We start from the raw sequence: 113744 nt of genomic DNA on the forward strand, positions 1-113744 counted from the left end.
CTCTCCGATCACGGCGTCCACGTCGCCGTCGCCGTCCAGGTCGCCAAAGGCGGGCGCGAAGCCCGAGAACGTGGACTGGTACTGCGACAGGCCGAGGAAATCATCGTCGGCCAGCTCGAAGGCGGGGGCGCCACCCGGCGGCGTGACGTTGCGCAGCAGGCGCAGGCGGCTATTGATGCGGTTGTCCTGGCTGTAGTCCTCGGCGTTGCCGACGACCAGGTCGGGCCGTCCGTCGGCATCGTAGTCGAAGGCCGCGGGGCGTGATCCGGTCCCGAAGTCAAGGCTCTGGCGCACGAGCAGCTGGCTGTCCCGGAAGACGAAGTCCGGGGCGGCATCCGTACCCACGTTGCGGTAGTACCAGCCTACGTTCACGTCCTCGGCGTTCAAAGTCTGGCTGGGGCTGGCCACGAGGTCGCGGGCGCCGTCGCCGTCGATGTCCAGGTGGTAGGCCCCGGGGAAGAAGGGAATATTGGCGACCACGCCGTCGGAGTTCCAGGTCGGATCCTGGGCGTCGATGTAGGCCCGCTCGGGGGTACCGCCATTATAACCGAGCACGAGGTACTCGAAGGAAATGTCGCCCAGCATGATGTCCTTGACGCCGTCGCCGTCGTAGTCCAGCGTAAGTACGGTGGAGCCAGAGTGGCGCGATTCCACCGGCGTGCCGGGGTGCAGGGTGAGCGCGCACTGCCCGGGGCCGGAGGCCAGGTCCAGGGCGGTGGTGAGCCCGCTCTCGAAAAACCCGCCCCAGCATTCTTCCTCGAGGGTGTAGATCAGGGTATCACGTCCGAAACCGCGCTCCACGCTCTGGTTGCGGAAGTACTCCACGTAGCCGCCGGCCACGCTGAAGGTGAGGATATCGAGGTCGCCGTCGCCGTCGATGTCGTCGACCGCCGGGTAGTCGATGTTGGTGATGAAGAGCGGGATGGTGCCGTTGTTGAATGGGTAGCGAATACCGGCGTAGGTAGGCGTTGGCGGGAAGGTAAGCAGGTTGTCGCCGTCGCGCAGCCCCCGGAAGATGCGCAGCCCGTCGTTGGCGGCCGAGTAGGTGAAGAGGTCGTCGGTCCCGTCGCCGTCGTAGTCGCGCAGGATCACCCACCCGGTGAGGTCGTCGGGAAAGCCGGCCGTCAGCTCCGGGGCGGGAACGTAGTCGCCGGCGCCGTCGCCCTGCAGGGCTACCTGGGCATCGCCGGCCCGGTCGAAGAGGTAGAGGTCGTCGATGCCGTCGCCGTCCAGGTCGGTGGTCATCCACTGCGGCGCGTTGAGCCCGCCCAGCCAGGCCAGGGGCAGGGACGCGCCGGCCCGGTCGGTCACCGCCGGCTGGGCGGGGGTGAGGGCGAACTGGGCGGCCAGCAGGCACGGCAACGGGAGGAGACAGGCGAGGAGACAGGTACGGTTCATGGGCGACGGCAGTACAAGGTACGCCCACCGGGGCCGCCGGGTTGTCCGCCGGCGGGCCGCGACCGTATTTTCGGGTGGGGATGCCCTGGCGTATATTGGCGCGTCAAGCCCCCCGTATGCCCGCTCCCGCCCGCCTAGTCCTCCTGTTTCTGCTTTGTTGGTTTGCCGCTGATCTTGGCGCACAGTACCGGATGAGCCCGCGCGAGGGCGGCCTCTTCGTGGAGGGCGCGGACGCGGGTGCCACGTTCACCGTGAACGGGGAGGAGATCGTGGCTACGCCCGTCGGGGAAGGATTGCTGCTGGCCGTCGAGCCGGGCGTTCAGCTCATCCGGTCGGGGGAGCGCACTGAACTCTACCACCTCAGCGCGGAAGAGGGGCCCGACCAGCTACGGCGGATCCCGCTGTGGCTGTCTGTCCTCCCGCCCCTCATCGCGATCGGTCTGGCGCTGATCTTCAAGGAGGTGATCGTCTCGCTCTTTGCCGGGATCTGGGTGGGGGCCTTCATCGCCGGGGGGCTGCGCTTCGAGTGGTTCCTGGGGATCTTCCGGTCGCTGATGACCACCATCGACACCTACATCATCAATTCCCTCAACGACGCCGGCCACCTGTCCGTCCTGGTGTTCAGCCTCATGATCGGCGGCATGGTCGCCATCATCAGCCGCAACGGCGGCATGGCCGGCGTGGTCCAGCGCATGTCTGTCTACGCCACCAATCCGCGGCGCGGGCAGTTCGTCACCTGGCTGCTCGGGGTGGCGATCTTCTTCGACGACTACGCCAATACCCTGATCGTCGGCAACACGATGCGGTCGGTGACCGACAAGTTCCGCATCAGCCGGGAAAAGCTGGCCTACATTGTCGACTCCACGGCCGCGCCCGTGGCCTCGGTGGCCTTCATCACGACGTGGATCGGCGCCGAGCTCGGCTACATCGGCGACGGCATCGAGCAGGTCGATCACTTCGCCACTACCACCCCGTATGCGGTATTCATCGAGTCGCTGAAGTACAGCTACTACCCCATCCTCACCCTCGCCTTCATCCTGTACCTGATCTACCAGCGCCGCGACTTCGGGCCCATGCTGGCCGCCGAGCTGCGCGCCCGCACCACGGGCGTCGTAAAGGCCACGGGCGTCGAGCAGGACGCGGCCAGCGAGCAGGAGGACCTGACGCCCGTGCGCGGGGCTCCGCTGCGGGCGCGCAACGCCGCCATACCCGTGTTCGTGGTGGTGGTCATGACGATCATCGGGCTGGTCGATACCGGCCTCATCAGCCTGCACCAGGGGCTGGAGAACCCGCCGGGCACCAGCGACTGGGGTGCGGTGTGGGCATCGCTGGAGGGCAACTTCTTCGTCAAGCTCGGACTCATCATCGGGGCCGCGGATAGCTACGTGGCGCTGCTCTGGGCCAGCATGAGCGGGGTGCTGGCGGCCATGATCCTGACGATCTCCCAGCGCATCATGAACATCGAGCAGACCATCGGTTCGCTCACTTCCGGCTTCAAGGCCATGTTCTCGGCGGTGATGATCCTCACCCTGGCCTGGGCCCTGGCCCTGACGACCGAGGAATTACACACCGCCACCTTCCTGGTAGAGCTGCTGGGCGACGCCCTCAACCCCTACTTCATCCAGCCCGTCATCTTCGTGCTGGCCGCCCTGATCAGTTTCTCGACCGGCTCCAGCTGGAGCACCATGGCGATCCTCTATCCCATCGCTATCCCGCTCACCTGGACGGTCGCCATGAATAACGGGTGGGCCGAGCCGGACGCGGCGGGGCTGTTCTACAACATCATCAGTACCGTACTCGCCGCCAGCGTGCTCGGCGACCACTGCTCGCCCATCTCGGACACCACGATCCTGTCCAGCCTGGCCTCCGACTGCAACCACATCGACCACGTCCGTACCCAGCTGCCTTACGCCCTCACGGTCGGCTCCGTCGCCATGGCGTGTGGCTTCCTCTCTACCGTTCTCGGCGGTGGCTGGCTGGTATGCCTGTCCCTGATGGCCGGGGGACTGATCCTGCTCTTCTTTGTGGTGAAGACCGTAGGCAAGACCATGCAGATGGACGACTAGGCTACCGCGGGGCGGCCAGCCGGTAAACCCGTACCTCGCCGCGGCTCAGCAGCAGGCTGTCGAGGTACACCCGTACCTCCGGATTCTCGTCGATGGCGCGGGTATTGGAGTATAAGTGAGTGGCCCCGTAGTTTTCGACCATATCCCCGATCCAGGCCGGCCGCAGGCTGTTACCGGCGAAAATGTAGCCCTGCTTGCGGATTAGCCAGGTGAAGATCGTCGCGGTATTGTCGTTAACTACGATGACCCGGGCGTCGTCGTCGACGGCGGCGCGCAGCTCGTCCTGGTAGGCGAATACGTCCCGGAATTCCCCGTAGCGGTAGCTCATCGACACGTCCCAGTAGCCCTGCCGCAGGCTGTAGGCCGTGAGCGGGGCCGCGACCACGGCGGCGGCCACCAGGAACTGACCGATCCCGGCGCGGCTGCGGGCGGCGGTCCACTGCACCACACGACCGGCCCCGGCGCAGACCACGATGTACATCCACGGCAGGAGGGGCAGCAGGTAGTAGTCGTGTACGGTGGTGATGGTGTTCCACTGCAGCACCACGTAGAGCACCGTCATCAGGGCCAGGGCCCACACGTAGCGGGCGTAGGGTACGGTCACCCGCCGCGCCGCCGGCACGAATACCCCCAACAGGAAGAAGGCCCACACGGCGGGCGACAGCAGGTCGTAGGACAGGTACTGCTGGTAGAAGTAGCGCAGGATCGCGAGGTCCTGGGCCGACGTATTGGTGTTGCCGAAGATGCCGTACAGGGCCGGACTGCTCTTCCAGGTGGGCATCACCCAGGCGTACCAGGCCAGGGCCGGGCTGACGAGCAGCAACTGGATACCGGCGAAGGCGAACAGTTTGCCCAACGGACGCCGGCCGGTGAGCAATTCCACCAGGAAGTACACGATGGAAACAATGGAAAACATCAGGAAGGGCAGCTTCGCCAGGGTGCACAGCAGCAGGGCCAGTCCCGCTCCCGCCAGGTAGGTCAGTGCCCGGTAGCGGAAGTAGGCAAAGATCAGGTAGAGGTACCAGATCCCGGCCGCCAGGGCCAGCAGGTCGGGCTGCACGTTGACCGTATAGAAGTAGAACAGCGGGGAGAACTGCAGCAGTACCGTGCCCGCCAACGACAACCAGGCCGCGAAGCCCATCACGCGCAGCAGCCGGTAGAAGGCAAACAGGCCGAAGACACCGATAAGCCACACCGCCAGGCGGGCCACCAGCACCTCGCGGCCCGTCAGGCGCACGACCTGGGCGATGGCCCACTGCATGACCGGGAACTCCAGCCGCAGGATGTTGCTTTCCCCGTTCCACTCGCTGTCGCGGGGGTTCAGGATATCGTTGTCGTGGTAGGTGAAATTGTAGACGTTCCACATCGTCTGTGACTGCCGCCAGTTGTGGTGGCCCTGTATCTCGAGGGGGAAGATCGACCAGTGCAGCAGGAGGCTGACCACTAGGCTCAGTCCGAAAGCGAGCGGGACGGCGGTACGGGGGGGAAAGGTCACCGCCCAAAGGTAAAGCGGGATGATCGGCCGGCGGGTGATAACCGTTCGCCGTACGGCCTATCCGGGTTCAGCTTACGAGGTAGCCATGGCTGATCGCCAGTTCCTCGGCGGTATAGCCCGAGAAGGCATCGCTCACCGACGTGGCCCGCACCGCACCTGCGTCCCCCGCCACCACTTCCTCCTCCCGCACGGGGATGCCGAGGTCGGTGTACAGATCGCGGTAGTCGCGCCAGCGCAGGCGGTTCTGCGGCTGGATGTCGTTGTCGATACGGGCCCACTGCCGGTCGCTGTAGCGCAGGAAGTGGTAGATGTCGATGCCCGCGTCCAGATGGGCGAAGTGGTCCGAGAGATCGATGAAGTGGCTCATGACGCCGTCCGGCTTCCAGACCCGGCGGAATTCGGCCAGGATGCTGCGCAGGACGGGTGCGTGGACGTGCTCGAAGGTGTTATTGGAGCAGATGAAGTCGAAGTGGTCGTCGGGAAAATCGAGCCGCGTAGCATCCATCACCAGGGCGCGCAGGTGCAGGCGGGCGCTGATCTCGGCCTGATTGAGGGTGTCGCCCGCGGGCCCGCACAGTTCGCGGAGGGTGGCGAGCCGGTCGGGCCGGGGGTCGGATAGGTAGGGTTGCAGGCGGCCCGAATCGTGGTAGTCGAGGATGCGCCGCAGGGCGATCAGCTGCCGCTCGCGGTTCATCCAGCTGCGGATGTCGACGGAGACCACCTCCCGGAAGCCGGCCAGGAAGAGCAGGGCCGGCACGATGGGGTACCAGCCGGTACCGAGTTCGAGGGCCATGGCTTCGGCGGGCGGCACGGTGCCGTAGCGGGCGTAGTACTTCAGGTGGTCGCGGGCGGCCTCCAGCTTGTAGCGGAAGTGCCGGTCGTCGAGGTCGACCCCGCGGGTCACGTACTTCTGAAAGAAGAAATTGACCTGTTCCTTGTACGGCAGGAAGGAGATTGCCTTCTGTACCACCGCTTTGAGCCACCACTTCGCCATCAGACCTTGCGCCTTTCCCAGTAGTTCTGCCCCTCCACCTCTTCCAGTATCTGGAGGTAGGAGTAGTAGCGAAGGTCGGTGACGCGGTCGTCGCCCTCTTCCACCGATTCCTTGACGGCGCAGCCGGGCTCGTTGCGGTGCAGGCAGGAGCCGCCGAAGCGGCATTCCTCGCTCAGGGCGAAGATCTCGCGGAAATTGTGGGCCACGTCCTGCGGCTTCAGGTAATTGAAGCCCAGGGTCTTGATGCCCGGCGTGTCGATCAGCTCACCGCCGAAGCTGAGCTGGAAGAGCTCGGCGAAGGTGGTCGTGTGCTGCCCCTTGCCGGTATAGTCGGAGAGCTCGCCGGTGCGCAGCTCGAGGCGGGGCTCCACGGCGTTGACCAGGGTGCTCTTGCCTACGCCGCTCTGCCCGCTGAGGAGGTTGCGTTTGCCCTCCATGAGGTGGCGCAGTTCCTCGATGCCCTGCCCGGATACGGCGCTGACGAGCAGCACGGTGTAGCCGATGTCGGTGTACAGGTCGTGGATCACCTGGTAGGTTTCCATCTCGTCCTCCCCGTAGCGGTCGGCCTTGTTGACCACGATGATGGTGGGGATGCCGAAGGGCTCGGTCATCAGCAGGAAGCGGTCGATGAAGCCCAGCTTCACCCCGGGGTCGATGATGGTGGTGATGAGGATGGCCTGGTCGACGTTGCTGGCCAGCAGGTGAAGGTCGTGCTTGCGCCGGGGGCTCTGCCGCACCACGTAGTTGCGGCGGTCGGCGATGGCGCGGATGGCGCCGGTCTCGGCATCGCTGCCGGTCTCTACTTCGACCGATACCCGGTCGCCGACGGCGATGGGATTGGTGAGGTTGAGGTCGTCCAGCCGGAATTTACCGGCCACGCGGCAGCGCAATTCGCGGTCGCCCCCGGGGGTGGGTGCGTCCAGGAGAACGTTGTACCAGCTGCCGGTGGATTTAACTACGGTGCCTTCGATCATGCCCGGTAAAGGTCGCTAATTCGCCGCAAAGTTGCGGGTATTCCCGCCCCCGGGGTACAGTAGGCGGGGTTTTGGTCGTTGTCCCCCTGCATTCACTCACGCCATGTTTCCGATCATGCCGCCGCGCGGAGGGGTACTTCGCCCCTTACTTTTCTTCCTGCTTTCCCTCCCGGTCGCCGCCCTGTGCGCCCAATCCGCCTACCTGCAACCCGTGGCGCGCAGCGGGGACCTGCTGCCGCGCGACAACCGCGAGCCCTTCTACCCCACGGCCGTCGTACATACCGACTCCGCCGGCTTCCTCGTGCAGTACCACAACCGCGCGGGGTGCCGGGGCGACCTCGACTGCTACCACTACCAGCTCGTGCAGGTGGCCCCCGACCTCGGAGCGAGCCGCCGCCTGGCGCCCGACCTTGGCGCGCGTGATCCCTCTTCCTTCCTCACCATCAATCAGCTGGGCGGGCGCATCAACGTGTACTTCCGCGACCTCAATCCCCTGACCGGCCGGCGGGAATACGCCGCCCGCAGCTACGCGGCCACCGACCTACGTGCGGCCGGACGGGAAAAGCCAGTAGGCTCCATTCTGGTCAGCAAGCATGGCCGCGCGGCGGGGGCCAACTTCCGGACCAACGACCGCACCGGCCGCCTCGCTACCCTGCTGCAGGACAAATCCGAGCGAAGCGACGCCTACGCCCCCGTGCGCGTCACCCTGTACGACAGCCTCCACCAGGTGGTCTGGGAACGCGGGATCGCTGCCGTGGGGGGCAATCCGAAACTCCGGATCACGGACGCTACCGTCCGCGACGACGACCAGGTAGCCGCCCTGGTCGAGTTCGGCGACAGCAACGACCGCTACCTGTTGCTCATCGGTCCCGGGGGGGTTACGGAGCGGCGCATTGAGGTGCCCGGGGCCTCCGCGGTACTGCCCATGCTGGAATACGCCCAGGGGAACGTTCCGGACCTCTTCGTCTTCGGCAAGTACTATACCGAGGGTGCCGGGGTGCCCGCCGGCCTTTTCCTCCTGAAGTACGACCCGGCGGAGTTATCCGATGTACGTACCACCCTCGTGCCCCTCAGTCAGGACGCAACGCAACAGGGACTGCGGCGGAGCGCGGGTGCGGTGGACGTACCCGCCCCCACCCTGCCCTACTTCAACCACGTCCGCTTCCTGCCGACCCCCGACGGCGGCGGCTACCTGGTCGGCAACACCTACGACTCCGAGTGGAAGGTCACCCCCCAACAGTCGTACCGCCGCGAACGCTACGGGGCGATCAGCGTGCTCCGGTTCACGCCCGGGGGCGAGTGCGGCTGGGTACGCAACCTGTACCGCGCGATCGACTGGCCGCAGGGCCTCACCATCCGCGAGCGCTTCGGCGCCCACCTGGTGGGTAATGACCTGGTCGTGCTCTTCAACTACGACGGGCACGGGGACCCGGTGACGGGAGACGGCTTGCGCACCCTGACCTTCCTGCCGGATATGGCTGCGGCGATTTTCCGGCTCAGCCCGGAGAACGAGGTGCGGCGGCGGGACCTGCTGCCCTTTGACGCGGAGAAGAGTATATTAGTACCTCCCGTATCGGTGCTCTCCGCCGACGGCAACGTACTGCACGCCGCGATCGAGAAACCCATGGGATTCCGTAAGATCTATACGTATACCCTCGACTGGTGAGCCGCTCCCACATCTACCACACCCATACTGCCTGGACGGGCAACCGCGGCAGCGGCACCCTGGACTACCGCGCCTACGCCCGCGATCACGAGATCCGTGGGGAGAATAAGGCCACCCACATCGAAGGGTCGAGCGATCCGCTCTTCCGCGGCGACGCGGAGCGGTACAACCCCGAGGAGCTTTTCCTGGCCAGTCTGTCATCGTGCCACATGCTCTGGTACCTCCACCTGGCGGCCGTCAACGGCGTGGTGGTGCTGGCCTACGAAGACCACGCCGAGGGCGAAATGGAGGAGGCCGAGGACGGTGCCGGCCGGTTTACCCGGGTGACGCTGCGGCCCCGGGTGCGCATCTCCCGGGCCGGGCAGATCGAACTGGCGGACGCGCTCCACGCCGAGGCGGGCAAAAAGTGCTTCATCGCCAACTCCGTACGGGTCGAACTCCAGTACGCCCCGCAGACCACCGCCGGCTAGGATGCTGCCTCCGGCAGCGACAGTACAACGCTGCCTCCGGTAGCGACAGTACGATGCGCTCTCCGAGCGCGCGAAACGCCCCCGTCCCTCCGAAACGCGAGCAAACCCCCTCGGTCCGCAGCAAACCAAGCGATGGAGGTGCAGTCCCCCGCGATGGTCCTCCCGTACCGGTAGTCGTACCTTGCAACAATCCGCACCCCGATCCGGGTGACCGGCGAATAAACGTACGTAAACGTCTATAATCGATTATATACGTTTAAAGACGCCGCACCCGCGCTCCGCCGCCCGTACTTGCGGGCCGAACGCAAAACGAAGAATCATGTCTACCAATCCGGAACTTGACCTCGCCTACCGCTTCATCCGCGAAACCGACCGCCACATCTTCCTGACGGGCAAGGCGGGGACGGGCAAGACCACCTTCCTGCACCGGGTGCGCGAGGAGGTCGTCAAGCGCAAGGTGGTGGTGGCCCCGACGGGCGTCGCCGCGATCAACGCCAAGGGCGTCACCATCCACAGTCAGTTTCAGTTGCCGTTCGGGGTACTGGCCCCCGACCGGCTCACCGCCGAGTTGCGCAAGCACCGCCTGAGCAACAAGAAGGTGGAAGTGCTGCGGAGCCTCGACCTCCTGATCATCGACGAGATCAGCATGGTGCGGGCCGACGTACTGGACGCCATGGGGGCCGTGCTGCGCAAGTACCGGGGGAACGACCGCCCCTTCGGCGGGGTGCAGGTGCTCATGATCGGAGATCTGCACCAGCTGCCGCCGGTGGTACGGGACGCCGACTGGGACCAGCTGCGCCTCCACTACGCTACCCCCTACTTTTTCGGTAGCCGCGAACTGAAGGAGGCGGGCGTGCGGACGGTGCAGCTGCGGCACATTTACCGGCAATCGGACGCGGACTTCATTGAGTTGCTCAACGCGGTGCGCCACGACCGGCTGGGCCCGGAAGGCCTGGCCCGGTTGAATTCCCGGTACCTGGGTCCGGACTTCACGCCCCCCGCCGGGGATGACTACATCACCCTGACCTCGCACAACCGGACGGCGGACGCCATCAACGAGCAGCAGCTGGCGACCCTTTCCACGCCCGCGTTCACCTTTGAGGCGCGGGTCGGCGGCAACTTCCCGGAATCGATGTACCCCAACGATCCGAAGCTGACCTTTCGGGTCGGCGCCCAGGTCATGTTCAACAAGAACGACACCGCCGAGCACCGCTACTACAACGGCAAGATCGGGCGCATCACGGCCATCGCCGGGGACCGGATTACGGTGGACTGCCCCGACGACGAGGAGCCCATCCAGGTAACGCCGGTCGAATGGGAAAACCGCAAGTACGAACTGACGAAGAACAAGGAGGTGACCGACGAGGTGATCGGCACCTTCGAGCAGCATCCGCTGCGCCTGGCGTGGGCCATCACGATCCATAAGAGTCAGGGCCTGACCTTCGAGCGCGTCATCATTGACGCGGCCAAGGCATTCGCCCACGGGCAGGTCTACGTAGCCCTCAGCCGGTGCAAGACGTTCGAAGGGATCGTGTTGCGGAGCCGCATCGGAGACGAAAGCGTTCGGACGGACCGGGTCGTCAGCGACTATTCCACCCGCGCGGAACGGGAGGCGCCCACTGACGCAGACCTGCGGGAAGACAGGCGTATCTACCAACTCAACTGCCTGCAGGACCTGTTCGACTTCGAGCCGGTCGGCCGAAGCCTGGCCCGCCTCGAACGGAGCCTCTTTGAGCACGAGAAGGCCGTCCAGGGTGAGGCCCTGGAGGAGGTGCGCGAGATACGTCCGCGCCTGGAGGAGATCGCGAAGGTGTGCCGCGGCTTTTCGCTCCAACTGAACGGATACGCGCGGGCGGATGAACTGCCCGCCGAGCACGCCGAACTGACCGGCCGCCTGGAAAAGGCGCGGGCCTACCTGCTGCCCCGGCTCCGGGAACTGTACGGAGAGCTGGGACAGCTGTCGTTCATGTCGGACAACCAAAAGGTCTACGAGACCGTCAGTGAGCGGCTCAAGCAGGCCGGGCTCTCCCTGCTCTTGAAACTGCGTGGACTCGAATCGCTGGAGGGCGGCCTGGACCCGGACCGCTACGTCCGCGCCCGGGCCGATGCCACGCTGGAATTTGCCAAACAGGACCGTACGGCCACGCCCCGCCGCTCCGTCCCCAAAACCACCCGCCACCCGCTCCTGTACGAGCGGCTGACGGAGTGGCGCACCGCCCAGGCCGCCGCCACGGATATTCCCCCGTACCGCATCCTGCACAACTCCGTGCTCCTGGGGATCGCGGATACCCTGCCCGGTGACCGCGATGCCCTATTGTCCATATCCGGCGTGGGAAAGCGATCCTTCGAGCGTTACGGTGCCGACCTCCTTGCCCTGGTGGAGGCGTACGCCGGCGAGCACGACCTGGACCTGTCCGCCGGACAGTTGGAGTTGCCGGATCCTACGCCGGCGAAGCCGGCCAGTCCGACGCGCGCAGTGACGCTGGCGGCCTTCCGCGGGGGAAAGTCGGTCGCCGAGATCGCTGCGGACCGGGGGTTTACGGAGGGCACCATCAACGGACACCTCCTGTACTGGATCCGGGAAGGGGAGTTACGGGCCGAGGATGTCCTTCCGCCGGAGCGGCTTACCGCGCTCACCACGTATCTGAGTACCTACAGCGGAGAGGGGTGGAAGCCGGTCTTCGATCACTTCGGCGGCACCTACAGCTACGATGAGATCCGGATGGCGGGCGCGGCCCTGGACAGCGGGGTGAAAGCCGAGGAATAAAGATTTTTCCGGATCCTGGTCGGGGCGAAGAGGGATTTCGGTCCCGTTCGCAGCATCCGTCCTAGGGAACGCCACCACCGCCGGGGGGGCAGAAACCTTGTTCCCGACGGAACCACGATCCCTGACCCGTGAGGTCGGGGCATAAAAAAAGAGGCAACAAGTTGCCTCCCAATAACCCCAAAAAACCAAATGAAAACTAAATCTTGAAAAGGGCAGCAGGATATTCTACCGCCATTTCCTACCGTTAAGGTAAAATAAATTTAATTGCCGCCAAGCGATCCGACAAATTTTTTTCTTCCGACGGATACTTTTTTCGCCGATCCCTCCCGCAACCGTGCCTGCCGGGGATTCGTTACCTTTGCATCATGTCAGTACGCAGCATCATCGACGGCATAATTACCGACGGCACCCGTTGTCCGTAGGAACGCTATCGTACGCCACGCACTGAAAGCTCCGACGGAACCGCCCCATCGGAGCTTTTTTATTTTTGCCCCCCCAATCCCCCGCTATGTATAAGGAATTCAAGACCCTCGACCTGCCCGCCATCGACCGCGAGATCCTGGCCTTCTGGGAAGACAACGACATCTTCCGGCGCAGTATCGAGGAACGGCCTACCGAAAACACCTTCGTTTTTTACGAAGGCCCGCCCAGCGCCAACGGACAGCCGGGGATCCACCACGTGATGGCGCGGACCATCAAGGACCTGTTCTGCCGCTTCCACACCCTGCAGGGACAGCGCGTCGAACGCAAGGGGGGCTGGGACACCCACGGCCTGCCCATCGAGCTGAAGGTCGAGTCGGAGCTGGGCATCACCAAGGAGGATATCGGCACCAAGATCAGCGTCGACGACTACAATCAGGCGTGCCGGGAAACCGTCATGCGCTTCAAGAACCGCTGGGACGACATCACCCGCAAGATGGGCTACTGGGTGGACCTGGACCACCCCTACATCACCTACGAGCGGGAGTACATGGAGTCGGTCTGGTGGCTGCTCAAGCAGATCTACGACAAGGGCCTCATCTACAAGGGCTACACCATCCAGCCCTACAGCCCCGCCGCCGGCACCGGCCTGAGTTCCCACGAATTGAATATGCCGGGGGCCTACCAGGACGTGACGGATACTACGGTGGTGGCGATGTTCCGGTTGTTGCGTCCGGGAGTTGATACGTCCGGGCGTGCCGGCGAAGCCGTGCCGCCAGAACCCAACAGCGCAACAACCCAGGCCCTCAACGATGCCTACCTGATCGCCTGGACCACCACCCCCTGGACGCTGCCCAGCAATACCGCCCTCACAGTAGGCCCGGACATCGACTACGTTCGCGTACAGACCACTAATCCCTACAGCGGTGAGCCCATCACCGTAGTGCTGGCGGATGCCCTCGTCGACAAGTGGTTCGGCGGCCACAACCAGCCCATGGTGTCGGAGAAGAGCGCCCCCTTCAAGGGAAGCGAGCTCGTGGGGCTCCGCTACGAGCAGCTGCTGCCGGGCGCAATGCCGACCGACGGCGACGCCTTCCGCGTGATCCCCGGTGACTTCGTGACCACCGAAGCCGGTACGGGCATCGTACACACCGCTCCCAGCTTCGGTGCGGACGATATGCAGGTCGGCAAGGCCAACGGCATCGGTTCCCTGACCCTGGTCGACAAGACCGGCAAATTCACGGAGGACGCCGGCCCCTTCGCCGGTCGCTACGTAAAGAACTACAAGGACGAGGAAGACTACGTCGACGTGAACGTGGACATCGCCGTCCACCTGAAGAAGCGCGGCCTGGCCTTCAACGTCGCCAAATACAACCACAGCTACCCCCACTGCTGGCGGACGGACAAGCCCGTACTCTACTACCCCCTCGACAGCTGGTTCATCAAGGCCAGCGCCGTCAAGGAGCGGATGCAGGAGCTGAACCGCACCATCAACTGGCAGCCGGCCAGCACCGGGGAAGGCCGCTTTGGTAAGTGGCTCGAAAACCTGCAGGACTGGAACCTCAGCCGCAGCCGCTACTGGGGTATCCCCCTGCCGATCTGGCGAAGCGAGGACGGCGCGGAGGAGGTCTTCATCGGCTCCCTCACCGAGCTGGAGGAGCAAATCAGCCTGGCCAACCGGGAACTCGGCCTCAACCAGGAAGTGCCGCAGGACATCCACCGCCCCTACATCGACGAGGTCATTCTCTGGAAGAATGGCCAGCGGCTGACGCGCGAGCTCGACCTGATCGACGTCTGGTTCGACTCCGGCAGCATGCCGTACGCCCAGTGGCATTACCCCTTCGCGAACAAGGAGGTGTTCGACCGGTCTTTCCCGGCCGACTTCATCGCCGAGGGCGTCGACCAGACCCGCGGTTGGTTCTACACCCTGCACGCCATCGCCACGATGGTCTTCGACTCGGTCGCTTTCAAGAACGTGGTGTCCAATGGCCTGGTGCTGGACAAGGACGGCAAGAAAATGTCCAAGCGCCTGGGCAACGCCGTCGATCCTTTCCTGACCATCGACACCTACGGCGCCGACGCCACCCGCTGGTACATGATCGCCAACAGCGCGCCCTGGGACAACCTCAAGTTCGACCTCGAGGGTGTCCGGGAGGTACAGCGGCGCTTCTTCGGTACCCTGTACAATACCTACGGCTTCTTCGCGCTCTACGCCAACATCGACACCTATGACCCGACCGCCGATACGCCCGTGGCGCACGATGAGCGGGCCGAAATCGACCGGTGGGTGCTCAGCCGCCTGAACAGCCTGACCCGCGAAGTCACCACCCAGCTGGCCGCCTACGACGCCACGCCCGCCTGCCGGGCCATCGAGAGCTTCGTGAACGACGAGCTGAGCAACTGGTACGTGCGGCAGAGCCGCCGCCGCTTCTGGCGCGGGGAAATGACCAATGACAAGCGCGCCGCCTACCAGACGCTGCACACCTGCCTCACCCGGGTCGCCCAGCTGATGTCGCCCGTGGCCCCCTTCTTCTCCGACTGGCTCTACCGCAACCTGCTGCCGGACACACACGAAGACCGTGCCGCCTCCGTTCACCTGACCCTGCTCGACGCACCCGACACCTCCCACATCGACGACGACCTCGAACGCCGCATGGCCTACGCCCAGCGCATTTCCTCGCTGGTCCTGAGCCTGCGGAAGCGCGAAAAGCTGCGCGTGCGGCAACCGCTGCAGAAGATCCTGGTACCCGCCCTCGACGCCGAGTTCCGGCGGAGGGTGGCCGACGTAGCGGACATCATCCGCGCCGAAACCAACATCAAGGAAGTGGAATTCCTCACCGACGACGGCTTCCTCAAGAAGACGATCAAACCCAACTTCAAGGTCCTGGGCAAGCGACTGGGCAAGCAGATGAAGGCCGCGGCGGCGGCCATCGGAGGTATGTCTACCGAAGCCATCAACGACCTGGAACGGCAGGGCGCCTATACCCTCGACGTGAACGGCGAAGCGGTTACCGTCACCGCCGCCGAGGTTGACATCCTGACCGAGGACATCCCCGGCTGGAAGGTCGCCACCGACGGTGAGCTGACCGTGGCCCTCGACGTCAACGTCACGCCCGAACTGGCCCGGGAGGGCGTAGCCCGCGAGCTCGTCAGCCGCATCCAGAACCTGCGCAAGGATTCCGGATTAGAAGTGACCGATCGGATCGACCTGCGCCTGCAGACGTCCGCGGACGTGCGGGAGGCCGTGGACGCCCACCGCGACTACATTATGGAGGAAACACTGGCCGATCACCTCGCATTCGCCGACGACGTAGCGGCCGAGCCCTTTGAGCTCCCCGGTGCGGCCGAGGCGCGGGTGTCCCTGTCTACCGTAGCCCAGCCCCAAGCCTGATGGCCAAGACACTGATCATCGTGGGCAGCGCCCGGGGCGACGGCAATACCGCCGCCGCGGCCCGCGAACTGGAGGAACGCACCGAAGGCAAACTGATCGATCTGCTGGACCACCGGATTGCTCCCTACGACTACGGTAACGACTATCCGGACGACGACGACTTCCTTAGTCTCGCCCGCCGGATCGTCATTTACGACCGGGTCATCCTGGCCAGCCCCGTCTACTGGTACAGCATGAGCGGCGGCATGAAGGACTTCCTGGACCGCTTCACCGACCTGCTGACTTTCCATAAGGACCTGGGTCGGCGCCTGCGGGGCAAGGAAATGGGCGTACTTTCCTGCTCGGCCGAGCAGAAGGTCAATCCCGGGTTTTACGAACCCTTCCGTCTCTCCGCGGACTACCTCGGTATGTCGTACGGCCCGGAGTATCACGGCTGGGTGCGGGGCTCCCGCGTAGACCTGCAGGAGTTCAGCTAGTGTAAAGGAGTATCACACAGGCCGCGGATACCGCAAGGCGCCGAGCCACCCGAATACGATACTACTAGACTACTGTACTAATCCCCGTCCGCCGCAGTCATCAATCGCGAGTCAATCACGAAGCGCAGCCCCAGCGGGATCTCCGCCGAGAAGCTCGCCCCCCGGCCTTCCGTTACGTCGAGCGTCAGGTGGGTGTGCTTCCAGTATTCGTACTGAAACTTGGACATGTAGAACTTGCAGCCGTGCACCTCACCGAGGAGTATGTCGTTGTCGTCGATCATCAGCTCCCCCTCCGGGAAGCACATGGGGGAGGATCCGTCGCAGCAGCCGCCGCTCTGGTGAAACATGAGGGGACCGTGTGTTTCCCTCAACTGGTCGATGACCGCGCGGGCGCGGTCCGTGATAGCTACTTGTGGCATGGTAAGGATAAATTAAAAAGGGCCGACCGGTAGGTACCGGCCGGCCACAATCAGATGGATACATTCAGACGTAAATCCTAAAAGAACCCAAGTTTGGCCTTGCTGTAGTTGATCAGCATGTTCTTCGTCTGCCGGTAGTGGTCGAGCATCATCTTGTGATTCTCGCGGCCGATACCCGACTTCTTGTAGCCGCCGAAGGGAGCGTGGGCGGGATAGTCGTGGTAGCAATTCACCCAGACGCGCCCGGCCTTGATGGCGCGGGGCAGGCGGTAGGCCTCGTGCATATCGCGGGTCCAGACGCCGGCACCGAGTCCGTAGAGCGTATCGTTGGCGATCTCGATGGCCTCGGCCTCGTCCTTGAAGGTGGTCACGCAGAGCACCGGACCGAAGATCTCCTCCTGGAACACCCGCATCTTGTTGTTGCCCTTCAGTACGGTGGGCTTGACGTAGAAGCCGCCGGAGAGGCTGTCCACGTGGGCGGCACCGCCCCCGGTGAGGACCTCGCAGCCCTCTTCCTTACCGATCTTGATGTACTTCAGGATCTTCTCGTACTGGTCGTTGCTGGCCTGGGCGCCCATCATGGTGTCGGGGTCGAGGGGGTGGCCCATCTTGATGGCCTCCACGCGGTCGATGAAGCGCTCCATAAACTTGTCGTAGATCGACTCCTGTACCAGCAGGCGGCTGGGGCAGGTGCAGACCTCACCCTGGTTCAGGGCGAACATGGCGGCACCTTCGAGGCACTTGTCGAAGAAGTCGTCGTCGGCCTCCATCACGCTCTCCATGAAGACGTTGGGGCTCTTGCCGCCCAGCTCCAGGGTTACGGGAATGATGTTCTTGGAGGCGTACTGCATGATCAGCTGGCCGGTGGTCGTCTCGCCGGTGAAGGCGATCTTGTTGATGTCGGGGTGGCTGGCCAGCGGCTTACCGGCTTCGACGCCGAATCCGTTGATGATATTCAGGACGCCGGCGGGGAGGATGTCCTCGATCAGTTCCATCAGCAGCAGGATGCCGACGGGCGTCTGCTCGGCGGGCTTCAGTACCACGCAGTTGCCGGCGGCCAGGGCGGGTGCCAGTTTCCAGGCGGCCATCAGGATGGGGAAGTTCCAGGGGATGATCTGTCCGACCACGCCCAGGGGCTCCCAGATGTTCATGCTCACCGTGTCGCTGTTCAGTTCGGCCACGCCCCCCTCCTCGGCGCGGATGACGCCGGCGAAGTAGCGGAAGTGGTCGATGGCCAGCGGCATGTCGGCGGCGCGGGTCTCGCGGATGGCCTTGCCGTTGTCCCAGGTCTCGGCGCGGGCCAGCACCTCAAGGTTCTCCTCCATGACGTTGGCGATCTTCAGCAGCAGGTTGCTGCGCTCGGTGGCGGAGGTGTTGTTCCACGACTCGGCGGCCTTCCAGGCGGCGGCGACGGCCTTGTCCACGTCCTCCTTGGTAGAGCGCGGGATGCGGGTGAAGCTGTTGCCGTCGACGGGCGATACGTTGTCGAAGTATTCGCCGTTGGTCGGGGCCACCCACTCGCCGCCGATGAAGTTCTCGTACTGCTCCTTGAATTTGGGCTTGGTCAGCGTGTTGGTGTCTTTGGTTGCGGTAGTGCTCATGATCGTCGTTTAGATTTTTGATGGTAAAACGGCCCGTCGCCGGGGGGGCGCGGACGCGGGTGCAGGGTCCTTTAGAAGGTTGGGCTGCTTTGGTTCTACCAATCTACCCTTCCTATATCCCAATTCGTTGCACAATCCTGCATTGCACTTGTAGAATGCTACAATCCTCGCCATATCCGGATATCTACCCTATATTATAAGGACACAGGCCCCATAAACCCGCCATCGTTCCGTATTTTACGCACCATGCTGCACACTAACAACCTTCGCCGCACCGACCTGCAGACACTCGTCGAGAACCGCACGACCTACAGCCTGGAATCGCTGGAGCTCAATCTCTTCGAGACCCACGCGGCGGCCGAGGCGGTGGAGCTGAAATTCGACCAGCCGGTACTGGCCAGCATGATCCGCGGACGCAAGATCATGCACCTGCGTGAGGACCCCGGCTTCGCCTTTCTGCCCGGGGAGTCCATCCTGCTGCCCGCCGCCGAACGCATGGTGATCGATTTCCCCGATGCCACCGAGCGGCAGCCCACGAAGTGCCTCGCCTTGGCCGTGGAGGAGGTGGAAATGGCTAACGTGGTCCGGCTGATGAACGAGCGGCGCCCCCGCGCCGACGGCACCGAATGGACGACCACCGACTACAACTTCCACTTTACCCAGCAGCCGGCCATCACCCAGTTGCTGCAGCGGCTCGTGTTCCTCTGCGCGGAGGACCACCCCTCCAAGAACCTCTTCGTCAACATGCACCTGCGCGAATTGCTGATCCGGATCGTACAGTCCGAGTCACGTTCATTGCACCTGCGCTCCGCCGCCCAGCACGCGACGAGCCGCCCGATGGCCGCCGTGATCACCTACGTTCGCAACCACCTCGACGAAAAGCTGACGGTGGCCCAGCTCAGCCGCATCGCCTGCATGAGCGAGTCGGGCTTCTACCGGGCCTTCCGCAACGAGCTCGACTGCACCCCCGTGGAGTTCATCAACCAGGAGCGGCTGAAGCTGGCCGCCAGCCTACTGCTCGACCGGGGCCGCAGTATCCGGGACGTGGCCCTGCGCTGCGGCTTCAACAGCGTGAGCTACTTCACGCGCGCCTTCGGCGAGTACTATGGGAGCAGTCCGGGCGCGTACCAGGAGGAGCAGGTGGTCCTCAGCGTTCCCAGTATGCGCGATAGGTAGGGAAAAAGCTGTACCGCCGGTCGCGCCGCTGCCCCTCGAAGAGCTCCGTCAGCTGCCGGGCCCCGTCGGCGAAGGTTTCGAGGAGCACCTCACGTTCCGCCATGGCGCAGGCTTCTTCGAAGGCCTTCACGGTGCTGTCGTGGTAGGCATCGCTGTCGACGCGCATCGCGTTGATGTACTCGGCCATCAGCTCGGCGCGGTAGAAGTGGAGCTCGACCAGGTCCTTCGGGTGGATGGATACCTCCGCGAATTTCTTAATGATCTTCCGCGACTGCGACCGACCCCGCTTCCCCCGTCCCCGGGCGGGGAAGAAGGACTTGCGCAGGGCGGCCTTATACTTGTCGACCACCTTTTTGGCATCGCCGAGCTCCATCTGGTAGTACTCCCGCAGCACTGGGAAGCGGGCGTAAAGGCGTTGCAGTTCCTCGCGGAGCTCCTCTTCGGTGAGGCTGGAGAGTAATTTGTTGAAATCTCGCTTCATGGGTGGGCCGCAAAGTACTGCCGGCCCGCGGAATCGTTGGTGGGGGGGGCTCCAATGTTACCCCAATGTTAAATTTGGCGAACTGGTCCGACAAGCTACTGGACCGGCCACTAGTGGCCGGTCCAGTAGCCGCCGGTGGGCTAGTCGCCGGTCCAGTAGTCGCCGGCGAGGGGAAGGCGACGAGAGGCGAAGTAGAAAATCCCGATCTTGGTAAAACAGTAAGAAGCATGACCACCCTCACCGTACCCCTGACCGAGGCCGAGCAAGGCACCTCCTACGCGGGAGTGTACCACACGGTATTCCTCATCCCCCGAACGGCGGTGGCGGAACTACTGGAACGCGAACACAACGCTACCCGCATCATCTGCCGGATCAACGGAGCGGGCGAGGTACACGGCGGCCTGATGAACGATGGCCGGGGCGACTTTTTCCTCACCGTCAGCAAGGAAGTACGGAAGCAGTTCGGACTCGACGTCGGCGACCAGGTAACGCTCGAACTGCGGCCCGACGACAGCGACTACGGGATGGCGGTTCCCGCCGAAGTCACGGAACTCTGGGACCTCGACCCCGAAGCCCGCGCCGTTTTCCACCAGCTTACACCCGGACACCAGCGCAACCTGCTGTACCAGATCGACAAGCTCAAGCGGCCCGACTCCCGCGCGAAGAAGTGCGTGCAGATCCACGACTACCTCAAACATGTAAACGGCAAGCTCGACTACCGTGAGCTAAATGCCTGGATCAAGGCCGATAACCGGTAACCGGACCCGCCCCGCCGCCGGAAAATTTCCCGGCACCTGCGGCCCCGCCCGCCACGGCCGCTTATCTTGGTTGCAAATCGAGACTATGAAATCACTCACTACCCTGCTTGTCTTCCTGTTCCTACCGCTGCTGGCCCCTGCCCAGGGGGTGCAGGACACTACCCGCAGCGAGCGCTACAAAAGCCTGGAGTTTCGCAACATCGGTCCCTTCCGCGGCGGACGCAGCAACACCGTCACCGGCGTGCCCGGCCACCCGCTGCGCTACTACTTCGGCGGCGTGGGCGGCGGCATCTTCCGTAGCGACGACGCCGGAAATACCTGGCGAAACATCTCCGACGGACAGCTGAATACGGGATCCATCGGTGCCCTCACCGTAGCCCCCTCCGACCCCAACGTGATCTATGCCGGCACGGGCGAGCACGCCGTACGGGGCGTAATGACCTCGGCCGGCGACGGCGTCTACCGCAGCAACGACGCGGGCGACACCTGGGAGCACCTCGGCCTGGAAGGCAGCCGCCATATTTCTGAGATCATCGTACACCCCAGCGATCCGGACCACGTCTACGTAGCCGTGCAGGGGGCCGTCCACGGCGACAGCGAGGACCGCGGCATCTACCGCAGCACGGATGGTGGCCAAAACTGGGAGAAAGTATTCTACGTCGATGCCACCACCGGCGCGGCCGACCTCAGCATGGACCCCAGCAATCCGCGCGTGCTCTACGCCGGTATGTGGGACCACCTCCGCTACCCCTGGACCGTCCGCAGCGGCGGCCCCGGCAGCGGCATCTTCAAGACCACCGACGGTGGCACTACCTGGAAGCCGCTTACCGAAGGCCTGCCCGATACCCTCGGTAAGGTGGCCGTCTCGGTCAGCCCGGCCCAACCGGAGCGCGTCTACGCCAATATCGAAGCGGCCGGCGACACCGGCGGCGTCTACCGTAGCGACGACGGCGGCAAGACCTGGAAGCAGACCAGCAAGGACCGAATCACCGTAGCCCGCGCCTGGTACTACATCGAGATCTTCGCCGATCCGGTCAACCCGAATGAAGTATACGTGCTGAACGCGCCCGTGCTGCGCTCCATCGACGGCGGTGCCAGCTTCTCGACCATCGCCGTCAACCACGGCGACCAGCACGACCTCTGGATCAACCCGGACAACCCCGACAACATGATCCTCGGCAACGACGGCGGCGCGGCGATCACCTTCGACGGTGGCCAAAGCTGGAGCAGCCAGGACAACCAGCCTACGGCACAGTTCTACCGCGTGATCACCGACAACCAGGTCCCCTACCGGATCTATGGCGGCCAGCAGGACAACAGCGCCGTCGACATCGTCTCCCGTACCCGCGGCGGCGGCATCACCACCTCCGACTGGCACCCCACGGCCGGCGGCGAGAGCGCCTTCCTGGCCTTCGACCCGGAAGACCCCCGCTACGTGATGGGCGGCAGCTACCAGGGTAATATCTCGGTCTACGACAACCAGACGGGCACCGAGGTCGACGTGATGGCCACGCCGGTCGCGGGCCTCGCCACCCCACCTTCGGAAATGAAGTACCGCTTCAATTGGAACGCGCCGATCGTAGCGCAACCGCAGGACCCCAGCGTGATCTACCACGGCGGCAATAAGGTGCTGAAGACGACGGATAGGGGCCGCAGCTGGACGGAGATCAGCCCCGACCTGACCCGCAACGACACCAGCAAGCTGGTCGACGGCGGCATGCCCTTCACCAACGAGGGCGCCGGCGGGGAGATTTATGGTACGATCACTTACATGACGGCCAGCCCCCACCAGGCCGGTGAACTCTGGGTAGGCACCGACGACGGCCGCGTGTGGGTGACCCGCAACGAAGGCGGCGACTGGCAGGAGATCACGCCCGCCAATATGGGCGAGCACCAGGTGAACGCCATCGAGGTGTCGCCTACCCGTCCCGGTACCGCGTACCTGGCGGTGACCAACTACAAATTTGACGACTTCACCCCGGAAGCCTACAAGACCACCGACTACGGCTCCAGCTGGACACGCATCGATGCGGGCTTCGGTCCCGAGGAGTTCGTGCGCGTCATCCGTGAGGACCCCGAGCGGCCCGAGCTGCTCTACGGCGGCAGCGAGCGCGGCCTCTACCTATCCTTCGACGGCGGCAAAAGCTGGGAAAAGCCGAAGATGAACCTCCCCGACGCGCCGATCCTCGACCTCGTGGTACACGATAACGACCTGATCGTAGCTACTTCCGGCCGCGCCTTCTGGGTGCTCGACGACCTCGGAGCACTCCAGCAACTGGGCAGCGAGATGCCGGAATCCCTCGCTATCGTAGAACCCAAACCGACCTACCGCTACACCCTGAGCTCGGGAGGTGGCATGGAGCAGGGAGATGGGGAGAACGCAGCGGCCGGTCTCATCGTAGACTACTACCTGCCGGAAGCCCTGGACAGCGCGGCACTTACGCTCGACATTCTCGACGGTACCGGCGAAGTGATCCGCAGCTACAGCAGCCAGCCCGCGAAAGCGAAAAGCTGGCCGGGCGGCCCACCCGCGCCCGCCGCCCTGCCGGCCGAGGAAGGCCTCAACCGCTTCAACTGGGACCTGCGCCGTGCTACCCTGCCCGCCGTCGACGGCGTCTTCGTCCTCGGCGACTACCGTGGGGGCCTCGTCGCGCCCGGGACCTACACCCTGCGGCTCGCTACCCCAATGGACACGGTGACTACCCAGGCCGATATTCTCGCCGATCCGAACATTGATGCCACATCAGCCGAGTACACCGCCCAGGCCGATCTGATGCGGGGCGCCGAAAACGTCGCCCGCGACATCCACGAGTCCGTTAACCGCATGCGCCACGTGCGCGACCAAGTGCAGGCCCTCAATACCAATCTGACCGATATGCCCGGCACCGACGACCTGGTCGCGAAGGGCAAAGACATCGTCGCCCGCATCACCGAATGGGAGAACAACCTGATCCAGCCCGATCAGAAAACCTTCCAGGACGTGGTCAACTTCCCGAACCGCCTGAGCGCGGAACTGATGAGCCTGAAGAGCCGCGTAGACGGACCGGTACCCGTTGTCACCCGGGGAGCCCGCGAACGACTGGCGGAACTGCGGCAGGACTGGGAGAACTACCAGGGCATCCTCGACCGCATCATTGCCGAGGACGTAGCCGGCTTCAACGCCACTCACCGCGAACTGGACCTGCCGGCGCTGATCGTGCCGGGAAGCGAGCCGCAGAGCCGGCGGTAAGGCGCCCTTAGCCCGCGATCCACGCATCCACCTGGTCCTCCAGGACCGCCAGCGGCAGACAGCCGCCCTGGAGGACCAGGTCGTGGAATGCCTTGACGTCGAAATCGTCGCCCATCTCCTCCTCGGCGCGGGCGCGCAGCTCCCGGATCTTCAGTTGTCCGACCTTGTAGCTGAGGGCCTGACCGGGGATGGCCATATACCGCTCGATTTCGGCGACGATGCTGGCCTCGCTTTCGGCTTCGTTGTCAAGGCTATACTGTATTGCTTTTTCGCGGCTCCAGCCCTTGCTGTGGATGCCGGTATCGACGACCAGGCGGATGGCCCGGTGCATCTCCGCGCTGAGCATGCCGAAGTACTGGTACGGGTCTTCGTACAGCCCCAGTTCCTTGCCCAGGCTCTCGCAGTACAGGGCCCAGCCTTCGCCGTAGGCGCTATACCACAGGTTACGGCGGAAGGCGGGCAGGTCTTCGTTCTCCTGCGTGAGACTGATCTGGTAGTGGTGACCGGGGATGGCCTCGTGCAGGAAAAGATCCTCGTCGCTGAATGTGTTGTAGGCCGCCACGTCGGGGATCGGTACGTAGAAGATACCGGGGCGGCTGCCGTCCTGGCTACCGGGGTTGTACTCGGCCGAGGCGCTGGCTTCGCGGAAGGCCTCGGTACGCCGGACTTCGAAGGGGGTTTTCGGTACGTTGTTGAAGAGCTGCGCCAGCTGCGGCTTCATCCGGTCGTAGATGGCGTTAAAATTATCGATCACCTGGTCGGCCTCCGAGAAGGGCATCAGTTCGGGCTTCGTGCGCACGTAGTCGAAGAAGGCGTTCAGGTCGCCGTCGAAGCCTACTTCCTGCTTTACCGACTCCATCTCGCTGCGCAGGCGGGCCACCTCGCTCAGTCCGAGCTCGTGGATCTCGTCGGCCGTCATATCCGTAGTGGTGTACAGCTTGATCAGGTAGTTGTAGTACGCCTCGCCGCTGGGGATCGCGTCGATGCCGCTGCTTTCCCGCGCCTGCTGGAGGTAGGTATTGCGCACGTAGCTTTCCAGGTCGGCAAAGACCGGAATGATGCGTTGGCCGATCATCTCGCGGTAGGCCGTGCGCAACCGTTCGCGGTCGGCCTCGGGGAAGCTATCGGGCATGGTGGTCACCGGACCGTAGAACAGGTGCTCCTCCAGCGGTTCGGCGGAGAGCGTTTCCAGCTGGGGCAGCAACTTTACCGCCAGGCTGCGGGGCAGCAGGTAGCCCTGCTCCGCGCCGCGTTCCATATTGTTGCGGGCGGTGTCCATCATCACGGCGAAGTCCTCCACGCGGGCCAGCCAGTTCTCGTAGTCCTCCACGGTCTGGAAGGGCTGGGCGCCCTGCCCGCTTGCCAGCTGCCCGATCATCAGGTGGGGCCCCGTGAACTGGTTGAGGGGCAGCAGGTCGGTACGGAAATCCGCTCCCTCCAGGGCCATTCTCAGCTCCCACTCCAGTACGTCGTAGCTGACCTGCGCGGTGGGATCGAGGTCCCCGCGGTCGATGTTCATCAGGCGGCTGAGGTAGTCCTGGTAAAACCCCCGGCTTTCTTCCCGGTACTGCTCCGAGAACAGGTTCGGCAGGCGGTCGTTGTAGCGCGCGTCGCCCAGCATAGTCGCCTCTATGGGGTTGAGTTGCAGCCGCCCCTCCTGGTAGCCGGCCAGGAGGCTGTCGAAGTTGGCCGTAACGACGGAAGAGCCGGCCTGGGTCGAATTTTCCGGAGCGTCCGGCCCACAGGCCAGCACAAACAACAGACAAAAAGCGAGGAGGATACGAACGGTCATGTGGGGTAAGGTTGAGCGCTCAAATATAGCGCGGGGACGCAGGTGCGGCGCAACTGCCGGCCCGCCGGCGAAATCGGCAGGGAAAAAAATGCCTCCCACCTGTAAGATTTCCACGCTTACGGCAACTTACCCACTGATGAACGACGAAAACGCATTTCTCGAACTACTCGACCATCACGGGGGCATCCTCCTGAAGGTGGCCCGGCTTTACGCAGACACCACTGCCGACCGCGACGACCTCGTACAAGAGATGACCTACCAGCTCTGGAAGTCCTTCCCCACCTTCCGGGGCGATAGCCGGATAAGCAGCTGGATGTACCGGGTAGCCCTGAATACGGCCCTGGGCCGCTTTCGGCGGCGGGAACCGCGCATCGCTTTTCTGGACAGCGTCCCGGAACCCGCGGCTCCGTCCGGTCCACCGGAGAACGAGGCGCGCCGCCGCCTCTTTGCGGCCATCCGCCAGCTCGACCGCGCCGACCGCGCCCTGGTAGCTCTCTACCTCGAAGACCTCAGTCACGAAGAGATCGGCGGCATCCTCGGCCTCACCGCCAACCACGTCGGCGTCAAGCTGCACCGCACCAAGACCAAACTGAAAACCCTTCTCAATCCCTAGATTATGGACCTCGATACCGCAAAGCAACACTGGCAGGATACCCCCGCCGACCCCACCCCCCAATGGACCCGGCAAAATTTGAAGCGGAGCTGGTCCCACCCCACGCTCACGGATCTGCGTCGGCAGCTGGTGCTCGAAGTATGCTGCTGGACCGCTTTCCTGTTTCTCTTTTACACGGGGCTGGACGGCGACCAACGTCCCCTCTTCTGGAGCTTCGCCCTGGCCGGAGTACTCATCTTGCTCATCGCGCACGCCGCCCTGGGGTACCAGCTGTCCGCCCGGCCCATCGGTGACCGTCCGGTAGTCGTGGCCCTTCGGGACCAACTCGTCCGGCTGACCGCCTACAGCAGGTATTCGATGGGCCTGCGCGCCGCCTCTCTTCTGGTACTCTTCGGATTCCTGATGTCCAGCGTACCGGATCTTTTCGCATCCGTGCGCCTGTGGGCCATCGGTACCCTAATCGCCTGGACCGCCCTCGCCATCTACATCCAGTACCGGATATGGGAGCATCGGCTGGGCAAACTGCGGACTACCCTGGCGGAACTTACCGCCTAGTACCGCACCTCCAGTACTTCTAGTTTACGCGTTTCCGCCCCCAGCCGGAAGTCGGCCCGCTCGCCCACCCGCAGGCCCGTGATGGCACGGGCGATGGGGGCGGTGAAGCTGATCTTCTTCTGCTTTACGTTGGCCTCGTCGACGCCCACGATCTGAAATTCCTGGGTCCGGTTGCCGGGTTGCTGCCGCAGCTTGACGTGGGCGCCGAAGCGTACCTCGTCCTGGGGCTGGTCGTCCGGCCGCAGAACGCGGGCCGAGACGATGCGCTGGTTTAGCAGGTTGAGCTTACCGTCGATGACGGTGCCCGCGCGGCGGCGCTCGTCCTCGTTGTCGCCGGGCAGGTCGTTCTTTTCGGCTTCGAGCAAGCGCTTTTCCTCCTCCAGGGCCTGCAGGCCGGCCGGGGTCACGTAGTTGGTCTCTCCCGCGGGGAGGGGGGAGCGAAGCGGAATGATGGGCAGTTCTTCCTGGTCTGATTCCTTTACGAAGCCTCTTGACATGTCTGTTACTTTATTAGGGGTAACGGTGGCGGGCGGACGGGAGTTCCCTTATCATTGCGCCCATGAGGCTTGCTCCGCGGTACTGGTGGTTTCGTGTCACCTCCGCCCTGCGGTGGTACGGCCGCGCACGGACCCGCTACGACGTGCACTCTCCCTTCCTGAGCGACTTCGTGCGCCGGGTGCCCTACGACGACCGCGACTTCCACGCCTTTGTACGCATCAAGGAACTGCGCGCCTTCTGGCGCACGCAGCGGCAGCTTATCCCCCTGCGGGAACTGGGTGCCCCCAGCCGCACCACCTCCGCGGACCGCCGTACCGCGGCCAGCCTCGTGGCCAGCAACGCCATCGACGACCCCAGCGGCCGTCTGTTGTTTCGGCTGGTCCTCTGGCTCCGCCCCGACCGGATCCTAGAACTGGGCACCAACGCCGGCGTGTCTACCCTGTACCTTCACCTGGCGGATACCCGCATCCCCCTGCAGACCGTAGAGGGCAACCCTGACGTGGCGGCCCTGGCCCGTACCAGCTTCGAGCGGGTGGGAGTATCCGCGGCCCTGCAACCGCATACGGGTACCTTCGAGGAGTGGTTCACCGCCGCCGAGAAAGGACCGGCGGCGCCCGACCGCCTGCTAGCGTTCCTCGATGGCGACCACCGGCGCCTGCCTACTCTAGCCTACGTCGAACGCCTGCTGGAACGGGCCGACAACGAAAGCGTGATCGTAGTGGCCGATATCCACTGGTCGCCGGAAATGGAAGATGCCTGGGCCGAGCTCAAGTCCTTGACCCGCGTTACCGCCTCCCTCGATGTATACCACTTTGGCCTGCTGTTCCTGCGGCCGGAGCTTAACGGGCCGCACCTCACCCTGATCCGCACGCGGTGGAAGCCGTGGCGGGTAGGATTCTTTTAAGGCGTCGAACGCCTACTCGAAGTCCTCGATGTCGTCCACCTCCCGCCACCGGTGGCCCTCGATGTGCTCCATCAGCCGCAGGATGATATCGATGCCCGCGGAGTTGACGCCGAGGTCGTTGCGCAGGCGCAGGGCCCGTTCGATGCGGGGTACCTGATTTTGGGGGATGAGTACGACCTCTTTTTGCCGGTGCACCTCAATGATGCCGTGGTCGAGGAACTCCTCGATGATGACGGTCTCGCACTGGTGGAAGGTGCAGAATTGCTGGATCGTGATGTAGGATACTCCGGTATTCATGATCGGTGGGATTCTTGGTGGCTAGCGGCCGGCCAGGCGGGTGAAGGTTTCCTTTTCTTCGGGGCTCAGCCGTTCGGGCAGGTGCACGTTGAGGTCGAGGTACAGGTCTCCGTTGCCGCCCGATTTGTACTTCGGCAGGCCCTTGCCCTTCAGTCGTACGGTTTTACCGTTGGCCGTGTTTTCGGCGACGGGCAGGTTGACGGCCCCGGTGGGCGTATCGACGGTGAGCTTACCGCCGAGCAGCATGGTGTAGAGGTCCACGTCGACGGAGCGGTAGAGGTCGGCCCCGTCGCGGCGGTATTCGGCCGGCGTTTCTACCCGGAAGGTGATGTACAGGTCGCCCGCCGGCCCGCCGCCGGCACCCGGACTTCCCTGGCCACGTAGCCGCAGCGTCTGCCCGTCGTCGACGCCCGCCGGGATGGTGACGCGGAGTTGCTTGCCGTTGACGGTGAGTACCTGTTTGTTGTCTTCGAGGATGTCGCGCATCTGAACGCGCAGCTCGGCCTCGATGTCCCGACCCCGGAAGGCCCGGCTCCTTCCCCCGCCAAACCCTGCACCCGCGGCCCCGCCCGCTCCCCCGAACATGTCGCGGAAGAAGTCGGAGTAATCGGCGCCCTCGCCGCCGCCGCCGGTGTACGTGTACTGTCCGCCGAAGGGGTTACCGCCGCCGAATCCGCCGCCCCGCTGTTGCTGGGCCTGCTCGAAGGCTTCGGCGTGCTCCCAGTCCTTGCCGTACTTATCGTACTTGGCGCGCTTTTCGGGGTCGGACAGCACGGCGTAGGCCTCGTTGACGGCCTTGAATTTCTGCTCGGCTTCCGGGTCGTCGGGGGCGACGTCGGGATGATACTGCCGCGCGAGTTTGCGGAAGGCCTTTTTGAGTTGCTTTTCGTCGGCGCCCTTGTCGACGCCCAGGGTTTGGTAGTAGTCGATGAACTGTGCCATGGAGGAGGCTAGTTTTCCGCCCCGGCCCGGTGGAGGCTGGGTACTGCAATTGCGATGATCGTGCCGACGGCGGTGCCGACCAGCACGTCGGTGAGGAAGTGACGGCCCGCCCGCATGCGCCCGTAACTCACGGCGGCGGGCAACAGGGCGGCCCCCAACCATACGTAGGGCGTGGCGGCGCTGTTCGGATACAGGTCGTTGTAAAGTTTGGCGGTCGTGATGGCGAAGTAGGCCGTCGTGGCGCTGTGGCCGCTGAAGAAAGAGTAGCGGCTCGACTTTTTCAGCTTCGTATCCAGGGGGGCGTCCGGATTGTAATTGTAGGGGCGCGGGCGGCGGACCAGCACCTTGGTCAGGTTGATGAGCCCCGAGTTGATCATGGCCCCCTCGAAAACGATGAGCGCCAGCGCGTCGAAGTTCTGCCGGCCCGGACGGTCCAGGAGCAGGAAAAAGGGGCTGGCAAAACTGGCCAGCAGCAACTTGTCCGTGATCTCGTCGGCCCCCAGCGACAGGTGGCGGGTGGAAAACATGTCGATACCGGGGATCTTGTTGATCTCCAGTACACCGACATCGTCCTCCGTAAGCGGGATCACCCGGCGATCCAGCATCACCGAGGTGGTCGTGAGGGTGCCCCCGAGCCCCAGCAGTACGGCGTTGGTGGCGTTGCTGGGGTCGTAGGTCAACCCCTGCCCCGGCAATACCTGGCCGACGAGCAGGGCAATAACTAAAAATAACTGGGTCAGTAACCGATACATGTAAGGACCTTGTGAGTACGTCAACCGGATGAGCCTGATTTTGTGCTACCTCAACCCCAACTCCGCCCGCAACGGCAGGTCGGCGTTGGCATTTTCCGACCAATAGGGCTCGGTTTTCTGGGCGCGCAGCTTGGCGGTGGTGGTCAGGCGCTGATCGCGGCTGGGATAGGTTTCCGTCCACTCGCGGATCACGTAGGGCGGCGCCAGGTCGTAGGTGACGGTGAGCTCCCGGTCGAGGTCGGGGTAGGTAAGCGAATACACCCGCAGGCTGTCGCCGCCGGGCTCCACCGTGGCCCGGGCGGGGTAGGCCCGGTACTCCTGGTGGGTCATGAGCAGGTAGCCGGTGGCGGGGACGACGGCGAATTCGCCGGTGGGCAGCTCTCCACCGATCCGGATGCGGTTGAAGACCTCGTCCTCCAGGAAGTCGGCTTCCAGGCGTTCGTCGCGGTCGCCCTCGCGTTCGAAGTAGCTGCGCAGCTGCATCCGCCATTCCGCGCCCCCCGCCTGGTTGAGCTGGGTATAGCTCTGCCCGCACCAGTCCTGGCTGCTGGTGGTCACCTTCAGGGTGCGGGGATAGGCCTGTCCGTCGGTCGGGGTAAAGACGGAGGTCATGAGGGAGTAGTCGTAAATGCCGGTCACGAAGCGCCGGATCAGGTTGGTCTTCAGTACGGTGGTCGACGCCTCGCCCGTGCCACCGCCCTCGTCCTTTACCTGCCGCCCCACCAGAAAGGGCTCGGTCACCTGGATCAGTACGGCCTCCCCCTCCCGCAGCTCCCCGTAACGCGCCTGCTCGAGGTCGTAGACGCTCAGTTCCGCTTCCCCCCGGTACCAGTACGGTCCGAGCTCCCCGGAGAATACCGATGGGGCGGCGGGGGTAGCGGTGGCCGGAGTGGAGGAGGGGGTGGCAGGAGCGCAGGCGGCCGCCAGGAGGGAAAGGAAAGGGAGTAAACGGTACGGGTGCATAGGGCAAAAGTAGCGGTCCGGGCTCCAAAACGTAATGCCCCGGCCGTCATCGGGGCGACGGGCGGGGCAAAGTGTTAAAAAGTGCCTACATTAGCGTCGATAGTTTACTAATGCACTCATTGTACTTGCGGCTCCGTCCTCCGGGGCGGAGCCCAAGCTTTTAGTAAGCCCCCCAGTCCTTTCTCAGAATGGCATGCGGAGCACCTACCTAATACTACTTTCGCTCCTCTTGTTCGTGGCCCGACCGCTTTTTGGCCAGGCTCCGGCGCGCGACCGCGCCGTATCCGCCTTTGACCGGGGCGTACAGCAGTTGCTCGACGGCAGCCCCCGACGCGCCGTCCGCTTCTTTGAAGCCGCCGTAGACCACGACAACGATTTTCTCCCCGCCCGCCGCCTGCTGGGGGTGGCTCGCGACCTGGCGGGAGATCCCGCCGGAGCCCTGTCCGCCTACCACGAGGTGCTGCGGCGCGACTCCAATTACTCCCGCCTGCTCTACTATCAGGTGGGCGACGTCTACCTACGCAACGGAGAGCCCCGCACGGCGCTCGAATGGTTCGAGCGGTTCCGGGCGCTGCAGGCGCGCGACCGGGGCGATTTCGGCCTGCCCGGCGAGCAGGAAGCGGGTACCGAGGCCTTCGTCCTGGAGCACGAGCTGCGGCAGCGCATCCTGTCCGCCCAGATCACCAGCGACAGCCTTAATTACGTACACGCCTCGGAACTGGAGCGGCTGGGGCCCGAGATCAACGGGCCGCTCAACGAATACTTCCCCTTCTTCACCAACGACGGGACGGGGGTCCTCTTCACGCGGCAGTCGGCCGACGGCGACGAGGACCTCATCACCGGGCGGCGGCGGCGCGCGGGTGCAACGTTCACTACCTCCCGCTTCGGCACCTTCAATACCCAGCAGCCGGAGGGCATGTGCACCCTGGTCCGTGACGGGGAGACGATCTTTTTTACGCTCTGCCACGAGGTAGCCTCGGGCGGGAGTTGCGACCTGCACGCCGGCGTGCTCATCGACGGACGCATCGAGCGCATCGCCAAGCTGCCGGACCACCTGAACTCGGCCACCTGGGACAGCCAGGCGGCCATCAGCTGCGACGGCCGGCAGCTGCTCTTCGCTAGCACGCGCCCCGGTGGCGTGGGCGGCAGCGACCTCTACGCCTGCCGCCGGCTACCCGACGGGGGCTGGTCGGAACCCGTAAACCTGGGCGCGGGCGTTAACTCCCCGGGCGACGAGGAAGCCCCCTTCCTCAGCAACGACGGAGAGACCCTCTACTTTTCCAGCACGGGTCATGGGGGCCTGGGCGATCAGGATATCTACTTCAGCCGCCGCGATCCCACCTCCGGTCGCTGGACCCCGGCCGTCAACATCGGCCCGCCCATCAACGGCCCTTCGCGGGAGCTCGGCTTCCACCTTACTCCCGACGGACGCACCGGCTACTTTGCCAGCGACCGGGCCGGCGGGGCGGGCGGACTGGATATTTATCGCTTCCGCCTCGGAGCGTCCCTGACGGGGCGGGAAGTAACGTACGTTTCGGGCTACGTCACCGACAGCCTCACCGGAGCCCCCGTGGCCGACCAGGCCGTACCGCTCGCGAGCGGTGACGTATTCCGCACCAACTACGCCGGCCGGTTCTTTATCTGCGCGCCCCCCGGCCAGGGACTGCCCCTGACCGTCGACCGGGCGGGGTACGCCCCCTACCGGCGGACCTTCGACGTGCCCCGGTGGGACAACCGCTCACCCTACCGCATCGACCTGCGGCTCCGGCGCCCGGCCGGGCCCGCCGCTCCACCGCCACCACCACCCGCCGAAACCACCGTGCGGGAGGAGGAAGTGGTGCTGGACATGCTCTTCGGCTTCGAGCAGGCAACGCCCCTGCGGGGCGAGCTGGACGATCTGGACCGTTTTCTCGGGGGAATCGACCTAGACCGAATCGCCGCGGTGATCGTGCTAGGCTACACCGACGAAACGGGGGGAGATGCCTTCAACCGGCACCTGAGTCAACGGCGTGCGGACGCGGTAGCGGAGCTGTTGCGGGCAGCGGGGATACCCGCCGACCGCATTACGACGGAGGGCCGCGGTGAAACAAAAGCGGCCGCGGATCGTCGGCAAAACCGCAAAGTGAGCATCCACGTACGGCTTCGTTGAGTATGGGCTGCGCAGACCGAACCTTTACGGGCACGCCGTCCTTATTCACATTCACGTTACTGATCCACTACCACTTTACTACCATGCGTTACCCTACCCTTTTGACCCTTGCCCTGATCCTGTCCGTCGGACTTTCCGCCCAGGATACCACCGCCACGATGATCCTGCAGGACACCTCCTCCGTTGCACAGGACATTGCCGCCAGCATGCCCCCGAGCTACTGCGCCGAATCGCCCTCCACCTACGGCAGCGAGCCCGCCGCCGCCCTGCCCAAGTTTGCCACCACCCCGACCCGGGAGTACAAGGTACAAGTGGCTATCTTGCGGTATACGGACCCCTCCGAATATCCCTTCCACCCTACCCTCGTAGCCCGTTACCGGCCCTGTGAGCAGGTCTGGGTGGTGGAAAGCCGCGACAGCTTCTCCAAGCGCGAAGACGCGGTGGCCCTGCAGTCGGTACTCGAGGATGCCGGATACACCGGTAGCTACATCACCGACCTGGTAGCCTACCAATAAACCACCTGCCATGCGCCTGCTCGCCCTCAGTCTGTTTTCCATCGCTCTTACCGCCTGTGCGGCAGACCCACAGCCGCCGGCGGAAAAGGAACCGGAGGCGAAAACGGAGTACGGCGCAGTGCTTTCTACGGACATTACCCCCCTCCCCGCCTCCGACCTGCTGGCGACCTACTCCACGGAAGAACTCACCGACACGGTGGCCACCGCGGTAAGCGGTACCGTGGCCGAGGTCTGCCAGGCCAAAGGATGCTGGATGACCCTGCCGACCGGCGGGGGGGAGTCCATGATGGTAAAATTCAAGGATTACGGATTCTTTGTGCCCATGGACCTCGGGGGCAAAGAGGTAATAATGGACGGCATCGCCTACTATGAGGTGGTCCCGGTCGACGAACTGCGCCATTTGGCGGAGGACGGCGGCCAGTCCGCGGAAGCCGTCGCCGCGATCACTGAACCCCGCCGGGAGCTCCGCTTTCTGGCCGATGGAGTACGCGTGAAATAAGTGAGAACACGGACTTGGCGGAAAGATGATTGTATTTAGTCATACTCCCGCATTTAGTACGTACCGCAGTAATCGCTCCTTTTACAAGCTATTGATTTACAGTTAGCTACGTTTTTGGCACGGCGTTTGATACCTCCTAACCGAGTAATTGTGGCACCCGCCACCACCCAAACAAACAGTAGCTATCAACATGACTAATCAAGAATTCACCCAGGAGATTAACAAGCTTGAAAACTTGCTTTTCTCTTTCGCTCTGCGGCTTACCCGCAATCACCAGGACGCTCAGGACCTGATGCAGGAAACCAGCATGCGGGCCTACCGCCACCGGGATAAATTTACAATGGGCACCAACTTCAAAAGTTGGGTATCCACCATCATGCGCAATACGTACATCAACCGTTACCGCAAAGAAAAAAGTCGCAAGCACGTGAACCAACCTATCGAGACCTTCACCTTCGCCCTCGAAAGCACCAGCGCTATCCCTAACCAGGGTGAGCACGACATGCGACTGAAGGAACTGAACCGCATGATGAGCACCATCGGTGAAATCTATAGCGTACCCTTCCTCATGTTCTACCGGGGCTATGAGTACAAGGAGATCGCCGCCCACCTGAATATCCCCATCGGCACCGTCAAAAGCCGAATCTTCCTGGCCCGCCAGAAGATGAAGGGCATGATCGGTAATCGTAACTGATCAATACCCACGACGCAGCGTCACTTTGAACAGCATTTTACGAGAGAGACATTGTACCATTTGACTTTGAACAACCAAGAAGACTGAACAACCAAGCTTAGCGAACACATTGAAATTAGGTTTTGAGAGACGATTTATTGTGTAAGTAGAGTAAGCACCAAACACTGTGAACCAGATTTTTTCCTAAACACATTGAACACACAGGTATTTTTATTCACTATGGACGAATTATTATTCGAACATTAGACAACACAAACAGAGTCGGCCGGAGCGAAAGTAACACTTGACAAATCGCGCTTTCCAGATTGACCGGTCGCTTCTAACACAGTAGTTTTACATTATCCAACCCGGTGAAATAACCTTTCACCGTTTTTGACCTCTAGGGGGCCGGCCACGTGCCGGCCCTTTTTTTTGGCCCGCGGCCCGCTGTCTTATCTTTGTCCGTATGGACGAAGCCTTTTTCCAGGAACTCTACCGGGCCCATAACCGCGTCAGGAGACTCCCCTCCCCCCTCCTTATTGAGGAATGGCTGGACGGCTTGCTCCAGTTTCTCTTTCCCGAACTGAGCCCCCTGCGCTTCGACTCCGAACGCACCTTCCGTCTGCACTACCAGACCAACGACCTCAAACTGTACACCATCCTCGATGCCCTGAGCGAAGGGCTACCGGACAGTCCCGACCGCATCCGGGCGGCTTTCGAGGCGGCCCTGCCCGATATTCGCGAGCGGCTCATGGAAGACGCCCACGCGATCCTGGCGGGCGATCCGGCGGCGATCAGCGTCACGGAAGTGATTACCACCTATCCGGGCTTCTTCACCCTGGCGGTGTACCGGCTGGCCCACGCCGTTCACCAGCTGGGTGCCTTTCTCCTCGGCCGCATGCTCTCCGAGATCGCCCATGGCCGCACGGGCATCGAAATACACCCGGGCGCGCGCATCGGGCGCCGCTTCTGCATCGATCACGGCACCGGCATCGTGATCGGCGAAACGGTGATCATCGGAGACGACGTGAAGATGTACCAGAGCGTTACCCTCGGCGCCCTGAGCGTGAAGAAGGAGATGGCCCGCACCAAGCGCCACCCCACCATCGAGGACCGGGTGGTGATCTACGCCGGTGCCACCATTCTCGGCGGCGACACCGTCATCGGCGAAGGCAGCATCATCGGCGGCAACACCTGGATCGTCAAAAGCGTACCTCCCGGCAGCCGGATCTACTACCGGGAGCCGGAGATCACCTGAGCCGGCGACTAAACCGTTATTAATCATTACCTTCGCGACCTCAATAATCGCGTAGGCCGGAGACCGTTGGCTTGCGCCCAGACAAGTCATAATGGATACTACCCCCGTTCCCGCCTCTGAAGAAGAAGTGGTATACTTTGACGAGCTCGATCTCGTCGACGAATTGCTCGACGCCCTGGACGACATGGGCTTCGATAAGTGCACTCCCATCCAGGCCAAGGCGATACCCCCCTCCCTCGAGGGCCGGGACGTTCTCGCCGTCGCCCAGACCGGCACCGGCAAGACCGCTGCCTTCCTCCTCCCCATCCTCGACAAGCTCACCCGCGAACCGGTCACCAAGGTCAATACCATCATCCTGGAGCCCACCCGCGAACTGGCCCAGCAGGTGGATCGGCAGCTGGAAGGGTTCAGCTTCTACACCCCCGCTTCCTCCATCGCTATCTACGGCGGCCGCGATGGCCACAGCATGGAGCGGGAGAAGAACGCCCTGAAGACCGGTGCGCCCCTCGTGGTAGCCACCCCCGGTCGCCTTATCGCCCACCTCGACCTCGGATACGCCGACCTGAGCGGCGTGCGCCACCTCGTGCTCGACGAGGCCGACCGGATGCTCGACATGGGCTTCGTGAACGACATGATCAAGATCATCGACCTGTTGCCCAAGGACAAGCTGCAGATCCTGTTCTACTCGGCGACCATGCCGGGCAAGATCCGCAAGTTCTCCAAGGAGATCCTCAAGAACCCGGTCGAGATCAGTATCGCCATTTCGAAACCCGCCGAAAAGATCGATCAGAAAGCCTTCGACGTGGCCGACTGGGCCAAGATCAGCCTGATCGAGCACATCCTCAAGGACAAGAAAGACCTGGAGCGCATCCTCATCTTCTGCGGTCGCAAAAAGACGGTCCGTGACCTGACGCGTCGCCTGCAGCGCAAGGGACATAAGGCGGAGAGCGTGTCGTCCGACTTGGAGCAGCAGGAGCGGGAAGACCGGCTGTCGGACTTCCGCTCCGGCAAATTGCCCATCGTTATCGCCACCGACGTCCTGAGCCGCGGCATTCACATCGACGGTATCGACTTGGTTATCAATTTCGACGTACCCGGTGATGCCGAGGACTACGTACACCGCATCGGACGTACGGCCCGTGCCTCCGCCGAGGGGGAAGCCATCACCCTGGTCAGCAAAGAAGACCGGCAACGCTTCAAGCGCATCGAGGAACTGGTGGAAATGAAGGTCCGTCGCATTCCGCTGCCCGACGAACTGGCTGACGCCCTGCCCGGACAGGGAGGGGGCGACGACGATCGCGGCGGACGCGGACGCGGACGTGGCGGTAAAAAAGGTGGCGGCGGCGGCCGGGGCCGTGGACGCAGTGGTGGCGGCGGCGGACGCCGCAACAGCAATCGCGACCGCAAGGGGGGAACGGGCGATGGCAACACCCCTTCCGCCGACGGCGGCGAGAGCAAGTCTGGCGGCACCTCCAAGCGCAAGTTCGGGCGGCGGCGGCCGCCGCGCAAGGACTAGCGCCTACAGCGTTCAGACCACCTTACGGTACCCGGCGCTAGCCATGGGGCCACCGATACTCATTCCACCGTCCACGTCGTAGCTTACGCCGTTGATGAAGGCCGTATCGTCCCCGGCGAGATACCGGATCATACTGGCGATCTCGGCGGGGTGCCCGGGACGCTTGGAGGGAATGTGGGGGCGGTCCATGTCCAGGGCATCCTCGGGGTGCGCATCGTTCATCGGCGTAGTGATCTCGCCCGGGCGTACACCATTGACCGTTACATTGGTGCCGGCCAGCGCGAAGGCGGCGCACTTGATGAATCCGCCCAGGGCATGCTTCGTCATGGTGTAGACCGTATCGACCGGACTGGCGATGTGCTCGTGTACGCTCGTGACCACGATCAGCCGGCCCGGCGTGCTGCGGGGGGAGGTTACCTTTCCGGTCAGCACCTTGCGCGCCATCGCGGCGATCTCCTCGAACTTGCTTTCCTCGTTCTCGGCGTCAAGTCCCAGCATATAGCGGACACCCCGCTGCATGGCGAGCACCGCGCCGAAGGTGTTGATGCGGAACAGCTTTTCCAGGTCACCGAGCTCGAGCTCAGGAAAAACCTTCATATCCATCTCGCCGGCATTGCTGACGAAAATATCCAGGCTGCCTAGCTCCCGTACCATTGCATCGACCGCCGGGGCGGCGGTGGCGGGGTTTTCGAGGTCCATGTGCTGGATAAAGGCGCGTCGCCCGAGCCGGCGGATGGCCTCCGCGGTAAGTTCAGCATCCTCGCGATGGTGTGCGTAGGTCAGGGCGATATCGCAGCCGTCCTTGGCCAGCAGCAGGGCCGTATAGCGACCGATACCGGTATCTCCGCCGGTGATGATCACGTTGCGGATGCGTCCGGCGGGTACGTCCCGCGCGCCCGGCGGGGTAAGGGTTTCGAGTAGTTCGTCTACGGTGGTTACTTCGCTCTTCATGGGTAGGGTTTCCCCTAGATGTGGCGCACCGCTGCGCTTGTTCGTAGGCGGACTACCGGACCTCCACCCTTTGCAGGGCTTCGAACACCAGCCTGGCCACCACGCGCGCTCCTTCCGGCTGGAAGTGGGTATTGTCGCTCTGCCCGTCCGGGTAGGCCGGATACTTGCCGGCCGGCAGGTTCATGAAGTAATTAGCGGTGACGTACTCCCGCCCCCTTTTGCTGAAGGCATCCATCGTCAGTTGATTCAGGTCGATGAGGGCGGTCCCGGTTTCCTCCGCTACGGCCATGGCGGCGGCGGGGTATTCGCCGTGGACGTTCTCCAGGCGGCCGGCCTTCCAGGGATAGTTGCGGGCCACCGGCGTCAGGATAACCGGCGTAGCTCCCTTTTCCCGGGACTGGCTGACGTACAGCCGCAGAAACTCCTGGTAGCCCTCGATGTCCACGTAGCGCTCGGGCTTGCTCTCCGCGGCATCGTTGTGCCCGAACGACATGAGCACCACGTCACCGGGCTGAAGGGTCTCGTACACTGCGCGCCAGCGGCCCTCCTGGAAGAAAGTACGCGTGCTCCGCCCACCCCGGGCGCGGTCGTCGACGTAGACGCTGTCCGCCTGAAACACGCCGTCGAAGGCCGAAAGATCGGCACCCGCGAACTGCTCCTGAAATACCTGTCCCCAACCGGTGACCGGATACCGGGTTTCCATATAATCCTCGCCCGGATCGTAGTTGTCGGCGTAGTCGGCCATGATCGAGTCGCCGATCAGGTACAGCGTAACCACCTTCGGCGGCGGCGCGGCCGGTGCAACGGAGAGCAGCAAGAGCAAGGCCGGCAGGCAGCTAGCGCGGCGGAAGTACGGCACCCCCGGCAACGTACGGAAGGAGAAAAGATCAGGGAGCATGATGACGACGGCTTATGGGGCCGGCTACCGGCCGCTGTCCCTAAAGGTAGGAGCGGGTCTGCGCCCGGCAAACGCCGGGTGATCCTTCGCTACGCTAAAGTGAAAAATTGCTCCCCCCGGGACTCAGCGGCGCACGAATACGCTGCCTACCCCGTCGTAATTATTGTCGTCGATGGTCAATTCACCGGATGCATTGACGCCGATGATTCCGTTCCCGGCACCGTAGATCGGCCCGACGCCGCTTTCCCCTTCGTCGTCCGCGGGGGAAAAGGTGATGAAGGTGTGGTCCTCGTGATCGTAGATCGATCGCTTAAGCGAAAGGGCGTAGGTACCCGTTTGCGCGCTGGTATCGTTCCGGAATATTTCGTAGCGGCTGTCGTCGCGCAGCTCCAGGAAAATATTCGCTCCGGTGCTGGCGGGGGTGACGGCCAGATTCCCGGTGATTCCGCCGTAGGTGCCGGTCCACCGCCACGCTCCAACGATGCCCGACGGGGCGAGCGCGGGATCGGTGTCCGGCGCGCAGGAGGCAAGGATGAGGAGCAGCAGTAGGGAAGTGTAAAACCTAACCATGATGAAGTGATTTTCGGGTATTGTGATAACAAAGGAGTCACCGGAAATCCTTCGGGGCTGACGGTAAGACGTGCGAAACACGGTCGGCCGTTGGCGTACCGCAGAATATTATTGTCGGGGTCCGTGTGCAACCAAAGCGGCCGGCCGATCCTTACCTTTGCCACCCCCCAACCAAGCCCCCGCCCATGCAGGCCCTGACCCCCCGCTTTGACCAATTTCGTGACCGCCATATCGGCCCCTCGTCCGAGGAGACCGCATCCATGCTCGCCACCATCGGCGTGGACTCCCTGGAGGAGCTCATCGACCAGACGGTCCCCGAGAAAATCCGCAGCCGTGAGCCGCTGGCCGTGGACTCCGCCGTCAGCGAGTACTACTACCTGCAGCACCTGAAGGGTATCGCCAGCCGCAATAAGGTGTACCGCAGCTTTATCGGCATGGGCTACTACGGGACCATCACGCCCAGCGTCGTTCTCCGCAACGTTTTCTGCAACCCCGGCTGGTACACCCAGTACACCCCCTACCAGGCCGAGATTGCCCAGGGCCGCCTGGAGTCGCTCCTCAATTTCCAGACGATGGTCAGCGACCTGGCCGGTCTGCCCATCGCCAACGCCAGCCTGCTGGACGAGGGTACCGCCGCGGCGGAGGCCATGACCATGTTCTACGGCCACCGCAACAAGCGCGCGAAGCAGGACCCCGCCAATGTGTTCCTCGTCTCCGATCAGGTCCTCCCCCAGACCATCGCCGTGCTCGAGACGCGCGCCGCCCCCCTCGACATAGAAGTGCGGGTAGCCGACGCCCATAGCTTCGACCTCGACAAGGAACGCGTATTCGGCATCCTGCTGCAGTACCCCGGTGCCGACGGCCGCGTGGAGGACTACCGCGACCTGACCGCCCGTGCCCGGGAGAACGACATCACCGTCACCGTAGCCGCCGACCTCCTGGCCCTGACGCTGCTCGTCCCCCCCGGCGAGTGGGGCGCCGACGCCGTCGTGGGCAACACCCAGCGCTTCGGCGTACCCATGGGCTTCGGCGGGCCGCACGCCGCCTACTTCGCTACCCAGGACGCCTTCAAGCGGCAGATCCCGGGCCGCATCATCGGCGTCAGCCAGGACCGCCACGGCAACTTCGCCCTGCGCATGGCCCTACAGACCCGCGAGCAGCACATCCGCCGCGAAAAGGCGACCTCCAACATCTGCACCGCCCAGGCCCTGCTGGCCAATATGGCCGCTATGTACGCCTGCTACCACGGTGCCGAAGGGCTGACGGCCATCGCGAAGCGCACCCACCACTTCGCCGTTATCCTGGCCGACACGCTCCGGGAAGCCGGCTATTCGCTTTCCTCTCCGGACTTCTTCGATACCCTCCAGATCGAGGTGGCCCCCGAGAAGGCCGCCCAGATCCGGCAGCGGGCCGAGACGGAAGGCTACAACTTCTTCTACCCCGCCACGGGCGGCATCCGCATCAGCTTCGACGAGACGGTAGCCACCACCGACCTGCAGGCCGTTTGCCGCATCTTCGAGGCACCGCTCTCCTACCGGGGCGCCGACCTGGAAGCCGACGGCGGGGTCAGCGGTATCGAGACCCGCATTGCACCCGCGCTCCGCCGCGAAAGTGCGTTTCTTACCCACCCCAACTTTCGTACCTACCGCACGGAAACGGAAATGATGCGCTACCTGAAGCGCCTCGAAAACAAGGACCTGAGCCTCATGCACAGTATGATCCCCCTCGGCTCCTGCACCATGAAGCTCAACGCCGCCACCGAGCTGATCCCCGTCAGCTGGGCCGAATTCGCCGAACTACACCCCTTCGTGCCGATCGAGCAGGCCCAGGGCTACACCGAGCTCTTCCGGGAGCTGGAGCACGACCTGGCCGAAATTACCGGCTTCAGTGCCTGCAGTTTACAGCCCAACAGCGGCGCGAGCGGAGAGTACGCCGGCCTGATGGTCATCCGTGCCTACCACCAGCACCGGGGCGACACCACGCGCGACGTAGCCCTCATCCCCGAGAGCGCCCACGGTACCAACCCGGCCAGTGCCGTGATGGCGGGCATGCGGGTCGTGGTCGTGAAGAGCGACGCTGCGGGTAACGTGGACATGGACGACCTGCGCGCCAAGGCGGAGCAGCACAGCGATGCCCTCGCCGCCCTCATGATCACCTATCCCAGCACCTACGGCGTTTTCGAAACCGGCGTGGTCGATATGTGCGACCTCGTACACGAGCACGGCGGACTGGTCTACATGGACGGTGCCAACATGAACGCCCAGGTAGGCCTGACCAGCCCCGGACGTATCGGGGCCGACGTCTGCCACCTTAACCTGCACAAGACCTTCGCGATCCCCCACGGCGGCGGCGGACCCGGCATGGGACCGATCTGCTGCAACGAGAAGCTGGCCCCCTTCCTGCCCGGTCACCCGCTGCAGAAGACCGGCGGCCAGAAGGCTACCTCGGCCGTCGCTTCCGCGCCCTGGGGCAGCGCCAGCATCCTGCTGATCAGCTACGCCTACATCAAGATGCTCGGCAAGGACGGGCTGCGGCAGGCGAGCGAGTTTGCCATCCTCAACGCCAACTACATCAAGGCACGCCTGCAGGATAGCTATGACGTGCTCTACACCGGTGAGAACGGCCGCGCCGCCCACGAGCTCATCCTCGACCTGCGCCCCTTCAAGTCGGTGATGAGCGCCGGTGACCTGGCCAAGCGCCTGATCGACTACGGCTTCCACGCTCCCACTCTGAGCTGGCCCGTGGCCGGTACCGTTATGATCGAGCCCACCGAAAGCGAGAGCCAGGACGAGCTCGACCGCTTCTGCGACGCCCTGCTCGCCATCCGCGAGGAAGCCGACGCCATCGCCCGCGGCGATGCGGACCCCCAGGACAACGTACTCGCCAACGCGCCCCACACCGTGGCCGAGCTCACCGCCGACGAGTGGGTACACGCCTACTCCCGCGCCCAGGCCGCCTACCCCCTCCCCTACCTGCAAAAGGGCTTCAAGTTCTGGCCCAGCGTAGCCCGCGTGGACGATGGCTACGGCGACCGGAATTTCGTGTGTACCTGCCCGCCGATTGAGGAGTACGTTTAAGTTGGTGGTTTGGTGGGTTTTTGCGTTGGTGAATTGCTGCGTTACTGGCTTACCACAGCCCCTCGCTGCGCTCGGGTTTGTGCGGCCTGATATGCACCCACCCGAGCGCAGCGAGGGGCAAGTGCATGCCGGCAACGCACCAACGCAGTGACGCACCAACGCAGCAATACGCCAACTCCCTACCCTTTCCAGCTCCACTCCAGGATCCGCCGATCGTCTCCGGCCGTTATCAGGGTGGTGTCGTCCAGCCAAAGAAGGGTGTTGACGGAGTTGACGTGGCCCTTGTCGCGCACTACCTCTATCACTTTAAGTAATTCGAGGGTATCGGCGCGCCAGAGCTTAACAGTTTTGTCGCGGCTCGCGGAGGCGAGGTACTTTCCGGAGGGGTGGACGGCCAGGTCGTTGACCGTCATCAAATGGGCGGTCACTTCCTGCTCCAGCTGTAACTTACCGTCCGCTACGTTCCAGCGTTTGATGCCCGCATCCCGGCCGCCGGTGTACAGTTGTTGCCCGTCGGGACCAAACGCAACGGCAAAGGCCGAGGGCGGGTGCGCGGGTGCGGTGTCGAGCAGGGAAAGCCCGGAGCGGTTCAGAAGGTGAACGTAGCCGGCACTGTCCCCGACCGCCAATCGATCGAAGGTGGGATCTTGGGCCACGCGCCGGAGCGAATGGGCGGATAGCGGAAGGCTCTCACGGGTCCGGGCCGTCGGGATATCCCAGCGGGTGAGTACGCCATCACCCCCGGCGCTAAAGACGCTGTCGCCTACGGTAAGCAGCGAGAAGGTACCCCGCCCGTGGTGGGCGACGTGCCGGTTGCGGTCGGGCGCATCGGGGTACAGCCAGTGTACGCCCCCGTCGAGCGCACCGGCGACTAGCCCGGCGGGTATGGTCGTCAGGGAAAGGAATTTACCCCCGTCGACGCTGGCGACCACCCGCCCGAAGTCGACGTCGTCGCGGTGCCAGTGCACCAGGTATCCGTCCGCGGCGGCGGAAAAGAAGCCGTCCGGGGCGGCGGCCAGGTCGTAAATGGATGCCCGGTGACCGGAGCGCTGACTTTTGCGGGTTAACATGGGTGACGCGAACAAATTGTTATGGGTCAGGGTTTTAGGATTGTATGAAGTATATATTCCTCATAATACTTTGCTGGACGATTGGCTTCGTGTTGCCCCAATTGGCGACCACACTTCAATATATTGTGGCATTCACTTTTGCGGCGGCCACCGTAATTTGCGTAATGTATTACATCGACACGCGAATCAACGCGGTTCGTCTATAGCCATCCCGCTTGCCCCTACTTTTCCAAGAATCCTTTGCCCCGCCCGGTGAGTGGGGCCTGTGGCGTATTGACGAGACAGAGTCCGGTCTGTCCTCCCACTTACACCTCTACCCCAGCGAGCAAGAACAGTTGGCGGCCATCCGCGGCGAAGAGCGCCGGCGCGAATACCTGGCCGCGCGTCTGCTCCTCCACCGAATGAGCGGGCGCCGCCAGCGGGGCGAGCTGATCAAGGACGCCGACGGCAAGCCCCACCTGGCCGATTCCCATTTTTTTGTTTCCATCAGTCATACGGTCGGCTATTCCGCCGCCCTTGCCCATCCGCGGAGCTGCGGGATTGACGTGCAGCGCATAGTGCCCCGCATTACCCGTATCGCACCGCGATTTCTGGGTACGGAAGAAAGTCGGCAGCTCAGTCCCGAGCACCAGCTCGTGCAGCTGCACCTCATCTGGTCGGCCAAGGAAGCGTTGTACAAGGCCTACGGCCGGCGGCAGCTTGACTTCCGGGAGCACCTCCGCATAGACCTGGGAGAACCTTTCTCGCCTACCTCCACGTCCGGACGGGCGACCCTCGAAACGGCGGACTGCCGCCTCGATTTTTCGCTGGTCTACCGGATCTATGAGACTTTCGTACTGGTCGGCGCGGTCGTCGATGCGTAAGGCTACCGGCGCCGGGGACTACTCGAACCAGCCGGCGTAGGTGAGGTAGGCGGACGCTATGCGCTCTATGGTATCCCGGCGCTGGTCGGGGTCCAGGTCCTTGATCTTGCGGGCCGGAATACCGGCGTAGACCGAGTTGGCCAGGCAACGCATGCCGGCCGGCACGACGGCCCCGGCGCCGATGATTACGTTGCTTTCTACCACCGCGTCGTCCATGACGATAGCCCCCATACCGATGAGCACGCTGTCGTGGACCGTGCAGCCGTGTACGATGGCCCGGTGGCCGATGCTTACGTCGTTACCGATGGTGGTGGCGGCACGCTGGTAGGTACAGTGAATGCAGGCCCCGTCCTGTACGTTGACGCGGTCGCCCAGGGTGATCCGGTTCACGTCGCCGCGCACCACGGCGGTAAACCAGATGCTGCAGTCGCTGCCCGTGGTCACCTCCCCCACCACGGTGGCGTTTTCGGCGAGAAAGCAGTTGTCGCCGAAGGAAGGCGTATGGCCGCGGACGGAAAGGATGAGCGCCATGATGTCAGATCAAGTCGTCCTCGTCCTCCTCCTGTGCCTTGCGGCGGCGGCTTCGTTTCTTGGTGACCGGTTTGGCCTTGGGCGGTGGCGGCTTTTTGATTTTGGAGATAATCTTGTTGGGTCCCTCCTTGCGCTCGTTGGCCATGCGTGCCAGGTCCTGGGCGGTGACGTCCATCGCGCCGCTGGCCTGGAGCTTCATGCCCTCCAGGCTCTTGGTGGTCGTGGGTACGGCCTCCAGGCGCTTGCGGTCGATGAGCTTGCCGGTAACGGAGCAAACTCCGTAGACCTTGTTCTTGATGCGGAGCATGGCGTTTTGCAGGTCCTGGACCTGGTCGCGCTTCCGCAACACCTGTTCGTTGAGCATTTCCAGCTGGCTGACGGAGCTGCTGTCTTGGGTATAGTCCGCACCGAAGCCTTCGGAAATATTTTCCGAGAATTCGCTGACCTGTTCGCGGAGCATTTGCAGCTCCTTCTTTGCTTGCTGGTAGGTATCCTTTATGATCACTTTGAACTCCTCGAGTTCCTGATCGCTGTATCGTTCCATTCTAAGGGTGGATGTAAGGTATAGGTAGTCGGGCTGGCGGTCTTGGTCCGCGCAGCCGCTGGCATAATACGTACGCGAGACGTTCAATGTTATAATTTTTGCCGGGTAATGCAAATTTGCCGGTCCGGACCCGGCACCCGCCCCGCCCGCCGGACAATTCGGGAGCGGGCCAACCCCCGGCCCGCTGATCGGTTAACTAAGCGGAGACCGCACCACCTTTCTTCCTATTTTTGCCCCCCAAAACCTGTTCCCATGGCCATAATGATTACCGACGACTGCATCAACTGCGGAGCCTGCGAGCCGGAATGCCCCAACAACGCTATCTACGAAGGTGGCGTCGAATGGACCATTTCCGACGGGACCAACATCAGCGAGCCCTACACGATCGAAACCGGTGCCACCGTAGAGCCGGACGAAGATCAGGAGCCCGTGAGCGACGAGTTTTACTACATCGTACCCGACAAATGCACCGAGTGCGTCGGCTTCCACGAGGAGCCCCAGTGCGCGGCCGTATGTCCGGTCGACTGCTGCGTACCCGACCCCGAGCGGGAGGAAAGCGAGGCGGTCCTTTCCGCCCGTCAGCAAACCTTGCACGCCTAAACCCGGATTGCTACCTTGAGCCTCCGTGCTTAGATCCATCCTGTTTTTTCCCCTCCTGTTTGTGGGTGCCTACCTCTGCGCCCAGGGTGCTCCCCTTCCGCTCAACGAGCCGGGGTACGACCTGATCCAGCGGTTGTACACCCGCTATGGCTATGAGGGCTTCACCGCCCCGGCCTCCGAATTCAGCCAGCGCCCCGCCAGCCGGGGCGACCTCGTGCGGCTTGTCAAGACCTACGAGGCGCTGCACGGGGACGAGTTCTCCGCGGTCGACCGGTATCGCGTACAGCAGTTCTACAACGACAACAACGAGTGGTTGTCGCTGCCCACCTTCGAGCTAACCGAGGACGCCGACCGGGCGCCCTACTTCATCGGTGAGGACTTCGCCGTAGAGGCCGAGCAGTTGCCGGCGTACCAGGAATCGAAGCGCCCCGTTTTCAACACCTTCTACGAAACGCCGGCCTTCCTGTTGCAGGAGAACCGCAAGGACTTCTACCTGCGGGTGAATCCCCTGCTCGATATCCGCTACGGGAAACTGCAGGACAATACCCAAGACTACTTCTACAACAAGCGCGGCGTGAAGCTTCGGGCCGGGATTGACGACCGTTTCTTCCTGTATCTGGAGATCATGGACACCCAGCTGGGACTACCCAACTACCTCAGCAACTACGCCAGGAGGGTCAACTCCCTGCCCGGGGCGGGACTGATCAAGGACGAATACACCTTCAGCACCCTGGGCATCGAGCGGGGATTCGACTTCCTGAACGGAGCCGGCTACCTCTCGGCCGACATCACGCCCCACGTGGGGGTACGGCTCGGCTACGGCCAGCACTTTCTGGGATATGGCGAGCGCTCGTTGTTCCTCAGTGACTTCAGCAATAACTACCCCTTCCTGGAACTCAACTGGCGCATCTGGAAATTCCACTACCGGAACCTGTTCGCCGAGCTGACCGCCGGCCCCGGCAACCCGCCCGGCGGCAACCAACTCTTTCCCAAGAAATGGATGGCGGCCCACGAGTTGTCCATCAACCTGGGCAAACGGCTCTCGGTGGGCCTGTTTGAAACGGTGATCTTCAGTCGCGAGCAGGGCTTCGAGCTCAGCTACCTGAACCCGGTCATCCTCTACCGTACCGTAGAGGGCAGCGTAGGGAGCCCCGACAACGTGCTTATCGGCGTTTCGGCGGCCTACAAACTGCCCTACCGGACGCAGGTGTACGGTCAGTTTATCCTCGACGAGTTTGTCTTCAACGAGCTATTCATCGAACGGCGGGGCTGGTGGGCCAACAAATGGGCCTACCAGATCGGTCTGCGCCACGTGGACGCCTTCGGCCTGGATCAGCTTGACCTGGTCGCGGAGCGGAACGTCGCACGCCCCTATATGTATTCCCACGACGGCACGGCCAGCTACACCCACTTCGCCATGCCGCTGGCGCACCCGCTCGGGGCCAACTTTACCGAGAACCTGCTCGGCTTCGACTACCGCCCCCTCCCGCGTCTGCACCTCGACGGACGGCTGTACCTGATCGAGCAGGGAGAAGGTAATCCCGCCCTCGGGCGAGCAAACGGCGAAGACCCCACCGAGTCGAGCGACCTGCGGAACGCCGACTACGGCAACGAGATCGGCCAGGGAGTCCGCTATTCCAATACGATTCTACAGCTGCGGGCAGGCTACGAAGTACGCCCCAACCTGTGGATCGAAGGAGAATACTTCACCCGGAGCAAGGACAGCGACGCCGCCAACCTCGACCTGGAAACAACCCTGATCAACCTGGGCATCCGCTGGAACGTGACGCGGCGACGGGAGGCTTTCTAGGCAGCCCGTACCTTCGCGACATGGCACCACCCTCCCCCGCATTCGTCATCGAAGAAGACAAGCTCCGCCGCAACCTGGAAACGATCGCCGATGTGGCCTCCGCTTCCGGCGTAAAGATCATCCTGGCGCTGAAGGCTTTCGCCTACTGGCCGGCCTTCCCGCTGATCGCGGAGTACCTGCCCGGCGCCACCGCCAGCAGCATGAACGAGTCGAAGCTCATCCAGGAGCACTTTGGCCGCAAGCCCTACGTCTACGCTCCCGTCTACCGCCCCGGCGAGTTCACCGAGCTGGCCGACATGGCCGAGCACCTCACCTTCAATACCCTGACCGAGCTGGAACGCTACCGCAAGGAGTGGGAAGCGCTGGGGACCAGCGTGGGCCTGCGCGTCAACCCGGAATACAGTCCGGTGGAAACCGACCTCTATAACCCCTCCAATCCCCACGGCCGCCTCGGAGAAACGCTGCCTAACCTCCCTACCAGACCACCCAAGGGGCTTGCGGGTCTGCACGTGCATACGCTCTGCGAAAGCGACGCGGCGGCCACCTCCACGCTGATCGAGCGCACGAAGGTCCAGTTCGGGCACTATCTGGAACAGGTGAAGTGGCTTAACCTGGGCGGCGGCCACCTGATGACCCGGGAAGGCTACGATACGGATCTGCTGATCGAAAGCCTGCGCAAGCTGCGGGAGCGCTACCCCCACCTCGAGGTCATCCTGGAGCCCGGCAGCGCGCACGTCTGGCAGACCGGCTACCTCACCTGCACCGTACTCGACATCGTCAACAACTACGGCTCGGCCACGCTAATGCTCGACGTCAGCTTCACCTGCCACATGCCCGACACCCTGGAGATGCCGTACCGGCCCGTGGTCCGCGGGGCCAGCGCGGAGGAGCAAGACGGCTACCCCTACGCCTACCGCCTGGGGGGCATGAGTTGTCTGGCGGGCGACTACCTGGCCGAATACTACTTCACCCAGCCGGCGCGGGTGGGCGACACGCTGGTGTTCGAGGACATGGCGCACTACACCACCGTGAAATCAACGATGTTCAACGGGGTGCCCCATCCGGATATCGTGGTGGTGGACGGGGACGGGGAGATCGTCAGCCAACGCAGCTTTGAGTACGCGGATTACGCGTCGCGGATGGGGTAAGGCGGCTCACCGCAGCCAGTCCTGAGCAAAATGCTTTTCCGGGAATTGTACGCTAGTGAAATCGTCTCGCTGCCCGAGGAACTAGGTGATCCGGGGTAAAAACTCGAGGGCGCAATGTTAACTGTAGGTTAAATCCTGCCAACTGGTACGTACGGTTATTCGCCGGTCGGCTAGTGGCCGGTCGACTAGTCGACCGGCCACTAGCCGACCGGCGAACCCGTGACTGACTTACCCGTGGATTACCCATCAGCCGGTTTTATCCCCTCCGGTGGGGTAGCAGCCTCCCCGATGTCTCCGACCGAGTGCACCGGCGTCTCCTCCGTCACGGCGGGCGGTGCCTCCGCCGAATTGATGAAGTAGACGCCCGCCAGCAGGACGCTACCGGCGAGCAGCGACTGCCCGGTAATCGTCTCGCCGTTGAGCAGTCCGCCCAGCAGTACGGCGACCACCGGATTGACGTAATTGGTGGTGGCCACCTTGTCGGCGGTAACCTCGCCGAGCAGGTAATTGAAGGCAGAGAAGGCGATAATCGACCCGAATACCACGAGGAATACCCAGGCGTAGGCCGAGCGGGTGGTCACCTCCTCCAGTGTCCAGCCGGCCCACTCGTTGAGGGAGAAGCTGAACAGCAGCAGGGCGGTACCGGCGGCCAGCATCTGCATGGCGGTGGCCCGCACACGGTTCGGTCCGAGGTCCAGTCGTTGCCGCAGCAGCATACCCGCCCCCCAGCACACCATGCCGAAGGTGATCCCGATGAGCCCCTTGTAGGCGTCCGGACCGCCAATGGCGAGCGGCTGGGTGATCAGCAGTCCCATGCCGCAAATACTGACGAAGGCGCCGAAAAAGGCCTTGTTGGACGGCCGGCTGTCCAGGGCGCCCCACATCATCAGCATGACCACTAGGGGCTCGAAGGCGATGATGAGGGAGGTGGTGCTGGTGGGCACGAACTGCTGGGACCACACCACGGCGCCGGTCCCCACGCCGAGCAGCAGCAGTCCGACCAGGGCCGAGTTGGCCGCATACTTGAGGCGGGGTACGGTACGGTCGCCGCGGAGCAGGGTATAGATGTACATGAGCCCGCCGGCGCACAGAAAGCGGGTGCCCCCCATCCCGAAAACGGGGATGGAGTCGATCGCCCAGTAGTTGGCCAGGTAGGTCGCGCCCCACACGAAGTAGGTGATGGAAAACGCCACGATAATTAGGAGTCGATCTTTTCCCATTCCAATTAGCGTACTTTTGCGGGACAAAACAACCTGAGGCAATGCGCGCTACCGTGCACCACCTCCCCAACCAATCCTTGATCGATGATCGACGCCGCTAAAATACTTCTGTACGCTGCTTTAGTTTCGTGCGCCCTCACCTTTTTCGGCTGCGACCAGCCGGCAACTGCCTCCGAAACCAACACCGCCACCCCCGCGGGGGCCACTTCCGCCCCGGCGCGCGAAGGTTCGGGATTGAGCATCGTCTTCATCAAAGTGGACAGCCTGCAGGCCGGCTATACGGTGGTCGCGGACGAGCTCAGCCGGCTGGAGGACAACTTCCTGAAGGCCCAGGACAACCACGCCGCCCGCGTAAAAGCGCTAGAAACCGAGGTGGGTAAATTGCAAAACCAGATGCAGCAGGGACTCTTGGCCCCGAACAAGGTACAGTCGGAGCAGCAACGCATCGCCCGCAAGGAGCAGGAGATCATGCAGCAGCGCGATATGGCGCTGAACAGCATCCAGCAGGACCAGCTCGAGATCCAGCAACGCTTCTCGGAGCGGGTAAAGTCGGTCCTGGAAGAATTGCAGGCCGAAAACGGATACGACTTCATCCTGAACCAGGGGCAGAACTCGGCCGTGCTCATTACCAACGACGCGTACGACATCACCCCGCTCGTACTGCAGCGGCTTAACGAGACGGCCCCCGACAGCTTGCAGTAACTTACGGCATGCTCCTGCCCCTGGCCTTTAATATCGGATTCCTGGAGGTCGACATCTGGGATGTATTCGACGTATTGATCGTCGGGTACCTGATCTATTGGCTGTACCGGCTGCTGCGGGGCAGCATCGCCCTCAATATCTTCGTAGGCATCGTAGCGCTGTTCTTCAGCTACCAGGCCTTCACCGCGCTGGGCATGGACCTGCTCAGCAACATCCTCAACCAGTTTATCCAGGTCGGCTTCATCAGCCTCATCATCATTTTCCAGCCCGAGGTACGCCGCTTCCTGCTGCTGCTCGGCAGCGGGACGATCAAGCAGCGGGACAGCTTCTGGAACCGTCTGCTCGGCCGGGAGGAGTTCGACCGGGAGCACGCTCCCCAAACGGCCGCCGTACGGCGCGCCTTCCTGCGCATGGCCCGGCAACGTACCGGCGCGCTCATCGTATGCACCCAGGAGGCCGACCCCAGTACCGTGATCACGGGCGGTACGGAACTCCACGCCGACATCAGCTACGGCCTGCTGGTCAGTATCTTCCACAAGGAGAGCCCCCTGCACGACGGCGCGGTACTCGTCTCTGAGCGGCGGATCGTGAAGGCCAGTGCCATCCTGCCGGTGTCGGAGAGCAGCGAGCTGCCGGCCGCCGTCGGCCTGCGCCACCGGGCGGCGGTGGGCGTGACGGAAAAAATCGACGTGGCCTGCTTCATCATTTCCGAGGAGACGGGGAAGATCTCCTTCGCTTACGGGGGCGTGCTGGAACGGGGTATCTCGGAGGAGCGGCTTACCGAGCTCCTCGACATGTACCTGTAAGGGCTAGACGACCGACTGCTTGTTGCGCCCGAGGACGAAGTAGAGAACGGCACCCAGGAAGGGGATCACGAGGATCACGATGCCCCAGATGATCTTCTTCTCCATCGGATAGGGTTTCTTCAGCAGGTCGACCACCGCCCACACGACCAGGAGGAAGGCCAGGATACTACCGATAACGTAGATGCCGATGCCGCCGGCGATCACCTCGCCGCCGCTGACGTCTTCGCCACAGGCGGTGAGCAGGATGGACAGGCCGAGGAGCAGGGTGAGGGGCAGAAACTTGCGGATATTCATAGTGAAACGGGTTTCTAGCTAAAGCATCGGGTACGCTGAGGATGTTCGCCCCGAAACCCACGGCCCCCCCCCCCGGCGTACCGTATCATTGCACCCGCGCCCCGCTGCCCTAACCTCCCCGCCGCTGCCGCGTTAGGGAACTAAAGAATCAACCATGACGACCCGACAGTACATCGACGAGAACCGCGACCGCTTCCTGGAAGAGCTCAAGCGCCTGATCCGTATCCCTAGCATCAGCACCGCCACGGAACACGACCAGGATACCCACCGCTGCGCCGTGCAGGTGCAGGAGTACCTGGTACGCGCCGGCCTCGACAAGGCGGAACTCTACCCCACCGACGGCCACCCCATCGTGTACGCGGAGAAGATCCTGGACGAAAGCCTTCCGACCGTACTGATCTACGGCCACTACGACGTGCAACCCGCCGACCCGCTCGACGAGTGGGACACGCCCCCCTTCGAGCCGACCGTCAAGAAGACCGCCCACCACCCGGAGGGGGCCATCTTCGCCCGCGGCGCCACCGACGACAAGGGGCAGATGTTCATCCACGTCAAGGCCGTGGAGACGATGATCCAGACCGACAGCCTGCCGTGTAACGTCAAGTTCATGATCGAGGGCGAGGAAGAGATCGGCAGCCCCAACCTGGTGCCCTTCATCTCGGAGTACAAGGAGATGCTTTCCTCGGACGTCATCCTCATCTCGGATACCAGCATGCTGAGCAAGGATGCCCCCAGCATCACGGTGGGCCTGCGGGGACTGACTTACCTCGACGTGAAGGTGCGCAGCGCGCGGGCCGATATGCACTCCGGCCTCTTCGGTGGCGCGGTGGCCAACCCCATCAACGTGCTCTGCGAGATGATCGCGAGCCTGAAGGACGACGATAAGCACATCACCATCCCCGGCTTCTACGACGACGTGGAGTTCCCGAGCGAGCGGGACCGGCAGCTGATGCGCGACGCTCCCTTCGACGCGCAGGAGTACATGGACAGCCCGGGCGTCTTCGGATTGGAAGGAGAAAAGGGATATACCACCTACGAGCGCACCGGCATCCTGCCTACTCTGGACGTGAACGGCATCTGGGGCGGCTTTACGGGCGAGGGCTCCAAGACCGTGATTCCGGCCGTAGCCAACGCCAAGATCAGCATGCGGCTGGTCTCCAATCAGGATTATAAAAAGATCACGAAGCTCTTCACCGACCACTTCACATCCATCGCGCCGGACAGCGTGAAGGTAGAAGTGAAGCCTCACCACGGCGGGCAGCCCTACGTCACCCCCACCGATACGCCCGAATACCGTGCCGCGGCCGATGCCGTGAAGGAGGCCTTCGGCAAGGAGCCGGTGCCGATGTACGAGGGGGGCTCGATCCCCATCGTGCGGCAGTTCAAGGACGTGCTGGGCGTGGATACCATTCTGATGGGCTTCGGCTTTGATACGGATGGGCTGCATTCACCGAATGAGCACTTCGGGCTGTGGAATTTCTATAAGGGAATCGAGACGGTACCGGAGTTTTTTAAGGCCTATGCTGGTCGGAAGTAGGGAGGGTTTGTCGCGCTGCGCGCTCCGGGGTTTCATACAGATTCGCACGGATAGTCTACAGATTACCGCAGATTGGGAATATGTGCGTGACGCGGGAGTGCAGAGATGCTTTATCCGGTAATTGGATAGGAGGTGTCGGCGTGTCGGACGGGAAAGGTTTTTGTCGCGCTGCGCGCTCCGGGGTTTCACACAGATTCGCACGGATAGTCCACAGATTACCGCAGATTGGGAATATGTGCGTGACGCGGGAGTGCAGAGATGCTTTATCCGGTAATTGGATGGGAGGTGTCGGCGTGTCGGATGGGAAAGGCTTTTGTCGCGCTGCGCGCTCCGGGGTTTCACACAGATTCGCACGGATAGTCCACAGAATACCGCAGATTTTCTTTGGGTTGTCCGGATTCGGATCGCTGCGCGATCCGGGAGGGTGCCGGTTAAAAGACCGATCATTTAACGCCAGTCCACGTATGGTAGACTGCGGCAAAGGAATTTTGCCGCATGGAATTGAACGACATCACCTACGCCATTATCGGAGCCTCCTACAAGGTACACGCCGCGTTGGGTCCCGGCCTTCTGGAAAGTGTTTACGAGACGTGCTTACTGCATGAATGCCGTGAGGAAGGGTTGAAGGCCAAAACCCAGGTGGAGGTACCGGTCGTCTACAACGGCCTGATCATGCCGGTCGCTTACCGGATGGATTTGCTGGTAGAGGAGAAGGTGGTCGTGGAAATAAAGTCGGTCGAGTCACTCCGGCCGCTGCACCAGGCGCAGGTACTGACCTACCTACGCACGGCCCAGCTGCCGGTGGGCCTGCTCATCAACTTCAACACCACTAACCTAAGGGAGGGCATCAAGCGCTTCCGCAGATAAATCCGTGAAAATCTGTGGACTATCCGCGTAAATCTGTGAGAAACTTCCAGTTTGCGAAGCAAACTCCTATGTCTCCAGGTGTCTCGGGTAAGGCCAAGAAACATCCTTCCAAATCGGTGAGAACCATCCGGTTTGCGAAGCAAACGCCTATACTCCCCACACATCAGGTAATCCCAAGGATAGTCTGTGAAAATCTGTGGACTATCCACGCAAATCTGTGAGAAACATCCGGTTTGCGAAGCAAACGCCTATACTCCACACACATCAGGTAATTCCAAGGATAGTCTGTGAAAATCTGTGGACTATCCGCGTAAATCTGTGAGAAACTTTCAGTTTGCGAAGCAAACGCCTATGCTCCACACACATCAGGTAATCCCAAGAAACATCCTTCCGAATCGGTGAGAACCATCCAGTTTGCGAAGCAAACGCCCAATCAAGGGAACGGAAGCTTCCTCACCCTACCACTCAACCCGGAGGGATTAGACCTTACCGGCGCACCCCACCCTCATCGATATACTGCTTACGCACCAGCTCATCCACCGTAGGCTCCCGCACGTTCAGCACGGCGCCGGAGAAGAAGAGCGTCTTGCCCGCCAGCGCATGATTCGCGTCCAGCGAGACTAACTCGTCGTTCCAGTCTAGGACCTTGGCATTTACGTCCTTGCCGCTGGAGTCGGTCAGGGTAATGTACTGCCCCTTTTCCAGCAATCCCGGCTCGATCTGCTCCCGCTCGTTCTTAAAAATGTGGATCGGGGCCTGCAGGATATGCGCCTCGTCGCGGTGGCCGTAGGCATCGTCAGGACCGAGCTGAAAGCTGAAGCCCATCCCGCTCTTCAGCCCGAACAGCCGCCGTTCCCAGGCGGGCAGCATACGGCCGGTGCCGAACATGAAGATGAAGGGGTAGTTGACGTCCATGCGCTCGAGCAGGGTGCCCGACGGACCGCCGTCGCGGACCTCGTAGGTGAGGGTTACTATGCTGTTGTCGTCAATGGTCATACGGCGGCGGTTGGTGAGGCTTTCCTACCAAAACACCAAACCATCCAAGAGTTCAACGCGGCGGCGAAGCGCGGGTGCCGGGTAAACCCGTAACCGGGAAAGTGTGTGGGTAAGTCCTTACATTGTTGTTCCAGCAAATATCTACTATGTCCTTCTTGAAATATGTTCTCGGTCTGCTCGCCCTGGCCATCTCCTGTTGCCTTACCGCCCAGACGCGGCTTCTTTCGGACCCCGCGATCAGCCGCGATCACCTGGCCTTCGCCTACGCCGGCGACCTGTGGATAGCGGACCGCGACGGCAGCAACGTGCGCCGTCTCACCATCGGGGAAGGCGACGAGTACCACCCGGTGTTCAGTCCGGACGGACGGACCATCGCCTTCAACGGTACCTACGACGGTAACCTGGATGTCTATACCGTCCCGGTAACCGGCGGCGTACCCCAGCGGCTCACCTGGCACCCCTACGACGATGAAGTACAGGCCTTCACGCCCGACGGTGATCGCGTGCTCTTCACCTCCCGCCGCAACACCTTCACCAACCGGTACAGCCAGCTGTTCACGATCGGTCTGGAAGGCGGACAGGTAGATCCGCTCGGCATACCTACTGCTTTCGAAGCCGACTACAATGCCGACGGCAGCCGCATCGCCTACGTCCCCCTTTACGACGCCTCCACCATGTGGAAGGGCTACCGCGGGGGCACCGCTACCCGGATCTGGATCTTCAACCCCGACGACAATTCGGTCGTGGAGATCCCCAAGCCCACCGGCGGCAGCAACGACGGCCACCCGCAGTGGCACGACGGCAAGGTCTACTTCCGCAGCGACCGCGACGGGGAGTACAACCTATACGTGTATGACCCGGCAGACGAGTCGGTCACGGCGCTCACCGAATTCGCCGACTTCCCGGTACTGGGCTTGCAGGCCGGTGACGGCGGCATCGTTTTCGAGCAGGCCGGCTACCTGCACGTGTTCGACCCCGGTAGCGGTGGAGTAAGCCGCCTGAATGTGACGGTCAACGCCGACGTACTGGACGTGCGCCCCCGCTACGTATCCGGGGCCGAGCACATCCGGTCGGTGGCCCCCTCCCCCTCCGGCACCCGCATGGTCTTCGACTACCGGGGCGACATCCTGACGGCCCCCTACGAGAAAGGCGACGTGGACAACCTGACCCAAACGCCCGGCGTCCACGAAAGCTACCCGGCCTGGTCGCCGGACGGTCGGACGGTAGCCTACTTCAGCGACGCCTCCGGGGAGTACGCCCTGCACCTGCGCTCCGTCGCCGAAAACGAAGTGCGTGAGATAAAGCTAAACGGTACCGGTTTCTACGCCTACCCCCACTGGTCGCCGGACAGCGACAAGCTGGCCTTCGTGGACAATGGCCGCAACCTATACGTGCTGAACGTGGCCTCGGGTACCGTCACCCGGGTCGACCAGGACACGAACTACGCGCCGGGGGCCTACCGGGACCTCTTCGGCGACTGGTCGCCCGCCGGCCGCTACCTGGCCTACACCAAGACCACGGGTACCAACTTCGACCGCGCCTACGTCTACGACGTGGAAAGCGGAGAATCCCGCCCCGTCACCGACGGACTGGCCAACGTCACCGATCCCACCTTCGACCCGTCGGGCAAGTACCTCTACCTGGTGGTGTCGACCGATGCGGGCCCGGTCGTCAACTGGTTCCAGCAGTCGAGCAACGACATGCGCGCCACCACCGACCTCTACCTGATGACGCTGCAGCGCGACGTGGTCGATCCCCTCAAGCGGCGCAACGACCAGGAAGAGATCGCGGCCGCGGAGGAAGAAAGCGATGAGGACGAGGAAGATGACGACACGGAAGAAGCCGCCGCCATCACCATCGACTTCGAGGGCCTGGCCGACCGCGTGGTACACCTGCCCATCCCGAACGGCAACTATCGCTACCTCGCCAGCCCGGCGGAGGGCGTGCTGCTCTACCTCAGCGCCACCGACCAGGGCACGAGCCTGCACCGCTTTTCCCTGGAAGACCGCGAGAGCAAGAAACTGATGGACGCCAGCGGCTACGAGGTGACCGCGAAGGGGGATAAGCTGCTGGTCATGCAGGGCAACCGCTACGGCATCACCAGCCTGCAGGACCCCAAGGCGGAAGACCTGAAACCCGCGGGTAGCTACAACCTGAGCGTGCGTATCGATCCGCAGGAGGAGTGGAAGAATATCTTTGACGAGATGTGGCGCGTGAACCGCGACTACTTCTACGACCCGAATATGCACGGAGTAGACTGGGCCGCCATGAAGGCCAAGTACGAACCCTTTCTAGCCGACGTAAAGACCAGCGATCAGCTCTACCGCGTCATGACCTGGATGGGCAGTGAGCTCGGCGTGGGCCACCACCGCTTCGGCAGTACCGGCACGCCCCTGACCGACCGGGAATCCATACCCGGCGGCCTGCTCGGAGCCGACTACGAAACGGCCAACGGTCGGTACCGTTTCGCCAAGATCTACGGCGGCCTCAACTGGAACCAGGACCTCTCCGCCCCGCTCATGGAACCGGGCGTGAACGTCGAGGAAGGCGACTACCTGCTCGCCGTCGACGGGCAGGAGCTCACCGCTGAGGACAACCTCTACCGCCTCTTCGAGCGCACGGCCGGCCGCAACGTCGACCTCACCGTTGGCCCGAACGCCGACGGCAGCAACTCGCGGACCGTGACGGTCACCCCGATCCAGCAGGAGTACTCCCTCCGCAACCGCGACTGGGTAGAGGGCAACCTGCAGAAGGTGAACGAAGCGACCAACGGCCGCGTGGCCTACGTCTACGTACCCAATACCGGCGGCGGCGGCTTCACTTACTTCAAGCGCTACTTCTTCCCGCAGGTAGACAAGGAGGCGATCATCGTAGACGAGCGCTTCAACGGCGGCGGGCAGATCGCCGACTATTACATCGAGCTGCTCATGCGCCCCTACCAGAACAGCTGGACGTACCGCTACGGCGAGATCCAGCACGCCCCCGTCGCTTCCATTCAGGGACCGAAGGTGCTCCTCATCGACGAGACCGCCGGCTCCGGCGGAGACCTCTTCCCCTACCTGTGGCGGCAGAACGATCTCGGCCCCATCATCGGCCGGCGGACCTGGGGCGGCCTGGTCGGCGTACTCGGCTACCCGGAGTTCATCGACGGCGGATCCGTCACGGCGCCCAACGTGGCCTTCTGGGATGAGGACGGCTACCGCGTCGAGAACGAGGGCGTCGCCCCCGATATCGAAGTGGAGCAGGCCCCCGCCAAGGTAATGGCCGGTCAGGACCCCCAGCTGGAGCGCGCTATCGAGGAGGTGATGCGGTTGCTGAAGGAGAATCCGGTGCCGCAGCGGGAACAGCCTGCGTTTGAGAAGCGGGGAAGTGCCCGGTTTTAGGGAAGTTTGAAAAGCCTGCGATGCCGGGGAGGCGTTGCGCTTCGGCATTTGGGCCCGCGCGCTCGGAGAGCGCGTCGGACCGCGCTGCCGGAGGCAGCATTGTACTATCGCTGCCGGAGGCAGCATTTTACTGTCGCTGCCGGAGGCAGCGTTGTACTGCGTCCTAGTACTGCTGATTCCCCTCCCCTTCCTTCTGGTCGTCGTTGGTGACGCGGGTACGGCGGTTCTGGCCGCGGAAATCGACCTGGCCGAACTTGTGGTTGAAGCTGATGCCGAAGCTGCGGAAGGGAATAGTGAAGCTGCTTTCCTGCACGAAATCCTGGCCGCGGAGGTTGGTGGCGAACACCTGGTTCTCGCTGAAGGGGGAGACGATCCGTACGCCCAGGGCGGTACGTTCGCTGATGTCGTAGTTCAGGCCCACCCCGTAGATGCTGAAGCCGGGGTTCGAGCCCTGCAGGGTTTGCTGCTGGCCGCGGGCGAAGGCAAAGAAGTCGGCCCGTAGTTTATTGTTGAAGGTGAAGCTGCCGCCGCCGTTGCCGCTGATCACGTCGGCCGAGCGCTCGAGCTGCTCGCCGTTGACGAAGCCGATGCCGTTGTAGCGGCCGTAGTTGACGCTGGCGCGCAGTTCCAGCTTTTCCCAGAGCGTGAAGGAGGTAAAGAGGTTGGCGCCGTAGGTGTCGCTGCTGCCGATGTTCAGGAAGGTGGTGGTACTGGCGATCCCTTCCTCGTCCACGTTGAGGAAGCTCTCGATGAGTCCTTCGGTATTGCGGTAGTAGGTCGACACGTTGAGGACCACGCCCTTGATGTAGGTGTTGTAGGCCAGTTCGTACTGCTCGACGATCTCGGGCTCCAAGTCCGGATTGCCGATCTGGAGGGAGTTGGGGTCGGAGATGGCTACGAAGGGGTTGATGTAAAACAAGCTGGGCCGCTGGATGCGCTGGTTGTAACTGGCCTTCAGGTTGCTGAAGTCGCTCAGCTTCCGGCTGACGATCACGCTGGGCAGGAAGTTCTGGTAGCTGTTCTCGAAGCTGGGGTTTTCGCTGCGGAAATCGCCGCCGATCTCCGTGGTTTCGTAGCGGGCGCCGGCTACCAGTCCCCAGTTGTCGGAGATATTCCAGTTGGCGCTCAGGTAGGCGGCGTAGACGTCCTGGTCGTAGAGAAACAGGTCCGTCAGTTTCGGATCGGCGGTAAAGGTGCCGCCGTCGTTGGGCTTGATCTCGGTGCGGTAGTCGCTGTCGATACGGCGCAGGACGGCCTTCAGGCCGGTTTCCAGCTTGACGCGTTCGCCGAGGGGATGCACGTAATCGAGCTGTCCGGTGTACTCCAGGTTGACGCCGTTGTTGGTATTGATGAGGTCGCGCTGGTAGATGGGCAGGTCGCCGGACTGGTCGACGATGTTGTCGGTGCGGCTGTCCTGACCGCTGAGCTGAAAGGCAACGATCATCTCGCGGCCTTCCTGCTCGGCGAAGGTTTTGCGGTAGTCCAGGGTGGCGTCGAAGCCGGAGTTCGTGTTGTCGCTATCGTTATAGCGGGAGAAGTCGACGTTCTCCTGGCCGCCGCCGAGGTAGTCGATCAGACCGGTCGTAGTACCCTCCTGCGAGCGGCCGAAGCGGTTGTACCGTCCGCTCAGGTTAAGGCTGTTGTAGGCGTTGAAATCGTAGAAGGCCCCCACGTTGGCGTTCCCGCCGAAGAAGCCGGATTTCGTCACGCCGCCCTGCGTCAGTTGGCGGATGGGCGCGCCGTTGTCCAGGTCCGTACGTACGAATTCGTTGCGCGCCTCCCGGTTCCAGCTCCAGAAGCCGTTGGCCCCGCCGTTGATGCCGAAGCGGCCCACCAGGGCGTTGACGTTGAGTCCCGCGTTATTCTGGCGGGTACCCAGCGAGGCGTTGGCCGTGCCGGTGAAGCCCTGGGCCTCCTTTTTCTTGGTGATGATGTTGATGATACCGCCGCTGCCCTCGCCGTCGTAGCGGGCGCTGGGGGTGGTGATCACCTCCACGCTTTTGATCTGGTCGCTGGGGATGCTCTTGAGCGCGTCGGCCACGCTGTTGGCGAAGATGGTGGACGGCCGGCCGTTCACCAGAATACGGAGGTTCGAGGAGCCGCGCAGGCTGACGTTGCCTTCAAGGTCGACGCTCAGCAGGGGCACTTTCCGAAGGACGTCGCTGGCGTCACCGCCGCTGTTGGTCGCGTCCTGCTCGGCGTTGTAGACCATCTTGTCGATGCGGTTCTCCACCAGGGCGGCCTTGGCGGTTACCTCCACGCCCTCCAGGGTCACCGCGTCGTTGGCCAGGGAGATTGGGTCCAGGGTAAGGTCGGGACTCTTTTTCGTCGTGGTCACGCCTTCCACCGTCTGTTCCAGGTAGCCGAGAAAGCTGACTTTGACCCGGTAGTCGCCGGGTACCACGCCTACCATCTTATAGGTCCCGTCGGCCTCGGACAGCGTACCGTTGACCTGCTGGCTCCCGTCGGAGGAAAGCAGCACGATGGTCGCAAACTCCACGGGGTCGCCCGTTCCGGCGTCGGTCACGGAGCCGCGGATGGTGCCCTTGATGGCCGGAGCGCCACCGCCGCCGGGAAACGTTTGGGCCAGCAGGCTCAGGGGAAGGAGGCAAAGGAGCAGATAATAGTTTTTCATAGCTGGGGTTATTACCGGACTTCAACGCGCCAGCCACTACTTCGATGCGCCGGAGGGTCGGCGGGGGGGCGGTGATCGACGAACGACGTCAATTACTCTACGATTCCCGGCGCCCGCGGATAAGGACGCGCGCCCGACAAGCCACGTAATCCGGAAGCCCCGGGTACTTTTACAGGCCCTTTTGCAGTTGTACTGTCGTTGCTTTTCGCATTACCCGCCCGGCCTCAACCAACCGTTCAGTTCTCTCATCATGAAGGGCCCATCCTCACCCACCCGCGCCGCGCTGGATACCGCCGGCGGCATTCTCCTTTCCGCCTCCGTCGTTTACTTCGCCCTCCACGGTGGCGAGATCCTCCGCGGGGCCCACACCGTCGACTGGTCATTGCTGCGCGCGCTCTGCCTCATCGGCCTGCTTACGCTTGGTTACAGCTTTTACGAGAACCAGGATACGCATCGGGTGTAGCTGCTATCTTGGGGGGATGCCCGAGTACTTACCCCTAGCCCACGTTTCGCGGACGGCGGAGGAAATGCGCCAGCGCGCCGATCAGCTGTACCACGAACTCGCGCGCCGCCGCACGGTACGTGATTTCTCGGACGCGCCGGTGCCCCGCAGCGTCATCGAGAACATCGTCCGCACCGCCGCTACCGCCCCCTCCGGCGCCCACAAGCAGCCGTGGACCTTCTGTGTGGTCGCCGATCCGGTCATCAAGCAGCAAATTCGCGCGGCCGCCGAGCAGGAGGAGTACGAAAATTATCACGGGCGCATGTCGGAGGATTGGCTCGACGACCTGGCCAAATTTGGTACCGACTGGCACAAGCCCTTCCTCACCACTGCCCCCTACCTCATCGTGGTCTTCAAAAAAGCGTACGACCTCGGCCCCGACGGCGAGCGACAAAAAAACTACTACGTCAACGAGAGCGTCGGTATCGCCTGCGGCTTTCTCATCGCGGCCATCCACCACGCCGGACTGGTGACCGTGACCCATACGCCCAGCCCGATGAACTTCCTCCAGCGGGTGCTCGACCGCCCGGAGAACGAGCGGCCGTACCTTTTGCTGCCGGTAGGACTGCCGGCGGAGGAAGCTACGGTGCCGGCCATCGAACGGAAGGGACTGGGGGAGGTGATGCGGTGGTACTAAACCTGCCTCCCCGGCGCGCCGTTTCTCCGGGTATGTGGACCTGCCCCAAATGCGGCCGTCCCTTCCGCCGCGAAGGACAGCATCACTACTGCAGCGAGAAGACCATCGACGAGATCTTTGCCGGCAAGCCCGACGAGGTGGTGATGGCCTTCGACGACGTGCTCATCGCGACCGCCGAGTGGGAGCCCAACCTCATCACGCCTGCCCGCAAGGCCATCATGTTCACCAACAAACGGGCGTGGATGGTCGTGCGCCCCATGACCAAGGTGCTGGAACTGGCCTTCTTTACCGACAAGATCATCCACAGTCCGCTCCTCCACCGGTCGGTCCTCGATCACATGGGCAAGCAGAAGTACCGCAACACGATCCGCCTGTCCGGCCCGGGGGAGCTGACCCCGGAGATGACCGCACTCCTACGCAAGGGCTACGACTGGGGGAACCGCTGATGCATTCCCCGGCTTTGCCCCATCTTCGCGGTATGGCTGACAAACTCTGGCAAAAAGACTACCCCCTCGACCAGCGCATCGCCGACTTCACGGTCGGCCGCGACCGCGAACTCGACCTGGAACTCGCCCCCTTCGACATCCTCGGCTCCCTCGCCCACGTGACCATGCTGGAGGAAGTCGGGCTGATCGATGCGCCGGCGGCGCGCAGGTGCAAGGAAAAGCTCCGCGAGCTGTACCGCCTGGCCAACAACGGGAAGTTCCTCATCGAGGACGGCGTAGAGGATGTCCACAGTCAGGTCGAACTGCTGCTCACCCGCTCCCTGGGCGACGACGGCAAGAAGATCCACTCCGGCCGCAGCCGCAACGATCAGGTGCTGGTGGACCTGCGCCTCTACTTTCGCCACCGTATCCGGGGCATCGTGGAGCAGACGGCCGAGCTGAGCCGGACGCTCACCGAGCTGAGCGAGGAGCACAAGAACAAGCTCATCCCCGGCTACACCCACCTGCAGGTGGCTATGGTGAGCAGCTTCGGCCTGTGGTTTGGTGCCTACGGTGAGGCCCTCATCGACGACCTGCGGCTGTGGAAGGCCGCCTACGAAGTCGTGGACCAGAATCCGCTCGGATCGGCGGCCGGCTACGGTTCCAGCTTCCCGCTGGACCGCGACCGCACCACCGAACTCCTCGGCTTCAGCGCGCCGGTAGTGAACGTGGTCGCCGCCCAGATGGGCCGCGGCAAGACCGAGCTCACGGTAGCCTTCGCCATTGCCGGGCTGGCCCAGACCATCGGCAAGATGGCCATGGATGTTTGCCTGTACAGCAGCCAGAACTTCGGCTTCCTGCAATTGCCGGACGACCTCACCACCGGGTCGAGCATCATGCCCCACAAGAAGAATCCCGACGTTTTCGAGCTGTTGCGCGGCCGCTGCAACCTGCTGCAGTCGCTGCCGGCCCAGATGGCCCAGCTCACCACCAACCTCCCGAGCGGCTACCACCGCGACTTCCAGTTGCTGAAGGAGGCCATCTTCCCCGCCCTCGACCAGCTGGAAACCGGACTGGCCATCGCCTTGTACGCGTTGCCCCGCACCCGCGTCCGCGCCCAGGAGCTGCCTACCGACCCACGCTACACCTACCTGTATAGCGTAGAGGCGGTGAATAACCTGGTGCTGGAGGGCGTGCCCTTCCGCGATGCCTACCAGCGGGTCGGCAAGGACATCGAGGGGGGCACCTTCGTACCGCCGACGGAGCTCAAGCATACTCACCTGGGCAGCCTGGGGAATCTGGGGAACGAGCGGATCGATCGTAAGCGGGAGGAAGTACTCGGCCAGTTTGATTTTGCCCGTAGTGCGCGGGCGCTGGGGGACCTGGTCGAGAACTAACCCAGTACGGGGAGCGGGCGACGCGAATCTCCCGGAGCGGAGTCAAAAGCTATTGGGGGGTACAAGAGACGTCGTGCCTATCGATACGCATATGGCACACCCAACCTAACTGGTCGCTTCCTGGCGGCCGTATCTACCGACCGTTGAACTACGTGCGGTAACCGAGGCTACCATGAAGCACCCCCGACACGTGATGATCCGTGCCAACCTCTGGCCGGGTAACGGTCAGCTACGGCCGAACCCAAGGTCATAAATCAGGAGAAGCGGATTACCCTCTGCTACACACCAAAGTACGACCATCGGTGTACTAGCGCGGCTTGGGAGCTGAGTACTTTGATCGATTCGTGAATGTCAGGTAGACGGGAACGCGGTAAGCGCATAAGTCGCTCAGCGGGCCGGTTGCAGAAGTAAGTAAATAACCCGGCTTGGCCTGGTAGCTGCGGCTTACCGGAACCCGAGTGAAACCTAGGCGCGTCTGCCCATGAATACCACTCGACAGTCTGCTAGTCACGCGTCGCCGTAATCTTACAATTCGTACCGAGACCGTTGCTTTCAACAATCTCCTCCAACGTCAGGTCGTCACCATCCAATTCGATCCCCAGGGAATAGTATTCATCTTGCTCCGTCAGTACCACGCTTACGGTGCATCCCACGGGCGTCTGGGGGTTAGTGAAACTTACGATTGTGGAACTGGTTTCGTATCCTACCAGAATATCCTCATCCCCACTAGCCGTGATTGTGACCGTGACATCTTCCACATCACCATCGCAGTTGATAGTACCCGATTATTCTCTTACAAAGCTACTCTGGTTACAGACCGGCATCACGTCGTCATCATCCTTCTCACACGCCGAGAAAGTCAGTACCGCAGCCAGGAAGAAAAGAAAGTTTAGTTGCGAAAGCTTCATATAATAATATTTTGAAGTGAGGAAAACTGAATACAGTATTTTCAATCGTAGTAGTTGACGTGCCGAAGACACCCAGAATTGAAGCTTGGCATGATACGCGTGGGCTGTATGTTACGAACCGTAACCTTTATGTTCTGAACGGAATTTTGTCGGCACTGGGCGAGCCCGGCCCGTGGTCCGGCGATCGATCTCATTACCCACCGGGCGGCAGACAACAACTTGCCTTACACATATTTTGCAGATTAGATGCCTGGTTTCTCCCGGTCACCCTGCTTCGGTTACACCTCCTGCAACTCCACCAGCTTGCGGTACGCGCCACCCCGCTCCAGCAACTCCCGGTGGGTACCGCGCTCGACGATGCGGCCCCGGTTGAGGACGACGATCTGGTCGGCGTTCTGGATGGTACTCAGGCGGTGGGCGATCACCAGAGCCGTGCGGTTCTGCATCAGCCGCTGCAGGGCCTCCTGCACGAGGCGTTCCGACTCACTGTCGAGGGCGGAGGTGGCCTCGTCGAGGATGAGGATATCCGGATTACGGAGTACGGCCCGGGCAATGGTGATGCGCTGTCGCTGTCCGCCGCTGAGCTTGGTACCACGGTCGCCGATGTTGGACTGGTAGCCGCCCGGCATGGCGGCAATAAAGTCGTGGGCGTTGGCTACGCGGGCCGCTTCCTCCACCTGCTGCGGCGTGACGTCGCGCATGCCGAAGACGATGTTGTTGTAGATCGTATCGTTGAAGAGGATCGCCTCCTGGCTCACGATGCCGAAGTGGGAGCGGAGCTCTTCCAGGGAAAAAGTACGTAGGTCGCGCCCGTCCAAAGTGATGTGTCCGGTAGTAGGGTCGTAAAAGCGCGGCAGGAGGTCCGCGATGGTACTCTTGCCGCCGCCGCTTGCCCCGGCCAGGGCCACGACCTGCCCGCGGGGAATGCTGAGGTCGATCCCGTGTAGTACCTCCGGCCCGTCTGCCCGGTAGCGGAAACCGACGTCGTGAAAGCGGATACCCGACCGGTCGTCCGTTAGGGATGGCCCCGGCACCTGCGCCGCGGCGCCCGCCAGCGTGAGGGGGTTCTGCACGTCCAGCACCGACTCCACCCGCTCCAGCGCGCCGAGGCCCTTTTGGACGTTGTACCACGCCTTGCTGAAGTTCTTGGCGGGGTCGATGACCATGTAGAAGGCAAAGATGAAGGCGATGAAGGTGCCCGCCTCCATCGTGCCCGCGAATACCTCCCGGGAACCGTAGAGCAGCAGCAGGGCAACGGTAGCGATGCCCAGAAACTCGGTGAGCGGGCTCGACAGGTCACGGCGCCACAGCAGCCGGATCAGCTTGTGGCGGTAGGTATTGTTTAGCTTGGCGAAGCGCTGCGACTGGTAGTCCTCCGCCCCGAACGACTTGATGATGCGCAGTCCGCCCAGGCTCTCCTCGGTGCGGCTGACGATGTCGCCCAGCGTTTCCTGTACCTCGCCGCTGCTGCGCTTAAGCCGCTTGCCGATGCCGCCGATCACCACGCCGGTGAAGATCATCAGCCCGAAGACAAACAGCGTCAGGGAGGGGCTCACAAAAATCATGAAGGTCAGCGACCCGATGATGATGAAGGGCTCGCGGAATATGGCCTCCAGCACGTTAAGGATGCTGCTTTCCACCTCCTGCACGTCGCCGGTGATGCGGCTCAGCAGGTTGCCCTTGCGCTCCTCGGTGAAGTAGCCGAGCGGCAGGTGCAGCAGGTGAGTATAGAGCTCGTTGCGCAGATCGCGGATGATGCCGTTGCGTACCGGCGACATGAAGAAGAGCGCCAGGTAGCGGAACAGGTTCTTCAGCAGGAAGGACAGCAGGATCAGTCCGCAGACGTACAGCAGCGCGTTCTCCCGCCCCTGCTCGGTGATCCACTGCGTCACGACGTACCCGCCGTACTGCTCCAGCTCGTCCAGCGAACGCAGGTGCTCGGGGGCTACGGTCACCGGTTCGGTCTGCTCGAACAACAGGTTGAAGAAGGGCGTAAAGATCGGGATCGACACCACCGTAAAGACCGCCGTAAGGACATTGCATACGATGGCCAGGGCGACGAGCCCGCGGTAGTTACCCATATAGCCCAGTAGGCGGCGGAAGGAGGACATGGGGTAAAGGTAGGTAGCGGTCAGCACGTAGCTTGTAGCGGGCAGGCAGTAGCTTGTGGTCTCCTACTGGCAACAAACTACCCGCTACTCCCTGGCTTATGGCAAGAATAGAGCCCCACACCTACGCCTTCCTCCGCGACCTGGCCGCCCACAACGACCGCGACTGGTTTAATGATAACAAAGACCGGTACACGGCCGCCCGCGCAAACGTGGCCGACTTTGCCGATGAGTTACTTACCAGGCTCCGCCGGACCGACGTCATCAGCACCGAGGACGGGAAGAGGGCACTGTTTCGCATCTACCGCGACGTTCGCTTCAGCAAAAACAAGCTACCATACAAGACCAACATCGCCGGCAGTTTTACCCGCGACGGGCTGGCGCGCCGCGGCGGCTACTACTTCACGCTGTCGCCGGAGCGCAACTCCGTCGGCGGTGGTTTCTACGGCATCGAGCGCGACGACCTGAAACGCATCCGCGAGGAACTGGGCGCGGACGCAGGTGCCATGCGGGAGATCCTGGGCGCCAAGGAATTTGGCAGGTTGTACGGCAACCTCCGCGGGGAACAGCTGAAAACCGCCCCGCAGGGGTACCCCCGCGATCACCCGGACATCGACCTGCTGCGGTACAAGCAGTTCTACGCCACCCGCGAGTTCACGGAGGCGGAGGTGCTGGACCCCTCCTTCATCGATCGGGCGGAAGAGACGCTGCTCGGGTTGCGGCCCTTCTTCGACTACTTCAGTGAGGTACTGACCACCGACGCCAACGGGGAAAGCCTGCTCTGAGCAACTGCTACGACGACAAGGCCTATACTTACGCCCCGGAACGGAGCCCCGCCCCCGTGAATAACCGTAAACCACCACCCGCATGAGCGACCGTCCCCCCTCGCTGCTGGTCGTATCCGACTACCGCGACAGCCTCAACGCCGTACGCCCCGAGGGGCGGTGGTGGATCGAGCTGCGCGAGCATTTCGGCTACCGCATCACCCTGATGACGCGCCGGCAGGGCGCCCACTACCTGGAGGAAGTAGAGCGCGCCGGCGTGACCATCATCGACTGGCACCCGGAAAGCAAATTCGGCGGCTCCGACCGCGATCGCATTCGCGAAGAGTTGGAGCGCGGCGACTACGACCTGCTCCACCTGTTCAACAACAAGGCCATCGTGGCCGGCCTGCGCGCGGCGCGCAACTGGCCGGGCAAGGTGGTTACCTACCGCGGCTTTACCGGGAATATGCACTGGTGGGATCCTACGGCCTACTTCAAGCACTTGCATCCGCGGGTGGACCTGATCACCTGCGTAAGTCAGGCGGTGAAGGACGACCTGGATCGGCAGCTCTTCCTCGATTCCGCCAAGACCGTCGTCGTGGGCAAGGGACACGATCCCGCCTGGTACGCCGACGTGGCCCCGCGCGACCTGCACGCGGAGTTCGACATCCCCGCCGGCCACCTGGTACTAATCGTCGTGGCCAACGCCCGCCGCATGAAGGGCATGGAATACCTCGCCACCGCCATACGCTGGCTGCCCGCCGAGCTGCCCCTGCATTTCCTGTTCGTCGGCCGCGGCCTGGGGGACGACAACGACCTTCGTGCCGGACTGGCGGATAGCCCCTACCACGACGACGAGGACTACACCTTTACCGGCTGGCGGGGCGACGTACTGGAACTGCTGGCCGCGGCGGACATCAGCCTGCTGCCCAGCGTCAAGGGGGAGGGACTGAGCAAGGTCCTGCTGGAAAGTATGTTCCTCGGCCGGCCGACCATCATGACCGACATCGGCGGCAACCGCGGGTTAGGCGTGGACGGGGAAACGGCCCTCATCATCCCCCCGCGCGACGAACAGGCGCTGAAGGATGCCATCGTGCGTCTCGTGGAGGACGACGAACTGCGCGACCGGATCGGGCGGGCGGGAGCCGGCTACGTACGCGAGCACTACCGTAGCGACCACACGGCCCGGCAACTGGACGCCGCGTACCGGCGCGTGCTGGCCAGGCCGAGGGGATAAGGGGGCATTTTTTTAATTTCCGGTGTGCTGCTTACCTTACCACATCAAAGTCTATCCATGCTCAGCAAATACTCCCTGTTCCTTTTTCCTCTCTTCCTGACTGCCTGCGGCCCTGCCGCGGTGTCCGCCGACGCCGATTCGCAGCCCCAAACCGGGGACATGGCCACCGAGGAATCCGCGTCCACCAGGAACGGCGAATGGACCGAGCTCATGCCCGATGGCAATCTCGACGCCTGGCACTCCTACGGACAGGACGAAGTCGGCGATGCCTGGAAGGTGGACGAAGACGGGGCCATCTACCTCGACACCAGCAACAAGGGCGAGCACGGGGTCGTGGGTGGCGGTGACCTGACCACCGACGAAACCTACAGCAACTACGAACTCGAACTCGAGTGGAAGATCGGAGACTGCGGCAACAGCGGTATCATCTACAACGTCAACGAGGAAGGAGAGCAGGGCGCATCCTACATGACCGGTCCGGAAATGCAGATCGTGGATAACGCCTGCCACCCCGACGCCAAGATCGTGAAGCACCGGGCGGGTGACCTGTACGACCTGCAGACCGGAGAACCGGAGAACGTCAAGCCCGCGGGCGAATGGAACTCCGTGCGCCTGGTCGTCACGGACGGCCGCGTCGAGCAGTGGCAAAACGGCGAACGGGTCGTCTCCTACGCGAACAACGGCCCCGAGTGGGACGCGATGATCGCCGATTCCAAATTCAAGGACTGGGGCAGCTTCGGCAGCTACACCTCCGGCAAGATTGCGCTGCAGGATCACGGTGACCCGGTCTGGTTCCGCAATGTCCGCATCCGGGAACTGAGCGGCAAATAACCATTAACAAGTAAAAACAGATCGATTATGTACGTTGAAAACACCCAGGCGGGCGCCGCCGCCGGCATCCCGGCCAACCGCGACCGGTTATTCCTGGCGGCCTGTGTATCCCTGGTAGTTACGTCGATGACGTTCGCCATCCGGGCCGGTATTCTCACCGAACTTGGCACCACCTTCCAACTCACCGGTCCCGAGCTGGGCTGGGTAAACTCCATGGCCTTTCTCGGCTTCCCGATCGCCATGGTGATCGGTGGCCTCCTGTACAATAACATCGGCCCCCGCAATATGCTCTGGACGGCCTTTGTGTGTCACCTGCTCGGCCTGGTACTGACGATTACAGCCGGTGGTTTTTGGGGGCTGATCATCTCTACCTTCTTCATCGGTTTTGCCAACGGCTCGGTCGAGGCGGCCTGTAACCCGATGGTGGCGGACATGTACCCCGAGAAGAAGACCCAGATGCTCAACCGCTTCCACGTGTGGTTCCCCGGCGGTATCGTGATCGGCTCCCTGATCGCCCGTTTCTTCGGTGACACGCTGGGCTGGCAGGGGCTGATCGCTACGATGTTCGTCCCCACGATCATCTACGCGATCCTGATCTTCGGTCAGGAGTTTCCCAAGGCCAACGCCATTAGCAACGATACCCGGGAGAACATCCGCAGCCTGGTCAATCCGCTCTTTCTCTTCATCGTACTGTGTATGACCCTGACGGCTACCACGGAATTCAGTACCACGCAGTGGGTAGAGAAGATCCTCGGGGCCAGTGGGGCCAGCCCGATGATCGTACTGGCGCTCGTAACGGGCCTGATGGCCGTCGGACGCTTCTTTGCCGGCCCGATCGTCCACAACTTCAACCCTACCGGGGTACTGCTCATCAGCGCCGTGGTATCCACCCTCGGTATTTACCTGCTGAGTACGCTCGAGGGCGGCATGGTGTACGCCGCGGCGATCGTCTTTGCCCTCGGTATCTGCTACTTCTGGCCCACCATGATCGGCTTCGTTGGCGAGTATATTCCGCAGACGGGCGCTCTGGGCATGTCGCTGGTCGGCGGTGCCGGCATGCTGGCCCAGGTCATGTGGAACCCCATCATCGGCGGCTGGCTCGACGAAGCCAAGGCTTCGGCCGAGATCGCCGGGGCTACGGGTGCCGAGGCGGACATCATCGCCGGACAGGCTACGTTGTCTACCATGATGTGGTTCCCGATCATCCTGATCGTACTCTTTTCGGGACTGTACTTCTACATGCGGAACCGGACCAACAAGGTGCCCGCCGACGAGGCGATCCTGAATCCGGACGCCATGTCGACCCCGGGTTCCGCGCGGTAAATCCACGCTACCGTCCTACGGAATCAAAAACGCCCGCTCCGAACGCTGTTCGGGGCGGGCGTTTTTGGTTGCTGTACACCGGATGGCCTTCGGGGAAGGTCAGTCGGACGTGGTAATGTCCCCCTGCGCGCGCTGTACGGTCTTCCGGGCCAGTAAGGCCGGGCGGTACCGCGACAGCTTCGTAACCGACGGCGCCGGTTGCTGCCCCCCCTTCGCTTTACTACAGCGGTTAGTCCCTTCGTGCGCAGGTTAACTACGGCGTAAGTGGGGCGCAGAGAGGAACGCGCAGCCTCCCTACGCAGTTAGGGTGGAGAGCCGGGTTTGCGGATACCCTGAGGCTGCGGTGGGTAACGACGGCGGGCGAATGGGATGGCTATTAGCTGTTCTTTCCGTCTGCGTGCTCGTGGAGGGCATCGTAGGGCGCTACCGGGCGTGGCCTTTACGACCTACCCTACCCCGACGATAACACCACGCGGCGTAGCATAGGATCCTGGTGCGCTTTCCAAAAGGCCGAGGCTGTATTGAGTCTTCTAATCAGGGGCTATCTGCTGATGGCTAAACACACGAAAGCCGCTCTTCCGGTAAGAAGAGCGGCTTTCGTGGTAGCAGCGTGGCACGGTGCTGAGAACCGGGCTTAGTCGAGTTCCGTGGCGCGGGTGCCGGCGCTGTAGTTGATCTTGAGCTGGTTGCTCTTGCGAAGCTTGGTCTTGACATCCTGAACGATGCCCATGGTGACTTCGCCGTCGACCCGGAGGGAAGAGGTGATGCGCGAGCGCTTGGCTTCGGGGAGTTTTACTTTGTGCTGCTCGAGGAACAGGGGGATGTCGTCAACGCCGGAGATCTTGTCGCCGAGCTGGATGCGGGGCGAGGTACCGTAAACGGCTTGGTACTGCTGAGTGGGACGTCCCACGTAGATGTAGTTGACGAGTGACTTCTCGTCGAGCTTCGTGAGCTGGGTAGCTTCGGGGGTGTTGACCTGCAGTTTGAGGTCGGAGTCCCGGAGTACCGTAACCATCATGAAGAAGAAGAGGAGCATGAAGATGATATCGGGCAGGGAAGCCGTCGAGATAGCGGGGGATGACTTACCGCGCTTTTTGCTGAACTTAGCCATAATAGAGGTTTAACGGAGGGGTAACGGAGTACTGAGGGGTAGATGCGGCGGCGCACCGGTTTGGTGGGTAGTCAGGTAAAAAAGCGGGTCGGCCAGCGACTGACCGACCCGCCGGTTAAACCTAATTTTCTTCACCGAAATTGGTGGGCTCGGCTTCGGACAGTACCATCGGGATGTCGTCCCGGATGGCCTTACGCTGCGCGAAGGGCATTTCCTCGGAGTAGGGTTCGCCGTAGCGACGCTGAGACAGCTCGTCCCACAATTCGTCGTAAGCGCCTTTCAGCTCGTTGTAAACGGCCAGGTAGGTATCATAGTCGGTACCGCGGTCGTTCTTGAGCGAGATGATGGCGTTACGCGGTCCTTCGGCGAGGTCGGGGCGGTTGGCGGGGTTCATGATGAACTCCTTGGCACGCTCCCGAAGTTCGCCGATGCGGGCCGGCTCGTCGCGGACGAGAAGCTGGTTCTGCGCGTTCACCAGTACGGAGAACACGTTCCGTTCCTTCAGCTTCGTGATATCGGGCTCTTCATCCGACCAGGGCGGCAACTTTACGAGGATACCCTTGTCTTCGGCGATGGTAGTGGTGACCAGGAAGAAGATCAGCAGCAGGAAGGCGATGTCCGCCATCGAGCCTGCGTTGATCTCGTTATTCATCCGGTCTCTCGTTTTGGTCTTAGCCATGGTCGTGGTCTGTGTTAGAGGGTTACTTGAAGATACTGCGGACGCCGAAAACGATCAGGGTCAGGATCGCCAGACCGATCATCACCAGGGCCGTTATGATGGAGCCACTGATGAATTTCAAATTACCTGGCGTAATCGTCGCTTCCTGGGAAGTTTCGAACTTGTCAATCGCGTTGGCGATCTCCGGGTCGTTCACTTCGCCGCTGGCCATCGAGTAGCCAACGAAGAGGATGATCAGGAGGAGCGCAAGCCCGGCGATGCCCTTGAGAGAGCCTTTCGGGTTGCTGGCCATTTGTACGACACCGAAGATTACAGCTACAACAAACGCCAGGGCGGTAAGGATTACCGAAATGGAGATGCCAAAGTTGAAAATGTCGGTTTCGTACGTTTCTGCCGTTTTATCGTTGGCCTGGAGCAATTCCAGGGTGGCGTCGTCGGCGGAGAAGATCGAAGCAAGGAAGATAATCGTAATCAGCACTCCAATCCCGAAGGCCAATGCTTGGCCGTACTTGTTCAAAAATGAATACATAATTGATTGGATTTTGCGGGCGACTGATTAGACGCGGGGACGAGTAGTAGTAAAGGTGTTGTTGGTGGCCATGATGTCCACCAGCGCGATGGAAGCGTCTTCCATCCGGTTTACGATACCGTCGATCTTGTTGACGATATAGTTGTAGAGGATTTGGAGGATAATGGCAACAACCAGACCGAATACCGTGGTCAAGAGGGCTACCTTAATACCACCGGCTACAACCGCGGGGCTAAGGTCACCTACCGTTTCGATACGGTTGAAGGCCTGGATCATACCGATTACCGTACCCATGAATCCGAGCATGGGTGCAATGGCGATGAACAGGGAGATCCAAACGAGACCGCGCTCCAGCAGGCCCATCTGTACCGAACCGTAGCTCACGATGGCCTTCTCGACGGCGTCGGGGCCTTCGGCGCTGTGGCGCAGTCCTTCGTAAAGTACGCTGGCGGTGGGGCCGGGGGTCGACTTGGCGACTTCCTTGGCTCCTTCGACGTCACCGGCTTCCAGGCGCTCACCGATACGGGAAAGCAGCTTGTCCGTGTTGGTGGATGCGAGGTTGAGGGTGATGATGCGCTCGATACAGAACGCGAGGCCGAGGATCAGACAGATCAGTACGATCGCCATGAACCGCCAGTCACCGTCGATGAATTGCTTCTTAAGAACCTGGAATCCTGCGGAGTCCTGGGCTGCCAGATCCGCTGCAGAAAAGGCTACCAGCGAAAGAACCGCCAGTGATTTGAATAGATGTCGCATAGCCGTATTTAAGGTTTAACGAATGGATTGCGTGATAGTAAGATGATGACACTGCGCCAGCCGGCGCAGTATGCTGCGGAGAAGAAGGGATTCGAACCCTCGATACGGGGTTACCGTATATACGCTTTCCAGGCGTACCTCTTCAACCACTCGAGCACTTCTCCGTAATAATTCTTGTCAAGTTTGGCGGCCATCCGTTGATGGTCACCGGGGCGAATAATTGCTGAAGGTACGGGGCAGGGGTGCCGCTTTCATTCCTGGAGCAATTCTTCAAAATTCTTCGTCAAGGAAGCAAATCTCCGTTGAGATAAGCATATCCGGGAAGGGTCCCGGAAACCGTTGGCGTAGACGCAAAAATTGTAAAAACGTTCAACAAAACAAAATTTTTATAGCCCGCCAGCAAAATAAGCCCGCCCAATTGATCGTATTCACCCCTTCGTCAATCTGGCATCGTTTCCGCAAAGCGGTCTAGTTCAAACAGTTGCCGGGCGTTAGCCGTCGTTATCCGGGCCACTTCCTCCAGCGGAAGTTCCCAGCATGCGGCCAGTTTCTCCGCCACCCGCGGCAAGTAGGCCGTTTCGTTCCGCTTGCCCCGGTGCGGAGTGGGGGCAAGATAGGGCGAATCCGTCTCTAGTAGCACACGGTCGCGTCGTACGTTTTTTACAACCGGCTCCAATCCTCCGTTTTTGAAGGTTAATACCCCTCCCATTCCAAGGTAGAACCCCAGATCAATCACCCGCCGGGCCTGGTCCACGGTGCCCGTAAAGCAGTGGAAGACCCCGCGCAGCCGCTTATCGTCGAAGCCCGCGATGAGGTCCAGCAGTTCGTCGATGGCCTCACGGGCGTGGATACTGATGGGCAGGTCGAACTCCACCGCCCACCGGCACTGCCGCAGGAAGGCGTCGGCCTGCTGCTCCCGGTAGGTTTTGTCCCAATAGAGGTCCATTCCGATCTCTCCGATGGCTACCCACCGCCGCTCCTCCAGCCGTCGGCGCACCTCGGCCAGCTCGGCTTCGTAGTCCCCCCCCACGCTCACGGGGTGCAGGCCGATCATGGCCAGGCAGCGCTCGGGATGGGCGGCCTCCAGCGCTACCATCTGCTCGTGGGTACTCCGGTCGATGGCGGGCAAGAGAGCCAGCCCTACCCCACTGTCCCAGGCCCGCTGCAGTACGGCTTCCCGGTCTGCGGAGAATTTGTCGCTATAGAGGTGGGTGTGGGTATCGATCAACATTTGGTGGGGTAGATGCCGGGGGGCTTGGTTCTGGTGCATACCTTCGCCGCCATGGCGAAACGAAAATTCTACGTGGTCTGGATGGGGCACGCGCCCGGGGTCTATACCGAGTGGGACAAGGCCAAACAGCAGATCCAGGGCTACAAAGGTGCAAAGTATAAATCATTCCCCGATCGCGCGCAGGCCGAGGCCGCCTTTACCAAAGGAGCCGCCAGCTACCTGAACCAGGCCCTGTCCTCCGCTTCCCGGTCCGCTTCGCACCCGCGTTCCCGCACGAAAAACACGGTGCCCACGACCTCCAGTATCCTGAGCCAGAGCATCAGCGTTGACGCCGCCTGCTCCGGTAATCCCGGCCGGATGGAGTACCAGGGCGTTACCACCGCGGGCAAGAAGCGCCTGTTTCACCGCGCCTTCCCCCTCGGCACCAATAACATCGGGGAATTTCTGGCTCTGGTGCACGCCCTCGCCTTCCTGCAAAAACAGGAGCAACCCGACCTCCCCATCTACACCGACTCCAAGATCGCCATGGGCTGGATCCGCAAGGGCAAGTGCAAGACCACCCTGCCCCGTAGCAAGAAAACGGAAGAGCTGTACGACTTCATCGACCGGGCGGAAGCGTGGCTGAAGGAGAATACCATCACCAATCCGGTGTACAAGTGGAAAACGGAGGCCTGGGGGGAGATTCCGGCAGACTTTGGTAGGAAGTAGAGAGGGGCTCCCTGCGGTCGCGGGTTAGAGTTTCGCTGTCGCTCAACGGTAGAGGCTCCCTGCGATCGCTTAGAGCTCGCCATTGCTCACGGTAGAGGCGAAGCCGAGTCTCTAAACCCGAACAAACTTCATCCGGTACTTCTGCTCGATGTCCCCGTTGCGGATCTTGGTGAGCTTGCGCTTGAGTAACCGCTTCTTCAGGGGACTGAGCATTTCGGTGAAGAGGATGCCCTCGATGTGGTCGTACTCGTGCTGGATCACGCGGGCGTTCATACCCGTGAAGGTGGTAGTATACTCGTTGAACTCCTCGTCCTGGTAGGTGATGGTGATCTCTTCGGGGCGGTCCACGTCGCCGGTGATATCGGGGATGCTGAGGCAGCCTTCCGAATAGCTGCAATCGGCACCGGCTTCCTCGATGATCTCGGCGTTGATGAATACCTGCTTGATGCCCTTACCTTCCTCTCCCTCGGGATACATGGGCCCGCTGTTGATGATAAAGAGGCGGATGCTCTTGCCGATCTGTGGCGCGGCCAGCCCCACTCCGTTGGCTTCTTCCATCGTTTCCCACATGTCGCTGATGAGCTGCTGCAGTTCCGGATAATCCTTGTCGATCGGCCGGGCAATCTTTTTCAGAACCGGTTGTCCGTAGGCGTAAATCGGTAATATCATGACGTAATTTCTGGGGCGTAAAGGGCAAAGGGGATCAAAGATAAAGCGCCGCTAGCGGCCTTCCAGGAAATCCTGGAGGATAAGTGCCGCCGCGACCCGGTCCACGCGGGTCTTGTCGCGGCGGTCCTTTTTCTTCGTGCCCATCGCCAGCAAACTGCGGCGGGCACGGTGACTACTGTCGAATTCATCCTGGCGATGCAGCCGGATGTCCGGGTACTGCCGCGCGAACTTGCGCTCGAAGCCGAGGATCTCGGCCTGAATGGGGTTGGCCCTGCCTTCGTGGTCGGTGGATTCACCCATCACCAGGTCGGTCACCTCCTCCCGCGCCAGGTAGCTGGCCAGCCAGTCGAATAGTTGGTGGGTGGGTACGGTTTCCAGGGCCTGCGCGATCAGCTGCATTGGGTCAGTGACGGCAAGGCCGCACTTCTTACGTCCGTAATCGATGGCCAGTATCCGCCCCACGATCAAGTAGTTTCGACTTCGAGCTGTTCGTTTGCGACGGTTTCGTCTTCGTGACTGAACCGGGCCACCGTCCGCTTGAAGCCGCGCCGCGAACGGTACAGCAACCACAGCATCACCGGCACCACCACCAGCGTAAGGAAGGTAGCGAAGACCAGGCCGTAGATAACGGTCCAGGCCATCGGCCCCCAGATCGCGGTGTTGTCGCCGCCGATGAAGTACTGCCCGTCCCAGGTAGCGATGAAGCTGAAGAAATCGAAGTTGAATCCGATCGCCAGCGGAATCAGGCCGAGTACCGTCGTAATGGCGGTAAGCAGTACCGGCCGCAGACGGGTGGCCCCGCCCTCCACGATGGCGTCGCGGATGTCCGTCATCTCCAGATCGGAGATCTTGTCCAGCCCCTGCTCCTCCACCTTCTCCCGCATCAGCAGGGTCGTGTAGTCGATGAGGACGATGGCGTTATTCACGACTACCCCTGCGAGCGAGATGATACCTACCCCGGTGAAGACCACCGAGAAAGTACCCCCGAAGAAGAAGTAGCCCAGCAGTACGCCGATCGTCGACAGGATGACCGAAGTCAGGATGATAAAGGGCGAGCTGATGCTGTTAAACTGCGCCACGATGATGATGAAGATCAGAAACAGGGCAAAGACGAATGCCCCCAGCAGGAAGCCCACGTCTTCCTGCTGCTGTTGCTGTTCGCCGGTGAACTCGTAGTTGAATCCCTGAGGCAGGTCGTAGTTCTGCAGCGCGGCGTCGATCTCGGGGATGATGTCGTTGGCCACGTAGCCGTCCAGCAGGTTGGAGCTGATGGTGATCACGCGATCCAGGTCCTTGCGCTTGATGGCGCTGTAGGTGGTGCTGTACTGCACGCTGGCGACCGTGCTGATGGGCACCTGGGTGATGCGCCCGCTGGCCGGGTCGCGGAAGGTGATCCGCTGGTCGAGCAGGTTTTCCACGCGGTTGCGGTCGGTCTCGTCGAGGCGCAGAAAGATGGGGTACTCGTCCTCGCCCAGCTTGTAGGTGCTGATCTCCTTGCCGTACACCGAGGTGCGTAGGGCGGAGGCGATCTGTCCGGTGGATAAGCCGTAGCGGCGGGCGGCCTCGCGGTTGATCTGCACCAGCAGCTCGGGCTTGCCGAGCTTGACGTCGGCGGTGAGCTCCTCGATGCCGGGGATGCCTTGGCGGTTGATGTAGTTGATGACGTCGTCGCCGAGGGTAACCAGCTTATTGACGTCGTTGCCGGAGATCTCCAGGTTGATGGGCTTGCCGGTGGCCGGCCCGCTGGCGTTCTGGTCCACGCTTACCTTCACCCCGGGCAGGCCCCGGACGGTCTTGCGGATCTCCTCCATGATGGCGGTGGTACTCACGCCGTTCCGCTCGCGGAAGGGGACGAAGCTCACGGTGATCCGCGCCTTGTTGGGCGTCACGCCGGGCTCGGGCGGCCGGTTGGGGTCGGAGGTGTTTTCACCGACCTGCGTCAGTACGGCCTCTACTACGTCGTCGTAGGGCTCCAGCATGGTAAGGATGCGCTGCTCCAGGGTCTTGGCCACCTCGTCGGTGGCGGCGATGTCGGAGCCGATCGGCAGTTCCACGAAGGCGTTTACGTAGAGCGGCTCGGCGGTCGGAAAGAATTCGAGCTGCGGCGGCTTGATGGCGGTGAGGACCAGCGCGAGCACCAGCAATCCGAAGGTGCCGGCCAGCATCGCCACGCTGTGGCGCAGGGAATACCCGATGAAGCGGTTGTACTTATGCTCCAGCCAGGGTAGGAAGCGGTCCTGGAAGACAAAGGACGCCGGCCGCAGCAGGAAGAAGTACACCAGGGTAACGATGGTGGCGATCACCATCAGGTTGAAGAGCCAGGTGGCTCCGAGCAGCAGGCCGATGACTCCGACGACCATCAGTCCGCCCGCGGTGAACAGCGTATTCCGGGTGCGACGGCGGCGGCCCCGCTGCGTCTCCGCCCGCTTGTCCACCTTCATCAGGCGGCTGGCGAGTACGGGGTTGATGACCAGGGCGACGATGAGCGAACTGGTCAGGACCAGGATCAGCGTGATGGGAAAGAACTTCATGAACTCGCCCACGATGCCCGGCCACACGGCCAGCGGCAGGAAGGCCGCCAGGGTGGTCGCCGTGGAGGCGATAATGGGCCAGGCCACCTCGCCGGCGCCGAACTTGGCGGCGCGGTCCGATACCTCCCCGAGCTGCATGTACCGGTAGATGTTCTCGACGATCACGATACCGTTGTCGACCAGCAGGCCCAGGGCCAGAATGAGGGCGAACAGTACCACAATGTTGAGGGTCACGCCGGTCAGCCAGATCCACAGGATACCCATCAGCATCGAGAGCGGGATGGCGATGCCGACGAAGAGGGCGTTGCGTAGCCCCAGGAAGAAGAGCAACACCACGACGACCAGGATCACCCCGGAGATGATGCTGTTCTCCAGGTTGTCGACCTCGGCGCGCGTCCGGGTCGACGTGTTGTTGAAGTAGGTGATGTCGATGTCGGCGGGCAGCCGCGTCTTCAGGTCCGCTACCTGCTCATCGACGAGTTCGGAGGTGGAAAGCAGGTTTTCCCCGGACTTCTTGATCACGTCTAGGCTGATAACCGGCAGGCCATTGGCCCGGGCGATACTGGTGGGGTCCTCGTAGCCGAAGCTTACGTCGGCCACGTCGCGCAGGTACACCAGCCGCTGGTTGTCGCGCTTGATGATGGTGTTGGACAGCTCCTCGGCGTCCTCGAACTCCCCGACGACGCGGATGGCCCGGCGCACGCCGTTGTTGACGATCTCGCCGCCCGACAGGGTCAGGTTCTCGGCGGAGATGGCGTTCTCGATATCCTGGAAGCTGATCTGGAGGCTCTCCATCCGGCGGGCGTTCACGGCGATCTCGATCTCCCGCTCCTGTACGCCCTTTAGGTTCACGGCGCTTACGCCGTCGACCTCCTCGATCTCGTCCTGCATCAGCTCCGCGTAGCGGCGCAGCTCCTCCGGGGGAAAATTACCGCTGACGTTGATGGTCACGATCGGCAGCTTGGAGAGGTTGATCTCCTGCACCACGGGGTCGGTGTCCAGGTCGGTCGGCAGTTCCGTTTTGGCGATGTCGATAGCGTCCTTGACGCGGCGGGTGGCATCGTCGACGTCTTCGTCCGAGTTGAACTCCACGGTGATCACCGAGAAATCCTGGATGCTGGTCGAGAGGATGGTCTTTACCCCGTCCACGCCCTGCAGCTCCTTCTCCAGGGGGCGGGTGATCAGCGATTCGATATCGGCCGCCGAGTTACCGAAGTAGGGGGTGTTGACGAAGACCTGCGGCAGGTCCACCTCGGGGAACTGTTCCTTCGGCACCTGCTCGTAGGCGAACAGTCCGAAGATCAGGATCATAATGGCCAGCAGGAATACGCTGGTGCTGTTGTCGACGGCCAGGTTGGTCAGGCCGAAGGTTCTTTTCTGCTGCTTAGCCATTGGTGCTCAGTTTAGCGTCGGTGGGCTGGATGGGCGACTGGGTAAGCGCGATGGGCTGTCCGTCGGTCAGGCCCCGGGTGCCGTTGGTGATCACCCGCGCACCGATGTTGAGTCCCCCCGTGATCACGGCCCGGTTGTTAAAGCTCTTCCCGGTCTGGACGTAGGTCTTGCGGGCGATCAGCTCCCCCTCCTCTTCCGTGGCAACGAAGACGTAGCGCTGCCCGTCGACGTCCTGCTGGATGTAGTCCTGGCTCACCACGATCAGGTCCTCGGCCTGGAAGTCCTGCACCTCCACCTGCGCCAGCAGGTTGGCCTTGAGGTCGTTGATGTACTGCCGCGGCACCTTGACCTCCACCTCGAAGGTGCGGTTGGCGGGGTCGACGGTCCGGCCGATGCGGGTAACGGGGGCGCGGAACTCCACGTTGGCGGCCGGTACGCGCACCAGCACGTTCTGACCGTTGCTGACCTTGCTCAGCAGGGCCTCGGGGGCGTCGGCCACTACCTGCAGGTCGTTGGTACTGATGATCGACAGGATGGGCGCGCCGGGGGAGGCGCTCTCGCCGGTGCGCAGCATCACCTGGTCGACGGTGCCCGTCAGCGGCGCGTACACGTTGGCCTTGTTGGCCTGGATGTCGATGGCCTTCAGTTGCTGCTGGATGCGCTCGTAGTTGTTCTTGGCCTCGAGGTACTGGATCTCGGAGCCGATGTTCTGGTCCCAGAGTTTCTTCTGCCGCTGGTAGACGGTTTCGGCGAGGCCGGCGGCGGTCTCCAGCTCGGCGCGCTGGGTTTCGGTGCCCTCCACGTCGAGCACGGCGACCAGCTGCCCCCGGCGGATGGGCTCTCCCTCCTCGAAGTTCATGCGCAGGATGCGGCCGGGGATCTCCGGGGTGGCCATGGCGGTTTCGGCGGCGCGCACCGTAGCCTGCACCTCGGCGAAGTTGGTGAAGCTGGTGGTGTCGATCGTCTCGTAGGAGACCAGCGTACTGTTGGGGGCGAAATCGGGATCAACCTCGGCGAGGCGGGCCTCGAGTTCCTCGACATCCTGGGTGAGCTCACGCAGCTCGGCGCGGCGTTCGCGGAGCACGTCCTGGATCTCCTGGGAGGTCTGCGGGGTGTCGTCTTCCTGGGCGCCGCCGCAGGTGCAAAGAATTACCGCTAGGCAAAGGAGCGTGGTTACGCGCATCATGGGGGTGGGGAGTTGAGTTTTCATCGGCCGAGTGCTATATAAAGGTCTTCTTTGGCGACCAGGGTGTCGTACAGGGCATTGAGGTAGTTGGCCTGGGCTTCGTAAAGCTGTTGCTCGGCCTGGACGACCTCGATGCTGCTGCCTACCCCTTCGCGGTACTTGATCTGGGTGGTTTCGTAAATGCGCTGCGCCAGCTCGCGGTTGTCGCGGGTGGTCTGCAGGCGCTCGCGGGCGGTGTTGAAGGTACCCCGGGCGTTACGCACTTCCAGGGCGATACCGCGCACGAGGTCGTCGCGCTGGTTGACTACCTTTTCCTTATCCAGGCGGGCCCGCTGCAGGCGGGAGCTGCGTCCACCACCGTCGTAGATGGGGATGAAGGCCGATACGCCGACCAGTACGGTCGGGGCCCAGAAGCCATCCGAGAAGTTGTCGCCCTGGTACTGGTACTGGGCCGCGGCGCTGGCGTCGAGGGTGGGCAGGTAAGCCGCCTTCTGCAGTTCAATGTTCAGGTCCTGCAGGACGAGCGACTCGTCGAGCAGCCGGACTTCGGACCGCTGCTGGTAGGGTATGTCGCCGGTGAGGGCCGCGGCTTCCACTTCCAGCTCAAGTTCCTCCAGGTCCTGGGCCACCAGCAGTTCTTGGTCGTCGGGGAAGTTGAGGGTATACTTGAGCGCACGCAGGGCGTTGTCGCGCTGCTGCACGAGGTCGGCCCGGTTGCTCTGCAGGTTATTCAGGCTGAGGCGCAGGCGGTCGACATCGAGCTGCTCGACGAAGCCGGCCTCGTACTGGGCGGTGGTTTCCCGCAGCAGCTTCTGGACGTTAAGGATGTTGCTGTCCAGGATCTCCAGGTTGGTGGAGAGCAGCAGCACGGGAAAGTAGCTCTGGGTAACCTGGTTGCGTACCTGCCGCTCGGCGTCCTCTAGCTGGAGGTTGAAGTAGTCGCGGCTGGCGCGGGCAGCGCGCAGGCCCACGAAGAAGGAGCCGTCGAAGATCATGCTACCCAGGCTGATACCCCCGACGAAGTTATTCTTCCGCTGAAACGCGATGCCGTCGGGCGCGGGGGCGTTGGGATCGGGGTTCAGGGCGGCAAAGGCCTCGGGCAGGGGAAGCACCGGCACCTTGAGGTAGCGGGTGTAGTCTACCGTGGCGTTGATCTGCGGCAGGCCGGTGCTCAGGCGCTCGCGCACGTTCTGCTCGGCGTCGAGGATATCGACGCGGGCGTTGCGGATCGTGTTGCTGTTGAGCAGCGCGTAGTTGACGGCGTCGCTGAGCGAATACGCGGAGCCGCCCGCGCCCTCCTGCGCGTGCAGGCTGCCGGCCAGCAGCAGGGTGATAAGGACGAATAACTGTTTCATAGGTAACGTGAGGTTAGCATAGCTCGAATCTGTCGAGGTGGGCGCGGAGCCGGTCCCGGCCGGCCTGGTTGGCAATTCCGTTGAAGTGGTAAGTGTTGTGCTGCATGAGAATCTCCGAGAGGGGCCGTTCCCGGGCGGGGAAGATGCCGCGGTCCACCACCAGCATGGTCATGCCCACGTATAGGTTGGCCACGACGACGGGGTCGATCTCCGGCCGGTACACCCCCTCCCGGATGCCGCGCTCGAGGTTGCGCTGAAGACTCGCCATGAATTCCTGCTGGTGGGCCGCTACCCGGCCACGGAACAGCTCGGGATAGTACTTGCGCAAGTCGTGCAGGGTGGTCGGCGATACCTGCCGCATCTGGTGGATGAAGTGACGGCTGTTGAGCAGCATCTCCTCGATGGCGTCCGAAGCCTGCCGCTGGTGCTCCTGGAGAATCAGCCGGTCCTCGTCCACGATCAACTGCAGCACCAGGTCGATCAGTTCCTCCTTGTTCTGCACCGTCTGGTAGAGCGTCTTTTTGGAGATGCCCAGCTCCCGGGCGATGTCGTCCATACTGACGCTGCGCAGGCCGATCCGCATAAACAGGTCGCGGGCCGCCAGGATCAACTCCTTATTATTATGGATGAGGGTCGTATTCACGGTGCAAAGAACGGGGGAAACTTTGACTACCGCTAAAGTTTCTTCCGTTTCACTCGCTCGTCAACGGCTGCCATTTTGGTGCTCACGGGAGGTCTTGAAAGGACATTGCACCCCGCGCCCCGCCGCCCGAAGAAAGAAGGGGGCCCGTATCTTGTGGCGGATGAAGATTTCGCAGTCGAACGAAAAGATTTTTGGCGCCGCCCCCGGCCTGAACCACGATATGGGCCTGGGCGACAAGGTGGCCCGACAGCCGGGGACCCGCCTGATCAGGACCGACGGAACGTTCAACGTCCTGCGCCGCGGACTGTCCCAGTTTGCCCCCTACCAAAATATGGTGGAGACGACGTGGTTGCGGTTCGTTGCCACGACGGTCGGCCTGTACCTCGCGTGCAACATGATCTTTGCGCTGGGTTTCTACCTGCTCGGACCGCGGGCGCTAGCCGGGGTACCGGAGACCGTAACGGCGCTGGACCGCTACCTTCAGTGCCTGTACTTCAGCATGCAGACCTTCACCACGGTCGGCTACGGCACGCTGGCGCCTGCCAGTATGCAGGCCAATGCCCTGGCGGCCGTACTGGCGCTCTTCGGCTGGATGGCGCTGGCGCTGGTCACGGGCCTGTTCTTCGCCCGCTTCTCCCGCCCCGCCCAGCTGATCCTGTTTTCGGAACGGGCTATCATCGCCCCGTACCGGGACGGCATGAGTCTCCAATTCCGGATTGCCAACCGGCGCGACAGCAACCTGATCAATCTGCGCGCCAACCTGAACCTGACCTGGCTGGACGACCGGGACGGCGAGTTACGGCGGCGTTTCTCCACCCTCGACCTGGAGCGGAGTTCCGTTTCCCTGTTCCCCCTCAACTGGACGGTAGTGCATCCGCTCTCTACGGAAAGCCCGCTGAAGGAATGGGGGCCCTCCGACCTGCGGGAAAAGAGCGTCGAGCTGCTGGTGACCATCGAGGGCTACGACCGCACGTACGCCCAGCAGATCTTCGTCAATAAAAGCTACACCGCCGAGGAGCTCGAATGGAACGTCCGCTTCCTGCCGATGTACCTCGAGCAGGAGGCCACCACCGAGCTGTTCCTAGACCGCATCAGCGCCACCTCACCCGCCGGTGAGGAGGGAAAGGCCGTAGTCGATCATCCGGTCGACGGTAGCGGCGGGCGTGGTACTAAAGGTACCGAGGGCGCGGTTGGCGAGCAGGGCTGAAATCGAAGCGGAACGGTGTCCGAGCGCGCCGGCCAGGGCGTACAGGCCGGCGGTCTCCATCTCTACATTGGTGATACAGAGATTGCCGCTCCGAAAACCCCGCAGCGCCCCCAGCACTTCCGACGTCAGCGCGGTGGGCAGTCGCAGGCGGCGGCCCTGGGGGGCGTAAAAGCCGGCGGCGGTGAGGGTGATGCCCCCGGGAAGAAGGTCCGGATCGGGCTGGGCGAGTACGTCGGGCAGCCGGGGCCGCACCATACGGGGCGCGACCGGCAGCGGCCAGCCGGCCCCCATCATGTGGTCGGTCAGTTCATGTTCCAGCGCGGCATCATGCTGCACGGTCGGATAGAAGGGCAGCAGGCCGTCGAGGGAGAGGGCCGCCCGGGAAAGGATGAAAGAGTCGAGGGGCACGTCAGGCTGGAACGCCCCGCTGGTACCGAGCCGGAGGAAGGTCAGTTCTCTCAGGTCGGAACGCACCTCACGCCGGGCAAAATCGAGATTGAAGAGGGCATCGAGTTCGTTGACCACGATATCCACGTTGTCGGTGCCGATGCCGGTGGAGACGACGGACAGCCGTTGTCCGTTGAGTTCTCCGGTATGGGTGACGAATTCGCGGGCTTCCACGCGCAGTTCCACCCGGTCGAACCGGCGGCTCACCTCCCCTACCCGCTCGGGATCACCGACGGTAATGATGGTTTCGGCCACCTGCCGGGGCAGGAGGTGGAGGTGGTAAACGGACCCGTCGGGGCGGAGGATGAGTTCGGAGGGGGCGATCACGCGTCCTGCCGCAGGCCAGCGATCTCTTCCTTCAGGGCGTCTTCCTGAATTTCGGAGCGCCAGTAGTGGGAGACGGCCTGGCCGTTCTGCACCACGATCGCCTGGGGACTGGCGTGCTTGACGTCGAGCCGCTCGGCGATGGCTTCGGAGAGCTCTTTCTTGTACTGGACGACGATTCCGTAAATCTCCAGGTCGTGCTTGGCGTTGGCGATCTGCTCCTGGGCGCGGGCGCTGAAGGGGCAGTTATTGCTGTGCTTAAAGATGACGATGGGTTGCTCGCGGCTGGCGGCGAGGGCGGCGTCGAGGTCTTCGGTGGTACTCAGGGTATGAAACATACGAAGGAAACGCAGTGGGTGGTGCCGGGTTCGGGGCGCGCCGCCGACTTTGGTGCGCGGGCGCAGGTGCGGTGGACGTCCTTGTCCGGGGCTGACTACCTTTGCGCGCATGAAGACCCCCCGCCGATTTCAACGCTCCCAGGCCCGCAACTCCGGCCAGCCCCCGGGACTGGACCGCCCCGCCGCGGACGTGATCGGCATGCGCCTCAATAAGTACATCGCCCACGCCGGCGTAGCCAGCCGACGCACGGCCGGCGACATGGTGAAGGCCGGTAAGGTGAAGGTCAACGGCATGGTCCTGGACAACCCCGCCTACCAGATCCAGGAGGGCGATACCGTGGAGTACGCCGGGGAGATCGTTGCCCCTTCGGAGCGCTTCTTCTACCTGCTGCTCAATAAGCCACGGAACGTGATCACTACGACCAGCGACGAGCACGACCGCACCACCGTGATGGACCTCCTGGACGAGCCGGCGCTGAAGGGGCTGCGCCTCTTCCCCGTGGGGCGCCTGGACCGCGACACGACCGGCCTACTGCTGATCACCAACGACGGCGACGTCACGACGCGGCTCACCCACCCCCGCTTCGAAACCGCCAAGATCTACGCGGCCACCCTCGACAAGCCCGTCTCCGAGGAGGACATAGCCCGGCTCGCCGCGGGGTTCGAGCTGGAGGACGGCCCGTTCAAGGCCGACTGGGCCCGGTACGCGAAGGAGGGCGATCCTCTGACCGTGACGCTGCAGATCCACAGCGGCCGCAACCGGATCGTGCGCCGGGCCTTCGAGCACCTGGGCTACGTGGTCGATAAACTCGACCGGACCTACCTCGCCGGGCTGACCAAGAAAAACCTGCCGCGCGGTTTTTACCGCTACCTGCTGGAGGACGAGATCCGGCGGCTGAAGCATTTTCAGTAGAGGTTTCGCCAGAAGAGGGCTACGCCGGTAGAGGGTTCGCCGGTAGAAACAATGAAGTATAATTTCCAATACCGCGAGCCTCTACCACGAGCAGAGCGCGCCACTACCCCACTTCTTCCCGGTACATATGTACGTCCCGCTGGGGGAAGGGGATGGTGATCCCCTCACGGTCGAACGCCTTTTTGACGTGCTCGTTGAGGTGGATGAGTGCGGGCCAGTAATTGGCGTTCTCGGTCCAGGCGCGGAGCGCCAGGTCGACGCTGCTGTCGTTGAGGGTGCGGACGAAAATATTGATGCCCCGGTCGAGCAGAATGTTGGGAGTATTCTCGGCCACCGTGGTCATTACGGCGCGGGCCTGGTCGATATCGTCGCCGTAGCCGATGCTGAAGGTGAGGTCGAGCTGGCGGAACCCTTGGGCGGTGTAGTTTTCGATGGCCTCGCCCATCACCTTTCCGTTCGGGATGATGATGAGGCGGTTGTCGACGGCCTGCAGGACAGTGTGGTAAACGGTGATCTCCTTGACCGTGGCGACGAACTTGCCCGTACCGATCAGGTCACCGACCTTGAACGGGCGGAAGGTCAGCAGGAGAATGCCGCTGGCGAAGTGACCGAGATTACCCTGCAGAGCCAGACCCACCGCCAGGGAAAAGGCCGACAGGATGGCGATGAAGGACGTGGTTTCCACCCCGAACATGCCGACGATGGATAGTATCAGGAGGACCTTGAGGCCGATGCTGAGGAAGCTGGTCAGAAAGCCGGAGACGCTGACGTCCATATTCCGCTTCGCCATCAGCTTGGCCGCCTGGCGCACCAGCCAGTTGATCAGCCAGATACCGATGACCAGAATAAAAAAGGCGGCCACGACACGTACGCCGATGGCGAGCAGCACGGGCTGATAGCTGGTCCAGAGTTCGTTAAAATCCATACGTTGATTACTTGAGGGGCCGAAGATAACGTAGGCGCACCCGGCCGACCAACCAACGCCCCCCGCGCGCGCCACGGCCCCCTGTACCCGAGGACCCGCAGGAAATTGCGTACTTTTACCACAAATAGTTTGCGCTTGGCCTTCCCGGAAAAAAAAGTAGTGTATACCGCCGAGCAGGCGCTGGAGGCGCTGCAGCACTACTGTGCCTACCAGGACCGCTGCCACAAGGAGGCCCGCGAGAAACTGCACGAGCTGGGGTACTACGGCGATCCGGCGGAGGAGGTGATCGCCGACCTGATCCGGGATAAGTACTTGGACGAGGAGCGCTTCGCCCGCTCCTACGCCCGGGGCAAGTTCAAGATGAAGCGGTGGGGGCGGTACCGGATCCGTGCCGAGCTGCGGCAACGGCAAATCAGCGCTTACTGTATCAAGAAAGCCATGACCGAGATCGACGAGGGCGAGTACTACGACACTTTGCTGCGCGAGCTCGAGCGCCGCAACGCCGCCGAAAAGCCGGGGCAGCATCCCTACCTGCGGCGGCGGAAGCTGGCCGAATACCTGGTGAAGCGGGGCTTTGAGTCGGGGTTGGTGTGGCAGGCCATCAACGACTTGGAGCTTTAGCCGACAAATACCGGGGGGACCACCCGTCAAAACCCCGCGCGTACTCATCTGTTCCTAGAGCAGAAGTACAGATCCATGAGCAAACGCTTTTCCCTTAGTTTATCCCTGTTGGCCGCTGCGCTGTTGTGGCTGTCCGGCTGCACGCAGGACATGCAGGACAAGCTGCAACCCACGCCGTCCGCCTTCGGTCAGATCAACAGCCTGGTGGTCATCGCCGACAGCAGTACCTGGCAGGCCGGCGCCGGTGATTCCGTTGCCTACTTCTTCGAAGCCCCCTACATCCTGCTGCCGCAACCCGAGCCCATCTTCGACGTACGCTTTATCGAACCCGAGCGCGTCGTGGCCGAGCCGGCCTGGGGGCAACTGCGCAACTACGTGGTACTCGCCAACCTGTCCGATACCGAAAGCCCCACCACGCAGATGGTACTCGGCGACCTGACCGACGCGAAGATCCAGCAGATCCGTACCGAGGGTTTCGGTACCGCGGTCGCCAAGAACAAGTGGGCCACCGGCCAGCAACTTATCTACGTCGTAGGCAAGGACCAGAACGAACTGCTGACGGGCCTCAGCCAGGTGTACCCCGGTATCGTAAAACGCCTGCAGGAGGGTGAGGACGAGCGCCTGCGTGTCACCACTTATTTCCAGGGTACCAACCGCCGCCTGGGCGATACTATTCGTCAACTGGTCGGCGCATCGATCGACGTGCCCGGCGGCTACGTACGCGTACCCCTGGAATCGGACGACGTGGTCTGGCTCCGCAAGGAAGTGCAGGGTGCCAGCCTGAACATCATGCTGACCAAGGCGCCCTACGACAACCAGGCGCAGCTCTCGAAGGAGGGACTGAAGGAGATCCGCGACCGTATCGGCCGGGAATACGTGAGCTCGACGACCGACAATACCTACATGAAGATCAACGATACGGACCTTCCCCTCTTTGCCGAGACCACCCAGCTCAACGGGGCCTTCGCCATCGAGGGCCGCGGGATCTGGGAGATCGAGAACGACTTCCTGGCCGGCCCCTTCGTCTCCTACCTGATGAACGACACCACCAACAACGAGCTCGTGCTGGTCGACGGCTTCGTTTACGCCCCCGGCCGGAAGAAACGGGACCTGATGGAGGAAGTGGTGCAGGTAATCCGGACCGCCGAAATCAACTAGACGGCATGCCCGACCAGGAATCCCTGCGCTACCCCATCGGCCGGTTTACCCTGCCGGAGCCCGGCGACGAGTCCGCGCGCCTCGCGTACATCAAGCGGATCGGTAGTCTGCCGGAACGGCTGCAACTCCTCGCCCGGCAGTTGCACGACCGGGAGCTGCTCGATACCCCCTACCGCCCCGGCGGCTGGACGGCCCAGCAGGTCATCCACCACCTGGCCGACAGCCACCTGCACGCCTACCGCCGCCACAAGGTGACGCTGGTGGAGGACCACCCCACCCTGGTACCGTACGACGAAGAAGCCTGGGCGCGGCTACCCGACGTGACCGCCGTGCCCGCACAGGCCAGCCTGGATATACTGCGCGGCCTGCACCTGCGCTGGGCCGTGGTGCTGACCCAGTGTACCCCCGAGCAGTGGCTGCGGACGGCCTATCACCCCGGCAGCAATACGACGTATCACCTGGAAACCCTGGCGGCTACCTACGCCTGGCACGGCGATCACCACCTGGCGCATTTGCAAGTAATCTTACAAAGCGCGTAGAAACCCTCCCGAACATCGAAATGGGAAAGGCGTTGGAAGGGCAACACCTACTTGAGAATATTTTCCCCAATTTCCCCCTTTAAACCATTTCATTTTATGTTCAATTTCCCCTTCAGCAAGCTGAGCTTGCTCCTTCTTGCCGTTACCGGCCTTTCCCTAACCTCCTGTGGTGACGACGATGACATCCTCGGTATCGATACCGACGACGACGGTACGCTCTTCATGTCCTCGAATACCTCCGGTGCCCTGAGCATCCTCGATGTTGACGACGAGAACGGTACCATCATGTCCTTCCCGACGGAAGGTACCGATGCCGATGGCATTTACTACGACGGCGAGCTAAACAACATCTTCCAGGTAGATCGCGCGGGTGACAACAGCCGCATCGTCGAGTACGACAACGTCTTCGAAGCACTGGACGACGCCAATGACCTCGACGTAGAGCGCGTGAGCCCCTCCACCTTTGATAATGGCCGCGGACTTGCCGAATTGAATGACCAATTCGTAGTTGCCAACGACGGAGACGACATGAATTACTTCGCCACCTTCCGGCTGATGGACGACTCCATTGACAGCACCGCTACCTACATGGTGAACTTCAATGTATGGGGTATCCAGTTCGTCGGTAGCTCGCTCTATGCCGTGGTTGACAACAGCGATTCGGTAGCCGTATTCGATAATTTCCTTTCGAACACCCCCGGCGACACCCTGGAACCGACCCGCTACATTCAGATCGAAAACGTCACCCGTACCCACGGTCTGCAGTACAACGCCGAAGATGACATCATGCTGCTGACCGACATCGGCGATGCCAACTCGGACAGCGACGGTGCCATCGTCGTCATCGAGAGTTTCAGTGCCCTGGGCACCGCCACCACCGTACCCGCCAACCGCTATGCCCGCATCACCGGTGACGCGACCATGCTTGGCAACCCGGTTGATGTAGAATACGACGCCGAAAACAATATGATCTACGTAGCGGAACGTGCTAACGGAGGCGGTCGGCTGCTTTCGTTCGGTGCGGATGCTACCGGTAACGCTACCCCCGTCATGATGGGTATGGTAGACGGCATCAGCTCGCTTTACTTCTACCGCGACTAACCACACGTGTCCGAACATAACGTTCAGACCCTGCGACGCCCGTCCTCGTACCGAGGGCGGGCGTTTTTTGTGTCGGCAAGGGCTTGTCGTATCTTCCGTGGATGTTTGGCCGACTGGTACCCACTGATGACCTCGAATCCCTGCAGCGGGACAGCTGGCAGCTGGAGCTGCTCATCACCGGATTCGCCCTCGCCGGAATGGTGTCCGGATTGGAGGAATACAACAGCTGGTCGTCGCACACCCTCCGAAGCCTGGAGGGTGGCGACGTAGCGTCCGAGATCGCCAGGGGACTGCTCGTCTTCGCGAATTTCGCTTACCTCATCACCCTGGTCAACTTCTTTGCGCACGTGGTCATCCGCTGCCTGTGGATCGGAGCGATCGGCTCCCGGTCGGTCATGGGCAATACCGTAATGGTCCGCCGTCGCCTCGCCCCGAAGTTCGCCCGCTTCCTGCAGCGGCGCAGCGGCAACTTCGACGCCTATATCCGGCGGCTCGACGACGGGGCGAGCCTGGTGTTTGCCTTTACCTTCCTGCTGATCATCGTCGCCGTCAGCTTTCTCAGTTTCACCCTCGTACTGGTCGGCGCGGCCACCGGCCTGTTGCGCTTCATCAACCATCCGGCCTGGGCGGTTTCGGTCAGTATCGGCATGGCCGTATATTGCCTGGCGGCCCTCGTGTACGTAGCGGACTTTCTTACCGGCGGCTACCTCAAGCGCTTCCGGTGGCTGTCGTGGGGGTATTACCCCTTCTACCGCCTGCTGGGCTGGATCACCCTGGCCCGTCTGTACCGCCCCCTTTATTACAACCTCCTCAACCGGCGGGGCGGGCGGTGGCTTGTTGCCCTGCTTATTCCCTACCTAGCCCTGAGCCTGGGATTGCTTTCCCTGGAAATCGTACCCAACGGCTACGTAGCGACCGCGTACCTGAAAAACGCCAGCCCTACGGGTCTGAACCCTCCGCGAGGAATACTACCAGGATGGCGGTTCCGACCGCAGCGGCACCGGCAGCATCGTACTGCCGGCCCATATCGTCCGCACCTCCCCCCTGACGATCCGCCTGCCGCTGTTGTCGGATTACGAATCTTTTACCGCCTACCGTTGCCCCAACCTGCCGCTGCAGTACGATAATACCCTCGTCGTCTTCAACCGGGGCGAATCCGGCACCTACCGTGACGGGGCGTGGAACGAAGAGTTCCATACGGAACTGACGCGCGAGGCACTGGGCTGCCTGACCAGCGCCCTGGAGGTATCGCTGGACGGCCGGCCCATCGGGCTGGACGACGTACTGCTGCGGCGGGCACCGTCCGGCCCCGGGGCCGAGGTAGTGAAGTTTTTACCCATCGATACGCTTTCCCCCGGCCTGCACCAGGTGCGGCTGCGGCAGCTGGAAGCACCGCGCCGGAAAAACCCGACGGATACCCTGCGTGCGGAAATTACCGTGCCCTTCTACTACGCACCGAACCGCTAGAGCGCGCCGGCAATGCGGTCGCCGAAGGCGCGGGTGCCCAGCGCTTCCCGGGGGCGCAGGTCTTCGGTACCCGCCCCGGAGGCCAGCGTCCGGTTGACCGCCGCGCGAACGGCCGTGGCCTCTTCGCGGAGTTCGAGGTGATCGAGGAGCATCGCGGCGGAGAGGATGGCGGCGACGGGGTTGGCCCGGTCCTGCCCCGCGCCCTCGGGCCAGGAACCATGGATAGGCTCGAACATACCTACCCGGGCGCCCACGCTGCTGGAGGGCAGCAGGCCGAGCGAACCGGCCAGCACGCTGGAGGCATCGGAAAGAATGTCTCCGAACATATTACTGGTGACGATAACGTCAAACTGGGCCGGGTTGAGGATGAGCTGCATGGCGGCATTATCGACGAACATGAAGTTGAGGTCCACGTCCTCGTTTTCTTTGGCCAGTTCCCGCGTAATTTCCCGCCACAGGCGGCTGGTTTCCATCACGTTGGCCTTGTCTACCAGGGTAAGTTTGCCACGGCGGGCACGGGCCTCCTGGAAGCCCATCCGGACGATACGCTCGATCTCCATGCGGGTATAGGTGCAGGTGTCGTAGGCCGTATTGCCGTCGTCCTTGCGGCCCTTCTCTCCGAAGTAGATGCCGCCCGTCAGTTCACGGACAATGAGCATATCCACGCCCTTCATCCGCTCCGGGCGGAGCGGGCTCAGGTCGGCCAGTTCGGCGTAGCCGGCTACGGGCCGCAGATTGGCGTAGAGGCCAAGTTCCTTGCGCAATCTCAGGAGGCCCTGCTCGGGGCGCACCTTGGCGGTGGGGTCGTTGTCGAAGCGGGGGTGGCCGATGGCGCCGAACAGCAGGGCATCCGACCGCTTGCAAAGATCGAGGGTTTCCCCGGGGAGGGGATCGCCCGTCTGGTCGATGGCCACGGCCCCGACCGGAGCGTAGGTGTAGTGGAACACATGGCCGAATTTTTCGGCCACCACGTCCAATACCTTGATGGCCTCGGCGATCACTTCCGGGCCGATGCCGTCGCCGTCCAGGACGGCCAGATTATAATTACTCACGTAGTATGCTTAGTGTTCTACCCGGTTGCTCTCGTAGGCCTCGATCTTGTCCTGCTGGCTCAGCAGGAAGTCGATGTCGTCGTAGCCGTTGAGCAGACAGGTCTTTTTGTATTCGTCGATTTCGAAACCGGTCACGGTGCCGGTTTCCTCATTCTTAAAGGTCTGGGCCTCCAGGTCCACCGTGAAGCGAGCGGCGGGCTTCGCCTCAATGGTGCGGAAGGTCTCGTCGAGCACCTCGGGGCTCACGATGAGCGGCAGCAGGCCGTTGTTCAGCGCATTGCCCCGGAAGATATCCGCAAAGTAGCTTGACACCACCACCCGAAAACCGTAATCCGCCAGCGCCCAGGCGGCGTGTTCCCGACTCGACCCACAACCGAAGTTGGCGCCCGCCACCAGGATCTCTCCCGAGTAGGTGGGATTGTTCAGCACGAAGTCGGGCCGCGGGTGCTCCAGTTTATCGTAGCGCCAGTCGCGGAAGAGGTTATCCCCGAATCCGTCCCGCGTCACCGACTTGAGAAAGCGGGCGGGAATGATCTGGTCGGTGTCGATATCCTCTATGGGTAGGGGGACGGCGGTGGAGGTTAGTGTCTTCAGCGGTTTCATCGGGGAAATATACAATTTACAATGTACCAGGTACGATTTACCAATTAGCCCAATCCATAGGCGGGCTGAGCAATTTGCGCTTATTTCCGGTGCCTACGCAGCTGCACTATTCCGCTCCGTCAACTTGCGTGTGCTGGCTATAAATATGGCGACCAGTTCGCTCGATTCCTTCAGCAACGGCTCCACTTTCCACTTGGGCAGATACTCCATATGGTATATGTAGCGAAGTTCCGCCCGCGCCTCGCGTAGCTCTTTCAGCAACACTTTCAGTTTGTGAAGAAAATCTTTAGTTGATTCGGCAGAACGGGCCTCGGGATAGTGAAAGCCTGCGTGCGTACTTGCCCGCAATAATTGATCCGCTACCAGTTTGGCATCCCGGTAACGCCCAACAGGTACTGCGCGGCAGAGTAACGTACACCGCACGCCGAATCTAATCAGGCGGTGCTCCAATTCATCGGGGGTCATGCTATTCTCTTAAGTGGACACCCAAAGTAGATAATCCAGCAAAAAGATACAAATAGTTAGTACAAATTACTGTCGCTACAAATTGTACTTAGTAGATGGTAAATGGTAAATCGTACTTTTTGTACCTAACCCGCATAATTAACTAAGCCATTCCCCTAACATCAACAATCTTCCCAGCCACAGCAGCAGCAGCCGCAGTAAGCGGACTGGCCAAAATCGTCCGGGCGCCCGGTCCCTGCCGGCCCTCGAAGTTGCGGTTGGAGGTGGAGACGCAGTAGCGGCCCGCGGGGATCTTGTCCTCGTTCATGCCCAGGCAGGCCGAGCAGCCGGCACCACGAAACTCGAAGCCGGCGTCGGTGTACACCTTGTCCAGTCCCTCGGCGATGGCTTGCTTGGCGACCTGCTGGGAACCGGGCACGACGATGCCCGTAACGTTCTCGTGGATCTGCTTGCCCTTGATGAGCGCGGCGGCCAGGCGCAGGTCCTCGACCCGGCTGTTGGTGCAGGAGCCGATGAAGACGTAGTCGATCGGCATACCCTCCATCTTGTTGCCGAGCTCCAGGCCCATGTATTCCATGGCCTTCTTGAGGGTAGCGTCGCCGTGGATCTCGCTCTTGGTAGGTATGGTTTCGGTGACGCCCATGCCCATGCCTGGATTGGTGCCGTAGGTGATCATCGGGGGGATGTCCTCGGCCCGGTAGGTGTATTCCTGGTCGAAGACGGCGTCCGCATCGGTGGGTAGCGTGCGCCAGTAGTCGACGGCGGCGTCCCACTCCTCCCCTTCCGGGGCGAATTCGCGGCCCTTGATGTACTCGAACGTCGTCTCGTCGGGGGCAATGAGCCCGCCGCGGGCACCCATTTCGATGCTCATGTTGCAGATCGTCATGCGGCCCTCCATGCTCAGGTTACGCACGGCACTGCCGGCGTACTCCACGAAGTGTCCGGTGCCGCCGCCGGTGCCCAGCTGGGCGATGACGTACAGGATCAGGTCCTTGGCCGTCACGCCGGGCTGTGGTTCCCCCTCGATGTTGATGCGCATTTTCTTCGGCTTGCTCATCAGTACGCACTGGGTAGCCATCACCTGCTCGACCTGGCTGGTGCCGATCCCGAAGGCGATCGCCCCGAAGGCGCCGTGGGTGCTGGTGTGGCTGTCGCCGCAGACCATGGTGATGCCCGGCCGGGTGATACCGAGCTCGGGCCCGATCACGTGTACGATACCCTGGTAGGGGTGGCCGAGGCCGTAAAGCTCCACGCCGAATTCCTCGCAGTTGGTGGTGAGCATATTTACCTGCTTGCGGCTCAGGGGCTCGGCGATGGGCTTGTGCTGGTCCTTGGTCGGCACGTTGTGGTCGGCGGTGGCCACGATGCGGTCGGTCCGGAAGAGCGGCAGCCCCCGCTCGCGCAGCCCGTTGAAGGCCTGCGGACTGGTGACTTCGTGGATCAGGTGCTTGTCGATGTAGAGGACCTGGTTTCCACCGGGTACTTCGGTTACGACGTGAGCGTCCCATACTTTATCGAACAGGGTGGGCATGTCGGTATAGTTTAGTTCTTGGTTCTTCCCCCGTAGCGGGACCGCCAAATATACGGACAAGGGCGGCGGAGCGCAGGTGCTGGGCTCGTCTAGAATAGGGGGGAAGTCCGGTTCCTGACTTCAGGATCATCGGAGTAGATACCGGGTCGGTTGCTGCTGTTCTTCCGCAGCTACCTGGTCTGTCTTTCGTGAATGATTACGCCGACTGGTCATCGACGACCAACCCCCATGCTTTTCACTTGCTGCGACCTGACAGGTATCAGCTCAGAAAGAGGGCGAGGGCTCCGACACCAATAGACAGGACCAGGAAAAAGATGACGATAGTGAGAATAAAGCGCCGTTCGGCGTTGGAAATGTCCATTAGGTTTCCGGCTTTCATCCACCGTAAGGAATCTTCCCTTTCCTCCTTCACGCCGCTACGCCCTCCATCATGCGTTCCAGGTCGCTGTCCTCCACTTCCTTCTTCTCGTCGGCGACGCTGAGGAACTCCTGGTAGGCGCTGTCGAGCTGCACCTTGGTCAGGTTGTAGCCGAGCAGCTTGAAGCGGTAGGCCAGCGCGGCGCGGCCGGAGCGGGCGGTAAGGACGATCTTGCTCTGGTCGACGCCCACCTCGGCGGGGTCGATGATCTCGTAGGTGTCGCGCCGCTTGATGACACCGTCCTGGTGGATGCCCGAGCTGTGGGCGAAGGCATTATCGCCGACGATCGCCTTGTTGGGCTGTACCATCATGCCCATGCTCTCGCTGACCATGTGGCTGGTTTCCAGGAGCAACTTGGAGTTCACGTTGGTGTACAGGTCCAGGGCGGGGTGCTGCCGCATGATCATCACCACCTCTTCCAGGGAGGTGTTGCCGGCCCGTTCGCCGATGCCGTTAATGGTGCATTCGATCTGCCGGGCGCCGTTCTGGGCACCGGCAATCGAGTTCGCGGTAGCCAGCCCGAGGTCGTTGTGGCAGTGGGTGCTGAGGATGCAGTTGTGGATGCCGTTGACGTTGTCGCGCAGGTAGGCGATTTTTTCGCCGTACTCCTGGGGCAAGCAGTAGCCGGTGGTGTCGGGAATGTTGAGCACGGTCGCTCCGGCGTCCACGACGGCCTGGATCACGCGGGCGAGGAATTCGTTGTCGGCGCGGCCGGCATCCTCGGCGTAAAACTCGACGTCCTCGACGTAGCCCTTGGCGTGCTTTACGGCGGCTACGGCCCGCTCGATGATCTTATCGGGGGTGGTGCGCAGCTTGTACTGCATATGACTCTCACTCACGCCGATGCCGGTGTGAATGCGGGGGCGCCGGGCCGCCTTGAGGGCCTCGGCGGCGACGTCGATGTCCTTCATGACCGCCCGAGTAAGGCCGCAAACGGTGACGTCCTTGACGGTTTTGCAGATCTCCTCCACCGACTTGAAATCGCCGGGACTGGAAATCGGAAAGCCGGCCTCGATCACGTCGACGCCCAGTAGCTCCAACTGCCTGGCGATGACGACCTTCTGTTTGGTATCGAGCTTACAGCCGGGTACTTGTTCTCCGTCGCGGAGGGTGGTGTCGAAGATGTGTACTTGGTTGGTATTCATGCTGTGCAGGGCCGGTTGATTGGGCGTATTATATCTTTAGGGCGTATTCTAAACAGAACGTCGTCGATCACATAAAATTAATGCTTCCCCGGACATTACCGGGGACCACGACCTTACATTATCCCCCGTAATGGTACAAGGGTGCCCCGGCAAAAGTTCTGTAATGCTTTGGCACCCAAGACCTTACTGAAACAGTTTATACAATGCCTAAGCAGAAGACGGACGACTTACTCAAGCTGGTAGCCTCGCTCAACCGCGCGGAGAAGCGTCATTTCCGGCTTTTCGTCCGGCGTAACCAACAGGCTAATACCGAGATTCTGTTCCTTCAGCTGTTCGACATTCTCGAGCGCACCGGAGAGTACGATGAGGCCTATCTGCTAAAGCGCATCGAAGGTATCAAAAAGTCGCAGCTAAGCAACCTCAAGGCCCACCTCTACAAACAATTGCTCACCAGTCTTCGCCTCCTCAACCGCAACAAGGACGACGAAATCACCCTGCGCGAAAATCTGGACTACGCGCGGATCCTCTACAACAAGGGGCTGTACCGACAGGCCCTGGATGTCTTGGACAAGACGAAAAAACGCGCCGTCGAGATCGAGTCGCACACCATCGCCCTCGAAACCGCCCAGTTCGAAAAACTCATCGAAGGGCAGTACATCACCCGCAGCATCGAGGGCCGGGCCGAGGAGCTCAGCCGCGAATGCGAGTCGCTCACCGCCAAGATCGACGCCTCCAACGCCTTCTCTAACCTGTCCCTGCGACTCTACGGCCTTTACCTTACCGAGGGACTGGTCAGCAGCGAAGAAGAATACGCGGCCGTCGGCACCTTCTTTCAGGACAACCTCCCGGATACCAATTTTGAGGACCTCGATTTCTGGGGCAAGATCTACTACTGCCAGAGCTACCTCTGGATGCACCTGATCCGCCAGGAATTTCCCCTCTGCCACCGCTATACCCAGCGCTGGGTCGACCTGTTCCGGGAGCACCCCAAAATGATCGAGGTCAACGCCCCGCTCTACCTCAAGGGCGTCCACAACCACCTGGCGAACCTCTTCAACATGTGGCAGTACGACCGCTTCATCGCGGAACTCCACAATCTCGACCTCTTTCCCCACCAGTTCGACCTCACCAACAACGTCAACGTCGCGGGCCTCTACCACCTCTACCAGTTCGACCACCAGATCCGCCGCCACTATATGGAGGGCACCTTCACGGAGGGCCTCGGACTCGTGCCCCAGATCATGGAGGTGATCGGGGACAACCGCTACAACTGGGACGACCACCGCCACATGGTTTTCTACTACCGTATCGCCTGCCTCTACTTCGGCAGCGGCGACAACGATACGGCCATCGACTACCTCAACCTGATCATCAACCAGCGCAGTCCGAATTACCGCTCGGACATCCAGGCCTACGCCCGGATCCTCTCCCTGATCTGCCACTTCGAGATGGGCAACGTACAACTCGTGGAATACCAGGTGAAGAGCGTCTACCGCTTCCTGTCCAAGGTGGAGCACCTCCAGGAGACCCAGCAGATCATCTTCCGCTTCCTGCGGCGCATCCCCCGTATCCGCGAGGAGGACCTCCGGGAGGAGTTCATCTCGCTCAAGCAGCGGCTCGACCGCGTTGCGCAGAAGCCCTTCGAATCCCGTCCCTTCACCTACCTGGACATTCCCAGCTGGCTGGAAGCCAAGATCGACGGCATTTCCGTACAGGACGTCATCCGGCGGCAGTTCGCCGAGCAGCACGCACTCGAGGAGTCAGCCGAAGGTTAAAACCAGTTCAGGTACGGGATCAGACGCGCAGGACGGCCTCGCGGGCGGCCTGCATGGGAATGCCGATGCAGCGCTTTTCCATGTACAGCATCATGCGGTCCATGAGCTCACGCGTGTCGGGGTCGAGGTCGGCCAGCTCCTTGCGGAAGATCTTGTTGACGGCCGTGTGGCGCACCTCCTTGATCCGCTGGGGCACGTGCGACATGGCCCGCTCGATGAGGCGCGTCTGGTAGAGGGTTTCGGTTTCCTCGAGGTGACGCTCGACGATGGCCTGCGCCAGCTCGATCTCCCGACGGCGAAAGTCCATATTCTCCTGGGCCAGCACCCGCAGGTGCTCAATGGAGATGTAAGTGAAGTCGTAGGCCTGCACCGTGGCTTCGGCCACGTCGGCGGGCACGCCGAGGTCCACGATGATCTTGCCCGTGGCGGACTCCTCGCCCAGCAGTGCGGCAAGCCGTTCGGGGGTGATCAGCGGCTGAGCGGCGGCGGTACACACAAAAAGCACGTCGAAGCCGCCGCGGTAGGTGTCCAGGTCGGCCAGGCGCAGGGCGTGACCGTTGGGGAAACCGGCGGCCAGTTGCTCGGCCCGTTCCAGGGTACGGTTGGCGACCGTCACGTTGGTGTATTCCTGCTTGCGCAGGAACTTGGTCACGAGTACGTTGGTCTGTCCAGCCCCCACGAGCAGGATGCGCGACTTGCGGCTCGGGGCGTGGCGCTTCAGTTCCTGCATACTTAGGGACACCACCGACACCGACTTTTCCCCGATGCGGGTATTGGCGTAAATGTCCTTGGCGGCTAGGACGGACTGGTTGGTGATGATCCGGAGGTCGTCGCCGATCAGGCCCCAGGACCGGCAGCGTTCCTGGCACTCACGCAGCTGGCCCAGGATTTGCCGCTCTCCCACCACTAGGGAATCGATGGATCCCGCCACCTCGTAGAGATGCTTGATGGCACGCAGTCCGGCCAGGTGGCGCAGGTGCTCCAGGCCCGGGACGGGCTCGGCCAGCAACTCGCGCTTGAAGGAATCGTCAATCGTCCGCTCGGTCGTGAACAGCAGCAGCAGGCGATTGCAGGTGGAGGCATAAAATACCTCGTCCACCATACCGCGGTCCTTCAACCGGGTAAGGCGGTCACGCAAACCGTCCTGGCCCTCGAACGCAGCCACCAGCTCACCAATCTCCTTGAGTTTGGCATTACGGTGGGTCAGCGTTAAAATGTGGAAATGCTGCAGCATAGATGGGGTCGAAACGGCCACAAAGATAAATTACGGAAAAAAGGATTCTGTCACGCAGGGGTAGAATTAGTCTGGGTCTCGTAGTTCTGCGCTACCCTGCCTCCTGAATGATCGCCGAGAAGTACCAGGCGTAGAACAGGAGTAAAACGTAGCCTTCCCACCGGGTTATTTTGCGGTTGTTGCTCATAACACCAAGCAGGATCGTCATAACGATCATCAGTGGAAGGTAAACGTCTATGATGTTGTCGGGGATGACCAGCGGGCCGAAAAATCGGGGCACCGCCATGACAATAAAGGTATTGAAGATATTGGAACCCAGGGCGTTGCCTACCGCGATGGAGGCCTTGCCCCTGCGCGCCGCCGCCAGACTCACCGCTACCTCCGGCAGGCTGGTACCGACCGCCACCGCCGACAGGGCGATGACCGTGGGCGCGATCGCCAGCAGGGTGCTGATGGCCGTGATGGCGGAGATCACGTAGGTCGCCGACACGCTGACCAGCGCACCGCCCAGCAGCAGGTAGAGGTAATCCTTCCAGCTCGACGCGGGCCGGTCTTCCTTGTCGGGGCGCTCCTGGTCCTTGAGGCTGTAGGCCAGGAAGATCACGATGCCGCAGAGGAAGAGGAAGCACTCGAAGAACGACAGGCTGCCGTCCATCACCGCAAAGTACAGCAGAAAGGCACTGCCCCACAGGAAGGGGATGTCGATGTGCCACAGGTTGTATTCCAGGTCAATGTTCCGCACCACTACCGCCGTGAGGCCCAGCACCAGCGCAATATTGGTGATGTTGGAGCCGACCACGTTGCCGACTACGATCTGGCTGGCCCCCTCCAGTACCGACACGATGCTGGTGGCCAGTTCCGGCAGCGACGTACCAAAAGCCACGATGGTCACCCCGATAATGAAGGGACTGATGCCCAGGGAAAGCCCGATGCGCTCGGCCGACTCCACGAAGCGGTCGCTCGACCACAGGAGGACGGCGATGGCGACGACGAAGATGGCGATCTGGATCACTAATTCCATAGGCTAGGCGGGGCGGGGGGCGGCGGGCGTATCCGCGGTGAGCGGGACCTCCCACGCGGCCAGTGTACCCATTAGCTCCCCCCTTAGTTCAATCAGGCGGTCACCGTGGGGTCCTTTCCCGTGGAGCCGGGCGATCCAGAAGGGGCGGTAGGTCACCCAGTAGCGCAGGGCGAACAGTCCCGACAGCGGCAGGCTCAGCAGGTAGAGCCAGCCGATACCTTCCGGGTAGATCCAGTTGAACAGCAGCGTCTGCAGCAGGTAAAAGATCGGCACAAGAAACCACGAGGCCAGGGTCTGGAAGGTGGCCTTGTAGCCGCGGTCTATGCCCAGCGCGTTCCAGATGCCCCGAATGGTCAGGAGCCAGGGCAGGTGGTTGAGCCAGCCGTAGAGGAAAAGCGGCAGACCGAGCAGCAGGGCCACCGTGGGGCGGCGGCGCGGGTGGTCGCTGAAGGCCAGGTCGAGGCGGCCGTCTTCGCGGAGCAGGCCGTCGTAGCTCGCGGCCAGGGTGAACAGCCGGTCGCGCTGCGCGTCGTCGAGGTTGCGGAGCCAGGCGAGGATGGCCTTCGTGCGGTAGTGGTGCGCCGAGACCGTGAGCGGGTGGTCGTGCTGTACGCTGCGCTCGATGCGCCGCAGGCAGCGCTCCTCCTCCTTGTTGCGCGTCTGGATGAGCAGGTCCTCCATGCGCTCGCTGAGCAGGTTGGTCAGGCCGCGCACGGCCCGCATCGGGCTTTTCTCGTAGGCCTCCCGCCACTCGGCCGCCACGATGGGCTCGCCGTAGCGGACGAAGGCGCGGCTGAAGGCCGTGGTGGGGCTCTCGTAATTTACGCCGACGGGCTGCAGGGTTACGCCCAGCTTCCAGTCGTTGCGCGACTCGCCTTCCAGGGCCAGGCTGGCGGCCCCGGCCTTGATCTTCCGCAAGCGGCGTTCCAGCTCGGAGTAGGCCTCCGGGGCGATGTACATGATCTTGCCGTTCTCCAGCGCCTGGAAGGTGCGGTTGAATACCTCGTCCTTGCCGCCCTTGTCGGCACCGGCCTCCTTATCCTTGGGCCGGGCCACGGGGATACAGAAAGGGTCGATCACGAAGGCCATGGCGGGGTTGAGCCAGAGTCCGGCGTTGGCCAGGAAGTAGGTCTGGTGATCCAGGTGAATGCCGGCCATCAGCGGGTCGGCTAAGGTATTGGGGTGGTTGCCGCAGAGCAGCGTGGGGCCGGGGTGGTTGGCGTTGGCTACGCCCTCCGTCTCCATGGATGGGTAGAAGATCCGCAGCATCCAGCGGCTCAAAAAATGGAGTACCCAGAAAAAAGGTTGGGACATGGCGATGGCGTAAAAGGGGGCTGCAAAGTAGGTATAATCTAAGTCCCTCCGCTCACGCCCGGAAATCGAGCAGGTAGTCGCGTACCATTCCGTCGAAGGCCTCCCCCTCCCCGAAGTGGAAGCGCACCTCTACCGGCAGGACGAAGACCGGCAGCCGCTCGGCCTCGATGAAGTCGCGGAAGGCAAGCAGCCGCGTAGCGTCCTTCTCGGTCGTGATGATGGCCCGGTGCTTGCCCCCCAGTTCCGCGAAGCGGCGCTGCAGGTTGTCCATGTCCGTACCCGAGAAGTAGTGGTGGTCGGCGTACTCGAGGCTGTAGACGGTGCGGGCGGCGGCGCGCAGGTGCCGGAGAAGGTAGTCGGTATTGGCAATCGCGGATATGAGCAGCACGTCGATGCCCTCCTCCATGCGGAGCCGGTAGCGGTGATCCAGCAGGTAGTAGGGGGCCGCGTAGGCGTAATAGCTGAAGAAGACCCGCTGGTGCGGCAGGGGGTCGATCTCGGCCACCAGGGCGTCGGCGGCGGCGCGGTCGAGGTCGGGCGGACACTTGCTTACGACGATGATGTCGGCCCGCTCGTAGCCGCTGCGCCATTCCCGCAGCCGGCCGCTGGGCAGGAGGTAGTCGCGGGTGAAGGGTAGCTCGTACTGGGTGAGCAGGATGTTGAGGCCGGGTTTTACGGCGCGGTGCTGGAAGGCATCGTCGAGCAGCACCAGCTGGATGTCCGGCCGCCGGCCCACGATCTCCGGGATGGCGAAGGCGCGCTCCTCGGCGACGGTGACCAGCACGTCGGGGAACTTGCGGGCGTACTGCAGGGGTTCGTCGCCCACCTCCTCGACCGTCATGTCGGGCCGCACGACCATAAAGCCCCGGGTCTTGCGGCGGTAGCCCCGGCTCAGCGTAGCCAGGTTGAGGTAGGGGTCCAGCCGCCGGATGAGGTACTCGATGTGGGGCGTCTTACCCGCGCCGCCCACCGACAGGTTGCCCACGCTGATGACCGGCACCGAAAACGAGATGCCCCGCATGATGCCCCGGCGGTAGGCCCAGTTGCGAAAGCCCACCCCGGCACCGTAGAGCAGGGAAACGGGGGCGAGCAGCAGTTTGGCTAAGGTGGACTGGACCATACGGTTCGGGGTGCGGAGACACAATAGTACGGTACGGCCCTTCATCTGTCTCGGCGTACCGGCGGATGATTCTGCGCCTGGATCGTGCAGGTACGGGTTGGGGGCCTCCGGCCCGATCAAAAAGAACCATAGCGGCCATCGGGCCGGAGGCCCTCTACCCGGGGAGGGCCTCTGGCCCGAGCGCAACCCCGGAAGGCGGGCGTTACTGTACGTACAGGTAAGCGGGGGGGCTTCCCCCAATCACCGAGCCCCCTCCACTATAACGCGACCGGTGAAGCGGTACGGCACGGCCGGAAATCAGGTAGCGTAGAAGAAATCGCGCCGGGATAGTAAGCCAGCGCCCCCCAGTATGACCAGACACATCGCACCCGCGCTCGCCGCCCAGGAGATGAGGGCAGCATCCTGCTGCTCGACGGCCACGCCCACCAGCGCCCAGGCTACGGTGAAGGCGTAGATGCCGTCGCGACGCAGGCCTAGGTAGATGCCGAGGAGGGTGAGGACCACCACCAGCCCGGTGGCAACGGCTACCTCGGTAGGCGGAGCGAAGGTGACGCCGACCTGCTGCAGCGCCAACGCGGTGGAAATAACGGTAGCCGCACTGATCCAGCCAAGGTACATGGAGGGCGCGAACCACGTCCAGCCGTAGGCGGGCGGCCCTACCTCGCGGACGTGCGCCCGCAGGGCCACATAGGCACCGAGCAGGGCCACGAGATGCCAGAGCAGGTCCACCGCCCCCCACAGGTAGTTGGCTCCGAAGCTGATGGGCACGAACGCAATACTCGCCAACCCGGCCACCACCAGGAAGCGTATGGCACGCACCAGGTGCACGGTATGCCGCGGGGTGCGGAACTGAAAGGCCGCGAAGAGGATCATTCCGAGGAAAATCACCCCCCAGATGCTGAAGGCATAGCCCGCCGCGTCGATCCGGGTTTCGGTACCGTTGGTGAAGCGGTCCTGGGAAATGTCGAGAACGATCGGGAGGTAATTTGCGATGGGCACCAGCAGAAAGACGACAAGCAGGGCGATACGCCAGTAGCGGAGGGAAGCGGGGGCAGACATAACGGCAGGTTTCCGGATACAACCGTACGCCGCCTCCGGGGTTAGTTGTGCACACCCTAATAATCGATTTTCTATGCCCCTCCAGTCGCACTACGGTAAACAGGGCGTGCTGCTCGTCAACCTCGGCACGCCGGACGCCCCCACCCCGGCGGCCGTCAACCGGTACCTGGGCGAGTTCCTTACCGATCCCCGCGTGATCGACAACCTGCCCGGCGTTGCCCAGCAACTGCTGGTGCGGGGCATCATCGCGCCGGTGCGCTCCGGCATCGTCAACCCCTTCAAGGCCGGCGGCTCCACGAAACTGTACCAGGAGCTCTGGACGGAGAACGGCAGCCCCCTCAAGTACTACGGAGAGGTAGTGGCCGAACGGGTCGCCGAGGCCCTGGGGGAGGACTACGCCGTGCGGCTCGCCATGCGCTACCAGTCCCCGAGCATCGCCTCGGCCCTCGACGAGCTACTGGCCGAGCAGGTGTCCGGTATCCTCGTGTTTCCGCTGTTTCCGCAGTACGCCAGCGCCACTACGGGTTCGGTGCACCAGGAGGTGATGCGTATCCTCTCCAGGCAGCAGACCATCCCGCCCGTACAACTGGTCAACAGCTATTACGAGCAGCCCGACCTGATCCGGGTCTTTGCCGATAACGCCCGTGACCTGGGCGATCTTGACCGCTACGACCACATCATCTTCAGCTACCACGGTCTGCCGCAGCGGCAGCTGAAGAAGGCGGACGACTGCAACCACTGCTACGTACAGGACAACTGCTGCGGCAGCATCTCGCGCGTCAACCAATTCTGCTACAGCGCCCAGTGCCACGCCACCACCCGCGCCATTGCCGCCGAACTCGGGCTGGCCGCGGACCGCTACACCACCAGCTTCCAGAGTCGACTCGGTTTCGACGACTGGGCCAAGCCCTACACCATCGACGTGCTGGAGGAATGGGCCAAGGAACGTGGTGCTAAAAAGATACTCTGCTTCAGCCCGGCCTTTGTAGCCGACTGCCTGGAAACCACCATCGAGATCGGGGTGGAGTACCAGGAGGAGTTTCACAAGTGGGGCGGGGAACGCATCGACCTGGTACCCAGCCTCAACGACGATCCCCGCTGGATCGACGCACTGGTTACCATGATCCGCTCAGAAACCCGTGAAGCCGTAGCATGAACACACCGGCCTACTTCGTTAGCGGCATCGGCACCGGCGTCGGGAAGACTGTCGTCAGCGCCTTCCTGCAACTCGCCCTCGGTGCCGATTACTGGAAACCGGTGCAGGCCGGCGACCTCGACAACAGCGACTCGGACCGCGTGCGCGCGCTGACCGGCCTACCCCCCGAACGCTACTTTCCCGAACGCTACCGGCTGCGGACGCCGGCGAGCCCCCACTACTCCGCTATGCTGGATCAGCTCGAGATCCGCGTCCGGGACTTCACCCTGCCCGCTACGGAACGGCCCCTGTTGGTGGAGGGAGCTGGCGGCTTGCTCGTGCCCCTCAACGAGGACGAATGCATGGCCGACCTCGCCTCCCACCTGAAACTGCCGGTGATCCTGGTTTCGCGCCACTACCTGGGCAGCATCAATCATACCTTGCTGAGCATCGATGTACTGCGGCACCGCGGGCTGCGCGTGGCAGGAATCGTCTTTAGCGGCGGGAACAATCCGGAGTCGGCCCGCATCATCCGCAAGTTCGGCCAGGTGCCCGTCATCGCTACGCTGCCGGAACTCTTCGAACTCAACTTCACCTCGCTCATCGAGCTGGTGGGGCGTACGCGGCTTAACTTGCCGCTCGTCTGATCGTATAATTTCTTCCCATCGCCGCTCCGGAACATCCTCCCAAGGTGCTGATCGTTCGTTTTTCGTCGATCGGTGATATCGTGCTCACCAGCACGGTCATCCGCTGCGTCAAGCAACAGACCGGGGCCGAAGTACATTTCCTGACCAAGTCCGCCTTCGCCCCCACCCTGCTTCACAACCCGTACGTCGACCGGCTCTGGACCATCGACCGGGACCTCGGCGAGGTAGCCGGCGCCCTCCGGACCGAAGGCTTCACCCACCTGATCGACCTGCACGGCAACCTCCGCACCCTGTTGCTCAAGCGGCAGCTGACCACCTCCGCCCTGCTCCGCGGCCGGCGGCCGCCCCGCACCTCGACCTTCGACAAGCTCAACCTGCGGAAGTTTCTGCTTACGAGGTTCGGCATCGACCGGATGCCCCGGCGGCATATCGTAGACCGGTACCTCGCCGCGGCCGCCCCCCTCGGGGTGACCAACGACGGCGGGGGGCTGGATTACTTCATCGGACCCGGCGAGGCGGTGGAAGCCCCGGCATACCCCTTCGTCGCCTTCGTGATCGGGGCGGCCCACGCCACGAAGTGCCTGGAAGAGGACCAGCTGCGGGAGATCTGTACCCGCCTTACCGTGCCGGTGGTACTGCTGGGGGGACCCGCCGAAGCCGAACTCGGGGAGCGCCTGCGCACGGCGGGACCCCACGTACACAACGGCTGCGGAGCATACTCCCTGAACGGGTCGGCGGACCTGGTGCGGCAGGCCGCCGCGGTGATCACCCACGATACGGGGCTAATGCACGTTGCCGCCGCCTTTCGGCGGCCCATCGTTAGCGTTTGGGGGAATACGGTACCCGCACTCGGCATGTACCCCTACCTGCCGGAGGGTCCCGACTACCGTATTGCGGAAGTGAACGGACTGGCTTGCCGGCCCTGCTCCAAGATCGGATACGCGAGCTGTCCGCAGGGCCATTTTCGGTGCATGCGCGAACAAGACCTGCCGGCGATCGCGCGGGCGGCGCTACTCGCGGTCGAAGCGTAGTTCCTGGAGAACCATCCGGTCGCCCTGCTTGGCCACGTAAATGTAGACGCGGAAGGCACCGTTGCTGGTGGAAAGATTACCGATGCAGTACTCCGCGTTGTCGGACTTTGAGGAACCCTGGTGTACCTGACTGAACCCGGAGGGCGCATTGGAGGCGAAAAAGGCCGCTAGCTTTTGCTTGGCCTGATCGCGGGAGTACAGGTTCTCATCCTCCAGGAGACTCAGTTCCACCTCGTTGTCCATCAGGGAGGCCAGGGCTTCCGTATCGCCCTTGCCTAGCGCCTGCGTGATAGTGCCTAGCGATTGGGCGTGGACCGAGTCTCCCGCCACGAGGGGCGAAAAAAGTACGGCCAGGATGATGAGGAAAGCGTTCATACTGCTGAAGAATGGTGAACGGTAAAACGCCCGTTCGGTGTGCTGGGTTAATAAGATGACGTTAAAGTAACGCGTACGGGGGAAACGTGCGACATACCGGGCACATTAGTAGTTTAACATATGAGTGAAGTTGCCGTTCTATCCCCCCGCCGCCGCCCGCGCAGAAATTGTCGGCCGATCCGGTTGGAGGTTTCCCTAAAAGATTGTTACCTTTGCGGGCCGCAACGAGCGGTCAAAACTAAAGCAGCCATGGACGCCATCTCCTTCGTACACGAACAAGTCAGCAAAAAGAAAGACTACCCCGCCTTCCGCGCCGGTGACACAATCGTGGTCGACTACATCATCACCGAGGGAGAAAAGTCCCGGATCCAGCAGTTCCGGGGTGACGTCATCCAGATCAAGGGTGAAGGCCTCACGAAGACCTTCACCGTGCGCAAGATGTCCAACGGCGTAGGTGTTGAGCGTATCTTCCCCATGTCCTCCCCCAGCATCGACAAGATCACCGTCGTCAAGAACGGCAAGGTGCGCCGCAGCCGCCTGTTCTACCTCCGCGATCGCGTAGGCAAGAAGGCCCGGATCAAGGAGCGTCGCGTCTAGCACGTTTTCGTTCTTCCGGCCACTGAAAAGCCCGCTTTCCTCCGATGGGGGAAGCGGGCTTTTTCCGTTGGTTCGTGAGCCGGTTTACCGCAGGCAGACCACCAGGCTGCGGGCCCCGTGCGCCCCGATGACGAGACTCTGTTCGATATCGGCCGTCTTGCTTGGTCCGGCGATCCACACCCCGAAGCCGGTGGCGTCGATCTGTACCCGCCGGTAGGCCTGGTGCATCGTACCGACGAGCAGTTCGCGGTCCAGTACCAGGATCAGGTGCTGGGTGATGAAGGGAAGGACGCGGTGTACACACTCCGCCTCGCTCACCCACAGTGCACCGTTCTCGGCTACTCCGATGCGGGCGGGCAGGATGGCCAGGTCCACGCCCGCCAGCTGCAGGGGGTCGTCGATCGCCGTGACGTCGAGGTTACCTTCCAGGCCCGGCAGGGTCGAGACCACCGTCTCGGCTCCGGTAGCTGCGACGTAAGCAGCCAGCTCCCCGGCCTCGACGAAGGTGGTCTTGCTTGCGGCGAGGACCGTGCGAAAGGCCTCCTCCCACTCTTCCGGAGCCGGCGGCGGGTCGGGGGGAAGGGTCGGCAGGGGGCGGGGGCCGGGTTTGGCGGCGCGGATGCCGGCCAGGATGGTTGCTTTACTGCTCATGGTCTTTTCGTTGGTTCGCGTACCACTCCTTAAAACTTTCCCCGGGGACTTCGGGAAGCTCGCGGGTTTCCCCCCAGGGATTGAAGCGGTTGTACACCAGGGCCCGGGGCGCCAGCTTCAGGGCCACGCGGGCCGCCTTTCCCATGAAGTTGTAGGCCCCGTCGCGGCTGAGTACCGCGCCGGCCCCCAGCAGGGGCAGTCGCTTTCCGTTTTCCAGGTGCCCCTCCTCGCTGACGATCTGCCGCCATTTGTACAGCTGGTCGTGGATGTCAATCTTGACCGGGCAGACGTCGGAACAGCTTCCGCACAGCGTGGAGGCGAAAGCCAAATCACCGTGCTTCTTCAGGTCGATCCCCGGAGACAGGATACTGCCGATAGGGCCGGGAATGGTATGGTCGTAGCTGTGCCCCCCGCTGCGGCGGTAGATCGGGCACGTATTCATGCAGGCGCCACAACGGATACACTTGAGGCTGTTGCGGAAATCCTCCCGCCCGAGCTGCTTGGTGCGTCCGTTGTCAACGATCACCACGTGCATCTCTCCCCCGGGCTTCGGCCGGTGGTGGTGGCTGGTATAAATAGTGATGGGCTGCCCCGTGGCGCTCCGCCCCAGCAGGCGCGTGAAGACACCCAGGTGCTCCGCCAGGGGAATGACCTTCTCAATGCCCATGCAGTGGATCTGGACGGGGGCGAGGTGGACGCCCATGTCGGCGTTGCCCTCGTTGGTGCACACCACGATGCCGCCGGTCTCCGCGATCGCGAAGTTGACGCCCGTGATGGCGGCCTTGGCGGCCAGGAACTTTTCGCGCAGGTGCTGTCGCGCGGCTTCGGTGAGGTACTGGGGATCGCTGGCGCCCGCGTCGGTGCCGAGCTGCTCGTGGAAGAGCTGCCCGATCTCTTCCTTCTTCAGGTGGATGGCGGGCATCACGATGTGGCTCGGCGGCTCCTTGCGCAATTGAATGATCCGCTCGCCCAGGTCGGTATCGACCACCTCGATGCCCTGCTCTTCCAGGTAGGTATTGAGGTGGCACTCCTCGGTGAGCATGGACTTCGACTTGACGATCCGGTCCACGGCGTGCCGCTCGAGAATGCCGTGTACGATGCGGTTGTGCTCCGCGGCGTCGGCGGCCCAGTGTACGGTGACGCCGTTGGCCGTAGCCTGCCGCTCGAACGCTTCCAGGTAGGTATCGAGATTACTGAGTACGTTGTCCTTAATGTCGGATCCGAGCTGGCGCAGGGCTTCCCACTCGGGGATGCCCGCGATGATGGTGTCGCGCTTGGAGCGGACGTGCCAGAGGGATTCGTCGTGCCAGTTGGCCCGGGATTCGTTCCGTAAAAAGTCGGCGGCGCGTTTGGCGTGGGTCATAGGGGAAAGATACGGCCGGGAGGGTGGCAGGGCATACGGTACTGTCCGGTTCCCTGGCGGGGGCGGAAGGCACCCCATGGCGGTGGGGTTGTGGGGTTACGCCGTAAACTTTAACACTTCACCGTAATACTATCGGGCCGACAGACGTTTAGTAACCCGTCTGACGAACAAATCAGTCGCCTTTTCAGGTACCCGGTACGGCCACGTCGGCCGCCGCAGGACCTGCTTTTAAACCAAACTTACGCCACATGGCAACCTATCAGAATAGTCCCGCTCCCAGGCCCCAGAAGAACCGTACGCCCCTCCTGGCCGGTATCATCGCCGTCCTCCTGATCGCCGTCGCCGTCCTCGGGGTCAGCTTCATGAACCGCGGCACGGAGAACGCCCAGCTCTCCACGGAACTTGTGGAGATGGAGCAATTCAAGGCGCAGGCCGAAAAGCAATACTACGAGTCCCTGGCCGAGCTGGAGGAGATGCGCGGCAGCAACGATGAGCTGAACGCGCTGATCGATCAGCAGAAAGAAGAACTGCGCCTCCAGAACGAGAAAATCACCAGCCTGACCCGCGACAGCCGCAACCTCGGTGCCGCCCGCAAGGAACTGGCCGACCTCCGGACCAAAGCCAGCGGCTACCTGGCCGAGCTCGAGGAACTCCGGGAGCGCAATGCCCAGCTCACCGAAGACCGCGACCGCCTCGCCAACGAGCGCGACCTGCTCAACAACGACCTGCAGGTCAGCCAGCAAACCAACGAGCAGCTCAACAGCGAGCGTGCCGTGCTGGTAAGCGAGCGTGAGAAACTGGCCAACCAGAATTCGGCCCTGAGCCGGAAAGTGGACGTCGCCAGCGTCATCAAGACCAACAACGTGACCGTCGAAGGCCAGAAGCAGCGCAACAGCGGCCGCTGGGTAGGCCGTAACAACGCCAAGAACGTCGAGCGCATTTACGTCTGCTTCAACAGCCTGGATAATGCCGTCGCCGAACCCGGCGAGGAAACCTTCCAGATGCGCATCATCGACCCTACCGGCTCGACCATGAGC

The 113744-nt window shown here is 62.5% G+C and carries 102 protein-coding genes and 1 tRNA gene (2 of these 103 running past the window's edge); 51 read left to right on the forward strand and 52 right to left on the reverse strand.

Annotation, left to right across the window (positions count from 1 at the left end):
- Positions 1–1398 carry the 5' portion of a T9SS type A sorting domain-containing protein gene (locus DQG19_RS08740; RefSeq protein WP_116125877.1) on the reverse strand. 837 nt of this gene lie to the left of the window's left edge, so the window shows 1398 of its 2235 coding nt (coding positions 1–1398); the start codon lies at positions 1396–1398; its stop codon lies beyond the left edge, outside the window.
- A 116-nt stretch (positions 1399–1514) separates the two neighbouring features.
- Here DQG19_RS08740 and DQG19_RS08745 point away from each other — a divergent pair, with 116 nt between their 5' ends.
- Positions 1515–3464, forward strand: a complete 1950-nt coding sequence (locus DQG19_RS08745; protein WP_116125878.1) for a Na+/H+ antiporter NhaC family protein — start codon at positions 1515–1517, stop codon at positions 3462–3464.
- A 1-nt stretch (position 3465) separates the two neighbouring features.
- On the opposite strand, the gene DQG19_RS08750 is transcribed toward DQG19_RS08745, so the two are convergent.
- From DQG19_RS08750 to rsgA, 3 genes are all read right to left on the reverse strand, one after another.
- Complete coding sequence (locus DQG19_RS08750) at positions 3466–4959, reverse strand: glycosyltransferase family 39 protein (RefSeq protein WP_116125879.1); 1494 nt, start codon at positions 4957–4959, stop codon at positions 3466–3468.
- Between the two features lie 67 nt (positions 4960–5026).
- Positions 5027–5953 (reverse strand): class I SAM-dependent methyltransferase, encoded by a 927-nt coding sequence (locus tag DQG19_RS08755; protein ID WP_116125880.1) that lies wholly within the window; start codon positions 5951–5953, stop codon positions 5027–5029.
- Positions 5953–6927, reverse strand: coding sequence for a ribosome small subunit-dependent GTPase A (gene rsgA / locus DQG19_RS08760; RefSeq protein ID WP_198661692.1), 975 nt, complete (start codon positions 6925–6927; stop codon positions 5953–5955). The genes DQG19_RS08755 and rsgA overlap by 1 nt, the downstream gene beginning before the upstream one ends.
- Before the next feature lie 103 nt (positions 6928–7030).
- On the opposite strand from rsgA, the gene DQG19_RS08765 reads away from it, so the two are divergent.
- The 5 genes from DQG19_RS08765 to DQG19_RS08785 all read left to right on the forward strand — a co-directional run bounded on the left by DQG19_RS08765 (position 7031) and on the right by DQG19_RS08785 (position 16117).
- On the forward strand, positions 7031–8593 hold the full coding sequence (locus DQG19_RS08765; RefSeq protein WP_116125881.1) for a hypothetical protein: 1563 nt from the start codon (positions 7031–7033) through the stop codon (positions 8591–8593).
- Positions 8590–9063 (forward strand): OsmC family protein, encoded by a 474-nt coding sequence (locus DQG19_RS08770; RefSeq protein ID WP_116125882.1) that lies wholly within the window; start codon positions 8590–8592, stop codon positions 9061–9063. Before DQG19_RS08765 ends, DQG19_RS08770 begins: the two co-directional genes overlap by 4 nt.
- A 319-nt stretch (positions 9064–9382) precedes the next feature.
- A complete protein-coding gene (locus DQG19_RS08775; protein ID WP_116125883.1) occupies positions 9383–11830 on the forward strand; it encodes an HRDC domain-containing protein in 2448 nt (815 codons plus the stop codon).
- Positions 11831–12338: 508 nt separating this feature from the next.
- A complete protein-coding gene (ileS, locus tag DQG19_RS08780; RefSeq protein WP_116125884.1) occupies positions 12339–15641 on the forward strand; it encodes an isoleucine--tRNA ligase in 3303 nt (1100 codons plus the stop codon).
- The gene (locus DQG19_RS08785) at positions 15641–16117 is read left to right on the forward strand and encodes a flavodoxin family protein (RefSeq protein WP_116125885.1); all 477 of its coding nucleotides are present in this window, start codon (positions 15641–15643) and stop codon (positions 16115–16117) included. The genes ileS and DQG19_RS08785 overlap by 1 nt, the downstream gene beginning before the upstream one ends.
- Before the next feature lie 77 nt (positions 16118–16194).
- Here DQG19_RS08785 and DQG19_RS08790 read toward each other — a convergent pair whose 3' ends face one another.
- Together DQG19_RS08790 and DQG19_RS08795 are read right to left on the reverse strand one after the other, a co-directional pair.
- On the reverse strand, positions 16195–16536 hold the full coding sequence (locus DQG19_RS08790; RefSeq protein ID WP_116125886.1) for a DUF779 domain-containing protein: 342 nt from the start codon (positions 16534–16536) through the stop codon (positions 16195–16197).
- Between the two features lie 77 nt (positions 16537–16613).
- Positions 16614–18137 (reverse strand): aldehyde dehydrogenase family protein, encoded by a 1524-nt coding sequence (locus DQG19_RS08795; RefSeq protein WP_116125887.1) that lies wholly within the window; start codon positions 18135–18137, stop codon positions 16614–16616.
- Between the two features lie 246 nt (positions 18138–18383).
- Between DQG19_RS08795 and DQG19_RS08800 the strand changes: the two genes are divergently transcribed.
- Positions 18384–19313, forward strand: coding sequence for an AraC family transcriptional regulator (locus tag DQG19_RS08800; protein WP_116125888.1), 930 nt, complete (start codon positions 18384–18386; stop codon positions 19311–19313).
- Here DQG19_RS08800 and DQG19_RS08805 read toward each other — a convergent pair.
- The gene (locus tag DQG19_RS08805) at positions 19285–19794 is read right to left on the reverse strand and encodes a DUF6155 family protein (protein ID WP_116125889.1); all 510 of its coding nucleotides are present in this window, start codon (positions 19792–19794) and stop codon (positions 19285–19287) included. The genes DQG19_RS08800 and DQG19_RS08805 overlap by 29 nt on opposite strands.
- A gap of 227 nt (positions 19795–20021) precedes the next feature.
- On the opposite strand from DQG19_RS08805, the gene DQG19_RS08810 reads away from it, so the two are divergent.
- Entirely contained in the window at positions 20022–20552 is a 531-nt protein-coding gene (locus tag DQG19_RS08810) for a YdeI/OmpD-associated family protein (protein WP_198661693.1), read from the forward strand.
- 85 nt (positions 20553–20637) lie between these two features.
- Positions 20638–23781, forward strand: a complete 3144-nt coding sequence (locus DQG19_RS08815; RefSeq protein ID WP_116125891.1) for a WD40/YVTN/BNR-like repeat-containing protein — start codon at positions 20638–20640, stop codon at positions 23779–23781.
- Between the two features lie 7 nt (positions 23782–23788).
- On the opposite strand, the gene DQG19_RS08820 is transcribed toward DQG19_RS08815, so the two are convergent.
- Positions 23789–25573: a DUF885 domain-containing protein gene (locus DQG19_RS08820; RefSeq protein WP_116125892.1), complete on the reverse strand. Its 1785-nt coding sequence runs from the start codon at positions 25571–25573 to the stop codon at positions 23789–23791.
- A gap of 136 nt (positions 25574–25709) precedes the next feature.
- On the opposite strand from DQG19_RS08820, the gene DQG19_RS08825 reads away from it, so the two are divergent.
- The gene (locus DQG19_RS08825; RefSeq protein ID WP_116125893.1) at positions 25710–26186 is read left to right on the forward strand and encodes an RNA polymerase sigma factor; all 477 of its coding nucleotides are present in this window, start codon (positions 25710–25712) and stop codon (positions 26184–26186) included.
- Between the two features lie 3 nt (positions 26187–26189).
- Positions 26190–26741: a hypothetical protein gene (locus DQG19_RS08830; RefSeq protein ID WP_116125894.1), complete on the forward strand. Its 552-nt coding sequence runs from the start codon at positions 26190–26192 to the stop codon at positions 26739–26741.
- On the opposite strand, the gene DQG19_RS08835 is transcribed toward DQG19_RS08830, so the two are convergent.
- Positions 26738–27238: a GreA/GreB family elongation factor gene (locus DQG19_RS08835; RefSeq protein ID WP_116125895.1), complete on the reverse strand. Its 501-nt coding sequence runs from the start codon at positions 27236–27238 to the stop codon at positions 26738–26740. The genes DQG19_RS08830 and DQG19_RS08835 overlap by 4 nt on opposite strands.
- 62 nt (positions 27239–27300) lie before the next feature.
- Here DQG19_RS08835 and DQG19_RS08840 point away from each other — a divergent pair, with 62 nt between their 5' ends.
- On the forward strand, positions 27301–28143 hold the full coding sequence (locus tag DQG19_RS08840) for an O-methyltransferase (RefSeq protein WP_116125896.1): 843 nt from the start codon (positions 27301–27303) through the stop codon (positions 28141–28143).
- A 12-nt stretch (positions 28144–28155) separates the two neighbouring features.
- On the opposite strand, the gene DQG19_RS08845 is transcribed toward DQG19_RS08840, so the two are convergent.
- The 4 genes from DQG19_RS08845 to DQG19_RS08860 are packed head-to-tail and all read right to left on the reverse strand — an operon-like array spanning position 28156 to position 31097.
- Positions 28156–28440 (reverse strand): chaperone modulator CbpM, encoded by a 285-nt coding sequence (locus tag DQG19_RS08845; protein ID WP_116125897.1) that lies wholly within the window; start codon positions 28438–28440, stop codon positions 28156–28158.
- 21 nt (positions 28441–28461) lie between these two features.
- Entirely contained in the window at positions 28462–29382 is a 921-nt protein-coding gene (locus DQG19_RS08850; protein ID WP_116125898.1) for a DnaJ C-terminal domain-containing protein, read from the reverse strand.
- A gap of 8 nt (positions 29383–29390) precedes the next feature.
- Positions 29391–30134 (reverse strand): phosphatase PAP2 family protein, encoded by a 744-nt coding sequence (locus DQG19_RS08855; protein WP_116125899.1) that lies wholly within the window; start codon positions 30132–30134, stop codon positions 29391–29393.
- A 45-nt stretch (positions 30135–30179) separates the two neighbouring features.
- Positions 30180–31097: a hypothetical protein gene (locus DQG19_RS08860; protein WP_116125900.1), complete on the reverse strand. Its 918-nt coding sequence runs from the start codon at positions 31095–31097 to the stop codon at positions 30180–30182.
- Between the two features lie 235 nt (positions 31098–31332).
- On the opposite strand from DQG19_RS08860, the gene DQG19_RS08865 reads away from it, so the two are divergent.
- The 6 genes from DQG19_RS08865 to DQG19_RS08890 all read left to right on the forward strand — a co-directional run bounded on the left by DQG19_RS08865 (position 31333) and on the right by DQG19_RS08890 (position 37707).
- Positions 31333–33246 (forward strand): OmpA family protein, encoded by a 1914-nt coding sequence (locus DQG19_RS08865; RefSeq protein ID WP_198661694.1) that lies wholly within the window; start codon positions 31333–31335, stop codon positions 33244–33246.
- A gap of 83 nt (positions 33247–33329) precedes the next feature.
- Entirely contained in the window at positions 33330–33761 is a 432-nt protein-coding gene (locus tag DQG19_RS21190) for a hypothetical protein (protein ID WP_198661695.1), read from the forward strand.
- Between the two features lie 10 nt (positions 33762–33771).
- Positions 33772–34260, forward strand: coding sequence for a DUF4920 domain-containing protein (locus DQG19_RS08875; protein ID WP_116125902.1), 489 nt, complete (start codon positions 33772–33774; stop codon positions 34258–34260).
- A gap of 190 nt (positions 34261–34450) precedes the next feature.
- Positions 34451–34954 carry an RNA polymerase sigma factor gene (locus DQG19_RS08880; RefSeq protein WP_099105240.1) on the forward strand — a complete coding sequence of 168 codons (504 nt, stop codon included), beginning with the start codon at positions 34451–34453 and terminating at the stop codon, positions 34952–34954.
- Between the two features lie 445 nt (positions 34955–35399).
- Positions 35400–36191, forward strand: coding sequence for a serine O-acetyltransferase EpsC (gene epsC / locus DQG19_RS08885; RefSeq protein ID WP_116125903.1), 792 nt, complete (start codon positions 35400–35402; stop codon positions 36189–36191).
- Between the two features lie 91 nt (positions 36192–36282).
- Entirely contained in the window at positions 36283–37707 is a 1425-nt protein-coding gene (locus DQG19_RS08890; RefSeq protein ID WP_116125904.1) for a DEAD/DEAH box helicase, read from the forward strand.
- A 12-nt stretch (positions 37708–37719) separates the two neighbouring features.
- On the opposite strand, the gene DQG19_RS08895 is transcribed toward DQG19_RS08890, so the two are convergent.
- From DQG19_RS08895 to DQG19_RS08905, 3 genes are all read right to left on the reverse strand, one after another.
- Positions 37720–38658 carry an SDR family oxidoreductase gene (locus DQG19_RS08895; RefSeq protein WP_116125905.1) on the reverse strand — a complete coding sequence of 313 codons (939 nt, stop codon included), beginning with the start codon at positions 38656–38658 and terminating at the stop codon, positions 37720–37722.
- Between the two features lie 52 nt (positions 38659–38710).
- On the reverse strand, positions 38711–39556 hold the full coding sequence (locus DQG19_RS08900) for a rhamnogalacturonan acetylesterase (RefSeq protein WP_116125906.1): 846 nt from the start codon (positions 39554–39556) through the stop codon (positions 38711–38713).
- Positions 39557–39679: 123 nt separating this feature from the next.
- Positions 39680–40126, reverse strand: coding sequence for a hypothetical protein (locus DQG19_RS08905; RefSeq protein ID WP_116125907.1), 447 nt, complete (start codon positions 40124–40126; stop codon positions 39680–39682).
- Between the two features lie 185 nt (positions 40127–40311).
- Here DQG19_RS08905 and gcvP point away from each other — a divergent pair, with 185 nt between their 5' ends.
- The gene (gene gcvP, locus DQG19_RS08910) at positions 40312–43203 is read left to right on the forward strand and encodes an aminomethyl-transferring glycine dehydrogenase (protein ID WP_116125908.1); all 2892 of its coding nucleotides are present in this window, start codon (positions 40312–40314) and stop codon (positions 43201–43203) included.
- A 179-nt stretch (positions 43204–43382) separates the two neighbouring features.
- On the opposite strand, the gene DQG19_RS08915 is transcribed toward gcvP, so the two are convergent.
- Positions 43383–44273 carry a WD40 repeat domain-containing protein gene (locus tag DQG19_RS08915; RefSeq protein WP_116126084.1) on the reverse strand — a complete coding sequence of 297 codons (891 nt, stop codon included), beginning with the start codon at positions 44271–44273 and terminating at the stop codon, positions 43383–43385.
- 215 nt (positions 44274–44488) lie between these two features.
- Between DQG19_RS08915 and DQG19_RS08920 the strand changes: the two genes are divergently transcribed.
- The gene (locus DQG19_RS08920; RefSeq protein ID WP_116125909.1) at positions 44489–45136 is read left to right on the forward strand and encodes a 4'-phosphopantetheinyl transferase family protein; all 648 of its coding nucleotides are present in this window, start codon (positions 44489–44491) and stop codon (positions 45134–45136) included.
- Between the two features lie 18 nt (positions 45137–45154).
- On the opposite strand, the gene DQG19_RS08925 is transcribed toward DQG19_RS08920, so the two are convergent.
- The gene (locus DQG19_RS08925) at positions 45155–45667 is read right to left on the reverse strand and encodes a gamma carbonic anhydrase family protein (RefSeq protein WP_116125910.1); all 513 of its coding nucleotides are present in this window, start codon (positions 45665–45667) and stop codon (positions 45155–45157) included.
- A gap of 4 nt (positions 45668–45671) precedes the next feature.
- Positions 45672–46211, reverse strand: coding sequence for a TraR/DksA family transcriptional regulator (locus DQG19_RS08930; RefSeq protein WP_116125911.1), 540 nt, complete (start codon positions 46209–46211; stop codon positions 45672–45674).
- A gap of 252 nt (positions 46212–46463) precedes the next feature.
- Between DQG19_RS08930 and DQG19_RS08935 the strand changes: the two genes are divergently transcribed.
- Genes DQG19_RS08935 through nspC form a run of 3 tightly spaced genes read left to right on the forward strand, consistent with a single transcriptional unit; the run spans position 46464 to position 49769 of the window.
- Entirely contained in the window at positions 46464–46811 is a 348-nt protein-coding gene (locus tag DQG19_RS08935) for a 4Fe-4S dicluster domain-containing protein (protein WP_116125912.1), read from the forward strand.
- A gap of 25 nt (positions 46812–46836) precedes the next feature.
- Positions 46837–48621, forward strand: coding sequence for a hypothetical protein (locus DQG19_RS08940; protein ID WP_116125913.1), 1785 nt, complete (start codon positions 46837–46839; stop codon positions 48619–48621).
- A gap of 20 nt (positions 48622–48641) precedes the next feature.
- A complete protein-coding gene (gene nspC, locus DQG19_RS08945) occupies positions 48642–49769 on the forward strand; it encodes a carboxynorspermidine decarboxylase (RefSeq protein WP_116125914.1) in 1128 nt (375 codons plus the stop codon).
- 239 nt (positions 49770–50008) lie between these two features.
- Here nspC and DQG19_RS08950 read toward each other — a convergent pair whose 3' ends face one another.
- Positions 50009–50989: an EamA family transporter gene (locus DQG19_RS08950; RefSeq protein WP_116125915.1), complete on the reverse strand. Its 981-nt coding sequence runs from the start codon at positions 50987–50989 to the stop codon at positions 50009–50011.
- An 84-nt stretch (positions 50990–51073) separates the two neighbouring features.
- Here DQG19_RS08950 and DQG19_RS08955 point away from each other — a divergent pair, with 84 nt between their 5' ends.
- A complete protein-coding gene (locus tag DQG19_RS08955) occupies positions 51074–51691 on the forward strand; it encodes an OmpH family outer membrane protein (RefSeq protein WP_116125916.1) in 618 nt (205 codons plus the stop codon).
- An 8-nt stretch (positions 51692–51699) separates the two neighbouring features.
- Positions 51700–52497, forward strand: a complete 798-nt coding sequence (cdaA, locus tag DQG19_RS08960; RefSeq protein WP_232826467.1) for a diadenylate cyclase CdaA — start codon at positions 51700–51702, stop codon at positions 52495–52497.
- 3 nt (positions 52498–52500) lie between these two features.
- Here the strand turns inward: cdaA and DQG19_RS08965 are convergent, their stop codons facing one another.
- A complete protein-coding gene (locus DQG19_RS08965) occupies positions 52501–52791 on the reverse strand; it encodes a PLD nuclease N-terminal domain-containing protein (RefSeq protein ID WP_116125917.1) in 291 nt (96 codons plus the stop codon).
- 154 nt (positions 52792–52945) lie between these two features.
- On the opposite strand from DQG19_RS08965, the gene DQG19_RS08970 reads away from it, so the two are divergent.
- Positions 52946–54328 carry a dipeptidase gene (locus DQG19_RS08970; RefSeq protein ID WP_116125918.1) on the forward strand — a complete coding sequence of 461 codons (1383 nt, stop codon included), beginning with the start codon at positions 52946–52948 and terminating at the stop codon, positions 54326–54328.
- A gap of 495 nt (positions 54329–54823) precedes the next feature.
- The gene (locus DQG19_RS08975) at positions 54824–55195 is read left to right on the forward strand and encodes a GxxExxY protein (RefSeq protein WP_116125919.1); all 372 of its coding nucleotides are present in this window, start codon (positions 54824–54826) and stop codon (positions 55193–55195) included.
- 486 nt (positions 55196–55681) lie between these two features.
- Here the strand turns inward: DQG19_RS08975 and DQG19_RS08980 are convergent, their stop codons facing one another.
- Complete coding sequence (locus DQG19_RS08980) at positions 55682–56191, reverse strand: peptidylprolyl isomerase (RefSeq protein ID WP_116125920.1); 510 nt, start codon at positions 56189–56191, stop codon at positions 55682–55684.
- Positions 56192–56337: 146 nt separating this feature from the next.
- Here DQG19_RS08980 and DQG19_RS08985 point away from each other — a divergent pair, with 146 nt between their 5' ends.
- On the forward strand, positions 56338–59574 hold the full coding sequence (locus tag DQG19_RS08985) for a S41 family peptidase (RefSeq protein ID WP_232826468.1): 3237 nt from the start codon (positions 56338–56340) through the stop codon (positions 59572–59574).
- Between the two features lie 163 nt (positions 59575–59737).
- On the opposite strand, the gene DQG19_RS08990 is transcribed toward DQG19_RS08985, so the two are convergent.
- Positions 59738–62209 carry a TonB-dependent receptor domain-containing protein gene (locus DQG19_RS08990; protein WP_116125921.1) on the reverse strand — a complete coding sequence of 824 codons (2472 nt, stop codon included), beginning with the start codon at positions 62207–62209 and terminating at the stop codon, positions 59738–59740.
- Positions 62210–62459: 250 nt separating this feature from the next.
- On the opposite strand from DQG19_RS08990, the gene DQG19_RS08995 reads away from it, so the two are divergent.
- The 4 genes from DQG19_RS08995 to argH are packed head-to-tail and all read left to right on the forward strand — an operon-like array spanning position 62460 to position 65170.
- A complete protein-coding gene (locus tag DQG19_RS08995; protein ID WP_116125922.1) occupies positions 62460–62672 on the forward strand; it encodes a hypothetical protein in 213 nt (70 codons plus the stop codon).
- A gap of 16 nt (positions 62673–62688) precedes the next feature.
- Entirely contained in the window at positions 62689–63348 is a 660-nt protein-coding gene (locus tag DQG19_RS09000) for a nitroreductase family protein (RefSeq protein ID WP_116125923.1), read from the forward strand.
- 32 nt (positions 63349–63380) lie between these two features.
- Complete coding sequence (locus tag DQG19_RS09005; RefSeq protein ID WP_116125924.1) at positions 63381–63794, forward strand: DUF5655 domain-containing protein; 414 nt, start codon at positions 63381–63383, stop codon at positions 63792–63794.
- 32 nt (positions 63795–63826) lie between these two features.
- Positions 63827–65170 (forward strand): argininosuccinate lyase, encoded by a 1344-nt coding sequence (gene argH, locus DQG19_RS09010; protein WP_116125925.1) that lies wholly within the window; start codon positions 63827–63829, stop codon positions 65168–65170.
- 1186 nt (positions 65171–66356) lie between these two features.
- Here the strand turns inward: argH and DQG19_RS09020 are convergent.
- Entirely contained in the window at positions 66357–68189 is a 1833-nt protein-coding gene (locus DQG19_RS09020; RefSeq protein ID WP_116125927.1) for an ABC transporter ATP-binding protein, read from the reverse strand.
- Positions 68190–68287: 98 nt separating this feature from the next.
- Here DQG19_RS09020 and DQG19_RS09025 point away from each other — a divergent pair, with 98 nt between their 5' ends.
- The 4 genes from DQG19_RS09025 to DQG19_RS09040 all read left to right on the forward strand — a co-directional run bounded on the left by DQG19_RS09025 (position 68288) and on the right by DQG19_RS09040 (position 72341).
- Complete coding sequence (locus DQG19_RS09025) at positions 68288–68971, forward strand: DUF2461 domain-containing protein (protein ID WP_116125928.1); 684 nt, start codon at positions 68288–68290, stop codon at positions 68969–68971.
- A gap of 82 nt (positions 68972–69053) precedes the next feature.
- The gene (locus tag DQG19_RS09030) at positions 69054–70187 is read left to right on the forward strand and encodes a glycosyltransferase family 4 protein (RefSeq protein WP_116125929.1); all 1134 of its coding nucleotides are present in this window, start codon (positions 69054–69056) and stop codon (positions 70185–70187) included.
- A 57-nt stretch (positions 70188–70244) separates the two neighbouring features.
- On the forward strand, positions 70245–71018 hold the full coding sequence (locus tag DQG19_RS09035; protein ID WP_116125930.1) for a DUF1080 domain-containing protein: 774 nt from the start codon (positions 70245–70247) through the stop codon (positions 71016–71018).
- 27 nt (positions 71019–71045) lie between these two features.
- Positions 71046–72341: an MFS transporter gene (locus tag DQG19_RS09040; protein WP_116125931.1), complete on the forward strand. Its 1296-nt coding sequence runs from the start codon at positions 71046–71048 to the stop codon at positions 72339–72341.
- A gap of 634 nt (positions 72342–72975) precedes the next feature.
- On the opposite strand, the gene DQG19_RS09045 is transcribed toward DQG19_RS09040, so the two are convergent.
- The 6 genes from DQG19_RS09045 to DQG19_RS09070 all read right to left on the reverse strand — a co-directional run bounded on the left by DQG19_RS09045 (position 72976) and on the right by DQG19_RS09070 (position 76647).
- A complete protein-coding gene (locus tag DQG19_RS09045; RefSeq protein WP_116125932.1) occupies positions 72976–73452 on the reverse strand; it encodes an ExbD/TolR family protein in 477 nt (158 codons plus the stop codon).
- Positions 73453–73573: 121 nt separating this feature from the next.
- Complete coding sequence (locus tag DQG19_RS09050; protein ID WP_116125933.1) at positions 73574–74131, reverse strand: ExbD/TolR family protein; 558 nt, start codon at positions 74129–74131, stop codon at positions 73574–73576.
- Between the two features lie 22 nt (positions 74132–74153).
- On the reverse strand, positions 74154–74648 hold the full coding sequence (locus DQG19_RS09055; protein WP_157974412.1) for a hypothetical protein: 495 nt from the start codon (positions 74646–74648) through the stop codon (positions 74154–74156).
- Positions 74649–74687: 39 nt separating this feature from the next.
- Complete coding sequence (locus DQG19_RS09060) at positions 74688–75416, reverse strand: MotA/TolQ/ExbB proton channel family protein (protein ID WP_099105826.1); 729 nt, start codon at positions 75414–75416, stop codon at positions 74688–74690.
- A 76-nt stretch (positions 75417–75492) separates the two neighbouring features.
- Positions 75493–75580, reverse strand: a tRNA-Ser gene (locus tag DQG19_RS09065).
- A 275-nt stretch (positions 75581–75855) separates the two neighbouring features.
- On the reverse strand, positions 75856–76647 hold the full coding sequence (locus DQG19_RS09070) for a TatD family hydrolase (protein WP_116126087.1): 792 nt from the start codon (positions 76645–76647) through the stop codon (positions 75856–75858).
- Between the two features lie 51 nt (positions 76648–76698).
- On the opposite strand from DQG19_RS09070, the gene DQG19_RS09075 reads away from it, so the two are divergent.
- Positions 76699–77355 carry a viroplasmin family protein gene (locus DQG19_RS09075; protein ID WP_116125935.1) on the forward strand — a complete coding sequence of 219 codons (657 nt, stop codon included), beginning with the start codon at positions 76699–76701 and terminating at the stop codon, positions 77353–77355.
- Positions 77356–77466: 111 nt separating this feature from the next.
- On the opposite strand, the gene def is transcribed toward DQG19_RS09075, so the two are convergent.
- Genes def through DQG19_RS09105 form a run of 6 tightly spaced genes read right to left on the reverse strand, consistent with a single transcriptional unit; the run spans position 77467 to position 85131 of the window.
- Positions 77467–78024 carry a peptide deformylase gene (gene def, locus DQG19_RS09080; protein WP_116125936.1) on the reverse strand — a complete coding sequence of 186 codons (558 nt, stop codon included), beginning with the start codon at positions 78022–78024 and terminating at the stop codon, positions 77467–77469.
- A gap of 51 nt (positions 78025–78075) precedes the next feature.
- Positions 78076–78486 carry a Holliday junction resolvase RuvX gene (gene ruvX, locus DQG19_RS09085; protein ID WP_116125937.1) on the reverse strand — a complete coding sequence of 137 codons (411 nt, stop codon included), beginning with the start codon at positions 78484–78486 and terminating at the stop codon, positions 78076–78078.
- A gap of 2 nt (positions 78487–78488) precedes the next feature.
- A complete protein-coding gene (locus tag DQG19_RS09090) occupies positions 78489–81947 on the reverse strand; it encodes an efflux RND transporter permease subunit (protein ID WP_116125938.1) in 3459 nt (1152 codons plus the stop codon).
- Complete coding sequence (locus tag DQG19_RS09095) at positions 81940–83157, reverse strand: efflux RND transporter periplasmic adaptor subunit (RefSeq protein WP_116125939.1); 1218 nt, start codon at positions 83155–83157, stop codon at positions 81940–81942. The genes DQG19_RS09090 and DQG19_RS09095 overlap by 8 nt, the downstream gene beginning before the upstream one ends.
- The gene (locus tag DQG19_RS09100) at positions 83154–84488 is read right to left on the reverse strand and encodes a TolC family protein (RefSeq protein ID WP_116125940.1); all 1335 of its coding nucleotides are present in this window, start codon (positions 84486–84488) and stop codon (positions 83154–83156) included. The genes DQG19_RS09095 and DQG19_RS09100 overlap by 4 nt, the downstream gene beginning before the upstream one ends.
- Before the next feature lie 13 nt (positions 84489–84501).
- The gene (locus DQG19_RS09105; RefSeq protein ID WP_198661696.1) at positions 84502–85131 is read right to left on the reverse strand and encodes a TetR/AcrR family transcriptional regulator; all 630 of its coding nucleotides are present in this window, start codon (positions 85129–85131) and stop codon (positions 84502–84504) included.
- Positions 85132–85291: 160 nt separating this feature from the next.
- On the opposite strand from DQG19_RS09105, the gene DQG19_RS09110 reads away from it, so the two are divergent.
- On the forward strand, positions 85292–86338 hold the full coding sequence (locus DQG19_RS09110; RefSeq protein WP_198661697.1) for an ion channel: 1047 nt from the start codon (positions 85292–85294) through the stop codon (positions 86336–86338).
- Here the strand turns inward: DQG19_RS09110 and DQG19_RS09115 are convergent.
- Together DQG19_RS09115 and ytxJ are read right to left on the reverse strand one after the other, a co-directional pair.
- On the reverse strand, positions 86234–87112 hold the full coding sequence (locus tag DQG19_RS09115) for a nucleoside phosphorylase (protein ID WP_116125943.1): 879 nt from the start codon (positions 87110–87112) through the stop codon (positions 86234–86236). The two genes, DQG19_RS09110 and DQG19_RS09115, sit on opposite strands and share 105 nt — an antisense overlap.
- Positions 87109–87447 (reverse strand): bacillithiol system redox-active protein YtxJ, encoded by a 339-nt coding sequence (ytxJ, locus tag DQG19_RS09120; protein ID WP_157974413.1) that lies wholly within the window; start codon positions 87445–87447, stop codon positions 87109–87111. The genes DQG19_RS09115 and ytxJ overlap by 4 nt, the downstream gene beginning before the upstream one ends.
- Before the next feature lie 109 nt (positions 87448–87556).
- Here ytxJ and DQG19_RS09125 point away from each other — a divergent pair, with 109 nt between their 5' ends.
- Positions 87557–88360: a pseudouridine synthase gene (locus DQG19_RS09125; RefSeq protein ID WP_116125945.1), complete on the forward strand. Its 804-nt coding sequence runs from the start codon at positions 87557–87559 to the stop codon at positions 88358–88360.
- A gap of 103 nt (positions 88361–88463) precedes the next feature.
- Here DQG19_RS09125 and DQG19_RS09130 read toward each other — a convergent pair whose 3' ends face one another.
- A complete protein-coding gene (locus tag DQG19_RS09130; protein ID WP_116125946.1) occupies positions 88464–89285 on the reverse strand; it encodes a mechanosensitive ion channel family protein in 822 nt (273 codons plus the stop codon).
- 129 nt (positions 89286–89414) lie between these two features.
- On the opposite strand from DQG19_RS09130, the gene DQG19_RS09135 reads away from it, so the two are divergent.
- The 6 genes from DQG19_RS09135 (at position 89415) to DQG19_RS09160 (ending at position 94171) form a co-directional block, all read left to right on the forward strand.
- Positions 89415–89906: a regulatory protein RecX gene (locus DQG19_RS09135; protein WP_232826469.1), complete on the forward strand. Its 492-nt coding sequence runs from the start codon at positions 89415–89417 to the stop codon at positions 89904–89906.
- 75 nt (positions 89907–89981) lie between these two features.
- Complete coding sequence (locus tag DQG19_RS09140) at positions 89982–91064, forward strand: DUF4837 family protein (protein ID WP_116125948.1); 1083 nt, start codon at positions 89982–89984, stop codon at positions 91062–91064.
- A gap of 5 nt (positions 91065–91069) precedes the next feature.
- Positions 91070–91603, forward strand: a complete 534-nt coding sequence (locus DQG19_RS09145; RefSeq protein ID WP_116125949.1) for a YfiT family bacillithiol transferase — start codon at positions 91070–91072, stop codon at positions 91601–91603.
- Positions 91604–91699: 96 nt separating this feature from the next.
- Positions 91700–92704, forward strand: coding sequence for a hypothetical protein (locus DQG19_RS09150; protein ID WP_116125950.1), 1005 nt, complete (start codon positions 91700–91702; stop codon positions 92702–92704).
- Positions 92705–92805: 101 nt separating this feature from the next.
- Complete coding sequence (locus DQG19_RS09155; RefSeq protein ID WP_116125951.1) at positions 92806–93831, forward strand: hypothetical protein; 1026 nt, start codon at positions 92806–92808, stop codon at positions 93829–93831.
- Positions 93770–94171 (forward strand): hypothetical protein, encoded by a 402-nt coding sequence (locus DQG19_RS09160; RefSeq protein ID WP_116125952.1) that lies wholly within the window; start codon positions 93770–93772, stop codon positions 94169–94171. The genes DQG19_RS09155 and DQG19_RS09160 overlap by 62 nt, the downstream gene beginning before the upstream one ends.
- On the opposite strand, the gene leuB is transcribed toward DQG19_RS09160, so the two are convergent.
- From leuB to DQG19_RS09185, 5 genes are all read right to left on the reverse strand, one after another.
- Entirely contained in the window at positions 94168–95223 is a 1056-nt protein-coding gene (gene leuB / locus DQG19_RS09165) for a 3-isopropylmalate dehydrogenase (protein WP_116125953.1), read from the reverse strand. The two genes, DQG19_RS09160 and leuB, sit on opposite strands and share 4 nt — an antisense overlap.
- Positions 95224–95232: 9 nt before the next feature.
- Positions 95233–95826, reverse strand: coding sequence for a 3-isopropylmalate dehydratase small subunit (gene leuD / locus DQG19_RS09170; RefSeq protein ID WP_116125954.1), 594 nt, complete (start codon positions 95824–95826; stop codon positions 95233–95235).
- Between the two features lie 93 nt (positions 95827–95919).
- Positions 95920–96291 carry a four helix bundle protein gene (locus tag DQG19_RS09175; protein WP_116125955.1) on the reverse strand — a complete coding sequence of 124 codons (372 nt, stop codon included), beginning with the start codon at positions 96289–96291 and terminating at the stop codon, positions 95920–95922.
- A gap of 142 nt (positions 96292–96433) precedes the next feature.
- Positions 96434–97822, reverse strand: coding sequence for a 3-isopropylmalate dehydratase large subunit (gene leuC / locus DQG19_RS09180; RefSeq protein WP_116125956.1), 1389 nt, complete (start codon positions 97820–97822; stop codon positions 96434–96436).
- Between the two features lie 408 nt (positions 97823–98230).
- Entirely contained in the window at positions 98231–99385 is a 1155-nt protein-coding gene (locus DQG19_RS09185; protein WP_116125957.1) for a 2-isopropylmalate synthase, read from the reverse strand.
- A 203-nt stretch (positions 99386–99588) separates the two neighbouring features.
- On the opposite strand from DQG19_RS09185, the gene DQG19_RS09190 reads away from it, so the two are divergent.
- A complete protein-coding gene (locus DQG19_RS09190; protein WP_116125958.1) occupies positions 99589–101160 on the forward strand; it encodes a hypothetical protein in 1572 nt (523 codons plus the stop codon).
- A 19-nt stretch (positions 101161–101179) separates the two neighbouring features.
- On the opposite strand, the gene hemA is transcribed toward DQG19_RS09190, so the two are convergent.
- The 5 genes from hemA to DQG19_RS09215 all read right to left on the reverse strand — a co-directional run bounded on the left by hemA (position 101180) and on the right by DQG19_RS09215 (position 106908).
- Positions 101180–102415, reverse strand: a complete 1236-nt coding sequence (gene hemA / locus DQG19_RS09195) for a glutamyl-tRNA reductase (protein ID WP_157974414.1) — start codon at positions 102413–102415, stop codon at positions 101180–101182.
- A gap of 70 nt (positions 102416–102485) precedes the next feature.
- Positions 102486–103415, reverse strand: a complete 930-nt coding sequence (locus tag DQG19_RS09200) for a calcium/sodium antiporter (protein WP_116125960.1) — start codon at positions 103413–103415, stop codon at positions 102486–102488.
- A gap of 3 nt (positions 103416–103418) precedes the next feature.
- A complete protein-coding gene (locus tag DQG19_RS09205) occupies positions 103419–104729 on the reverse strand; it encodes a 1-acyl-sn-glycerol-3-phosphate acyltransferase (RefSeq protein WP_116125961.1) in 1311 nt (436 codons plus the stop codon).
- 52 nt (positions 104730–104781) lie between these two features.
- Positions 104782–105849 carry a tetraacyldisaccharide 4'-kinase gene (gene lpxK, locus DQG19_RS09210; protein WP_116125962.1) on the reverse strand — a complete coding sequence of 356 codons (1068 nt, stop codon included), beginning with the start codon at positions 105847–105849 and terminating at the stop codon, positions 104782–104784.
- A 297-nt stretch (positions 105850–106146) separates the two neighbouring features.
- Positions 106147–106908 carry a hypothetical protein gene (locus DQG19_RS09215; RefSeq protein WP_116125963.1) on the reverse strand — a complete coding sequence of 254 codons (762 nt, stop codon included), beginning with the start codon at positions 106906–106908 and terminating at the stop codon, positions 106147–106149.
- Positions 106909–106981: 73 nt separating this feature from the next.
- On the opposite strand from DQG19_RS09215, the gene hemH reads away from it, so the two are divergent.
- Genes hemH through DQG19_RS09230 form a run of 3 tightly spaced genes read left to right on the forward strand, consistent with a single transcriptional unit; the run spans position 106982 to position 109721 of the window.
- Positions 106982–108064 (forward strand): ferrochelatase, encoded by a 1083-nt coding sequence (gene hemH, locus DQG19_RS09220; RefSeq protein ID WP_116125964.1) that lies wholly within the window; start codon positions 106982–106984, stop codon positions 108062–108064.
- Positions 108061–108690: a dethiobiotin synthase gene (gene bioD / locus DQG19_RS09225; RefSeq protein WP_116125965.1), complete on the forward strand. Its 630-nt coding sequence runs from the start codon at positions 108061–108063 to the stop codon at positions 108688–108690. Before hemH ends, bioD begins: the two co-directional genes overlap by 4 nt.
- Positions 108691–108734: 44 nt before the next feature.
- Positions 108735–109721 (forward strand): glycosyltransferase family 9 protein, encoded by a 987-nt coding sequence (locus tag DQG19_RS09230; RefSeq protein ID WP_232826470.1) that lies wholly within the window; start codon positions 108735–108737, stop codon positions 109719–109721.
- On the opposite strand, the gene DQG19_RS09235 is transcribed toward DQG19_RS09230, so the two are convergent.
- Positions 109701–110096, reverse strand: coding sequence for a DUF4783 domain-containing protein (locus DQG19_RS09235; RefSeq protein ID WP_116125967.1), 396 nt, complete (start codon positions 110094–110096; stop codon positions 109701–109703). The genes DQG19_RS09230 and DQG19_RS09235 overlap by 21 nt on opposite strands.
- Before the next feature lie 249 nt (positions 110097–110345).
- Here DQG19_RS09235 and rplS point away from each other — a divergent pair, with 249 nt between their 5' ends.
- Positions 110346–110693, forward strand: coding sequence for a 50S ribosomal protein L19 (rplS, locus tag DQG19_RS09240; RefSeq protein ID WP_116125968.1), 348 nt, complete (start codon positions 110346–110348; stop codon positions 110691–110693).
- Between the two features lie 84 nt (positions 110694–110777).
- On the opposite strand, the gene DQG19_RS09245 is transcribed toward rplS, so the two are convergent.
- Together DQG19_RS09245 and DQG19_RS09250 are read right to left on the reverse strand one after the other, a co-directional pair.
- Positions 110778–111344: a lactate utilization protein C gene (locus DQG19_RS09245; protein WP_116125969.1), complete on the reverse strand. Its 567-nt coding sequence runs from the start codon at positions 111342–111344 to the stop codon at positions 110778–110780.
- Positions 111334–112707, reverse strand: coding sequence for a lactate utilization protein B (locus tag DQG19_RS09250; RefSeq protein WP_116125970.1), 1374 nt, complete (start codon positions 112705–112707; stop codon positions 111334–111336). Before DQG19_RS09250 ends, DQG19_RS09245 begins: the two co-directional genes overlap by 11 nt.
- A gap of 248 nt (positions 112708–112955) precedes the next feature.
- Here DQG19_RS09250 and DQG19_RS09255 point away from each other — a divergent pair, with 248 nt between their 5' ends.
- Positions 112956–113744, forward strand: partial view of a hypothetical protein gene (locus DQG19_RS09255; RefSeq protein ID WP_116125971.1) — the 5' portion only. The gene runs 210 nt beyond the window's last position; only the first 789 of its 999 coding nucleotides appear in the window; it begins with the start codon at positions 112956–112958; its stop codon lies beyond the right edge, outside the window.

The organism is Lewinella sp. IMCC34183, from assembly GCF_003390915.1.
Classification (GTDB): Bacteria; Bacteroidota; Bacteroidia; order Chitinophagales; family Saprospiraceae; genus Neolewinella.

What these genes read in the sequence shown, in the direction of transcription:
- DQG19_RS08745 (WP_116125878.1), top strand. Translation starts at nt 1,515, where the DNA reads ATGCCCGCTCCCGCCCGCCTAGTCCTCCTGTTTCTGCTTTGTTGGTTT.
- DQG19_RS08755 (WP_116125880.1), bottom strand. Translation starts at nt 5,953, where the DNA reads ATGGCGAAGTGGTGGCTCAAAGCGGTGGTACAGAAGGCAATCTCCTTC.
- rsgA (WP_198661692.1), bottom strand. Translation starts at nt 6,927, where the DNA reads ATGATCGAAGGCACCGTAGTTAAATCCACCGGCAGCTGGTACAACGTT.
- DQG19_RS08765 (WP_116125881.1), top strand. Translation starts at nt 7,031, where the DNA reads ATGTTTCCGATCATGCCGCCGCGCGGAGGGGTACTTCGCCCCTTACTT.
- DQG19_RS08775 (WP_116125883.1), top strand. Translation starts at nt 9,383, where the DNA reads ATGTCTACCAATCCGGAACTTGACCTCGCCTACCGCTTCATCCGCGAA.
- ileS (WP_116125884.1), top strand. Translation starts at nt 12,339, where the DNA reads ATGTATAAGGAATTCAAGACCCTCGACCTGCCCGCCATCGACCGCGAG.
- DQG19_RS08785 (WP_116125885.1), top strand. Translation starts at nt 15,641, where the DNA reads ATGGCCAAGACACTGATCATCGTGGGCAGCGCCCGGGGCGACGGCAAT.
- DQG19_RS08790 (WP_116125886.1), bottom strand. Translation starts at nt 16,536, where the DNA reads ATGCCACAAGTAGCTATCACGGACCGCGCCCGCGCGGTCATCGACCAG.
- DQG19_RS08795 (WP_116125887.1), bottom strand. Translation starts at nt 18,137, where the DNA reads ATGAGCACTACCGCAACCAAAGACACCAACACGCTGACCAAGCCCAAA.
- DQG19_RS08800 (WP_116125888.1), top strand. Translation starts at nt 18,384, where the DNA reads ATGCTGCACACTAACAACCTTCGCCGCACCGACCTGCAGACACTCGTC.
- DQG19_RS08805 (WP_116125889.1), bottom strand. Translation starts at nt 19,794, where the DNA reads ATGAAGCGAGATTTCAACAAATTACTCTCCAGCCTCACCGAAGAGGAG.
- DQG19_RS08810 (WP_198661693.1), top strand. Translation starts at nt 20,022, where the DNA reads ATGACCACCCTCACCGTACCCCTGACCGAGGCCGAGCAAGGCACCTCC.
- DQG19_RS08815 (WP_116125891.1), top strand. Translation starts at nt 20,638, where the DNA reads ATGAAATCACTCACTACCCTGCTTGTCTTCCTGTTCCTACCGCTGCTG.
- DQG19_RS08820 (WP_116125892.1), bottom strand. Translation starts at nt 25,573, where the DNA reads ATGACCGTTCGTATCCTCCTCGCTTTTTGTCTGTTGTTTGTGCTGGCC.
- DQG19_RS08825 (WP_116125893.1), top strand. Translation starts at nt 25,710, where the DNA reads ATGAACGACGAAAACGCATTTCTCGAACTACTCGACCATCACGGGGGC.
- DQG19_RS08830 (WP_116125894.1), top strand. Translation starts at nt 26,190, where the DNA reads ATGGACCTCGATACCGCAAAGCAACACTGGCAGGATACCCCCGCCGAC.
- DQG19_RS08835 (WP_116125895.1), bottom strand. Translation starts at nt 27,238, where the DNA reads ATGTCAAGAGGCTTCGTAAAGGAATCAGACCAGGAAGAACTGCCCATC.
- DQG19_RS08840 (WP_116125896.1), top strand. Translation starts at nt 27,301, where the DNA reads ATGAGGCTTGCTCCGCGGTACTGGTGGTTTCGTGTCACCTCCGCCCTG.
- DQG19_RS08845 (WP_116125897.1), bottom strand. Translation starts at nt 28,440, where the DNA reads ATGAATACCGGAGTATCCTACATCACGATCCAGCAATTCTGCACCTTC.
- DQG19_RS08850 (WP_116125898.1), bottom strand. Translation starts at nt 29,382, where the DNA reads ATGGCACAGTTCATCGACTACTACCAAACCCTGGGCGTCGACAAGGGC.
- DQG19_RS08855 (WP_116125899.1), bottom strand. Translation starts at nt 30,134, where the DNA reads ATGTATCGGTTACTGACCCAGTTATTTTTAGTTATTGCCCTGCTCGTC.
- DQG19_RS08860 (WP_116125900.1), bottom strand. Translation starts at nt 31,097, where the DNA reads ATGCACCCGTACCGTTTACTCCCTTTCCTTTCCCTCCTGGCGGCCGCC.
- DQG19_RS21190 (WP_198661695.1), top strand. Translation starts at nt 33,330, where the DNA reads ATGCGTTACCCTACCCTTTTGACCCTTGCCCTGATCCTGTCCGTCGGA.
- DQG19_RS08875 (WP_116125902.1), top strand. Translation starts at nt 33,772, where the DNA reads ATGCGCCTGCTCGCCCTCAGTCTGTTTTCCATCGCTCTTACCGCCTGT.
- DQG19_RS08880 (WP_099105240.1), top strand. Translation starts at nt 34,451, where the DNA reads ATGACTAATCAAGAATTCACCCAGGAGATTAACAAGCTTGAAAACTTG.
- epsC (WP_116125903.1), top strand. Translation starts at nt 35,400, where the DNA reads ATGGACGAAGCCTTTTTCCAGGAACTCTACCGGGCCCATAACCGCGTC.
- DQG19_RS08890 (WP_116125904.1), top strand. Translation starts at nt 36,283, where the DNA reads ATGGATACTACCCCCGTTCCCGCCTCTGAAGAAGAAGTGGTATACTTT.
- DQG19_RS08895 (WP_116125905.1), bottom strand. Translation starts at nt 38,658, where the DNA reads ATGAAGAGCGAAGTAACCACCGTAGACGAACTACTCGAAACCCTTACC.
- DQG19_RS08900 (WP_116125906.1), bottom strand. Translation starts at nt 39,556, where the DNA reads ATGCTCCCTGATCTTTTCTCCTTCCGTACGTTGCCGGGGGTGCCGTAC.
- DQG19_RS08905 (WP_116125907.1), bottom strand. Translation starts at nt 40,126, where the DNA reads ATGGTTAGGTTTTACACTTCCCTACTGCTGCTCCTCATCCTTGCCTCC.
- gcvP (WP_116125908.1), top strand. Translation starts at nt 40,312, where the DNA reads ATGCAGGCCCTGACCCCCCGCTTTGACCAATTTCGTGACCGCCATATC.
- DQG19_RS08915 (WP_116126084.1), bottom strand. Translation starts at nt 44,273, where the DNA reads ATGTTAACCCGCAAAAGTCAGCGCTCCGGTCACCGGGCATCCATTTAC.
- DQG19_RS08925 (WP_116125910.1), bottom strand. Translation starts at nt 45,667, where the DNA reads ATGGCGCTCATCCTTTCCGTCCGCGGCCATACGCCTTCCTTCGGCGAC.
- DQG19_RS08930 (WP_116125911.1), bottom strand. Translation starts at nt 46,211, where the DNA reads ATGGAACGATACAGCGATCAGGAACTCGAGGAGTTCAAAGTGATCATA.
- DQG19_RS08935 (WP_116125912.1), top strand. Translation starts at nt 46,464, where the DNA reads ATGGCCATAATGATTACCGACGACTGCATCAACTGCGGAGCCTGCGAG.
- nspC (WP_116125914.1), top strand. Translation starts at nt 48,642, where the DNA reads ATGGCACCACCCTCCCCCGCATTCGTCATCGAAGAAGACAAGCTCCGC.
- DQG19_RS08950 (WP_116125915.1), bottom strand. Translation starts at nt 50,989, where the DNA reads ATGGGAAAAGATCGACTCCTAATTATCGTGGCGTTTTCCATCACCTAC.
- DQG19_RS08955 (WP_116125916.1), top strand. Translation starts at nt 51,074, where the DNA reads ATGATCGACGCCGCTAAAATACTTCTGTACGCTGCTTTAGTTTCGTGC.
- cdaA (WP_232826467.1), top strand. Translation starts at nt 51,700, where the DNA reads ATGCTCCTGCCCCTGGCCTTTAATATCGGATTCCTGGAGGTCGACATC.
- DQG19_RS08965 (WP_116125917.1), bottom strand. Translation starts at nt 52,791, where the DNA reads ATGAATATCCGCAAGTTTCTGCCCCTCACCCTGCTCCTCGGCCTGTCC.
- DQG19_RS08970 (WP_116125918.1), top strand. Translation starts at nt 52,946, where the DNA reads ATGACGACCCGACAGTACATCGACGAGAACCGCGACCGCTTCCTGGAA.
- DQG19_RS08975 (WP_116125919.1), top strand. Translation starts at nt 54,824, where the DNA reads ATGGAATTGAACGACATCACCTACGCCATTATCGGAGCCTCCTACAAG.
- DQG19_RS08980 (WP_116125920.1), bottom strand. Translation starts at nt 56,191, where the DNA reads ATGACCATTGACGACAACAGCATAGTAACCCTCACCTACGAGGTCCGC.
- DQG19_RS08985 (WP_232826468.1), top strand. Translation starts at nt 56,338, where the DNA reads ATGTCCTTCTTGAAATATGTTCTCGGTCTGCTCGCCCTGGCCATCTCC.
- DQG19_RS08990 (WP_116125921.1), bottom strand. Translation starts at nt 62,209, where the DNA reads ATGAAAAACTATTATCTGCTCCTTTGCCTCCTTCCCCTGAGCCTGCTG.
- DQG19_RS08995 (WP_116125922.1), top strand. Translation starts at nt 62,460, where the DNA reads ATGAAGGGCCCATCCTCACCCACCCGCGCCGCGCTGGATACCGCCGGC.
- DQG19_RS09000 (WP_116125923.1), top strand. Translation starts at nt 62,689, where the DNA reads ATGCCCGAGTACTTACCCCTAGCCCACGTTTCGCGGACGGCGGAGGAA.
- DQG19_RS09005 (WP_116125924.1), top strand. Translation starts at nt 63,381, where the DNA reads ATGTGGACCTGCCCCAAATGCGGCCGTCCCTTCCGCCGCGAAGGACAG.
- argH (WP_116125925.1), top strand. Translation starts at nt 63,827, where the DNA reads ATGGCTGACAAACTCTGGCAAAAAGACTACCCCCTCGACCAGCGCATC.
- DQG19_RS09020 (WP_116125927.1), bottom strand. Translation starts at nt 68,189, where the DNA reads ATGTCCTCCTTCCGCCGCCTACTGGGCTATATGGGTAACTACCGCGGG.
- DQG19_RS09025 (WP_116125928.1), top strand. Translation starts at nt 68,288, where the DNA reads ATGGCAAGAATAGAGCCCCACACCTACGCCTTCCTCCGCGACCTGGCC.
- DQG19_RS09030 (WP_116125929.1), top strand. Translation starts at nt 69,054, where the DNA reads ATGAGCGACCGTCCCCCCTCGCTGCTGGTCGTATCCGACTACCGCGAC.
- DQG19_RS09035 (WP_116125930.1), top strand. Translation starts at nt 70,245, where the DNA reads ATGCTCAGCAAATACTCCCTGTTCCTTTTTCCTCTCTTCCTGACTGCC.
- DQG19_RS09040 (WP_116125931.1), top strand. Translation starts at nt 71,046, where the DNA reads ATGTACGTTGAAAACACCCAGGCGGGCGCCGCCGCCGGCATCCCGGCC.
- DQG19_RS09045 (WP_116125932.1), bottom strand. Translation starts at nt 73,452, where the DNA reads ATGGCTAAGTTCAGCAAAAAGCGCGGTAAGTCATCCCCCGCTATCTCG.
- DQG19_RS09050 (WP_116125933.1), bottom strand. Translation starts at nt 74,131, where the DNA reads ATGGCTAAGACCAAAACGAGAGACCGGATGAATAACGAGATCAACGCA.
- DQG19_RS09060 (WP_099105826.1), bottom strand. Translation starts at nt 75,416, where the DNA reads ATGCGACATCTATTCAAATCACTGGCGGTTCTTTCGCTGGTAGCCTTT.
- DQG19_RS09070 (WP_116126087.1), bottom strand. Translation starts at nt 76,647, where the DNA reads ATGTTGATCGATACCCACACCCACCTCTATAGCGACAAATTCTCCGCA.
- DQG19_RS09075 (WP_116125935.1), top strand. Translation starts at nt 76,699, where the DNA reads ATGGCGAAACGAAAATTCTACGTGGTCTGGATGGGGCACGCGCCCGGG.
- def (WP_116125936.1), bottom strand. Translation starts at nt 78,024, where the DNA reads ATGATATTACCGATTTACGCCTACGGACAACCGGTTCTGAAAAAGATT.
- DQG19_RS09090 (WP_116125938.1), bottom strand. Translation starts at nt 81,947, where the DNA reads ATGGCTAAGCAGCAGAAAAGAACCTTCGGCCTGACCAACCTGGCCGTC.
- DQG19_RS09095 (WP_116125939.1), bottom strand. Translation starts at nt 83,157, where the DNA reads ATGAAAACTCAACTCCCCACCCCCATGATGCGCGTAACCACGCTCCTT.
- DQG19_RS09100 (WP_116125940.1), bottom strand. Translation starts at nt 84,488, where the DNA reads ATGAAACAGTTATTCGTCCTTATCACCCTGCTGCTGGCCGGCAGCCTG.
- DQG19_RS09110 (WP_198661697.1), top strand. Translation starts at nt 85,292, where the DNA reads ATGAAGATTTCGCAGTCGAACGAAAAGATTTTTGGCGCCGCCCCCGGC.
- ytxJ (WP_157974413.1), bottom strand. Translation starts at nt 87,447, where the DNA reads ATGTTTCATACCCTGAGTACCACCGAAGACCTCGACGCCGCCCTCGCC.
- DQG19_RS09125 (WP_116125945.1), top strand. Translation starts at nt 87,557, where the DNA reads ATGAAGACCCCCCGCCGATTTCAACGCTCCCAGGCCCGCAACTCCGGC.
- DQG19_RS09130 (WP_116125946.1), bottom strand. Translation starts at nt 89,285, where the DNA reads ATGGATTTTAACGAACTCTGGACCAGCTATCAGCCCGTGCTGCTCGCC.
- DQG19_RS09140 (WP_116125948.1), top strand. Translation starts at nt 89,982, where the DNA reads ATGAGCAAACGCTTTTCCCTTAGTTTATCCCTGTTGGCCGCTGCGCTG.
- DQG19_RS09145 (WP_116125949.1), top strand. Translation starts at nt 91,070, where the DNA reads ATGCCCGACCAGGAATCCCTGCGCTACCCCATCGGCCGGTTTACCCTG.
- DQG19_RS09150 (WP_116125950.1), top strand. Translation starts at nt 91,700, where the DNA reads ATGTTCAATTTCCCCTTCAGCAAGCTGAGCTTGCTCCTTCTTGCCGTT.
- DQG19_RS09155 (WP_116125951.1), top strand. Translation starts at nt 92,806, where the DNA reads ATGTTTGGCCGACTGGTACCCACTGATGACCTCGAATCCCTGCAGCGG.
- leuD (WP_116125954.1), bottom strand. Translation starts at nt 95,826, where the DNA reads ATGAAACCGCTGAAGACACTAACCTCCACCGCCGTCCCCCTACCCATA.
- DQG19_RS09175 (WP_116125955.1), bottom strand. Translation starts at nt 96,291, where the DNA reads ATGACCCCCGATGAATTGGAGCACCGCCTGATTAGATTCGGCGTGCGG.
- leuC (WP_116125956.1), bottom strand. Translation starts at nt 97,822, where the DNA reads ATGCCCACCCTGTTCGATAAAGTATGGGACGCTCACGTCGTAACCGAA.
- DQG19_RS09185 (WP_116125957.1), bottom strand. Translation starts at nt 99,385, where the DNA reads ATGAATACCAACCAAGTACACATCTTCGACACCACCCTCCGCGACGGA.
- DQG19_RS09190 (WP_116125958.1), top strand. Translation starts at nt 99,589, where the DNA reads ATGCCTAAGCAGAAGACGGACGACTTACTCAAGCTGGTAGCCTCGCTC.
- DQG19_RS09200 (WP_116125960.1), bottom strand. Translation starts at nt 103,415, where the DNA reads ATGGAATTAGTGATCCAGATCGCCATCTTCGTCGTCGCCATCGCCGTC.
- DQG19_RS09205 (WP_116125961.1), bottom strand. Translation starts at nt 104,729, where the DNA reads ATGTCCCAACCTTTTTTCTGGGTACTCCATTTTTTGAGCCGCTGGATG.
- lpxK (WP_116125962.1), bottom strand. Translation starts at nt 105,849, where the DNA reads ATGGTCCAGTCCACCTTAGCCAAACTGCTGCTCGCCCCCGTTTCCCTG.
- DQG19_RS09215 (WP_116125963.1), bottom strand. Translation starts at nt 106,908, where the DNA reads ATGTCTGCCCCCGCTTCCCTCCGCTACTGGCGTATCGCCCTGCTTGTC.
- hemH (WP_116125964.1), top strand. Translation starts at nt 106,982, where the DNA reads ATGCCCCTCCAGTCGCACTACGGTAAACAGGGCGTGCTGCTCGTCAAC.
- bioD (WP_116125965.1), top strand. Translation starts at nt 108,061, where the DNA reads ATGAACACACCGGCCTACTTCGTTAGCGGCATCGGCACCGGCGTCGGG.
- DQG19_RS09235 (WP_116125967.1), bottom strand. Translation starts at nt 110,096, where the DNA reads ATGAACGCTTTCCTCATCATCCTGGCCGTACTTTTTTCGCCCCTCGTG.
- rplS (WP_116125968.1), top strand. Translation starts at nt 110,346, where the DNA reads ATGGACGCCATCTCCTTCGTACACGAACAAGTCAGCAAAAAGAAAGAC.
- DQG19_RS09245 (WP_116125969.1), bottom strand. Translation starts at nt 111,344, where the DNA reads ATGAGCAGTAAAGCAACCATCCTGGCCGGCATCCGCGCCGCCAAACCC.
- DQG19_RS09250 (WP_116125970.1), bottom strand. Translation starts at nt 112,707, where the DNA reads ATGACCCACGCCAAACGCGCCGCCGACTTTTTACGGAACGAATCCCGG.